Consider the following 115343-nt stretch of genomic DNA (forward strand, 5'->3'; position numbering starts at 1 on the left):
CAAACTCGGTTTTCATGACACCTTTTGGAAAAGCTGTCAACATATTTCCGGACCCGACATACCCCAATAAAAAAGCCGCCCGGAGTAACAGGCGGCTTTTTTATTGGGGGCGAAGTGCAGGTACTAATCCACGTTGTCGTGCAGGAAGCGGTTGTCGCCCAGCAGCTCATTATCGTCGGAGAGGTTGAAGCGGGAAATGTTACCCTGGTTGGAAGGTACCACGTTTTCCAGCTTCACCTGCCGGCGCAGGTAGGCCGGCGTCTCCAGCTGGTCCTTGATGGCGTCGTTGGTCAGGCCGTTGCTCAGCGACTCCAGCCGGCGGCGGCGCTCCTCGGCCCGCGCATCCAGCGTGGGGCGGGGGGCGGCCGGGGCAGCCGGTTGCACTTGCTGTACCAGCACCGGCTCCGGAGCGGCCGCCATCGGGGCCGTCACGGGCAGCGCCGGGGCTACGTACGCCGGGTCATCGAGACCGTAGGTTACTTTCGGCGGCTCGGGCGCGGCGGGTGTGGGCGTGCCAAACGTCGGAATGAAGGACGGGGCCGTATCCTGCCGGTCTTTGTCGAAGATGCTGATCTGCGGATCGGGCACCACGACGGGCTCGGGCTCCGACTTCTCGACGCCGTAGGCCGTGCTGATGTTGTGCGCGTCGCGGGCAAAGCCGGTGGCAATAACCGTCACGCGGATGCTCTGGCCCAGCGTGGAGTCGATGCCGTGGCCGAAGATAACCTCGGCGTCCTGACCAGCCTTGTTCTGGATGTACTCCGTAATTTCGGTCAGCTCGTCCATTTCCAGCTCGGCCTGGTCACCCGACATGATGGAGAGCAGGATTTTCTGCGCCCCGTGGATGTCGGTGTTGTTGAGCAGCGGCGACGACAGCGCCTCTTCCGCTGAGCGACGGGCGCGGTTTTCGCCTTCGGTGATGCTACTGCCCATTACGGCGGCGCCCGAGTCCTTCATCACCGTTTTCACGTCTTCAAAGTCCACGTTGACTTCACTCGTGACGGTAATGATTTCGGCAATGGACTTGGCGGCCGTACTCAGCACGTTATCGGCCTTGGCGAAGGCAGCCCGGATGGGCAGGTTGCCGAAGATTTCGCGCAGCTTGTCGTTGAGAATCACCAGCACCGTGTCGCAGTTCTCGCTGAGCTCCTTGATGCCCTGCTCGGCCTGCTGGCGCTTCTTCTTGCCTTCAAACAGGAACGGTGCCGTCACGATACCCACGGTCAGAATGCCCAGCTCCTTGGCGACCTTGGCAATCACGGGGGCCGCGCCGGTGCCGGTGCCGCCGCCCATGCCGGCCGTGATGAAGACCATCTTGGTGCCGTTGCTGAGCAACTCGCGGATCTGCTCCCGGCTCTCGATGGCGGCCTGCTTGCCCCGCTCGGGGTTGGCGCCGGCGCCCAGGCCTTCGGTCAGGTCCACGCCGATCTGCAGCTTGTTGGGCACGGTGCTGCTGTGCAGAGCCTGCTTGTCGGTGTTGCAGATGACGAATTCCACGTCCTTAATGCCCTGGCTGAACATGTGGTTCACGGCATTGGAACCACCGCCGCCCACGCCAATCACCTTGATGATGGAGTTGGACTGCGCCGGAATATCAAACTTATAATTCATGGGATGGGGTCTTAGGGGCTTGGGGTCTCAGGGTCTGGGCGGGCAGCGGGCCGGAATCTGGCGGCGCTGCCGCAAAAACCAAGCCCCCAAAACCCCGGACCCCAATCGACTAATACTGCTTGTCGTCGAAATCATCAATCAGCAGCCCTTTCGTGCGGCTGATGATATCCTGGAAGAACTTGCCCGCGCCCGATGGCTTCTTGGGCTGGGCCGGCTGCTGAGCCTGAGGTTGAGCTACCGGCTGTGAAGCGGCCGGGGCCGCAGCCCGAACTTCGGGCGCCGGACGGTAGGCGGCTTCCTCTTCCTCGTAGGGCCGGTTCGTGCGCTCATCGATGGAGCGGTAGCCGGCCAGCACGAGGCCCACGGTGGTAGCGTACATCGGCGACTTCACCGCCTCAATCCGGCTTTTGCCGAGGTGCTCGTTGGGGTAGCCGATGCGGGTGTCGAGGCCGGTGACGTACTCGGTGAGCTGCACCAGGTTCTGCAGCTGCGAGCCGCCCCCGGTCAGCACGATGCCGGCGGCCAGCTTGTCGGTGTGGCCGGTGCGCTGAATCTCGGCGTATACCAGCTCGATGATTTCCTCCATCCGGGCCTCGATGATGTGGGCCAGGTTCTTAAGGGAAATTTCCTTCGGGGCCCGGTCGCGCAGGCCGGGGATGCTCACGATTTCGTAGTCGGAAGCTTCCTCGGAAATGGCTTTGCCGAACTTCACCTTCAGCTGCTCGGCCTGGTTCTGCATCACCAGGCAGCCCTGCTTGATGTCACTGGTCACGATGTTGCCGCCGAAGGGCAGCACCGCCGCGTGGCGGATGATGCCGTCCTTGAAGATGGCCAGGTCGGTAGTGCCGCCGCCGATGTCAATCAGGGCGACGCCGGCTTCCTTCTCCTCGTCGGAGAGCACCGACATGCTCGACGCCAGGGGCTCCAGGATCAGGTTATCGATTTCCAGGCCGGCCTTGGTGACGCACTTGTTGATGTTGTTGATGGCCGTGCTCTGGGCCGTGATGATGTGGAAGTTGCCCTCCAGCCGCACGCCCGACATGCCCACGGGGTCCAGAATCCCTTCCTCGTAGTCCACCTTGTAGTCCTGGGGCATGACGTGGATGATTTCCGAGCCGGGCGGGGTGACCAGCCGGTACATATCGTTGGTGAGGCGGTTCACGTCGTCGACGGTGATTTCCGTCTCGGCCGAGTTGCGGGTGATGCTGCCGTTGTGCTGCAGGCTCTTGATGTGCTGCCCGGCAATACCCACGTTGACCACGCCGATATTGATGCCCGACTGCTCCTCGGCCATGCGGATGGCTTTCTTAATGGCATCCACGGTTTTGTCGATGTTCGACACAATACCGCGCACCACGCCTTCCGACACAGCTTTGCCCATGCCCAGGATTTCGAGCTTGCCGAATTCGTTTTTGCGGCCCACCAGCACGCAGATTTTGGTGGTACCAATGTCGAGGCCGACTACAATCTTATCGTTTTGCATGGGAGGGAAAGGCCAGAGTTGCGGTTGGTTCGAGGGGGATGTAAAGGCAAAAAACGCTGTTTTTAAGCGTTTAAACAAGGGGGGAGCTATTCACAGATAATCTGATCCTTGAACTCAACGTTGACGCGGTGATACGTGTCCCACCCCAAAGCGGGGGGGATTTGACGGTAAAATACCATTAGTTTGGCGAATTTTTCTGAAATATTCTCCGGAAGTCCAAATTCTATTCGCTGGTCTCCCACCTGCTGGGTGAAGGAAACCTTGCCGTTGGCTCCCACAAACACCTCCGCTACCTGCGCCCGCCAGAAGGGATGCTCATCAATGTAACGTAACATTTCGAGGTAGTGGCGGCCGGTCGAATCCTGGAAGAAGCCAGCTTGCAGGGGCGCACCACTGGCGCGGGAAACCGGCACCACGCGGGCCGTAAACAGCGGCGACAGCGGCAGCTTGTGGCCGTCGGCGTCGAGGTAGCTGTCGAGGCGGGTGTCGGGGTGGGTGAGGCGGGCAATGGGCCGGTTCTGGCGCACGTCGGCGTGCAGGTTGCCGGCCAGGTCGCGGTACACCTGGGCGTCGCGCACGAAGCTGTGGGCTTTGAGCCGCGCTTCCAGCGCCTTGAGGTTGAGGTCGGTGGGGTGGGCGCCTTCCAGGCGCTGGTCGCCGTTGCGGGTGAGCAGCTGCGTCACTTCCCGCTCACTGATGAAAAAGTTGTTGAACTCGTTGCTGATGTTGACGATGACGCTGCCCACGGGCCGGCTGGCCTGCTGCACGCCGGCAAACACGGCCAGCCCCGAGAGCAAGACGAGGCACCCGGTAGCGAAAATCAAGTTGTTTACCTTACGCTTCAGCTCCATTCCAACGAATATCTAGAATATTCTTTAAACCAGGCACCAGCTGGTCGATGTCGCCGGCTCCCACGGTAGCCAGCACGTCAAAATCCGTGTCTACCTCGGCGGCGGCCAAAACCTGCGCTTTGGTCTGCAACGACTTTTTCGGGGCCGTTATCCGGGCCAAGATCAGGTCCGACGTCACGCCCGGCATGGGCAGCTCCCGGGCCGGATAGATGTCGAGCATGATTACCTCGTCGGCCAGGCTCAGGCTCTGGGCAAAGCCTTCGGCGAAGTCGCGGGTACGGGAAAACAGGTGGGGCTGGAACACCACCCGCAGCCGCTTGCCCGGGTACAGGGCGCGTAAGGAACGCAGGAAGGCTTCGATTTCGCGCGGGTGGTGGGCATAGTCATCCACGTATACCTTCTCCCCCGCCGTCAGCACAAACTCAAACCGCCGCTTTACGCCTCGGTAGGCGGCTACCGCCGCCTTCAACGCCGCTTCTCCGACACCTTCGAGCTGAGCAACGCAGCAGGCGGCCAGCATGTTTTCCACGTTGTGAAAGCCCGGCACCGCCAGCTCCAGTCCGGCCGCCGTGCCCTGGGGCCCGTGCAGGTCGAAGCGGAACTGGTGGCCCTGGGCCTTGATGTGGTCGGCGTGCAGCTCGGGGCCCTGCTCCGGGGAGAGGCCGTAGCGGATGACGCGCACGCCGGCCGGCACGGCCGCGGCCACGCTCTGGTCGGCAGTGTGGTTGAGAATCAGCGTGCCGCCGGGCCGGATCTGGCCCACGAACTGCCGGAACGACTCCACCAGGGACTCCTGGTCGCCATAGATATCGAGGTGGTCGGCGTCGGTGCTGGTGACGATGGCAATGTCGGGGTGCAGGGTCAGGAAGGACCGGTCGTACTCGTCGGCTTCCACGACTACCGGCGCATTGTCCTGGGCCGGATCGGCCAGCAGCAGGTTGGAGCCCAGGTTGACGGCAATGCCGCCCAGAAAGGCCGAGCAGTTGACGCCGGCGTGGTGCAGCAGGTGGGCCACCATGCTGCTGGTAGTCGTTTTGCCGTGGGTGCCGGCCACGGCGATGGTGCGATGGGCGGCCGTGAGCAGGCCCAGTACCTGGCTGCGCTTGCGGATGTCGTAGCCCTGCTCCCGTAGCCAGGCCCACTCCTGATGATCCTTCGGAATGGCGGGGGTAAGCACCACCAGCGTCTGGGCGCGGTTTTCGCGCACCTGGGCCGGAATGCTGGCTACCGCGTCGTCATAGTGTACGCGGATGCCTTCGGCGGCCAGGGCCTGCGTGAGCGGAGTCGGGGTTTTGTCGTAGCCGGACACGCGGTGGCCGTTGGCCTGAAACCAGCGGGCCAGCGCCGACATGCCGATGCCGCCGATGCCAAGAAAATAGACGTTGGGAAACGCAGCTACGGGGTTCATCGGCGGTCCATGAGTTTGAGCAGCTCATCCACGATGGTCGTGGTGGCCTCGGGGTGGGCAAGGGCGAGAATATGCTGGCGCAGCTGCTGCTGGCGGGCCGGGTCGGCGAGCAGATCCAGCGCTTCGTCGTAGAGCCGGGCCGGGGCTTCGGCATCCGCTACCAGCAGAGCGGCAGCCTGACTGACCAGGGCCTGGGCATTCTTGGTCTGGTGGTCCTCGGCCACGTTGGGCGAAGGCACCAGAATGCTGGGCTTGCCGGTCAGGCACAGCTCCGACACCGACAGCGCCCCGGCCCGCGACACGACTACATCGGCGGCGGCGTAGGCCAGGTCCATGCGCTGCACGAACTCCAGGGCCTGCAGGTTATCGGCTTGAAACGACGCGGTCTGCCCAACGGCCTGGGGATAATAGAGCTTGCCGGTCTGCCAGAGCAGCTGTACCCCGGCGTCGCGCAGGCGGGGCAGCGCGGCGGCCGTGGCCTCGTTCAGGGTGCGGGCGCCGAGGCTGCCGCCGATGACGAGCAGCACCTTTTTAGCGGGGTCCAGGCCAAAGAACTCCAGGGCTTCGGCCCGGCTGCCGCTGGCAATTTCGGTGCGCACGGGGTTGCCGGTGACGACCAGCTTCTGGGCCGGAAAGAACTTGTCCATGCCCTCGTAGGCCACGCAAATCCGGTCGACGCGGCGGCTGAGCAGCTTGTTGACCAGGCCGGCGTAGGAGTTCTGCTCCTGAATCAGGGACGGAATGCCGCGGGAGGTGGCAGCCAGCAGCACGGGCGCGGAGGCGTAGCCGCCCACGCCCACCACCGCGTCGGGCCGGAACTCCTCCAGCAGCTTGCCCGCCTTGCGCACCGAGCGGAGCACTTTCATCGGAAACAGCAGGTTCTGGGGCGTGAGGCGGCGCTGCAGCCCGGCAATGTCGAGGCCCACAATGCGGTAGCCGGCTTCGGGCACCCGGGTCATTTCCATACGGCCGTTGGCGCCCACAAACAGGATTTCGGCCTCCGGCTGGCGGCGGCGCAGCTCGTTGGCAATGGCCACGGCCGGAAATATGTGTCCCCCCGTGCCCCCGCCGCTGATAATCACGCGGTAAGGCCGGGGCTCGGGAGAGGCGCTATAGAGAGTTGACTTGGACATTGGGCGAAGCGGCCAGCTACGGGCGGTGGGCGGACAGCTTATGGAGCGAAAAATGAGAAACGGTGGGCCGGCAGCTACGGGCCGGCAGCGGGTAGGTTAGGCGTAGGCAGTTTTCTTGGGGATGCGCATCGTGTCGGCGGGCTCGCCGGTCATGGGGCGCACTTCCCGCTCCCCGCGGCTGACGCTCAGAATGATGCCGATGCTGATGCCGGTAAAGATCAGGGAGGTGCCGCCCATGCTCAGCAGCGGCAGCGGCAGGCCGGTAATCGGGCCCAGGCCCACGGCTACGCCCATATTGACCATAGCCTGCAGCACCAGGCTAAAGCTGAGTCCCGCCGATAAGAGTCCGCCGAAGGCGCCGTAGCTGTTCATCACCGTTTTCAGCCCCCGATACAGAAAGGCCAGGTAGAGGAACAGCACGATAACGCCGCCGACCAGCCCGTATTCCTCGATGATGACGGCATAGATAAAGTCGGAGTACGGGTGGGGCAGAATGTTGCGCTCGGTGCTCTGGCCGGGGCCTTTGCCGGTGATGCCGCCGGTGGCAATGGCAATATAGCTGTGCTCGAGCTGGAAGGGCACGGGCTTGCTCTTGTCGGTGAAGCTTTCCAGGCGCGACTGCACCGTCTTGAGGCGCTGGCCGGTGGAAAGGCCGATGCCGCCCACCACGGCCCCGATGGCCACCATCACCGCCATCTGCTTGAGCGGCACGCGGCCAATGAACATCAGCAGCAGGCAGGTGCCGAACAGCAGCAGCGCCGTGGAAGCGTTACTCATAATGATGATGCCGCAGATCAGGCCCACCCACAGCATCACGGGCAGCAGGGTGGTGCGGAAGTCCTGCACGTTTTGCTGGCGGCGGCTGAGCATGGAGGCCACATGGGCAATCAGGGCCAGCTTGGCCAGGTCGGAGGGCTGGAAGGTCTGGTTAATCACCGGAATGGTGAGCCAGCGGGAAGCTTCGTTGAGCGTGGTGCCGCCCAGAAAGAACGTAAACAGCAGCAGCGGCACCGACAGCAGCAGCGCGTACAACGACAGGCGCGAGTAGTAGCGGTAGTCGATGCGGTGGGCCAGCCACATGAAGGCCAGGCCCACCACAATCAGGCTGGTGTGCTTGAAGAGGAAGTATTCGGTGTTGCCGCTCATCTTCTTGTAGGCCAGCGTGCCGGTGGCCGAATACACCACGGCAATGCTGATGAGCGAAAACAGAATCACAATGGCCCAGAGAATCGGGTCACCCTTCAGGTTTCGTTGCAGCCAGTTTTTGATGAGTTCCATGAGCGGCGGCGTTTGCGTTACTTGTTTTCTTCCGTGAGGCCTTGCACCGCCGCCACAAACTGCCGGCCGCGGTCTTCGTAGTTTTTGAACAGGTCGAAGCTGGCGCAGCAGGGCGAGAGCAGCACCACGTCGCCGGAGCGGGCCAGGCCGGCGGCACGGCGCACGGCATCGGCCATGCTCTGGGTTTCCTCCAGGTGGTCTATGGCCCCGCCGAAGGCAGTTTTCAGCTTCTCGTTATCCACGCCGAGGCAGATCAGCGCCTCGACGCGGTGCTGAGCCAGCGGCACCAGGCTGGTGTAGTCGTTGCCCTTATCAGTGCCGCCGGCAATCCAGACGATGGGCTGGTGAATGCCATCCAGCGCGTACCAGGCGGCTTCCACGTTGGTAGCCTTGCTGTCGTTGATGTAGTGCACGCCGTCGATTTCGGCTACCAGCTGCAGGCGGTGGTCGGCGTTGCGGAACGTGCCCAGCCCCTGTTCAATCTGCTCATCCGAGAGGCCGGCCACGCGGGCGCACAGGATGGCGGCCATCATGTTCTGCCGGTTGTGCTGCCCGATGAGCGGGGAGGCGGCCACACTGATTTCCCGGCCACCGGTAGCCAGCCCCGGCGCCAGATTGGTATATAAGCGGTCCGCGGCGGTATAGTAGGCCGCCAGGTGGTAGTCGGGGCGGTGGTGCCGGCTGAAGGGCAGCTGGCTGGCCTCGCAGAACACGGCCTGAAACTCCTGCTGAATCACCGCGTCGTCGGCGTTGTAGATAAACCAGCTGCTGCTGTCCATGCTGCGGGTGATGCGCAGCTTGGCCTGGGCGTACTGCTCCAGCGAGTAGTTGTAGCGGTCGAGGTGGTCGGGCGAGATGTTGAGCAGCACGCCGATCCAGGGCTGAAACGCGTACGTGTCGTCGAGCTGAAAGCTGCTCAGCTCAATGACGTAGAACTCGTGCCGGTCCTCCATCACCTGCTCGGCAAGGCTGAAGCCCACGTTGCCGGCCAGGCCCACGCTGTAGCCGGCCTCCTTCAGCAGGTGGTAGGTAAGCAGCGTGGTGGTGGTTTTGCCGTTGGTGCCGGTGATGCAGATGTGCCGGGCTTTGGTGTAGCGGCCGGCAAACTCGATTTCCGAAATCACCGGAATCCGCTGCTCCCGCAACGCCTGAATCACGGGCGCCTTTTCCGGGATGCCGGGGCTTTTGATAACCTCATCGGCTTTCAGCACTTCCTCCAGCGTGTGGGTGCCTTCCTCGAAGCGGATGCCGGCCGCTGCGAGCTTCTCCTTATAGAGAGGCTGAATCGGGCTTTGGTCGGACACGAACACCTCATGGCCCTTGGCCTGGGCCAGCAGCGCCGCCCCTACCCCACTTTCCGCTGCTCCGAGGATAACGATTTTCATGACTTAGCGCAGTTTTAGAGTTACCAAAGTCAATATCGCCAGCATAATGCCCACAATCCAGAAGCGCGACACGATTTTGGACTCGTGGTAGCCCAGCTTCTGGTAGTGGTGGTGCAGCGGCGACATGCGCAGCAGGCGGCGGCCTTCGCCATACTTGCGGCGGGTGTACTTAAACCAGCCTACCTGCACTATTACCGACAGGTTTTCAATCAAAAATACGCCGCAGAGCACGGGAATCAGCAGCTCCTTGCGCACGATGAGGGCCAGCACGGCGATGATGCCGCCGATAGCCAGTGAGCCGGTGTCGCCCATAAAAACCTGAGCCGGATACGAGTTGTACCACAAAAAGCCCACGCAGGCCCCCACGAAGGCGGTGCAGAAGATTACCAGCTCCCCCGAGTTCGGAATGAACATGATGTCGAGGTAATCGGCCAGAAAGGCGTTGCCGCTCACGAAGCAGAAGATAGCCAGCGTGATGCCGATGATGGCCGAGGTGCCGGCCGCCAGCCCGTCGAGGCCGTCGGTGATGTTGGCCCCGTTGCTGACGGCCGTGATGATGACGATGACAATCGGGATGTAGAGGAAGCTGTAGAGGCCGTTGAAGAAGGGGCCGGCGTAGCTGAACAGGTTGCCGTAGTTGAGCTCGTTGTTCTTGGCGAAGGGAATGGTGGTAATCATCAGCTTCACGTCCTGGTACACGCTGCTGGCGTCCACGGCGGAGGTTTCGCCGTTGGGCAGCAGGTACTGGCGCACGGTCACGTCGTCGGAGAAAAACAGCACCCAGCCCACGGTGATGCCCAGCCCGATCTGGCCCAGCACCTTGAAGCGGCCGCTCAGCCCTTCCTTGTTCTTCTGAAAAACCTTGATGTAGTCGTCGATAAAGCCAATGAGGCCCAGCCAGACCGTGCTCAGCAGCATGAGCACGATGTAGATATTGTGGAGCTTGGCAAACAGCAGCACCGGCACCAGGATGGCCAGCAGGATAATCAGGCCGCCCATCGTCGGGGTGCCTTTTTTCTCCATCTGCCCCTGCAGGCCCAGGTCGCGGATACTCTCGCCCACCTGCTTTTTCTGCAGCACCCGGATCAGGCGCGCGCCAAACAGCTGGGCAATAATCAGCGAGGTAATGACAGCCATGGCCGCCCGAAACGAGATAAACTGGAACACGCCCGCGCCGGGCAGATGGTAGTGCTTGTCCAGATAATCGAAGAGGTAATAAAGCATTGGCGCGGGGCGGAGGTTAGTTGAGAGCTTGGCAGGCTACAAAGGTTCCGCTTTTTGGGTTGGGGTCAAATGGTGTGTTTTTGCCGATTTTCGAGTAGGTAATGTCCGAACGTCATTCCGAGCGAAGTCGAGGAATCTCGCGTGCTGATGTCTGCTTACCAATCCAACGGCAGCCCGCGAGATTCCTCGGCTTCGCTTTGCGACGCTTGGCATGACGCTCTATTTTCATTTTCCCAATAGGTCAAACATTTCCCGCAGCACCTGCCTGTCGTCGAACTCAGCGCGGACGCCCTTTATTTCCTGGTAGGTTTCGTGGCCTTTGCCCGCCACCAGCACAATGTCGCCGGGCTGGGCCAGGGCTACGGCCGTTTTGATGGCTTCGCGCCGGTCCGGGATGGTCAGCACCTTGCCCAGGTCCTGGGGCTGCACGCCGGCCTGCATCTGCTGCAGAATGTCGTTGGGGTCTTCGAAGCGCGGATTATCCGACGTGAGCACCACCCGGCTGGAGCCCTGGCAGGCCAGGTGGGCCATGATGGGGCGCTTGGTGGCGTCGCGGTTGCCCCCGCAGCCCACCACCGTAATCACCTGCTGGCTGGGCTGGCGGATGTCGGCAATGGTGCTGAGCACGTTTTCCAGCGCGTCGGGCGTGTGGGCGTAGTCGACGATGCCGGTGATGCGCGTTTTCTCAGCCAGCAGCGGCTCGAAGCGGCCCGGCGCCGAGGTCAGGCCCGAGAGAATAGTCAGCACCTCGGTGGCCTCCTCGCCCAGCAGCACCGCCGTGCCATACACGGCCAGCAGGTTGTAGGCATTGAATACGCCAATCAGGCGAAACTGCGCCTCCCGGCCGTCGACTTCGAGGTGCAGGCCGTGCACGGCATTTTCGATCAGGCGGGCGCGGAAGGTGGCCGGGCCGCGCAGGGAGTAGGTTTCGCGGGCGGCGGCGGTATTCTGCAGCATCACCGGACCGCGCTTGTCGTCGGCGTTGGTGAGGGCAAACGCCTTTTTGCCCAGCGCGTCAAAAAAACCCTTCTTGGCCTTCAGGTAGTTATCGAAGGTGCCGTGGTAGTCGAGGTGGTCGTGGCTGAGGTTGGTAAATACCCCGCCCGCGAAGCGCAGGCCCGTCACGCGGTGCTGCACCACGGCGTGGGAGCTGACCTCCATAAAGGTGTGGGTGCAGCCGGCCTGCACCATCCGGGCCAGCAGGGCATTGAGGCGGATGGCGTCGGGCGTGGTGTGGGTGGCCGGAATCACCTGCTCGTCAATCTGGTTCTGCACCGTGCTCAGCAGCCCCACGTGGTAGCCCAGCTCCCGAAACAGCTTGTGCAGGAGCGTCGCGCAGGTGGTCTTGCCGTTGGTGCCGGTGATGCCCACCAGCCGGAGCTGCCGCGAGGGATGACCGTAGAACGTGGCTGCCATCAGCGCCATGGCCTCGGCGCTGTCGGCTACCTGTACATATAAGGTGTCCGGGCTCAGCCCGGCGGGCAGCTCTTCGCACACCACGGCGGCCGCGCCCAGCTCCACGGCTTTACCGATAAACGCATGCCCATCCGTCTGGGCCCCGCGCAGCGCGAAAAATACCGTCCCGGGGCCGGCCTGCCGCGAATCCAGCGTAAGGGCGCTGATAGTGGCAGTGGCGGCGCCGTGCTGCTGGCGCACGGTCACGTCGGCCAGCAGGGCAGCAAGAGGATGCGTAGGAGAAGCGGCGTTGGTCAAGGCGAAATCAATCAGGGAAAGACAAATCGGGTAGTTAGCTGCGGCTGACGCTCAATCCTTGAGGCTTCGGGCGCGGCTTGGCGGCGGCCTGCTGGGGCTGGGGTTTCAGCTTGGCCGGCTTCAGCGGCCTGGCCGGAGCCTGGGTCGGGTCGGCTTCCACGGGCGTTATCAGCTTGTTTTCCGCCAGCTTGGTCGAGGCGGGCATGGCTACCGGCGTAGGGGCGGCGGGCTTGGTGCCAATGGCTTCCAGCACCAGCACCACCACCGCGCCGCGCCGGAGGGCGCTGCCGGCTGCCACCGACTGCTGCCGCACGCGGCCATTGCCCACGGCCCGTACCCGCAATCCGCGGTTTTCGAGCAGAAACAGCGCGTCGCGCAGCGTCAGGCCGGTAACGTCGGGGACGCGGCCGGGGCGCACGGCCACCGGCTGCCACTCCACGGCTTTGGCATTGGAATCGGTAGTGGCGGCGCGCACCCAGTCGTCGCCGGAAACCTGGCTCTGGCTGGTGACGCCCATTTTCTGGCACACCAGCGTCAGCTCATCCTGCAGGCCGGCGCGCACCGACGGTACGCGCGACTTGTTCAGCGGGGCCCGGGCCAGCAGGGGGCGCTGGCTGGCATTGTCGCGGGCCATGGCCTTGTCGGCCACTTCCCGGAAAATCGGGGCCGCCGTCTGGGCCCCCGACCAGTTGGCCCCGATCGGCGAATCGACCACCACGATGCAGCTGTACTTGGGCTTGTCGGCCGGGAAGTAGCCGCAGAAGCTGGTCGAGTACATCTTGGTGTAGCGGCCGTTCTTGAATTTCCAGGCCGTGCCGGTTTTGCCCGCAATGGAGTAGTCGGCAGTTTTGATGGCCTTGGCCGTGCCCTCCTCGACCACGCCTTCCAGCATGGCCCGCAGCTTGACCAGCGTGGCGTCGGAGCAGATCTTGGCAATCAGCACCTGGGGCTCAAACTGCTCGATGACCTTGTCGGCCTGGCGGATTTCCTTCACAATCATCGGCTGCACCTTCACGCCGTTGTTGGCAATGGCGTTGTAAAAGGCCAGCGTCTGCAGCGGGGCCAGCTTCAGCTCGTAGCCGATGCACATGGTGCTGAGCGAGGTGCGGCTCCAGGAACGGTCCGTGGGGTCTTTCACGTAGGGCCGGGCCTCGCCCGCCATCTGGAAGCCCAGCGGCTTGTCGAGGCCGAATTTCTTCAGGTAGTCGGTGTACTTGTCGGGCTTGGCCGAGAAATGGTCGTTGACCAGCTTGGCCACGCCGATGTTGGACGAGTTCTGAATCACCTGCTTCACCGACAGCCGCCCGTAGGCGTGGGTATCGGTTTTGACCGCCCCGGCAATGCGCATGGAGCCGGTGCGGCCGGTGTTCACGGTATCATCCAGCGAGATTTCCGGGAATTCTTCCAGCAGCGCCATCATCGAGGCCAGCTTAAAGGTAGAGCCCGGCTCGGTGCGGCCCTGGTCGGCAATGGCGTAGTTGTAGTCCTCGCGGTACACGCCGTCGGCCACCTTGCCCAGGTTGGCCACGGCCTTGATTTCGCCGGTCTGCACTTCCATCAGAATCACGCAGCCGTAGGCCGCCCGGTTGGCCACCAACGACTTGAGCAGGGCATTTTCGGCCACGTCCTGCAGGTTGATGTCGAGCGTGGTTTTCACGTCGAAGCCGGGCTGGGGCTTAATTTCGGTGCCGTCGTAGATGGGCTTGTTGCCGCCGGGGAGCCGCTCAAACAGGGCCTCGCCGTCTTTGCCGGCCAGGTGGCGGTTGTAGGTAAACTCCAGCCCCGCGCCGTTCTTGTCCTCGTTCAGAAAGCCGATGGTGCGCTGGGCCAGGCCGCCGAAGGGCCGGAAGCGCTTGTCGACCTTCTCGAAGATGACGCCGCCCTTGTTTTTGCCGCCCCGGAAGATGGGCCACTGGGCCAGCAGCTTTTTATCCTGGTAGTTGATCTGCCGCGAGTTGAGCCGCACGTAGCGCACCGGCGCTTTCGGGTTGTGGGCATTCTTGAGCTTGCGCAGATACTCCTGCGGGCTCCGGTCGCCAAAGAAGCGCGACAGCAGCAGCGCCAGCGAGTCGCTGCCGGCCCGGAAGGTTTTGTCGTCCACCACGCTCGGGTCCCAGGCTACGCGGTAAAACGGCAGTGAGGTGGCCATGATGCTGCCATTGTCCGACAGCAGCATGCCGCGGGTGGCAAACACGGGCTGGTACACCACGCGCCGCTCCTGCTCCAGCGACTTCCACCGCGCGCCCTCCTTGAACTGGATGCGCGACACCTTCCACACGACGGCGCACGAAAACAGGCACACGCCCAGAAACGCCAGCCGGACGCGGGTAACGATGGATTTTTTGACGCTTCCTTTCATTAGCGGGGCTGCTTGGAAGTGGTTTTAGATTGTGCTGCCGCCCGGGCCGGCTTCTTCCGGGTCGTTTTCCTGGCGGCAGCTCGCGGCTTCGGGGTCGCTTGCGGGGCCTCCACCGTGCGGGCCCGGCGGGCGGGCAGCAGTGCCGGCACCGAGTCGGCGGTGGCAGCCGAGTCGCGGGCCGCGAGGGCGGCCAGCGAGTCGGCGTTGACCACCGGAATCAGGTCCAGCTCGGCCTCGTCGAGGCGGCCGGCGGGCACGCTGATGCGGAACGGCGGCGAGGAGCTTTCCACCAGCCCGTAGGCGGCCACCTTGCGGGCCACCTCGCTTTGCTTGCTGGCTTCCATGTAGTCCGATTTCAGGGTGGTGTAGTCGGCGCGCAGGTCTTCGGTTTCGAGGCGCAGCTTCTGAATGCTGCGGTTCATGCGGTTGCCCCAGTGGGTGTTGCCGATGTAGACCAGCGTCAAGACCATGATGAACAGCACGTGCGGCAGGTAGTGCACCGGCAGGCCTTCGCGAAACAGCACGTCCATGCGGGTGAAGCGCTCCAGTACCGAGAACACGCTCCAGGCGCTGCGCGGAGCGACTTTCTCAGCTTTTGGCGCCCGGGCCACCGGCTCGGGCCGGGCTTTGGGCGCCGGCTCGGCGACGGCCGCGTACTCCGGCTCCGCTACCGGCACGGGCGGCACTACCTCCCGGGGCACATTGGCGCGGGGCGGCGGGGCAGCAGTGGGCTTGATGGTGTTGGTAGCCATGGTCAGTTCTTGATTGCGATGCGCAGCTTGGCACTCCGGGCGCGGCTGTTCAGGGCTACTTCCTCGGCCGACGCTTCCACGGGCTTACGCGTGAGCACGTCGAAGGGCTGGTGGGTATGGCCGTAGAGGTCCTTTTCGGCCTCGCCGAAGAATTTGCCCTTCGCCATAAAGTTCTTCACCAGCCGGTCTTCGAGCGAGTGGTACGACATGACCACCAGCCGGCCGCCGGGGCGCAATACCTGGGCCGTCTGCTCCAGCATTTGCTGCAGGGCCGCCATTTCATCGTTCACCTCAATGCGCAGAGCCTGAAATACCTGGGCCAAATACTTGTTTTCCTTGCCCCTGGGCATGCAGCTCTGCATGGCTTTTTTCAGCTCCCCAATGGTTTGAATGGGCTGGCCGCGCCGGGCTGTGGCCAGCGTGTTGGCCAGCGTACGGGCATTGGTCACCTCACCGTACATGCCGAAGATGCGGTGCAGGTCGGCCGCCGGATACTCGTTTACGATGTCGGCGGCCGTGCGCGGCCCCTCGGGGTCCATGCGCATGTCCAGCGGGCCGTCGAAGCGGGTGCTGAAGCCGCGCGCCGGCGTGTCGAACTGGTGCGACGACACGCCCAGATCGGCCAGCAGGCCATCGACGGGCAGCGCGCCATGGCGGGCCAGCTCGTCGTGCAGGTCGCGGAAGTTGGCGCGGATGAAGGTAAACTGCGGCCGGGCCAGGCGGGCGGCTTCGGCCTCGGCATCGGCGTCCTGATCAAAGCTGTAGAGGTGGCCGGTGGTCAGGCGCTCCAGCATCCGGGCCGAGTGGCCGCCGCCGCCGAAGGTGACGTCGGCGTAGCGGCCGTCGGGGCGCATATCCAGCGCTTCGAGGCACTCGGCCAGCATCACGGGCCGGTGGTAGGCGGTATCGTTCAAGAACTCACTCATGCGGCGAGGGTGCCGCCGAGCGGCGGAGTTTCGTTGGTCAAAAATTTCTGGGCCAGCTTCGAGAAGCTCTGCTGATCTTTGATGAGGTACTCCTCATACTTGTCCGGCTCCCAGATTTCGCAGCGGTTGCCCAGGCCCACGATGATGGCTTCCTTCTCGATGCCCGAGTAGCGCAGCATGGTGCGCGGCAGCATGAAGCGGCCAATGTTATCGAGCTCTACCTCGGTCATGCCCCGAAAGAAGTTGCGCTGAAACTGCCGGTACTCCTCGTTGAATTCGTCGAGGGCCATCACCTTGTCGTGAATCACCTGCCAGGCCTCCCGCGGGTACAGCACCAGGCAGGGCTCGAAGCCGCGCACCAGCACCAGCTGGTTGCCGGAGGCCTCGGGCAGATTTCCCTTCACCTTGGCGGGCAGCACCAGGCGCCCTTTCGGGTCCAGCTTGCATTCATATTCGCCGGAGAGAAGGGGCATGGACAAGGGCTGCGAGCAAAGCTCAGGTAACGGATGATAGCAAAAGTACGCATTGACTCCGAAAAGGCAACCACGATTTACCATTTTCTACCACTACGCAAAAACCGCCTTTTCAACCAATGAGGGCGTTTTTTAAGCAAAAAAAGCAAAGCTCCAGGCCCACCTGAGGAAAAAGTGGTAAAGCCCGGACGGTCTTTTGCCAAAATGTCAGCCCGCTGCTGAAAGCCCGGGTGGGTCCTGCCCCCGAAGGGATTCCGGGGCGGGGTCAGGCGGCCTTGCCCCACTTCGGCGGCCTGCGACAGTACCGGCCGCCGGCACGTCAAACGGCTGGATTTCAGACTGGGCGAGGCAGGCCCCATTCTGGCCGATGAAGACCGTGCTGTTGGGCGGGTGAAGCTGGCTGAAGGCTCCTGATCCATAGAATGTTGCTAACCGCCAACTGGCCCGGGGCAACGGTTTCAAAGCCTGGACCGAGTACCTGGCTATACTCCCGTATTCGGCACCTTCCCGCTCGGAATATAAGCCCCCGTTGTCGGAGCGCGTCGTATCTTTACGGCTGTGAAGCGCCCCCTCCTGCATCGGCTGTTCAGTAGCTTGCTGGCTCTGCTGGTCCTGACCACCTCGGTCGGGCTTACAGTGCAGCAGCACACCTGCCGCAGCAGCGGGCACACCAGCGCGCAGGTTATCTTCTCGACGCCGCGGCACGGCTGCCCGGCTCCTGAAATGGCTGCCCAATACGCCCAGGCGCAGCTCAAAAGCGTCTGCTGCGACTTCAGCGCCCACTTCCACAAGCTCGACGCCACTTCCCCGGACTTACTCTGGGTCAAGCACTTGGCAGTCCCGTTCGTGGCGCTGGTGCCCCAGTGGCGCTGGCAGCCCGCCACCCCGGAGCTGCTACGGGCACCGCTGGCCCGCTGGCACTCCTCCGATTCTTCGCCCCCACCCCGCAGCGGCCGGGCACTGCTGGCGTTTGGGTGCACCTTGGTAGTGTAGAGCTTTTCTGTGCGCGTTGGACCCCAAAGGGTCCGTTTTTCACGGAAAACAACTTTAACTCCCCCGTTATGCACTTCTCATCCCAGGCCCGTCTGCTTTGCGTGTTGGGCCTTGGTGGCCTGAGCAGCCCCGCCGCGCTGGCCCAGGCCAACCTCATTGCCCCGGTCCGGGGCCAGATAACCGATGCCGGCGCGGCCGCGCCGGTGCCGGGTGCCGTAGTGCGCTGGCTGCAGGCCTCCCCCAATGCCGCGACGACGACCGACAACGCCGGCACCTTTTCCCTGGTTCGCCCCGCCCGCGCCGCTGCCGGCCGCCTCATCATCAGCGCCCTGGGCTACCGCGCCGATACGCTCACGGTGGGCGCCACCGACAACACCTTTCTGCGGGTGCCTTTGCGCCGCTCCCAGGAGCTGAGCGAAGTACAAGTGGAGGGCCGCGCCCTCACCTATTCGGCCCTTACGCCCACCAACTCCCAGATGATCAGCAGCCGCGACCTGGCTAAGTCGGCGTGCTGCAACCTGGCCGAAAGCTTCGAAACCAACGCTTCGGTGGAGGTTTCGACGACCGACGCCGTTTCCGGAGCCAAGCAGATCCAGCTCCTGGGCCTCGATGGGGCCTATTCCCTGCTCACGGTCGACAACCTGCCGGCCCTGCGCGGGCTGTCTACCCCTTACCGGCTGAGCTACCTTTCGGGCACCTGGATCGAGAGTATCGACATCATCAAGGGCATGGGCTCGGTGGTGAATGGCTACGAAAGCATTTCGGGCCAGGTCAACGTGCGCCTCAAGGAGCCCGAAAAGTCGGAGCGGCTGCTGTTCAACGTCTATGGCAACGACTTAGGCAAATTTGACCTGAACCTGAACCTGGCCACGCCCCTGGGCAAAAAGGTCAGCACGACCCTGCTGCTGCATTCCGACCACCTCGGCCGCCGCGTCGACCGCAACCAAGACGGCTTCCTGGACTTGCCTCTGGCCACGCAGTACAACCTGTTCAACAAGTGGAAGTATAAGTCGGGCACCGGCCTAGTGACCGAGATTGGGCTGGGGGCGCTGCGCGAAACCCGGCGGGGCGGGCAGCTGGGTTTCCGGGCTACCGAGGCGGACGCCTACCGCCAGCACTACGGCCTGATGAGCCGCACCGACCGCTACACCGGCTACGCCAAAACCTCGTATACCTGGCCCGGACGGCCCTACCAGAGCCTGGGGCTGCTGTTGAGCGGGACTTCCCACGACTTTGCATCTACCTACTCGTTTGGGTACCTGCGGGGCACCGGACCCGTCCGGTCGGTCCGCACCTACGACGGCCAGCAGCAGACGGCCCTGGCGACGCTGCTGTTTCAGAGCATCATCGGGACGACGGCCCACACCTACCGCGCCGGGCTGAGCTTCCTGCGCGACGACTACCGTGAGGTGTATAAAAGCGGCGTACCCTACCTCATCGAAACGCCCCAGGAGCAGTACCAGCGCGAGCACCGCAACCGGCTGGAGCAGGTTCCGGGGGCCTTTGCCGAATACACCTACCAGAATGCCCGCAACCTGACCACCGTCACGGGCCTGCGCCTCGACTACCACAACCTGTACGGCTGGTTTCTGACCCCGCGGCTGAACGTGAAGTACGATATCCGGCCTACCACCGTGCTGCGCCTGGCGGCCGGCCGCGGGTTCCGGACCGCTAACCCCATTGCCGAAAATGCCGGCATGCTGATCAGCTCCCGGGAATTTGTCATTGGTGGAAACCTGCAGCCCGAACGGGCCTGGAATGCCGGCGGCAGCTTTACGCAGTACTTCACCCTGGCAGGTCGTCCGGCCACGTTCGTCGCCGACTACTACCACACCGAGTTCCAGAACCAGGTGGTGGCCGACCCTTACACGGCTTCCACCCAGCTGCTGATTGACAACCTGCAGCCCGGCGGCCGGTCTTTCTCGCGCAGCTTTCAGGCCGAAGTGCAGGTGGAGCCCGTCAAAGGCCTGCAGGCCAAGGCCGCCTACAAGTTTCTGGATGTGCGTACCACCTACGACAACCAGCTGCTGCCCAAGGTGCTGGTGCCGCGCCACCGCCTGTTTGCCAACATTGGCTACGCCACGGCTTTCGACAAATGGCGCTTCGACGTAACCGGCCAGTGGTTTGGGCCCCGCCCGCTGGCGCACGTGCCCGGCACCTTCGACCACTTGCACGGTACCGGCGCGGCCATGGAATTTGCCTACACGCCCCGCTACGCGGTGTTTAACGTCCAGACGACCCGCGCATTCAAGCGCTTCGAGGTCTACGCCGGAGCGGAAAACGTTACCAACTACCGCCAGCGCACCCCCATTATCGGGGCTGACGCCCCCTTCGGTCCTAACTTCGACGCCGCCATGGTGTGGGGGCCGGTGTTTGGCCGGCTCACCTACGCGGGCCTGCGCTTCAAAATTGACTAGCCGAAGGCGAATCTTCCGGCAAACTCTTTGTTAAGCGGTTGTCTCTCGCCGCCGACGACCCACTTTTACTTTTCACCTTTTCCCTCCGCTATGATTTCCCTCAAAACCTTCCTGCTGGCGCTGCTGGTGCTGCTTACAGCCCAGGTTGTCCGGGCCCAGGACAAAACCAAGACGAAAGTAAAAGGCCCGACCACCGAGCAGTTTCAGATGAAAACCTCGGCGGTGTGCGACATGTGCAAAACCCGCCTGGAAAAGGCGCTGGCCTACGAAAAAGGCGTGCAGGAAGCTACTCTCGACGTCCCCACCCAGATGCTCACCGTAGCGTACCGCCCCGATAAGACGTCGGCGGCGGTGCTGCGCACGGCCGTGCAGCGCACCGGCTACGACGCCGACGACCAGCCCGCCGAGCCCCGGGCCTACGACCGGCTGCCGGACTGCTGCAAGAAAACCAACGCCGTGCATTCCGACGGCGCCAAGTAAGCCGCTGGTCCCGGTTGTGCTGATTCGCCGGACTCGCCACCAAAAAAGCCTCACTGCTGCCAGCAGTGAGGCTTTTTTGATTGTTTGCCCTCAGGCCTGCGCTCCTCGGCTGAGCTGCACGTCAAACTCCAGCACGGCATTGAAAGCCAGCGGCCGGGTAAGGCGCCGATGGTTGGTGCCCGATATTTCCAGAGTGAACCAATCGGTGCGCAGGTACTCCAGCAGGTTGGCCCGGCTCTGCACTTCCATATCGATGCGGGTGGCATGGATGGCCCGGTTCGAGAACGACGCTACGGCTACTTTACGGCTACCGGCGGTCAGGAAGCAGGTACCGCTTTCCAGCGCCGCCAGGGTGGCCGTTCCCCGCCCGATCGGGTGATCCGGCACGGGCTGCCAAGCCAGATGCGCGGCCCGCAGGGTTACGGCCGTCACGCCGGGGCCGGTCAGCGTAGCCAAGCAGGGCAACGTATTGGGCAGCATAGCCTCGCACAGATAAATCAGATCCATGCTGGGGTCGATGCGCAGGTTGATGGCGCGGGCACTCGGCGTCAGCGTGGAGTGCAACGACCGGCGCAGGCTTTCGTGGTTGATAATGGTAAGGTCGACGCCCAGCACTACGGGCGGCAAAGCAGGGGCAGCAGCCTTGGGGTAGCGGTTCATGGCCAGGAAGTATGTTGCAGATAGGAGCAGAAACCAGGGCGACGAGAGGGTCGCAAAGCAGTCAGGCATTATGTTTGCGCCCGTATAGCCGAGGTACGTATAAGGTAACTGTTTGCCAGGAATATGAAGCGCTAAAGTATAGCAAGCCAGGCAGTAAGTAGGCAGACAGCGCGTCAGAGACGAGCAGCAATCGATTTTCTCCTACTGAATAATAGAACAAATCAATTTGCAATTATTTATATTCACCCCGGTCACTCGCAACCCTTCCTGCAATGAAGATCACCTGCCTGCTACTCGATGATGATCCGCTCGTGCTAGACCTGCTCCAGGCTTACGCGTCCATGACGGATATACTCGATGTGAAGGCCGTATTCTCCGATCCGCTGGAAGCGCACCGCTATCTGCTGACCAACGATGTACAGGTGCTTTTCTCCGACGTAACCATGCCCCACCTCAGCGGCCTGGACCTGGTCCGCTCCCTGCAGCAGCCCCCGCTGGTCGTGCTGATGACGTCGCACCCGCAGTACGCCATGGAGGGGTTCAACCTGGACGTAATTGATTTCCTGCTCAAGCCGATTTCACTTGACCGGTTTTTGAAAGCCGTTAACAAAGTAGCCAGTATTCTGCGCGCCAGCCAGGTCAACGGGGAAGAGGCCGCCGACACGCGGGCGGGCTGGGGCTCGTTCTTTATTCGTACCGATGCCCAGTTTGTGCGCCTGCACTACCGGGAGGTCCTCTACATCGAAGCGCTGAAAGACTTCACCAAGATTAATACCGCTGACGGCCGCACGCACCTCACGCTGGTAAACCTGAAAAACCTGGAGGAGCAGCTACCACCGGGGCTGTTCGTGCGCACGCACCGCTCCTACTTGGTCAATGCCGCCCAGATTGAGGCCATCAGTACCATGGAGGTGCGGGTCGGCGGCCATGCCCTGCCCCTGGGGCAAACCTACCGCGAACGGGTAACGGAGCGGATTGTCAACCGCTCGCTGATTCGGCGGCAACAACACTAGCCATCCGGGCAGCCGGCTGCTCTTCAGGCGCCACTTTAGCCGCCGGCAGCGTAAACCGGAAGATGCTACCCCGCCCGGGCTGGCTTTCGAAGTAAATCCGGCCGCCGTTGCGCTCCACAAAGTCGCGGCAGAGCTGCAGCCCCAGCCCGGTGCCTTTCTCCAGGGCCGTGCCCGGCGTAGAATGGGGCCCGCCCAGCCCAAATACTTTGTCACGGTCAGCCGCGGCAATGCCCACGCCGGTATCGGCTACGGCCACCTCCCACCCCTTGCCCAACCGGCTGGCCGACACCGTGATAGTGCCATTGTCGGGCGTAAACTTAATGGCGTTGCTGACCAGATTTCGAACTACCAGACGCGTCATGTTAAGGTCGGCGTGCACCAGGCAGGCGGCGGGCACCTGGTTGAGAAACAGAATGGATTTGCGCTCGGCATCGCCGAGCAGCACCCCCAGGGCCTCGTCCACCAGCGCATCCAGCCGCAGCGGCTCGGGCCGTACGCCGCGGCCCTGCATCTGCGCCGCCGACCAGTTCAACAGGTTATCCAGCAGGCGCAGGGTGCTGTCGAGCGTGCGGGAAAGCCGGTCGGAATGCACGGCCAAACGCTCGGGCGGCAGCTTGCCCATGTTCAGCAACGAAAGCAGCGAATACAGCGAGCTAAGCGGACTGCGCAGGTCGTGGGAGATAACCGAAAACAGCGTATCCTTCATCCGGTTGAGGCGGCCCAGCTCCTCCTTCTGCCGGTTAATAGCCCTATTCTTGCGCTCCAGCAGCCGGTTGATGCGCGCCTGCTGCCGACGGCTACGGTATAAAACCACCGCCAGCCCCAGCAGCAGCAACGTTCCGGTCCCGAGCATGTTACGCAGGAGCAGCTGGCGGCGTAGGGTAGCCTGCTGCAGCTGCCGGCCTTTGGTCAGCAGTTGGATTTCCCGCTCCTTCTTCTCGCTTTCGTACCGCGTTTCCAGCTCGGCACGCTGCGCGGCGCGCTCCTCGGCAAAGACCGTATCCTGCAGCCCAGCATAGCGCGTCATGCTCGTCAAAGCCTGCGCGTACTTGCCCTGGCGGCGGTACGCATCGGCCAGCGTACGGTACAAGATGCTTAGCAGGGGTTTGGAGCGGCGTTGCTGGGCCAGAGGCAAAGCCCGGCGCAACAAAATCTCCGCGGTGGCCGGCTGCTCCATCGCCAGTCGGGCCGTGGCCAGCGCCTGCAGCACCTGGGCGCGGGGCCCTGGTGGCGCCTGCCGCGGCAGTGCCGCCAGGGCCCGGGTGTAGTAGGCAGCAGCCAGCTCCTGATTACCGACGGCCTGGTAGACCTGCGCAATGCCGCTCAGTGCCACCGCCGTACGGCTACTATCTCGGATACGGGTTCCTTGCTGGAGCGCCTGCCGCAGATAATACAATGCCCGACTATAGTGCTGCTGGTGCTGATGGGCTTCCCCGATTGCCGTTAGGGCACCCGTTATTTCCTGCCGCCGACCCAGCCGCTGCCAGGCGCTCAAAGCCCGCGCGTGGCTGCTTAAAACTTGCGGCCAGTTATGCTGACTGCGGTACAGCTCACCCAGCTGCCCATAGACCTGGGCCGTACCCTCCAGATCACGCGGGCGCATAAAGCTGTACAGCGCCCGTACATACGTCAGGCGGGCCTGGCCCGTATCGCCCTGAATGTGCTGCGTGCGGCCCATCTGCTGCAGCGCCCGCGCTGTTCCCGCCGGGTGGTTATGCTGCTGGTAAAGACGCAACGCCCGCCGGAAGCTGTGCAGGGCCCGGTCAGACTGACCTATACTCACCTGAACGTTGCCTAAGGCCATGTAAGCCGCCGCCACGCGGGCGGACTCATGGGTAGCCAGAGCTTGCTGCACAGCCGCCTGCCGGGCCCGCAGATCATCAGCGGTGCATGACCCAGCGACCGGCAACAGAGCAGTGGGGACCGCCAGCACAGTGTGGCTATGCTCCGGAATAGCTGGCTGAACAGTAGCCTTTGCCCCGGCGGCGTCGCCGAGGACAAGCAACACCGCTACCACCAGCCACCTAAAGGGCCGGAAACCGGAACCTGCATACGCCACCGAAAACAGCAACATGGCATAGTACATTGACAAGGCCGCGGGCCATACCGGGTGCCGCCCGACTTAGGGACTGGCCCTCAGTATTCAATGTAATATATATAGATTATGCCTGACAAGTCATATTTACCTAAACACCGGACTTTGGCTGGCAAAGCCTTGATATTTCCTTTGATAACGTCGTAAGCTCCTTGGTGGCGCTACTGTGCGGCAGCTTCCTTCGCCTGCCACAACCGCCACCACGGCAAGTAGGGCTGGTCGTGGTGCTCGTAGTGGTACCCAAAAAAGTAGCAGCTGACGAAAGCCCACAGGTGGTGACGCAGCTGGCTGCGCGACTTGTGCCGGTTGTCGGCGTGATGCTCGCCCCGGTGCGGCAGGTAAGTCCCGAAAAAGAACAGCTGCAGCGTCGCCAGCACGGCCGGCACCATCCAGAAAGCAATGACATTGCTCATGGGAAAAGCAAGCTTGAGCAGGTTGTAGGTCAGCGCCATCAGGCCGACCTGCCACCAGGTCACGTAATTCCAGGCAAAGCGGGCAAACCAGAACAGGAAGCTGGGGTGGCGGCCGTCGTGGAAGTCCGGATCGGCGGCGGTACCCACGTGGCGGTGGTGCTGGTGGTGCTTGTGCAGCATACCCGGAAACCAGTTGAAGGCAAACAGCAGCGCCGTAACAGTACCCAGCGCGTTATTCAACCGCTTGTGCGGACTCACCACGCCGTGCATGGCATCATGGGCCGTGATGAACAGGCCGGTGTACAGGTGGGTCTGGAGCAGGGCCAACAGATACGGCCAGGGCGAAGACCAGTCGGGACGGTAGAAAGCCAGCTCAAAGGCCAGCAACGCTGTCCAGGTCCCGATAATCAGTAGCGCCACGACTACTCCCCGGGAGCCCAGGGGCTGGGGTGCCACTTTAGAGGGCGTCGGAGCAAGCTGGTGGGGTTGGGTCAGGGGCATACGCAACGGCAACAAAACGAGCAAACAGCTCCGTCAGCCATAAAATTCACATTTTTCCCGCCGCACACTCGGCTACAGGGCCAGCAGCGCGTCGCGCACGTTTTCCATCAGCCACAGTGGCGTGCTGGTAGCCCCGCAAATGCCGACCGATTGCCCCGGCTGAAACCATTCAGCCCGCAGCTCTTCGACCTTGGAAATAAAGTGGGTGCTGGGGTTCGTCTCTTGGCAGACCTGGTAGAGCACTTTACCGTTGGAGCTTTTGGTGCCCGATACAAACACAATCTGGTCGTACTGGGCCGCAAACCGCCGCAAATCCTTGTCGCGGTTGCTGACCTGCCGGCAAATCGTGTCGTTGGCGTTGATCTGGTAGCCGCGCTGCTCCAGCTCGCCCTTGATGCGGTAGAAGCTATCGGTGCTCTTGGTGGTCTGGCTGTAGAGCGTGATGTTGGCCGGCAGCTCGTGACTCAGCAGTTCCGCCAGGTTTTCGAACACCACGGCGTTGCCGCTGGTCTGTCCGAGCAGGCCCAGCACTTCGGCGTGGCCGTGCTTGCCGTAGATAAAGATCCGCTCCTGCTTATCGTAGCTGGTTTTGATGCGGTTCTGCAGCTTGAGCACCACCGGGCAGGAGGCGTCAATCAGGGTCAGGTTGTTTTGCAGGGCCATCTGGTAGGTACTCGGCGGCTCCCCGTGGGCCCGGATCAGCACGGCCTCTTCCCGCAGCTGGGCAAACTGCTCGTGGCAGATGATGCGCAGGCCGCGGGCCTCCAGGCGCTGCACCTCCTCATCGTTGTGCACAATGTCGCCGAGGCAATACAGGTACCCTTGCTCATCCAGGATGTCTTCCGCCATCTGAATAGCATAGATAACGCCAAAGCAAAAGCCGGAATTGGGGTCGATACGGACGCTCAGGTGGTGCGGCATAGCTCGGAAACCAGGAAAGCGGGCGGAAGGTTACGGATGGGCTTCAAGAAAGCAGAAGTTACGAAACATAGGGCAGACACGGTTTTTGGCCAAGCAGGAATCTGGGCCGTACCCGGCAGACTCCTGCTTGCCGACCGGCCCCTGCGCTTCCACTCAAGTCTTTGCCTATCGTGCAGGTAATACCGGATAAAGGAAACTTTGTTTTGATTTTGCTCCCAAAATAGTAAACAAAAAAGCCGTACCAGAACTCCGGCGCGGCTTTTCCATTCTTTTAAACGAGCAGGCGGCAGGTCTAGATGCGGCCTATCTGCTGGGCTTCCGTTTCGCTCACGTGCCCGCGCTCTACCATGAAGGAGCGGACCAGCGCAAACGATTCGGCATCCATACCTGAGCCGGGGTGAGCCAGCAGCGTTTTCACCAGAAACTCCCGGTCCTGCTCGACGTGCTGGCTAAGACCCAGAAACGAAGGCAGGTTGCTTTCCACGCTCAGGCGCAGAAAGCGAATTTCGGCATTGTCGGCGTCCAGCTTCACCGCTTGTTCAAACTGCTTGCTGGCATTCTGCACGTAGGTCAGCTTGTTGAACATCGATGCGTCGCGGGCGCGGATGGCCTCGGCGGCCGCTTTGTAGGCCAGTACTACCGGCTCCTGCCGGGTGTAGGCGGCCATCAACTGGTAGAATTTTTCGCCGGCCTGCTTATCGGCGGCGGCCAGCTGGTAGTGGCGGCGCAGGTTGGCCGTGGTATAGGGAGTGGCGTCGGACACGAGGGAAAGAAGGGTAAAAAACAGGGTGAGAAGCAGCTTCACGCGGGTAGATTTCGTGGTCAGATAGCCCGGAGGCGGTAACGAAAGTACGAACCCATCAATAAAAGCAGCTTGGTATTGTCGGGCACGCGCACCCGCTCACCCAAAATCCGTGCCGCCGGCAGCTGGCGGATCTTGTGAAAAAGCTTCAGGTAGTATACGTACGCCAGGTACACGCCCAGGCGCGCCGCCCGCGGCAGCTGCACGATACCGGCGTAGCCCGCGTCGAAGTCGGCGCGGATGTCGGCTTCAATTTCGCGCTTTACCCGGTCGTCGAACTGCTCGTACTGTACGCCGGGGAAGTACACGCGGCCCCGCTCCTCGTAGTCGGAGCGGATGTCGCGTAGGAAGTTCACTTTCTGAAAAGCCGAACCCAGGCGCCGGGCCGGCTCGCGCAGCCGGTCAAACAGGACCGCGTCGCCCTCGCAGAAGATGCGCAGGCACATCAGCCCCACCACTTCGGCCGAGCCGTAGATGTATTCTTCGTACATGCCCTGGTGGTAGCTGCGGTCTTCCAGGTCCATTTCCATGCTTTTCAGAAAAGCCTCGATGAACTCGGTATCAATGCCGTAGCGGTGCACCATGAGCTGAAACGAGTGCAGCACCGGACTCAGGCTGAAACCGGTTTCCAGCGCCTCGTAGGTCTGGCGGCGGAAGTCGGCGAACAGGGCTGCCTTGTCCCGGTCGTGGAAGGTGTCCACGATTTCGTCGGCCCAGCGGACGAAGCCATACACGGCGTACACCGGCAGGTGAAACCGCTGGTCGAGCGTGCGGATGCCCAGCGTAAACGACGTGCTGTAGCGCTTGGTAATCAGCTTGCTGCACGCCAGGCTGGTTTGATCAAAGAGAGCAACGTGGTCCAAAAGGCGCGGGTTAGGTTCAGGTGGAAAAGGTACGAAACCAAATCAGCTTCGGTAGAATACGAGGGCAGCTGCCGCAACAGTCGGCCTGCCCAGAAAACCAGCCCGGGGCCGGCAGGTTTGGCCGCCGGGCCATAAATGCCGCCGCCTGGGCCGAGGCGGGAGCTACTACCGACGGGCCGAGCCCTGCTCCTTCTCCACTTCGCCGGCGACCACCTGCCCCGAAATCAGGGACGGCGGCACGCCCGGGCCGGGCACCGTGAGCTGACCCGTAAAATACAGATTATTAACCTTTTTGCTTTTTAGCGTGGGCTTCAGGATGGCCGTTTGCTTGAGCGTGTTGGCCAAGCCGTAAGCGTTGCCCTTGTAGCTGTGGTAATCAGCCGCAAAGTCGCGGTGGGCGTAGCTGCGCTTGTACACCACAGCATCGCGCAGGTTTTCGCCCACGTGGCGCTCCAGCCGGTCCATCATCAGGTGGTAGTAATGCTCCCGGGTTGCTTCGGGGTCGGCCAGGTCGGGCGCCACGGGCATGAGCAGAAACAGGTTCTCCCCGCCTTCGGGCGCCACCGTCGGGTCGGTTTTAGACGGGGCCGACACGTAGAACAGCGGCTTGCTGGGCCACTGCGGCGCCTCGTAGATTTCGTGGGCGTGCAGCTCGAAGTCCTCGTCGAAAAACAGGTTGTGATGCTCCAGCTTGGGCACGCGCTTGTTCAGGCCCAGGTAAAACAGCAGCGAGGAGGGCGCCATCGTGCGCGAATTCCAGTAGGCCTCATCGTAGTGGCGCCACTCGGGCAGCAGCAGGTGCTGCTCGGCGTGGTGGTAGTCGGCGCCGGCAACGACGATGTCGGCCGGGCGGAAGCCGGTGGCCGTCTGCACGCCGGTGGCGCGGCCGTTTTCCACCCGGATCTGCTGCACCTCCTGATTGTACTCCAGCGTCACGCCCTGCTCCTGGGCCAGGCGCACCATGCCCTCCACAATTTTGTGCATCCCGCCCTTGGGGTACCAGGTACCCAGCGCCAGGTCGGCGTAGTTCATCAGCGAGTACAGCGCCGGCGTGTTCTGGGAGGTGGCGCCGAGGAACAGAATCGGGAACTCGACCAGCTGCAACAGCTTGGGATGCTTAAAAAAGCGCCGCACGTGCTTGTGCATGCTCTGCAGGATATCGAGGCGCAGGGCGTCGACCAGCAGGCGCGGGTCGGCAAACTCCAGCAGCGAGCGGCCGGGCATATGCACGAATTTGTTGATGCCGACTTCGTACTTGTACTGGGCCTGGCGCAGAAACTCGTCCAGCCGGGCCGCGCTGCCCGGCTCAATGCTTTCAAACAGGCGGCGGATATCGGCCATCGACGCCGGAATGTCTACCGCGTCATCTCCTTTGAATATCACCTGATACGACGGGTCGAGGCGCACCAGCTCGTAGTAGTCAGCTACTTTTTTGCCGAAGCGGGCAAAGTACTGCTCAAACACGCCGGGCATCCAGTACCAGCTCGGCCCCATGTCGAACGTGAAGCCCTCGGCCCGGAACACCCGGGCGCGGCCGCCGGGGCCTTCATTCTTTTCCAGGATCGTGACGCGGTAGCCGCGCTGGGCCAGGGAAGTAGCCGCCGAAAGCCCGGCAAAGCCGGCGCCGATAACCAGAACGTGCTGGGGGGAGGAAGTAGTCAAAAGAAGCGGATGAGGTAGAAAGGCTGCAAGCTACAATCCGTAGCCGTTAGGCATTTGTTTTAAGCTCGGACCGAAAGGAGGCCATAAAAAAACGGGCCGCGGGCGCCACCACCTTTCGGCTGTGTCGTTCGCGGCCCGCTCTACGCCCGGGGCGGAAGTTGTACTCTCTCCCTATTCCCTACACGCCGGGGGCATAGACCTTGAGAGCATCTTTCAGCTCCTTACGGGCAATGTGGATGCGGTTCTTGACGGTCCCAATCGGAATCTGCAGCTTCTCGGCAATTTCGAGATACTTGTAGCCGATGTAGTACATCATGAACGGCGTGCGGTAGTCAGCTGAGAGGCTGGCAATGGCTTCATTAATATCTGTCACTACGAAATCCGAGGTGGCTCCGTTGTGAGTAATGTAGTTTTCGTCGGTATTGAAGTACTGAAAGTACTCCGTGCTGTCAATATTGCTATTGCGCTTGGTGATTTTGTTGTAGTTGTTGATGAAGGTGTTGCGCATGATGGTGTACAACCACGCCTTCAGGTTGGTGCCGGCTTTGAACTTGTCTTTGTTCAGCATGGCTTTGAGCAAGGTTTCCTGAACCAGGTCCTTGGCATCGTCCGCGTCGCGCGTCAGGTTCATCGCCACGGGCTTCAGGGAGTAGGAAATCTTTTGTACTTGATCGGTGAATTCCAAAGAGGTCATACTGTTTAGCTTTTCGTGGCAAAAGGTTAAACAAATATACGAGGAGATTTAGATAACGGACAAGGTAGGAACGAAAATAATCCTGGGTCCGGGCTCTTCGTATGTTGGTACACGAATATGCCGCCAAGGTACGAACCAGCCCAGGCTTCCCCCCGGATTACCCCATAAATTCGGCTTGCCTCCCGTTCCGGGAGTTGAACCCGGGAATTTGCCCGGTGAACGCCACCGCCCTTGCGCCCGGTGCAAACCAGGAAGGGCCGGCTGGACCTCCTAACCTGTGGGTTTCGGACTAAAAAAAATTATTCCGCCTGTGGGCCTAGCTGCTCCACAAGTGCCAGAAAATCCGTCATCAGGTACGGCCGTACAGCCCGGGGCGGCAGCACAAGGCTGGGTTGGGCCTGAACCAGGGGGCCATACAGCACCAGGGCTGCGTCGGGACAGCGCTGGGCAAGGTCATCTACGAACGACTGGAGCTGGTCACGCTCCGGCATGGCCGTCAGGACAGTGCAGACGGCATGAGGATGGTAAGTACGGCATACCGACAGCAGCTCCTCGGCCGGCAGGTTTTGCCCCAGGTACAGCACATGGTGGGCGCGGGCCCGCAGGGCGTAGTTCATAAACAGCAGCGCCAGCTCGTGCAGCTCGCCTTCGGGCAGAAACAGCACCCAGCGGCGGGCCCCCGCGGGCGACGCCGGGGGCAGGGCATCCGTGGCGGCCAGCATCTTTTGCCGCAGAATGTTGGTTACCAAATGCTCCTGCGCTGGATGCACGCTGCCCGTTAGCCACAGAATCCCGACCCGCTGCAGAAACGGGTACACCACCTGCATAATGGCGGACTCAAAGCCCAGTTGCTGCACCGCGTCGGTGAGCAGGCGGTACAGCCGCGGCTCGTCGAGGTCGAGCATGGCCGCCAGCAGGGAGTTTACCTGCTGGGCATAGTCGTGGATGTCAGTACTGCAGGAAATAACGGCCGAGGCCAGCTCCTGCTCGCTCAGGCGGGCAATTTTGGAAATCCGGTGCCCCTGCCCGCAGAGCGTGGCCACGTTGAGCAGGCGCCGCAGGTCGTCGTCGCGGTAGGAGCGGATGTTGGTGGGGGTGCGCTCCGGCGTCAGGATGCCGTAGCGCTGCTCCCACATGCGGATGGTATGCGCCTTGATCCCGGAAATATTTTCCAGGTCACTTATTGAAAACTGTCCCACCGTGCCGGCCCTACGAATTGAAAGATGAAATATGCCGCCGGTCTTTGGGTGCCGGCTTGCGCAGTGCCAGCGCCACGTAGCGCCGCGATACCCACAGCATGCCAAACTCCTCGGAGCCGTCGCGGCCAGTGGTTTTGTGGTGCATCTTGTGGGCCATGTTCAGCGCCCGAAGGTAGGTGTTGCCCGATTTGCGCCAAAACCGCAGCCGGCCGTGAATCAGCACGTCGTGCACGAAGAAATAAACGGTACCGTACGCGGCAATGCCAATGCCGACCCAGAGGCGCCAGTCTTTGGCCGGTGAGCCGTAGATAATGCACAGCATCGACAGCGCCCCATAAAACAGGAAGAAGAAGTCGTTGCGCTCCAAGTGATGCGGGTGGCGCACGTGGTGGGAGCGGTGCAGAAACCAGAGCGGACCGTGGAGCACAAATTTGTGCATGAACCAGGCCACGAACTCCATACCCAGAAAGGTGGCCGTCGTTACGGCTACGGCTGCCAGCGTTGTCATAGGGAGCTAACCGGGTTGGGGAGTAAAAGTTAAAAGAGAGGAAAAGTCCGCAAGCCGAACCAAAGCCCCTGCCCCGCCTCAGCTTCCGACCCTCCCAGCAACTCAGAACCGGGCATTGACCTAGTTCCAGGTTATTTTCTCCTTGTTGAGGAAGGCAGCAATACCGCGGCGGCAATCTACGGAGCCGCGGGCTTCGGCATTCAGCTGGGCGGCGTAGCGCAGGCTGTCTTCCAGGGGCATTTCCGGGATGCGGGCCAACATTTCCTTGGTCAGCGCCATACTCTGCCCGGAGTTCTGCACGCACAGGCGGCGGGCAAACTCATACACGCTGCCTGCCAGCTCCTCGCTGGAAACCAGGAAGTTGACCAGCCCGAAGTCGGTAGCCGCCTGGGCCGAGATAATGTCGCCGGTGAGCAGCAGCTGCTTGGTGCGGGCCTCCCCGATCTTGCGCAGCAAAAAGACGCTGACGATGGCGGGCAGGAAGCCGATTTGCACCTCGGTATAGCCAAACTTGGCTTCGGGCACGGCAAAGGCAAAGTCGCAGATGGTGACCAGGCCGCAGCCGCCCGCCAGCGCGTGCCCCTGAATTTCGCCGATTACGATTTTATCCAGGGTGTAAATCTGGTGAAACAGCTGCATCAGGTGAGTGGAGTCGGCCAGATTATCGGCGTAGCCAAATTCCTGCAGCTCCTGAATATAGGTAAGGTCGGCCCCGGCGCAGAAGGCCGGACCCTCGGCGCGCAGCACGATAACCTTGCAGGCTTCATCTTCTTCGGCAAACTCAAAGGCCTGCTTCAGCTCCGACACCATGTCAAAGCTCAGCGCATTGCGCTTGTCGGGGCGGTTGAGGGTGATGTAGCCGATGGCGTCCCGCGCCTCGTAGCGGATGTAGCGAAGCGCTTCCAGCTCCTGGGTAGGCATATTGTCCATGACAGTCGTTGCAAAAGGCAGGGTGATGCTTTCGGGCGGCATGGACGGCAAGGGGCCGGGCCGGGGCGGAAGCGTGGAGTCAGGCTATAACCAAACCTAACAAAAATGCGCAGCTAAAGAAACTATATAGCGTAGCCACCAGCAATTCGGTTTCGATGAGCCGCATTTTTCCCCACTCCTACCGCCGCGGTCGCACGCTGAACGCACCCTGCGTGGTTACGTCGTGGGTCCGGAAGCCCGCCGCTTTCAGCGCAGAGTCCTGCCGGGCCACGTACCACGACTTGCAGGACGAGTCGAAAACAACGGGGGCCCGCCGCCCGAACACGGCCGCCAGCTCCGCGGCCGCTACCCGGGCATTGCGCCGCAGCACCACCACTTCTACCGGCTGCGGCTGCCGGGCCCCATCGAGGCGGCCGGAAACAAAGGCCAGCCGCTGCCCCCGCCACACGGCCAGCAGCAGGTGGGGCGCGGGCAGCGCCGTCGGCACGGGGGCCGGCTGCCAGCCCACGTGGTAGCGCACCCGCCGGGCTTCGCGCTGAATGATACCCGGCACGATACGGTAGGTGCGCTCCTTGTCGGACAAGGGCAGGGAATCGACGGTGACGATGTGCGCGGCCGCGCCCTGCCAGAAGCCGACCACCGAGCGGCGCGGAATGCTGTAGATAATCAGCCGCTCGTCGGTGGTAAGGGCACGGGCGGCCCACACGCTGCTGCCGCTGTAGACGGCGAGCAACGCGCCGGCCACTGCCAGCCAGGGCAGCTTTTTTAGGGCCAGAAACGCGAGCAGCGCCAGAATTACCCCGCCAATCAGCCATACCTGCGGCGCGGTGACGTGAATACCGGAAATCAGCGCGCCCGGCATTGTGCGGCCAATCCAGAAGATGTATTCATTGAAAGCCCAGATCATTTTTTCAAACAGCCAGGCCAGCCCCCGCGGCAGATAGTCGAGGGCGGGCTGCCCGGCGGCCGGTACCAGCAGCCCGAGCAGCGCCACCAGTCCCTTCGTGACCAGCAGCGCCAGGCCCACATACACCGCTCCCGAGGAAATGGGCACGGCCACCAGGTTGGAAGCCAGAAAGCTGAGGGGAAACTGATGAAAGTAAAACAGCCCCAGCGGAAACGTAGCCACCTGCGCGGCCAGCGACAAAGCCGTAGCCTGCCAGATCTTCTCCCCCGTCCAGCCCGCCGCCTGCCACAGCCCCTGCACCGCCCTGGGCTGCCAGGGCCGCCGGCGGTTCCAGGCCAGCTCCCGGAAGTCGACCCACCCGGCAATGCGCGGCTGCAGGTACACAATGCTCAGCACGGCCAGAAAAGACAGCTGGAAGCCCACGTCGGCCAGCAGGTAGGGGTCGTAGCACAGCAGCACGAAGGCGGCCACGGCCAGCGTATTATACATGGTGCTTTGCCGGCCGGTGGCCCGGGCCACGATGATAAAGGTAAACATCACGGCCGCCCGCAGCACCGATGCCGAAAGCCCCGTCAAAAAGGCGTAAGCCCAGATAACGCCCAGCCCCAGCGCCGCGGCCGTGAGGCGGAACAGCCAGGTGCGCCGGCCCGGCAGCCGCCCCAGCAGCCACGTTACGGCCCCAAACAGCAGCCCCACCTGCAGGCCCGACACGGCCATGATGTGCGTGGTGCCGGTGTTGGCGTAGGCCTGCTTGGTATCCTGGTCCACGTCGTCCTTGATGCCCAGCACCAGCGCCGAGGCCAGCGCGTACTCCCGCTTGGCCCGCACGTAGTGCCGAAACACGCCCTCCAGCACCCGCGCGGCGCGCATGCTCAGGGCTTTCAGATAGCTGGGCGGGCGGAAGCTGATGCGCCTATACTGGTCGGCATGGATGAACTGCTGGTGGTAGACCTGATGGTACTGCAGGTAGCGGCGGTAGTCGAACTCGCCGGGATTGAGCGGCCCTTTGCTCGGCGCCGGCTCGCCGCGCACCAGCCACACGTCGCCGTACTGCGGCATGGCCACGCCCGGGTCGCGGGGCACCGACACCCGGATGCCGCCCAGCGCCGGCTGCCACTGCCCCGCTATGCGCACCGCCGACACCCGCACGGTAGTGGCAAAGGTAGACGGGCGCGTCACGGTATAGTCGTCGACCACGGCCCGGTAAAACTCGACGGGGCCGCGCAGCTGGCTCAGGTGCGTGGGCTGCCGCGATTCGGTGGCTTGCTGGGTGAGGGTGAGGCCGGCCAGATACAGACAGAGCAGGGCCAGCAGGCCCACGCCATCCGTGGGGCCGGGTGTGGGCTGGCGGCTGGCCCAGCGCTGCAGCCCGACAAACACCCCGATGCTGGCGGCCAGGGTCCAGCGCAGGTCCGGCAGGCTGCTGCCGAAGTAGAGGTAGGATAGAATGCCGGCGGCCAGCGCCAGAAACAGCCGCACAAAGGCAACGGGGGCCCAGTGAATCATAGGAGGATAGAATAAATAACTGCTGCACTGATTACCCGAGTAAGCTGCTAAAATTCCGGCATAAGTCAATGCCGCAGGGCTCCGGTGAAACGCCCGGCGCCGGCTTCGCCCGGCAAGCTATTTCCCGAGTGCCAGGGAGACTACCAGACGCCAAAAAGCCTGCCCATCAGGTCGATAGACAGGCTTTTACCTAGGAATGCGCCGTTACAGCGCTTAGTGCGGTCGGCGCAACTCCATCTTAAAGTGCTCAATGGCACACTCCGTAAACTGGTCCCCGATCTTCTCAAAGCCGTGGCGCTCATAAAACGGAATGGCGCGCAGCTGCGCGTTCAGGTACACCGCGGCGGCGGGTTGGGCCGTCCGCACGTCGTCGAGCACGCGCCGCAGCAGCGCCGCGCCCACGGCCTGGTTGCGAAATTCGGCCAGCACGGCGAACCGCTCCAGCTTTACGCCGTCGGCAGTGGTGCGCCAGCGGGCAGCGCCGCAGGGCTGGCCGCTGGCGGTGCGGGCCAGGTAGTGGTGGGCATCGGTATAGTCGTGAGCATCATTTTCGGCCTCCGCCGGCACGCCCTGGCCTTCCACAAACACCTTGTAGCGAATGGCCAGGGCCGCCGTCAGGTCCTGCGGCTCGGCAATAGATTGGACGGTTATCATCGGGGCTTATTTTATTGGGTTCACAAGAGCCGCCGGCCGCCGACTCCGGTGCCAGCGGCTAGCGCCAGGGCTCATCATGCTACCGAAAAAGCCTGTCCCAGGGGTGGATCAGGCTTTTTCTGGTTACGGGAACCGGTTCGAGGCTCCTAGATATTCTCGTGGTTTACCGGCAAGTCCTTCATGCCGTCGTCCTCGGGGCGGGCATCGGGGTGACGGGCCGGGTCCGGGGCCTGGGTAGGGTTCGGACGGTACTGACGGGCTTCGCGCACGGGCCGGTTGGCCTGGTCGCGCTGCTCGTCGGCATCAAACCGGTCGTAGGCCACCACAATTTCCTTGACCAGGCGGTGGCGCACTACGTCCTCGGCGGTCATTTCCACGAAGCCGATGCCGCGCACGTCCTTCAGGATATCGAGGGCCTGCATCAGACCGGATTTCTGCTTGGTGGGCAGGTCAATCTGGCTTCGGTCGCCGTTCACCATCACCTTGGCCATCGGGCCCATACGGGTCAGAAACATCTTCAGCTGCGAGGGCGTGGTGTTCTGGGCCTCGTCGAGCAGCACGAAGGCGTTGTTGAGCGTGCGGCCGCGCATATAAGCCAGCGGGGCAATTTCGATGATCTTGTTTTCCTGGTAGAACTTCAGCTTTTCGGCCGGAATCATGTCTTCCAGAGCGTCATAAATCGGGCGCAGATACGGATCTACCTTCTCCTTCATGTCGCCGGGCAAAAAGCCCAGGTTTTCGCCCGCTTCCACCACGGGCCGCGAGATGATAATCTTTTTGACCTCCTTATTCTTGAGGGCCCGCACGGCCAGCGCCACCGACACGTAGGTTTTGCCGGTGCCGGCCGGCCCGAGCGCAAACACCAGGTCGTACTTCATGACGGCGTCCACCAGCTTCTGCTGGTTCGGCGTTTTGGCTTTGATGACGCCGCCCTTGGCCCCGAACACGATAACGTCGGAGGGCGGGGTGCTGGCAATGATCCGCTCCTGCTGCTCGTCGTCGGCGGCGGCAATGTGCTCGGCAACTGTCTTATCCGTAATTTGCCCGAATTGATGGTAGTGTTCGATCAGGGACGACAGGATTTCGTTGATCCTGGCAATGATGGGCGTTTGCCCCTGAATCTTAATCTCGTTGCCGCGCGAAATAATCTTGCTGCCGGGAAAGGCCGCGGCCAGCTGGCGAATGTTCTGGTTGTCGGGTCCGAGGAATTCGACAAGAGAAACGTTTTCGAGCGTGATGATTTTCTCGACCAAACTGTGGGTGGGTTTTAACGGAGGTGAACTTTAAAACAGTAACCCGGGGGGCCGGCATTGGTTCCATCCGGCCAAATAGCCTACTTTTGCCGCCCCCACCCGGGGTAAACAATAGTACGAAGAACTGAGGATTTCCGGCATGGGGCTGATTACGTTTCTCTCTGATTTTGGCTACCGCGACCATTACGTGGCGGCGGTAAAAGCCCGGATCATGCAGCTGGCACCCGCCCAGGCCGTGCTCGACCTCAGCCACGGCATTGAGCCGTTCAACATTGCCCACGCCGTGCACGTGCTCGACGCCGTCTTTCGCGACTTCCCCGCCGGGACAGTGCACCTGCTGGGCGTCAACGACCACGGCACGAAGGGCAGCTGGCACGCTATGCTGTTCGGCGGCCATTACTTTGTGGCCGCCAACAACGGCCTGCTGGCGCTGCTTACCGATGGGCAGCCCGAGCAGCTGGTAAAGCTGACGGCCGAGCCCACCCCTTCCCCCACCCGCGACGTGCTGGCTCCCGCCGCCGTGCACCTGGCCCAGGGCGGGCTGCTCGCCGACCTGGGCGAGCCCACCACGGAGCTTTACCAACTCATGAACCGGCAGATGCGCCTGCAGGACAACCGCATCACCGGCCACGTCATTCACGTGGATCATTATGGCAACCTGGTCACCAACATCAGCCGCACGGCCGTCGAGGTCATTGCCCGCGGCCGGCCCTGCACTATCCACTTTGCCCGCGAAACCGTCCGCGACATTGTCCCGCACTTTCAGATGGCAGACCCCGGCGAAGCCGTTTGCATCTTCAACAGCCAGGACCGTCTCAGCATCGGCGTCAATCAGGGAAACGCCTCCGAGCTGCTCGGCCTCCACTTCGACTCGCAGGTGGACATTCGCTTCCCGGCGTAACGCTTTCACAGGTAAACTATGCTTGCGGTAGCCTAGTAAAACGGCTGTTGCAGCTACTCACAGGGCTTTTATTTTTATCTATTTATTATGTTAATGAATAACCGCCATATTGACAGGAACACCTTTTTTTCTTTCCCGGCAACTTCTTCTCTATGATCATCCGAATTGTGCGCATGACTTTTCAGCCGGAGAATACGCAGGCATTCCTGGAAATTTTTCACGGGTCGGAGGCGCTGATCCGGCAGATGCCGGGCTGCCAGCACCTGGAATTGTGGCAGGATGCCGACCTGCCGCACGTGTACTGTACCCATAGCCACTGGGCGTCGGCAGCAGCGCTGGATGCCTACCGGAAGTCAGCGCTGTTCGGACAGGTATGGCCGGCCACCAAACGCCTGTTTGCGGCCCCGGCACTGGCTTTTTCCGTAAACCCGGTAAATGCCTCCTCCGACCGGCCGTAAGGCCGCTCCACCCCCACCCCAGCGCCTGTTGCTTCTCATGACTACCAACTACTTCGAATTTTACGCCCTGCCCGAAACCTTCCAGCCGGACGAAGCCGCACTGAAGCAGAAGTACTACGCCCTCAGCCGCGAATACCATCCCGATTTTCACGCCACCGCCTCGCCGGGGCGGCAGCAGGAAATCCTGCAGCTGGCCACACTCAACACCAACGCCTACCGGACTCTGGCGCACCCTGAGCAGCGCATGGCTTACATTCTGGGCCTGCACGGGCTGCTGGCGGAAGGCAAACAGGAATTGCCCACTGATTTTTTGATGGAAGTAATGGACCTCAACGAGCAGCTGATGGAACTGGAGTTTGAGCCCGACCCTACCATCGTGGCCCAGGTGCAGGAGGAGGTCAATACCCTCTCTGCCACGCTGGATGCCGGCATTGCACCCGTACTAGGCGGCTATGCCGGCCTGCCCGCCGATGTGCGGCCTCAGGCACTGCAGCAGGTGAGAACTTACTACCTCAAGCGGCGCTACCTGTTGCGCATTCGCGAAAGTCTGGCTAAGTTTGCAGCCCGTTCCTGAGTTGTGGGAACGTGACAGGCCCGGATGGCGGAACTGGTAGACGCGTCGGTCTCAAACACCGATATCGAGAGATATGCCGGTTCGATTCCGGCTCCGGGTACAAAAAGTCCCTCAACAAGATGTTGAGGGACTTTTTTTTGCGCTGAGCTGCCCAGGCCGCAGAGCCTGGCTCAGAGTGGGCATACGGTCTGTGCCTTCAAGATTAACGTACTGGTCGTCACCCGAGCCTGGTAGCACTGCATGCAGTAGGCTACTCCGTCACGGAGCTGGACATTACGCTGAGTTGGCGCATAACCAACTGCCTGCTCCCATACCGCCAACGATACACTCAGCGCAGGGTCAGTCAGAAGCTCCCACAGCAAGGCTTGGGCACCCTGCAGCCTCACTCAACGGCAATTTCCCGGGGCTTAAACTTCGCCGGCTTCGCTCTCGCTGCTGTTTGCCGCTTATTGCTTACCTGCTGCGCATCATTGCCGAAAATAATGAGCCCGACTGCGACCTGTATCGTGACCCGTTTTTCGTGTATTACTTCTTTACCCGCAACTACTACGCCGGCATCACCAACCCCGAACCCCGGCGGGAGCCCATCATCAGCAGCATTCTGGCCCAGGCCAGGCCCCCGCTGGTCGCCTGGGCGAAACCCTGACCGATACCGCCTGGGCCGTGTGCCGCCAGCTGAATCTGCGTAGCAACCCACCCGAGCTGACAGCGGCCATGCGCTACATTCTGCGGGCGCAGCTGGCTGCTCTACGCCGGCCCCAGCTACGCCGGCCCCAGGCGGCGCACGGGTTGGAGCCCTGGGCAATGACCACCGGTTTCTGCCTCGAAGCCCTGACCCGCTACCGTGCCCTGACTACTGCCGCGGCGGTTCCGGCTTAAAGCGGCTGGTGAATCCGCTCATTTTGCCGCCGCAGCCGCTGGCAGAGCACCCGCAGAATATTGCGCAGCACTTCCCCCCGCTCCTCCATCACGTCGTAGAAGTCATCCTGATCGAGGCGGAAGGCCAGCACGGGGCCCTGAGCCACGGCGGAAGCGGAACGGGGCTCGGCATCGAGCAGGGCCAACTCCCCGAAGAAGTCGCCCTTGCGGAAGGTGGCCAACTGCTGGCTACCGTTGAAGATTCCGACTTCTCCTTCGTAAGGAATGAACAGCGAGGTGCCCAGGTCGCCTTTGGCAAAGATCTGCTGGCCATCTTGGAAAGCGACTTCCTTCATGATGGGCACAATACTGCTGAGGACGTTTTCGGGCGTTTCGGCGAACAGGGGCGTGTTTTTCAGCACGCTGACCCGCTCGGCGGCCGCAATGCGGGCGGGTTCGGCAGAATGGCTCATAACGAGGGGGAAAACGGTGGGGTAAGCGGCTAAAAAGGACTGATACACCACGGGCTGTCTGGCCGCCAGCGCCGCCAGCCCGGCGAAGGCGCTTGCGCGGATGAGCTGGCTGGTGCTGCGCAGATGGGGCAGTAGTTGGGGCAGAGTGGCCGGCTCCGGCGCCCACTGGCGCAGGGCCACGCTGATGGTCCAGTCGGAAAAGGCCGCTTCGCCCTGCTGCACGATGCTGGGCACGATGGGCTGCGGCCGGATGGCGGCTCCGAACAGGCTGTCGAACGTGGCTACTTTTTCCGCCACGGGCATCAGATCCAGCAACGCCTGCAGGCCCTGGTACACCGACCGCGGGATGATATTGTCGAGAATTTCGAGGGCATTGGCCTGCCGCTCCCGGGTGGCGTGGGCCACGCCGCGCTGGGCGTCGGCAATGATGTGGGGCGGGTACAGCAGCAGCAGCAGCCCGAACACGCGCTGCTCGACGCGGGTCAGCTCGTAGCGCAGGGCCTGGCGCAGGGGCGCGTCGGCAGTGGCATCGAGGCCGTGGAGCAGGTGCTGGGCCAGGCGCATTTCCTGCTGCAGCAGCGCCTGAAAGCCGGCTGCATCGGCCGTGCCCGGCGCAAAACCCCGCAGGGCGCGCAGGGCCGCTTCGCGCCGAAACAAGTGGGGCTGCCGGGCCAGCTCGACGAGCACCTGCCGGCTGGCGGGCAGCGGGATCCGGCCCAGAATCTGCGCGAAGCGGCGGACCAGCGCCTCGTCCGTTGTCTTGCTCAGGGCGTCGCGCAAGCCGGGCACGGCGGCGGCGCCGAGGCGGGTGAGGCGGTCGGCGGCAGGCTGGCGGGTGGCTTTATCAGGAAGCAGACCAATGAGGTACTTCACCAGCTCCGGCTCCACGGCGGGGCTGGCGGCGGCTTCAGCACTCAGGCGGGTGGGGGCACCACCAGGTTCCCCTTCGAAGGTAAAGCGGCGGCTCAGGGCGTGCTGCAGCTCGGCCAGGTAGTGGCCGTAGGTGCGGTGCAGAAAGTACAGCGCCCCGGCCATCAGCAGCCCCATCCAGATAAATGACACGATCTGGCTGAAGGCGGGAGAGTCGTGCAGCCCAAACAGCAGCAGGCCGGTCAAGGCCATGCCCAGCGGCTCGTAGAAGCCCTTGGCCAGCGTGTGCGCCTGCAGCCGCTCGGGCGCGGGCAACGGCTGAAACAGCACCAGAAACACCGGGTCGAACACGGCCCGGCGCAGCACCTCCAGCCCCAGATACAGCCCACAGAAGTACAGCAGCAGCGTGCCCTCACCGGCGCCGCCGAACCAAAGGCCGTAGAATAGGCCGATGCCGCCGAGCACTAGTACCGGCAGCGCCAGCAGCATCCGACGCACTCCCACCCGCTCCAGAGCCTGCCCCGACAGCAGCAGCTTAAACACCATAGCCAGCAGATACGTGAGCGTCAGCACGCTGCCCACGTACTGCATCACGGTCGCCTGATCGTGGAACTTGTGCTTGACGTTGACGAAGAACGTGTACTCCACGCCCGTCGTGACGGCGGCAATGGCCGTCATGCTCAGGCAGATGGCCAGCACCATGCGGCTGTTGCCAAACCACTGCTGCAGCCGGGGCGCCACGCCCTGTTCCCGCTCCCGGCGGGCCGCGGGGCGGGCATCGAGGACGTGGAGATCGAGCGTGGTGCGCAACGTGTACAGCGCCCCCAGATAAGCCCCGAAGGCCAGCAGCAGCAGGTAGAGCAGGTCGGTGTGGGCGTGAATGAGAATGGCCAGCACCGCCCCCAGCGCCTTGGCGGGCATGTCGCCCGAGCTGATGACGCTGAACAGACGCTTGCCCTGGCGCACGTCGAACACCACCGCCGACACGCCCCAGAACTCCAGATTGGTGAGCAGGTAGATGACGCGGTAGCCGGCCATGATAGCCACGGCCGCGGCCACCGAATGGCCCGCGTACACCAGCACCCCCAGCACGCCCGTCAGCACCACCACGGCCAGCAGCACCCGCACGGCCAGCTGCTGCAGCAGCAGGTGGTGCTCGAAATGGGTGTAGACTTTGCCCACGGCCATCATTGCCAGCGCGGCCACGCCATAGGCCAGCGGCAGGCTTCGCTCGGGGTTATTTTCGAGCAGAATCACGTTGGCCGACACGTAGACCAGAATCGTCCCGATGCCCAGCAGGAAATTATGCAGGAAAAACAGCCAGACCGTCTTGCCCTCATCCGGTCGAATGCCCAGGGAACGGTACCACGTGGTAGGAATCATCAGGTAGCCTCCAAAATAACGAGAAGCAAGGTAGTGCCTTCTGCCTGAAATAACCGGCAAAATCCACCTGCCCCGCTCCGGAGGATACCCATGCCCAGCTACGCCCGGGCTTAGGCTGACAGTTCAACTACCAGGGCGGTAGAGCCGCCCGCGTCGTCATCGGTTACCAAAATCATTTCCCACCGCGCCGGGGCCAGCCGCCGGTACACGGCAATGCTTTCCACCTTGCCCCGGTAGGGCTGCCCGTCGGGCAGTTCGAGGCGGGTCAGCACCACGCTCTGCAGCGGCGGCTCCGCGGATAGCACGCCCACGAAGCTGCCCAGCACGGCGCCGTCGGCTACGGCATCCGCAGTGTCTTCCACGGAAGCCGTGATAAAGAGCTGCTCCTCAAACATGGTAGCCCCGGAAAAACCCGCGGGCCGGCCGTCGATAGTGGGCAGCTGGTAGAGCTGCGACCGGAAAGCCGGCACTTGGGTGGTCTGGCCCAGCAGAAAGTCCCAGGTGGCCGGCAGCGGCAGCCGGTACACCAGGTTGCCGCTGCCGGTGCCTACCGTCCGCTGAAACAGCAGTAGCTCCGTGGCCGAAGCCGCCGCCGCTTCCAGATTCAGCACCACGCCCGGGGGCAGAGCCGTGCGCAGGGCTGCGTACAGCCCACCCAAGGCCAGGGGCCGCACGGCAGCCACGCGGCTGTTGGCCGCAAACGTTACCCAGTAGCCTACTTCGCGGGCCGCCGTGGCCCCGGAGCCGCACAGCAGCAGCCCCGTTTCGCCGGTTGGTGTCGTCAGCACCGTCAGGCACTCCAGATCGGGCTTGAGGAGCTTGGGAATCCGGCCGGTGCCAAATTCGGTGGTATCGAACAGCGTAATCCGGTCGGTGATGGCCAGATTTTGCAAATCCAGGCAGTACAGAAACGGGGAGTCGTCGCCAACGATATAGGCCCGCGGCCCCAGCACCTCAATTCCCGAAGCCGAGGGAAGCCCCGCTAACTCCAACTGCCGACGAATTATAGCTTGCATGATCGTACCCGGAATAGGGCCTAATGAGACGTTGCTACTTGGTAATGGTAAACTCTACGCGGCGGTTGAGCTTGCGGGTATCCTCTTTGGCATTGCTGACCCGCGGTTTGGTGCCCCCAAAACCAATGGTGCTGATGCGCTCCTGGGCCACGCCGCGCGTAACGAGGTAGCGGCGTACTTCCGCCACCCGATCTTCGCTCAACTGCTGGTTCAGCTCGGCTTTGCCCTGGTTGTCGGTGTGGCCTTCCAGCCGGATACTCACGGCCGGATTATCGGTGAGCGTCCGGGCCAGGCGGTTCAGCTCGGCGTAGGAGGCCGGCAGCAGGCTGGACTTGCCCTGGGCAAAGATGAGCGTGGGCAGGTCGAGGCTGGCGCCCACGGCGGCGGGCACCAGCAGCAGGTCCCGGGTCAGGGAGCCAATCATTTTCACCGTATCGGTAGCCGTGAGGTAGCCTTTGCTGGCTGCCGCCACGCGGTAAGGCCCCTGGGGCAGGGTAAACTGGAACTGGCCGGAGGCGTCGGTGCGGGAGGTGGCGTTAAACGCTATTTCATTGCCCAGCCGGATGGCTTTTATTTCGGCTACCACCGGCTGCCGGGTTTTGGCATCCAGCACCCGCCCCTGAAGCAGGGCCCGCTGCGCAATGTTGGGCACCACGGGCGGCGGCGGCACCGTATCGGGCGGAGCAATGCCGGCGGCGGTGGCCCGAAACAGGTCGGCGGGGCCGTTGGCAGTACGGGAAGCGGCGTAGTAGGCCTGCTTGCCGTCGGGACTCAGCATGAAGTAAGCATCGAAGCCGGCCGTGTTGAGCGAAGGCCCCAGGTTGCGCGGCTCACTCCACGCCGTCCAGGTATCGTTGAGGCGGGTACTGACGAAGATATCGGAGCTGCCGTAGCCGGCGTGCCCATAAGAGGAGAAGTACAGGGTTTTGCCGTCGGGAGCCAGCCAGGGCGCAAACTCGAAGCCGGGAGAATTGAGCACTCCGCCCAGGTTGCGCGGCTCGGTCCAGCTGCCACCGCCGCCGGGCATACTTACGTAGAGGTCATTGCCCCCGAACGAGTCGCCGCGCTCCAAAGACAGCAGCAGCACCTTCTCGTCGGTGGTCTGAAAGAACGTGGTAGCCGCCGCGGCGGAGTAGTAGTTGCGGATATCAAGGGCTTCCGGGCGGCCGCTCTTGCTTTTGGGGCCGCCCCCGCGCGCCACTTTCGACAGGCCGTCGTCGCGGAAGGTGCCGTCCCGGTCGTAGGTGCCCCGCACGAGCAGCGTGCCGCCATCCGCGCCCAGCACGGCCATTACGCCATTGTTTTGCTGGGTATTCAGCGCGTCGAGCCGCTGGGCCGGCCCCCAGGTCTGGCCGCCGTCCGCCGTCTGGCTCACCCAGATGTCGCCGGAATCGGTGTTGCCTTCGGTATTGCCGGCAAACTTGGTGCGGGCCAGATACAGCGTCTTGCCGTCGGGCGTCAGCACCGGCTGCAGCTCGTTGCCCGGCGTATTGAGAGCCGTCAGCGGCTCGGCCTTCCCGAACCCCATCTGCCGCGAATCCAGGTTCAGGTGCAGCTTAAACAGGCGCCACTGCTGGGTAGCCCGGTTCATGGGCCGCTGCGATACGATGGCAGTACCGTTGAATTTGTCCGATGCGGCGACGGCCGCGCACTTTTCATTGCCGCGGTTCACCAGCTCAAAGCTGCCCGCCGGGCCGGCGGGCACCAGCTTCCACTGCTGGTAAAAGCCACCGGTCCAGGGCCGCTGGGTTATCACGGCGTTTTCATCGGGCTTTTCCACCGTCAGGCACTTGCCGCTGTGCTTGGCTTCCAAACGGTAGTACTCGCTGCCGGCGGCGGCCCGCACAAACCGCCACTGCTGGCTGGGCGCGTGCGTGAATTCCCACTGCACGGCCGGTACCCCGGCTTCGGCCGAGGAGCCGGTCAGGTCCAGGGAGCGGCCACTGCCCCGCGCCACCACGCCGTACCAGGCATTTTCATCGGGCTGGAAATTCCCTGGCTGGGCGTGACTTACCAAAGCCGGCAGCAGCAACAGCAGCAGTAAAAGGCAACGGAACGGATTGAGCATGCACGCGAAACGGATGGACTGGGGCGCAAGTTAGACGAAATCTGCGCGGCAGCCGGCACGCCCCCCACAACGCAAAGCGCCGTGCTTTTCCCGCCAGAGAAGCACGGCGCTTACTTAAAAACACCAGGTACTAAAAGGTTGCCGCGTTTAGCTGGCCGTGTTGTTAATGTACTTGAAGCGGACAAACCGCTCGTTCTCGTATATGGCCGTGAAATGCCCACCGGCAGCTTTCGGCTCAGTCCGGCGCTCCGCAACCCGGTTCGGAAGGGAAGCTGTTGGTACGGATGGGTAGGCCCCCGGCATCATACCGGGCACGTGGCAAATGAAGGAGAGGATCTTTGACGGCATGGTTTTTTTCCGTTAAAGTGAGAGATTAGGAGCAGATAGGTCGGGCTGGCTGAAAGGGCATTACGAAGAAACGTTCAAATTATTCTTGTTTCAACCACTTGTACAAATATAAAGATATTATTATTTGATTGACTATTGACAAGTAATTTTTTTCACCCGGGCTGCCAAAATACGTACTACCCCGGAACGCTTTACCCGTACTGGCACGGACAATGACATCCGTACCAGCACGGACACTTCCTTCTGCCGGAACCCATTGCCTTCCACAACCCCAATTGCCAAGGAGCGGAGGCAGGCTAGTAAAAGGGCTTTTCACCGGCAAAACGGTGGTTTACTCCGTCCTGCCCGGGCTTCGGGCTATTTGCCGCTTGCTGCTGAACTGCCCCGAACCAGCCTGCAGCCTTATCTGCGCCGATGGGCGCCCCAGTTAGCCGCCGCTGCGGGACAGCTCGGTCAAATAGGAGGATGGCGGTAACTTATAAGCTCGACGCTACTACCACCGCCCGGCCTCAGACGATGAGCTTGTGCCGCAGCGCGTACTGAATTAGTCCGACCACTGATTTGGAGTTGGTTTTGGTCAGAATGTTTTTGCGGTGCGTTTCCACCGTCCGCTCACTGATAAAAAGGGCTTCGGCAATGTGGGAGTTGGAGTACTCCTGGGCAATGAGCTGCAGAATCTCCCGCTCCCGGGTGGTCAGTCCCACGGGCTGACTGTCGCGGTTGGCCGGAATCTGCAGGTTGGCCAGCAGCGTGGTGCCAACCTCCGGGCTGAAGAACGTCTGGCCCTGCGCCACCTGCCGGATGGCGGTGCTCAGCTCGGCTTTGCTGGTATTCTTCAGCAGGTAGCCGCAACCGCCGGCCTGCAGCACCTGCGCGACGGAGGCATACTCATGCCCCATGCTCAGGGCCAGCACCCGGCAGTGAGGGAAGTCAGCGCTAATGGTCCGAATCAGGGCGGCACCCGCTGTCTGCGGCATGTTCAGGTCCAGAATGACCACGTTTACCTGCGGGTACGCTGCCAGTTGACGCAGCGCGTCCTCCTCGCTGCTGGCCTGCGCCACTACCCGGATTCCGGCTTCGTTTTTCAGTAAGGTCTTGATGCCCTCGATAACCAGCTGGTGGTCATCCACAATCATAACGTAAATCTGGGCGGAAGCGGCAGGTGTGGTAGGCATAGGTAGCGCGTGGAAATTCGGGTAGCAGAGCCCTCAAAGCTGATCCGGCCAGCGGCCGGGCACCCGACGGCAGGAGCCCGGCGGCTTTCAGCGCGTCAGAGCAGGCCTTATCAGCAGAGGCTCGGCCCGGGGTCCGGCAGCTGGCCGCGCCCCACTGGCAGCATGCTCCTAAACGGAGCAGCAACGACGAAATCACCGTCAACTGCCCGGCAATCTATTCATAATCCAGTATATAATATACATAAAAAGCTCCCGGGGGAGCCGGGAGCTTTTTATAGAACGGTACTGCAGCGCTGCGGCTACTGCATACCGTATTTGCCCTTGAACTTGTCGCGCAGGTATATCTGCTTGTTGGTCAGGTTGAAGGAGCGGCCGTCGATGAAGGCGCGGGTGACGTTGTTGGTGCGCATATCGAGCAGGTCGCCGGTGCTGACCACGAGCGTGGCCGACTTGCCGGCTTCGAGGCTGCCGTAGTCCTTGTCGATGCCCAGGATCCGGGCCGGGCTCAGGGTGACGGCCGTGAGAGCCTGTTCTTTGGTCAGGCCATTGCCGGCGGCGGTGCCGGCAATGAAGGCCAGGTTGCGGGCCCCGGGAGCTTCCATGCCGCCTTCGTAGTCGAGGCAGTAGCGGATGCCGGCGGCCTGCAGCTGGGCGGGCAGCTTGTAGGGCTGGTCGTAGTCGTCGCCGGCGCGGCGCGGCAGGGCGTGCACGCGCGACAAGATCACGGCCACGTCGTTCTGCTTGATGAAGTCGAGCATCATCCACGCGTCGCGGGCACCCACGATGGTTACCTTCTGCACCCCCAGGCGCTTGGCAAACCGCACGCCCTCGATGATTTCCTTGCCGTAGTCGGCGTGCAGAAACAGTGTTTTGGAGCCGTCGAACAGCCCGGCCATGGCCGAGAGGCGCAGGTTTTCGCGGCGGCCGGCGGGCAGGCTGCGGTAGGCCGAGGCTTCGGTGAGCAGTTGCTCGAGGTCGCGCAGCTGCTGCTGACGGGCCTTTTCGCGCTTTTCCAGGGCGGGGGCATCCTCGGCGGGGTTGAGCTTGAGAATCAGCGGCGGCCAGGTCAGGTGCAGGCCGTCGTCGGCCTTGATGGCCGCGTCCTGCCAGTTCCAGGCGTCGAGCTGCACAATGCTGCTCTGGCCCGAGATGATGCCGCCGCGGGGCGTAATCTGGGCCAGCAGCACGCCGTTGGTGCGCACGGTGGGCAGGATGTCGGAGTCGGTGTTGTAGGCAATCAGGGCGCGCACGTTGGGGTTGATGGCGCCCACCTCGGCCTCGTCCACAGTGGCGCGGATGGCTTCCACTTCGGTCAGGCCGAGGGTGGTGTTGGGCAGAATCAGGCCGGGGTAAATCTGCTGGCCCTGCACGTTGACCACCTCGTAGGCCGCTTTGTCGAGCGGGAAGCCGGCCTGGGCGCCGGCGTAGGTGAGGCGGCCCTTGTCGAAGGCCACGGCGGCGTCGGGAATCACGGTGCCGTTGCCCACGTGCAGCGTGCCGCCCAGCAGCAGCAGGGGCTTGCTCTGGGCCGGGGCCGGCGTGGGTACCTGGGCCAGGGCCGCGCGGCCCGCCAGGGTGAGCGTGAGCAGGAAAAGAGAAGAGCGTAAACGCATAGAAAAGTCGGGAAAATGCTGGTGGAAGAGTCCGGAAATCGTTGGGGAGCGTCCGGAAGTCGTTGGGGAGTGCCCGGAAGTCGTTGGGGAGTGCCCGGAAGTCGTTGGGGAGAGTCCGGGAACCGTTGTGGGGAGTCCGGGAATCGTTGGAATAGATCAGGCGGTCATGGCTGCCTCTGGCGTCCGCGAAGTCGAAGCATCTCGCGGGGCGTCGGTTTGATTGGTAATCAGACGTCAGCCCGCGAGATTCCTCGGCTTTGCTCGGAATGACGTCCCTTTTTGCCGTTCCTTTCTGCCGTTCCGATTCATCAGCTTCTCCTTACTTGTCCAGTTCCTTGCCTTCGCCCATCGTGTCGCAGTGGAAGTGGCCGTTGGGCTTGGCGGTGGGCGTCTGGGTGGGGGCGCCGGACTTCTTGGCGGCCAGCATCTTCTGGATGATGCGGAGCCGCTCCTTCTGCACGTCCTGGCGCATCTTTACATCCGACTCCACGTCGAACAGCTGGCGGCCATCGACGAAGGTGCGCTCGGCGTGGGCGTAGATGCTCAGCGGGTTGTCGGACCACAGCACCACGTCGGCGTCCTTGCCTTCCTTGATGCTGCCCATGTGCGCGTCGAGGTGAAGCATCTTGGCCGGGTTGATGGTCACCAGCTTCAGGGCTTCCTCTTCCGAGAGGCCGCCGTACTTCACGGTTTTGGCTGCTTCCTGGTTGAGGCGGCGGCTCATTTCGGCGTCGTCGGAGTTGATGGCCACGTTCAGGCCGGCGTCGTGCATGATGGCCGCGTTGTAGGGAATGGCGTCGCGCACTTCATTTTTGTAGGCCCACCAGTCGGAAAACGTGCTGGCGCTGGCGCCGTGGGCTTTCATCTTGTCGGCCACCTTATAGCCTTCCAGAATGTGGGTAAAGGTATTCACCTTGAAGCCCAGGCGGTCGGCCACGCCCAGCAGCATGTTGATTTCGCTCTGCACGTAGCTGTGGCAGGAAATGAAGCGCTGCTTGTTGAGGATTTCCACCAGGGCATCCAGCTCCAGGTCGCGGCGGGGGGCCTCGCCTTTCTTCTGCTGCCCTTTGCCCAGCTTGTTCCAGGCTTTCCACTCCTGCTCGTACTCCTTGGCCCGGGTGAAGGCATCCACGAACACCTGCTCGGTGCCCATGCGCGTCTGCGGGAAGCGCAGCACGTTCAGCTCGCCCCAATTGCTTTGCTTCACGTTTTCGCCCAGGGCAAACTTGATAAAGCCGTCGGCACCCTGAATCTTCATCTGCTCGGGCGTCATGCCCCAGCGCAGCTTGATCAGCGCCGACTGCCCCCCGATGGGGTTGGCCGAGCCGTGCAGCAGCTGCGAAGCCACCACGCCGCCGGCCAGGTCGCGGTACACGTCGATGTCCTCGCCGTCGACCACGTCGCTCACGCGTACCTCGCTGGTCACGGCCTGGGTACCCTCGTTGACGCCCTCACTGATGGCAATATGGGAGTGCTCGTCGATGATGCCGGGGGCCAGGTGCTTGCCGGTGCCGTCGATGCTGCGGCCACCGCTGGGCACGCTCAGGTTTTTACCGATTTTCTGGATTTTGCCGTTTTGCAGCAGCACGTCGGTGTTTTCGAGCTTGCCGGCGGCTTCGCTGGTCCACACCGTGGCGTTCTTGATGAGCACCGTTTCCTGCCGGGGCACCTCCGGGCGGCCGAAGGCCACGAACGGATACAGCAGCTGGCCGAGCACGATGGGCTCGGGAGCCTTGGCCGAGTCGCGGCGGGCGGCGCGGGTGGCTTCCTCCTGGCGCTGGGCGCTCCACTTCACGGCCGTGGCGTCGGGCAGCTGCCCGTCGCCCTGGAGCAGGCGGCCTTCGGGGGTGTAGTAGCCGCTCAGGCGCACCGAGCCGCTGTTTTTGGTCTTGGGCGTGGGGTTGTACACGATGGTGGCCAGCTCGCCGGTAATCAGCAGGGAGCCGCGCACGGTGTCTTTGGGCGCCATCACCAGCCGCATTTCGGGCGCTTCGGGCTTGCCGGCCACCAGCATCTGCACCTCGGGCTGCCCGGCCACTTTCAGCGTGTACACCCCGCGGTAGTCGGCGGGCACGGTGCTGAGCTGGTACCGCTCGCCCTGCACCCAGTTGTCGAGCAGCACGTTGTCGTCGGCAAACAGGCGGGTGGAGCACACCAGGAAGTTGGCCTGCATCCCCGCTTTCAGGCTGCCGACCTGGTTCTGGGCCTTGATCAGCTCGGCGGGGGTGGCGGTGAGGGCGCGCAGGGCCTGCTCCTCGGTCAGGCCGTACTGAATGGCCTTTCTGAGGTTGGGCATAAACTTCTTTTTGTCCTTGAGGTCGGCGGCCGACAGCGCGAAGGGCACGCCGGCTTTGGCCAGCAGCCCGGCGTTGGCGGGCGCCATTTCCCAGTGCTTGAGCTCACTCAAATCGATGCGGGAAGCGTCGTAGACGTCGTCCACGTTGTAGGCATCGGGGAAGTTGAGGCTGACGATGAGCGGGGCCTTGGTGGCCTGAATGTCGGGCAGGCGCTGGTACTCGTCGCCGGCCCCTTTCAGGATGTACTGGGTGCCAAACTCGTCCCCCACCTTATCGGCCCGCAGCGCCGACTGCTTGTCGCGCACCACAAAAATCTGGGGCAACGCGCGCTGCTGGTTGAAGGCCCTGAGCGACAGGTTCTGCTCCCGGGCCGGGCTGCGCTGGTTCCAGTCGGCGTCGAGGTAGGTCTGGCGCAGCAGGGCGATGCTGCCCATCAAGGAGCTGGGGTAGTCCTGGGTGCTGGTGCCCTTGTCGAAAGAGTAGGCCGTGGCGGCGCGGTCGGTGAGCACCAGCTCCTGCTCCTTGCGGCTGGTATTGAGGCTGACCAGGGCGGCCGTGCCGCGCACGATGCCGTCGGGCTGCTGGGTGAGCACTGCCCCGAAGCCCAGCTTGCGGTACGCATCGGCCTGCTCTTCGTTGACTTTGAAGAGCTCGGCAGCGTTGACTTCAGGATGCACGGCCTGGTTCCAGTCGTAGGCCCCGGCTTTCTGGCTCTCAAACTGCGGGCCGCTGCGGCGGCCCTGCCGCTCGGCGGCTTTCACCTCGGGCACGCCGTAGCTGGCGTACAGATCCACGAAGCCGGGGTAGATGAACTTGCCTTTCAGGTCCTGCACCACGGCCCCGGCCGGAATCTTCACCGCCGTACCGACGGCTTCCACTTTGCCGTCCCGAATCAGCAGCGTGGCGTCGGTTAGGCGGGTTTTGTAGTCGGTGAAGATGGTGGCGTGGGTGAAGGCGTAGAGCCCCGGGCGCTGGTCGTACACGCCGTTGCGCGGATATGTGCTGGGCTGCTGGGCATAGGCGGCGGCGCTGCTGAGCAGCAGCGTGCCGGCCAGGCCTAATCGGCGTAAAAAGTCGGACATAGAAAACAGTACGGGTTGGGAAATAAGAGTCGGGACAGAAAGGTAGCGGCGGCGGGGCTAATTCCCGCCGCCGGGCCAAAGAAACCAAGCGGCGCGGCAGGTTGCAGGCCGGATAGTACTTTCGGGCATTCGTCTTCTCTTCTTACACATTCCCCTATATCTATGGTGCGTCGTTTCTCACTGCCCAGCCGATGGGCCGTAGCCGCGCTAAGCCTGCTGGCCCCTCCGCTCCGGGCGCAGTCAGTTGCCCCGGCTCCTATCGATACGGCGGCGCTGACGGCGTCCCTGCGCCAGCACTGGCAGCAGTCCGATTTTCCGGGTTTTGCCGTGGCGGTGGTGCGGCCGCAGGGCATCGTGTACGAGCACGGGTTCGGCTACGCCAACAAAGCCCGGCAGACGCCCTACACGCCGACTACCGTGCAGGGCGTGGGCTCGGTCAGCAAAACGCTTATCGGGGTAGCGCTGCTGCAGGCGGCGGCCGAGGGCCGGCTCCGCCTCGACCAGCCCGTGAATGAGTTGCTGCCTTTTGCCGTGCACAATCCCTATTTCCCCGGCCAGCCCATCACCCTGCGCCACCTGGCTACCATGACGGCCGGCCTCACCGACGCCCAGGGCTTTTACAACCGGCACGCCTACGCCAAGGGCCACTCTTCTCCGCTAAGCAATGCCGAATACCTGCGCCGCACGCTCAGCCCTGCGGGAAAGTGGTTTAGCCGCCGCCGCTTCGTGCCCCACGCCCCGGGCACCTACTACGCCTACAGCAACGAAAGCGCGGCCCTGGCGGCGCTGGCCCTGGAAAAAGCTACCGGCCAGCCGTTCGACCAGTATACCCGCCAGCGGATTCTGCTGCCGCTGGGCATGACGGACTCGGGCTGGCACTTTGCCGAAACCGACTCGGCCCGCCATGCCACCCTCTACGACCAGCGCGGGCGCGTGGTGCCGCCCTACTACACCATCACCTACCCCGACGGCGGCCTGCTCACCAGCACCCACAGTTTAGCGTTGTACCTGCGCGGCATTCTGAATCCGGCCAGCCCCGGGGCGCCGCTACCACCCGCCGCCCGCGACTCGCTGCTGTTTCCGCAGTTCCGGGAGGGCCACCCGCCCCAACACCTCGACCCCGCCGAGCCTCAGCAGGCCCTGTTCTGGGCGCACCGGCGCAACGGCACCATCGGCCACACCGGCGGCGACGCGGGGCTGACCACTTTTCTTTTTTTCGACCCCAAAACCCTGACTGGTAAAATATTCGTTACCAACACGGAGCTACACAGCTCCCCCCGGAGCCTGGCGCAGTTTCAGGCCATCTGGAAGCTGCTGGATCAGGTGCCGTAAGGTGATCTTCCACGGGCTACCGGGGCCTTCCATGACATTGTTTTATCATCCAGCCCATGCGCAAAGGCACCCAAGTCACCTGGAAATACGGCACCGGCACGGCTACCGGCAAGATTGAGGAAACCCACAAGGACAGTATAACCCGCAGGCTGCAGGGGGCCGAAATCACCCGCCACGGCACCCCCGAAAACCCCGCCTTCGTCATTGTGCAGGAAAGCGGCGACCGGGTACTCAAGCTGCAGAGCGAGGTGAAGGCGGCGGCGGCAAAAACCAAGAAGTAGGCAAAAAGCCCCGCCAGCAGCAGCTGACGGGGCTTTTAAGCTTTCGTTAGAAAAGGAGCTTCTAACGATTGTTATCGTTGGGCTCAATAAAGGCCTGCTCTTCCATTTCGGTCGGCATGACCACGATGCCCTTTTGCAGCATCGAGTTGCGCTTGCCGTAGAGGAAGTACACGATGAAGCCCAGGATCATCCAGCCCAGGGCCACTTTCAGCGTAAACGAGTCGAGGGCCAGAATCATGCTCGTGCAGACCAGCACGCCCATGATGGGCACGAAGGGAAACGACGGCGACGAGAGCGGGGCCCGGAACGGCCGCGGCTGATCCGGATCGGAGCGGCGCATGATCCAGATGCCGGCCGATACCAGCACGAAGGCCAGCAGCGTCCCGAACGAGGTCAGGTCGCCTGCCAGGGAGCCGGGTACGAAGGCGGCGAAGCCACCCACGAAGATCAGCAGGGCAATGTTCGACTTATAAGGCGTGCCGAAGCGCGGGTGCAGCTCCGAGAAGGCCTTCGGCATCAGGCCGTCCTTGGCCATGGAGAAGAACACGCGGCTCTGCCCCATCAGCATTACCAGGATTACGGAGGAGAAACCCAGCAGGATGGCCACCGTCACGGCCGTGCTCAGCCACTCGTAGCCGGGCATGTGGGCCTTGATGGCGTAGGTCACGGACGCCTCGCCGCCTTTGGCCGGGTCGGCAAACTCGCGCCAGTTGGCCACCCCCGTCAGCACGTGGCCGAACAGGATGTAGAGCACGGTGCAGACGGCCAGCGAGCCGAGGATACCGATGGGCATGTCGCGCTTGGGGTTCTTGGCTTCCTGGGCCGCGGTGCTCACGGCATCAAAGCCGATAAAGGCGAAGAACACGATGGCCGCGCCGCCCAGAATACCGCCCCAGCCGTGCTTGTTCCACTGCGTGTACTCGCGCACCACGGTGCCGGCCGCATTTTTCACGGGCTCGGCATTCTCCGGAATCAGGTAGGGCGTGTGGTTGGCGGGGTCGATGAACTGCCAGCCGACGGCAATGAAAATCAGTACGATGGCCACTTTCAGCACCACTACTACCGCGTTGAACATGGCCGACTCCTGCGTGCCCTTGATCAGCAGCAGCGACAGGGCCACGATGATCAGCAGCGCGGGCAGGTTGATCAGGCCGTGCTCGGTCACGCCGTTCACCACGGCGCTTTCGAAGGGCGAGTGGCTTAAATTATACGGTATGCTGGTGCCGAAGACCTCCAGCAGCTTGTTCAGGTATTCACTCCAGGCAATGGACACCGTAGCGGCCCCCAGCGCGTATTCCATAATCAGGGCCCAGCCAATCACCCAGGCCACAAACTCGCCCATGGTGGTGTAGGCGTAGGTGTAGGCCGAGCCGGCAATCGGAATCATGGCGGCAAACTCGGCGTAGCACAGGCCGGCAAACACGCAGCCAATGGCGGCCACGATAAAGGCCAGCGTGACGCCGGGGCCCGAAGCCTGGGCCGCGGCGGCGGCCGTGCGCACAAACAGGCCGGCGCCGATGATGGCGCCCACGCCCAGCGCCACGAGGTTGCCGGCGCCCAGCGTCCGCTTCAGCGTGCCGTGACCGGTGGAATTAGCCTCGCCCAACAGCTGGGCGAGTGGTTTTTTGGCGAAAATATTTGCCATACAGGAAGAAAGAGAGAAGAAGGAAAGATGAAAGGTTGGGGAGGCGAAAAATCACTATGGAGAGCCCGAATATAGGCGATAATCGGAAACCCTGCGCCAAAGAGAGCCGCCGGACGGGTTGGTTGCACTGCCGCCCCGGTCTTTTGCGGGCATTACCGCGCCCGGCAGTTCTTCCGTTAAACTTCCGCCGCCCCGGACAATCCAAGCCGCATCTTTCCCCTCGAAAAGCCTTCAACCATGAAAAAGATCCTGATTCTACTGGCCGCCTTTGCCCTGACGGCCGGCACTGCCTCGGCCCAAACCGGGACGACCCGCCCCGTGCGCACGGACCTGGCAGACCGCACCCCCGAGCAGCAGGCCGACATGCAGGCCAAGCGCCTCACCAAAGCCCTGCACCTGAGCGCCGACCAGAGCGACAAAGTCCGGCAGATAAGCCTGGCCCGCGCTACCGAGCTGCAGAATTTGCGCGGCAAATACGCTTCCAACGGCAGCCGCCAGGGTATGGGCCAGGATATGAACGCCCTGCGCGACAAGTACGATATCGAGCTGAAAGCCGTGCTTTCCGCCGAGCAGTACGCCAAGTATGACCAGATCCGCGACGACAAGGTGGACAAGCGCAAGGAGAAGATGAAGGACGGCAAAATGAAAGTTAAGAGCTAAGGCCTCCTGCAAGCCCCACCAAAAAGCCCCGACCATACTTATTGGTCGGGGCTTTTTGGTGGGGCTTGGCGTCGCTTAGGCCCCGGGCGAATCTGACGGCGGGAGAAGCAGGAATCCAACGAGCTGGTTTTTGAGCATAATTCGCCGCGTGCGCACCCCGCCCGCCGCCGACAAGCACTACCTGGCACAATCCCGGCGTAGCGCTGGCCAGATCTGGCGGGTGCTGAGCAGCGGAAAAGCGGAAGTGTGGCCGCAGCTGACCGGCCGCCGCTTGGCCGGCGCCGGAAAAAGCCGTGGCTGACGCCTGACGGCCGGCGAACCGGATAACCGGTAGCAGGCTTAACATTAACCTTTCTATTGACTATGGAGCTACCTGCCGATTCTGCCGGACTCCAAATCCGGCCGCTGATTTGAACCCGGGTATTCCGGAGTGGTTTGTTATATTTGACTTATTCGCGCCGGCCGTTTAGTCCGCCGCCCCACCAATGTTTCACCCCATGAGCCCCCTGCCCAGTAGTACCGCCTCGGTTCAGATCCAGCAATTTTACGACAAGGGCTTGGCCCACGCCAGCTACGCCATCCGCGCCGGTCGGCAGATTGCCATCATCGATCCGGGGCGCGACCCGCAGCCGTACTACGACTTTGCCGACGAGCACGAAGCCCGCATTGTAGCGGTGATTGAAACCCACCCGCACGCCGATTTCGTGTCGTCGCACCTGGAAATAGCCGACGAGACCGACGCGACCATCTACTGCAGCAAGCTGGTGAAAGCCGGCTACCCCCACCGCACCTTCGACGACGGCGACCGAATCACGCTGGGCCCGGTGGAGCTGCACGCCATCAACACCCCCGGCCACTCCCCCGACAGCATCAGCATTCTGCTGCTCGATGAGCTGGCCCAGTCCCGCGCCATCTTCACCGGCGACACGCTCTTCGTGGGCGACGTGGGCCGGCCCGATCTGCGCGAAGACGACAACGTGGGCGGCCACAAGCGCGAAGACCTCGCCGCCATGCTCTACGACAGCACCCGCCGCCGGCTCATGACGCTGCCGCCCACCACCAAGGTGTACCCGGCCCACGGCCCCGGCTCGCTCTGCGGCAAAACTACCAGCCCCGACCTCGACAGCACCATCGGCAAGGAGCTCAAAACCAACTACGCCCTGCAGCCCATGTCGCAGGACGAGTTTATCCGGGTGCTGCTCGAAGACCAGCCCTTCATGCCCAAGTATTTCAGCCACGACGTGCAGCTCAACAAGGCCGGCGCGCTGCCCTTCGAGGACAGCATCCGGGCCGTGCCGCGCCTGCAGCCCGACGCCCACCTCGAAGCCGGCGTGCTTATCATCGACACCCGCCCCCAGGCCGAGTTCAAGAAAGGCCACCTGCCCGGCGCCCTCAACCTGCAGGACGGCGGCAAGTTTGAAACCTGGCTGGGCTCCGTGGTCGATCCGCGGGAACAGTTCTACCTGCTGGCCGATTCGCAGATTGCCCTGGATACCGTCATCCGCAAAACTGCCAAAATCGGCTACGAGGGCCTGATTAAAGGCGCCCTGCTTACCCCTGCCCAGCTCACCGCCACCAGCCCGGCCACCGACGTCGAGCAGGTGCGCGAGCATCCGGAGCAGTTCACCATCGTCGATATCCGCAACCGCGCCGAAGCCAAGCAGCCCGTTTTCGCCGATGCGCTGGTGATTCCGCTGCCCGAGCTGCGGGAGCGGGCCCACGAGGTGCCCACCGGCAAGCCCATTCTGGTGCACTGCGCCGGCGGCTACCGCTCCGCGGCCGGCAGCAGCATCCTGGAAGCCGCGCTGCCGGGCGCCGAAATCTACGATCTGGGCGAGGCCATTACCGAGTTTCAGAAGCAGGCGGTGCATTAGGTTTCGATAATTCAAGAACAGCGTGAAGCGTCCAGCACCGGTATGCTTCACGCTATTTTTTTCTTTATAAATATTTTGGTCGTGTGTTACTCAAGTAGATTCAGCTGTTTGGAAGAAAAAGTGGTGGATGAATAGGGCGATAACGCCGTCGTGAAAGAAGCTCTTTTTCGAGAAGCAAATCGTCTTGCGAGTCAGACGTTTAATCCGGGTGCGCAGCGTCAGATGTTTGCGTTCCAGACGCTGCAGCTGCGCCTTGTCTTCCACGTGCTGCTCGGCCGGCAGCCGGTCCACGTAGGCCCACCAGGCATCGGTAATCCACAGCGCCACTGTCAGGCCGGCCTGGGTCAGCACCTGGCGCAGGCGCTCAAACGTAGCATGGGTGCGCCGGCCAAACACGTAGGCCACGACCTGACCAGTGGCCACATTCTGCACCCACCACAGCCAGCGGGGCTGTTGCTTGCGGCCCACATAGGACCACATTTCGTCGGCGTAAAGCCGCAGATTCGCCGGCTGTCGGCCCCTATAGGCCGGATGCACGCACGGGTGCTGGGTCAACTGCTCGATCTTTTTTTTAGCTGGGCCATGACCGTTTGCGGGCTGATGCCCAACACGCGGGCCGTGTCGCGGATGCCACTGCCGTTCAGCGCCAGCTCCTCAATTTTATCGGCTGTACCCGCCTGACAGCCCGTATGTTTATAATGCAGATGAAAGCGGCGACGGCAGGCCGTGCACCGGTAACCCTGCCGCCCATCGGCCGTGCGGCCATGTCGATACACCGCTTCGGGCTGGAGGCAATACGGACAAACAACCGCTTCGTAGACCATGCCCCAAAATACAAATTTCTACCTTGCTAACACACGACCGGAAAAGCAAATAATCATTATTTAAAGCACCAGCGATAAACAAGTTTAACCAGAGACTACCCCACCAAAGTAGCAAGGCCTACTCTTGCCGCCCGGAGCTTTTGCTTCCGCCGCCGTTGAGGTATCTTTGAGATTCACTCCGACCTCATGCGCGTACTACACACCGCCGACTGGCACCTGGGCCAGCGCTTTATCAGCGGGCACGAACGAACCGAGGAGCACCGCCACTTCCTCGACTGGCTGGTGCAAACCGTGCAGGAGCAGCGCGTGGCAGTGCTTATCATTGCCGGCGACGTCTTCGATACCGGCTCGCCCTCCAACCAGGCCCTGGAGCTGTACTACTCCTTCCTGCTGAACATGCAGGCCACCGGCTGCCGCGACATCGTGGTGGTGGGCGGCAACCACGACTCGCCGGCCACGCTCAACGCCCCGGCCCGGCTGCTGCGCCACCTGCGGGTGCACGTGGTAGGCTGCGTGCCCGAGTGCTTCGAAGACCAGGTGCTGGTGCTGCATGATGCGGCCGGGCAGCCCGGGCTGGTGGTCTGCGCCGTGCCGTTTCTGCGCGACCGGGACGTGCGCCTCTCGGTACCCGGTGAGGCTGCCGAGGAGCGGGAGCAGCGTATCAAGCAGGGCATTGCCGACCACTACGCCCGCGTGGCCGAGCATGACACGGTGTGGCAGCTCAAGGCCGCCGGCGTGCCCGTGCTGGCTACTGGTCACCTCTACGCCGCCGGCGCCGCACCCTCCGACTCGGAGCGCACGATTCACGTCGGCAACCTAGGCCAGGTAACGGCCGAGCATTTCCCCGAAATCTTCGACTACGTGGCCCTGGGCCATATTCACCGGCCCCAGCGGGTGGGCGGGCGGGAGCATATCCGCTACTCGGGCTCCCCCATTGCGCTGTCATTTTCGGAAGTCGACCACCCCAAGGAGGTACTGGTGCTGGAGTTTGCCGCCGGCAGGCTCCACACCCTCGAAACCCTGCCCGTGCCCGGGGCCCGGCGGCTGGTGCGCTTCCACGGCCCCCTCGACGAGGTCATCGGCAGCCTGAGCGCCTACGACAATACCGGCTACCCGCTGCCGGCCTGGGTCGACGTGGAAATCCGCTCGGAACTGACCCAGCTGGAGGTGGCCGACGCTCTGCTCAAGGTAATCGGGGCGCTGGACCGCACCCAGCTGGAAGTGCTCAGCCGCCGCCACTTCCGCCTGGTGGTGCTCAAGCCCCTGGGGGAAGCTTCCGAGGAGCCCCTCACCCGCAGCCTGCACGACTTTACCGAGCGGGAAGTATTTGAGCAGCGCCTTGCCGCCGAGCCCGAGGAGGTCCGGGCCGAGCTGCTGCGTACCTTTGATGAGCTGCTGGAGAGTATGCATGGGTAAAAAAGCCCTTCAGAACGTCAGAATCCCTCTGGCGTCTGCTTGCCGAAGCATCTCTACCGCTTCGTTGCGCTACTACTCCAGCGTCAGCACGCGCGCTGCCCCGACTTCGCCCGGCCTGACGTTCTTCATCGACCGTTGGTCCTGCTTATTCTAACTTCCCATTGCCCTAAGCCGCCCGCCCACCGGCCTGTTTCCTGCGAATGAAAATCCTGCGCGTCCGTTTCCTGAACCTGAATTCCCTGCGGGGGGAGCACGAAGTTGACTTCGGTGCCTCGCCCCTGGCGGATGCGGGCCTGTTTGCCATTACCGGCCCCACCGGCGCGGGCAAAACCACCATTCTCGACGCCATTACGCTGGCCCTCTACGGCCAGGTGCCCCGCCACGAAGGCAACGGCCCCGAGCAGGTGATGAGCCACGGCACCGGGGAAAGCTGGGCCGAAGTGGAGTTTCAGGTCAACGGCCAGCTATACCGCTCGAAGTGGAGCCAGTACCGGGCCCGCAAAAACCCCGACGGCAAGCTCCAGGACTCGCGCATGGAGCTCAGCGAGCAGCCGAAGCCAACCGCCGAAACCGGTGAAATCAGCCCGGCGTGGCCGCTGCTGGAAAGCTACAAGTCGAAGGTGCCCGCCAAAGTAGCCGAGCTGAGCGGGCTGGAATACCGCCAGTTTCTGCGCTCGGTGCTGCTGGCCCAGGGAGACTTCACCAAGTTCCTCAAGTCCAGCCCCGGCGAGCGGGCCCAGCTGCTGGAGAAGATTACCGACACCAAAAAGTACTCCGACATCTCCCGGGCCGCCTTCGAGCGCAGCAAGCACGAAGCCCAGCAGGTCGAGAGTCTGCGCCTGGGGCTGGCCGGCGTCACGCTGCTGTCGGCCGAAGAAGTGACGGCGCTGGAAGCCGAAGTGGCCGGCCTGCACCAGCAGCTGCAGCTAACCCAGGCCGGGCAGCAGCGCCTCAGCGACGCCCACACCTGGCTGCGCCAGCTCGACGACCTCACCGCGCGCCAGCAGCGCGGGCAGCAGCGCCTGCTGGCCCTCGCGGCCGAGGCCGAAACCCTGCAGCCCGTTCGCCAGCGCCTGGCCGGCCACGAGCAGGCTCTCCCCTTCCGGACGCCCTGGGCCCTGCTCCAGCAGGCTGACCGGCAGCTCGGCGCGCTGCACCAGGAAACCGAGCAGCTGGCTTTGCAGCTGCCGCAGCTACAAAGCCAGCTGCTCGCGGTCCGCACCGCCCGGGACGCGGCCCGCCGGGCTCACGACGCGGCGGCCGCAGCCCGCGAAACCCGGGAGCCCCAGCTGCGGGAAGCCGAAAATCTCGACCAGACCATTTCCCAGCAGATCCACCAGCTGGACGAGAAACGCAAAGCCTACGACCAGCAAAATGCGGAGTGCAAGCGCCTGACCGAGGAGCTACACGCCACCGAAATCCGTACCCGGCAGGCCCGCGAGCAGCTCACCACCACCAGGGACTGGCTCCAGCGCAATGCCCCCCGGGCCGAGATGGTGGACGTATTCGCCGCTTTCACGGGCCTGATACAGGACTGGGACCGACTACGCACCGAGGCGGGGCAAGTCGATGGCCGGGTGGCGCTGCTGACTAAACGCTTGACCACCCTGCAGCTGGAAGAGCAGCAAGCCGCCGCCGCCGCCCGCACCGCCCGCCAGCACCTCGACGCCCAGCAGCAGCAGCTTCAGCTGGCCGCCGCCACCCGCGACGAACGACTGCGCCAGCTTCACCACCACGTGCAGAACCTGCGCCGGGAGCTTGGTGACAAGGAAGCCCACCGCGAAACCCAGCGCCAGCTGGTGCTGGCCCAGCAGCTGATTCTGAGCCACGAAGAAGCCCGCCAGCAGCTGCGCCCGCAGGCGCCTTGTCCGCTCTGTGGGGCCCTGGAGCATCCCTATGCGGTAGGCGTGCTGGGCTTCACAAATGAGGGTCTGGCCCGGGAACAAGCCCAGGTGGAGGTCCTTACCCAGGAAGCGTATGCCCTCAACGCCCGCGTCAACCACCTCAACACTTTTCTTAATCTGCTCGAAAACGCGGGCGGTGATCTGCACCGCGTAGCCGCCAACATCCCGCTCCAGCTCCTGACCCCCGCGCTGGAAGAGGCCCTGCCCGCCGAAAGCCGCGCCCTCGTACGCCAGTTCAAAGAGTTGGAGCAGCAGCAGGTCGATGGCGAAAAGCAGCTGGCTCAGGCTATTTCCGAGCAGCAGGCGGCCTTGAAAGCGCAAGCCACTGCCCGGCATGATTTGCAGGAAGCCCAACTGCAGCTCAAAGAAGTAGGCGAGCAGCTACCAACGGTAGAAAGTCAGCTCAAAAGCCTGCTGAGCAACTTTGGCCTGGCCTTTACGGGCGAAAACGGCGCTGCCATGCAAGCCCAGCTGCGGGCCTTGGAAACTGAGTTCAAAACGCGTCAGGCCGAGTTCAACAAGGCCAACGAGCAGGCTGAAGTGGGTCAGGCGCTCGGGGAGAAGCTAACCCGCGACGAACGTGCGGTGCGGGCCTGGCTGAAGGAAAATAAGCAGGACGTCGTCGACCACTACCAGGCCATTGAGCGGCAGAAAGCCGAGCGCCAGGCCCTGCTGCCCGAACCCGACGTAGCTCAGGTGCGGCGGCAGTTGGAACAGGCCAGCCGCGCGGCCGACCAGCTCCGCCAGCAAACCGACCAGCAGTTTCAACAGCATGAAACGGCCCTCACGCTGGCCACCGAGAAGCTGCGCCAGCGCGAGCAGGACGCCCGCCAGCAGCAGCAGCACCGCCAGCAGCAGCACGCGCAGCTGGTCACGGACCTGGGCGCGGCCGGCCTGCCCCCCGACCCGGCCGCCCTGGTGGCCCTGCTGCTGCCCGATGCCGAGGGGCGCCGCCTCGCCGAGCAGCTGCAAACCCACGATCAGGCCGTGGCCGCCACCCAGCACAGCCTGACCGACGCCGCCCAGCAGCTGCAGCAGGCCCAGGCCCGCACCCTGACTACTGACAGCGTCGAAACGGTTGCCGGCCAGCTGCAGACGATCAGCCAGCAGCTGGCCGGGCTCAACCAGCAGCTCGGCCAGCGGCAGGAGCGCCTGCACGGCCACCACTCCGGGCTGGAGCGCCACGCGGTCCTGGCCACCGCCCTGGAAAAGCAGCAGCAGCAGACCCGCCGCTGGCGGCAGCTGACCGAGCTTATCGGCTCCGCCGACGGCAAGAAATTCAGCGAGTTTGCCCAGGGCCTCACCCTGGCCCGGCTGGTAGACCTGGCCAACCGCCACCTGCACCGCCTCACCGACCGGTACCGCATCCTGCGCAACCCCCAGGAGCACCTCGACCTGCTCATTGTCGACGACTACCAGGCCGGCAGCTCCCGCTCCATGAATTCCTTATCGGGGGGGGAAAGCTTTCTGGTGAGCCTGGCCCTGGCCCTGGGCCTCTCGGAGCTGGCCGGCCGCAAAACGCAGATTGACACCCTGTTTATCGATGAAGGCTTCGGCACCCTCGACCCCGACACGCTCGACATTGCCCTCTCCGCCCTCGAAACGCTGCAGGGCACCGGCAAAACCATCGGCATCATCTCCCACGTGGAAGCGCTGAAGGAGCGCGTCAGCACCCAGATCAGCGTGCGCAAAGGGGCCGGCGGCGTGAGTACGCTGCGGGTGGTCGGGTTTGGTGAGGAAATCTAGCGGGCAAATAGCCGCCTTTACCCGCAAGTAAGCCGTCGACTCCTGCTGATCAACCAGCCCCGGGAGGCTGAGCGGCGCTTTCTCCCGCCGCCCGGATTTCGGCCCAGGTCCAGCAGCGGCGCGGCGCAATGGCGGCGTATCGGGCCCGAAAAAACGCCACCACCTCCTGCTCCAGCGCTTCGGGGCGGATGGACGAGGCGTAAATCGGCCGCTGGTCGGGGTCGGCGTAGCGCTGCACCTTGGTCAGGGTGTCGCCCGCCAGCCGCAGCAGCGGACCCGTATCGGTGATGCCGTCGCAGGTCCAGCGGTGCGCGCTGGTTTCCAGCGCATTCAGCTTTGCCGCCAGCGCCGGCAGCGGCAGCCGGGGCCGAGTCGGACGCGACGCCAGGTCAATCCAGGTCGTGTACTTATACTCGAATTCGTAACGCTGCCCCTCGTAGAGGCTCAGCACCAGGTCGGCGCCGGCGGTGGGGCCAAACAGGGCGTAGTAGGGCAGCGGGGCCGGCGTCTCGACAACGGCCAGCCCGCTTTCCGGGTACCGCCGGCTGTGCGTAGCGGCACTCTGCACCACCGCCATAGCCGCTTCGACCCGCCGGTATTCCGGCTCCCAGTCGGTGCGGCCGGCCTCCGGATTTTCCAGCACGGCGGCAAAGCGGGGCAGAAACCAGGCGAACTTTTCAGCCGAGGCCTCGTCTTCGCGCCGGCGCAGCGCGGGCGCCCCGAAGGGCGGGTAAAACAGCGCCTGCTCCCGGGCATTCAGCCAGCACACGAGCTGGAGCGCGGGCCGGGCCAGCGGCTCCGCCCAGTCCAGCTCCCGAAAGTCGCCCAGCGCGGCCACCAGCCGCAGCAGCCGCTCGTGCCGCAGCGCCAGCGCCGGGTGCAGCAGGCTCCAGACGCCGATGAAGCCATCTATGTCGAAATGGTTGGCCGTAACGGCCGGGGCTGCCAGGCCGGGCGTGGCAGGCGCGTGCAGGGCGCGCAGCACCGAGCCGGCACTGGTATCGTCGCGCAGGGCGGCGGGCGTGGGCGCCCCGCGCCAGTGGGCTAACACCAGGGCGGCCCCGCTGGCGGTACTATCGACCACGATGGTGGGCTGGCGGCGCAGGTGGGCGAAGGGAACGAAGGTTTTCAACGGTGGGCTGGCAAAGGTGGCGGAGGGGCAAAGCTCGCCATTCCGGCGCGGCCGGCCACTACTTTTTGCGACGGTTGGCAATGCGCTCTACCCGGCTGCGGCGCACCCAGTGCAGGTAGTTCTGCAGTTCCTGTGCCGTGCGCAGCGCTTCCACCGTGGCGTACCGGCGGGCCAGCTCGCGGTTGGAGAGCAGCAAGTGCACCGTGCTGTGGCAGGGCTGGCACAGGGCCACTGTGGGCCCGTGCCGGCCGCCTTCCTCCCGCGGCACCAGATGGTGGCGCGACACCTGCCCTACCAGCCGCTCGCAGAGCTCACACCGGGGCTCCGCCGCGGGCCGCGGCGCCGCGGGCAGGCTTTCAAGCAGACGGCGGGCGGTACGGCGCGGCATTGGAACAGAAACAAACGGCCCGGGCAAGAAAGCCTGGTTTCGACTTGTCAGAAACAAAAAATTAAAAATCTAGTTGCCGGGGCCGGCAAATAACCTTTATATTTGGTTGGGGAACCGAGCAACCAGTTCTTTTTAAGGTACTTCTCAACTTTTATTGCTTCTTTGCCACTCTCCGAATCTGCTTGGCCTGGCGCCTACTCTCGGCGGCTCAAGAATCAACCTTCTCATTTGCTTTCTACACCCCTTACCCCTTCTCCCATGCGTACTGCTACTCTCGTTTCTTCCTTTCGTCCGATGCAGTTGCTGCGGGCTGCTGGGCTGGCCCTGGCTTTGCTGGCGCTGACGTCCACGGCTTCTCACGCCCAAACGTGGATGGTTTCAACGGATGCTTACATCCGGCTGGGTGTGATGGACAAATTCGGTCAGCTGGGTACCTACACCGCGCGCTTTGTGGTTTCCAACCAGAACAGCGGCAAATCATACATTCTGGTCAAGGAAATCGAGAAAGGCCAGAATGGCGTCGACGTGATTTTCCCCTCCCCGGCGGCTGAGTCGGACTACTTTAAGTCGGAATCCGGCGAGGCGGCCTCCGGCATGCCGGGCCGCTACACCTGGGAATGCCAGGTGGGCGGGAAGAAGGTTGTCGGGGGTCGCTTTACCTTCCCGGAAGTCGGCAATGACGTCACCGTGATTGATAAGCGCTAATTCCCCTTATCTTACGGCACCTTTTTACCAGTACCAGAAAAAGCCCAGCGTTGCAGCGCCGGGCTTTTTTGCGTTTTAGCAGTTCCGGACCGGCTTCCTTTTTCCACCGTCGCCGTATAAAAAGCCGCCCCGTCCTGGACCCGGCAGCCTTTCCCCTTTCCTTCTCAGCACCTGCCTCATGCCTAAAAAGTCGTTTTCCGAGCTTATCAGTAGCCCCGGCATGCCGGTCCTCGTTGATTTTTATGCCGACTGGTGCGGACCGTGCAAAACCATGGCCCCCATTCTGGAGCAGGTGGCCGCCCAGCACCAGGGCAAGCTGAAGATCATCAAGGTGGACGTGGACCGCAACCAGGCCGCCGCCCAGCAGTTTCGGGTGCAGAGCATTCCCACGCTGATTCTGTTTCACAAAGGCCAGCCCGTATGGCGGCAGGCCGGCGTGGTGCCCGCGCCCCAGCTCACCCAGGCCCTGCAAGCCTTTATCAGCTGAATGCCCAGCTAACCCGGCCGCGACGCAACCATTGCGGCGGGTTGAGCATCTGTCTGAACCGGGGCCCGGGGTGGCTGCTTTCTGGCCGGCCGGCTAAACTATCCGGGCCACCAAGGCGTTAGGCTACCGCGGCAGAATCCTTTTGCGGCTACCCGTATCCTGGTCAACTAATGCGTTTACTCGTCTTGCTCACCCGTTTCGGCCTGTTGCTGGGTCTGGTCTTGCTCCCCGGACTGGTAGCGGCCCAGCAGCCTGCCGCTCCGCGCTATACCATCAGTGGCCGCATCCGCTCGGGAGCCGACAAAAGCGTGCTGCCCGGGGCTTCAGTGGCGGTACCCGCCCTGGGCACGGGCGTCACGGCCGACTCGACGGGGCTCTATTCACTGCTGCTGCCGGCGGGGCGCTACCAGCTCGTCATTTCCTTTATCGGCTACCAGACCCAGACCCGCGACCTGAACGTGACCCACAGCCAGCGGCTGTCCTTTAGCCTGCCCGAGTCGAACAACGAGCTGGGCGAGGTAACCGTGGTGGGCTCGGGCACACTGGCGCAGAAGCTGCAAACCCCGCAGATGAGCGTGGAGCGGCTCACTACCCGCGAGGCCAAGCTGCTGCCGGCCCTGTTCGGCGAAGTGGATCTGCTCAAAACCCTGCAGCTCAAGCCCGGCGTGCAGAACGGCGGCGAGGGCACCAGCGGCCTGTTTGTGCGCGGCGGCTCGGCCGACCAGAACCTGTTTCTGCTCGATGAGGCCGTGGTATACAACCCGTCTCACCTGTTCGGGCTGTTTTCGGTGTTCAACCCCGATGCCGTGCAGAGCGTGGACCTGTACAAGGGCGGCTTTCCGGCCCAGTACGGCGGCCGGCTCTCGTCGGTGGTGGATGTGAAGCTGCGCGAGGGCAACGCCGAGAAGTACGCCGTGAGCGGCGGCCTGGGTCTGATTTCGTCGCGGCTGACGGTGGAAGGCCCCATTGCCAAAGACAAAGGCTCCTTCATCCTGTCGGGGCGCCGCACCTACTTCGACGTGTTTACCCGCCAGATCAACAAGCTCAACGAAAACACCAAGGACTACAACCCGATTCCGGACTACTACTTCTACGATTTCAACGCCAAGGCCAACTACAAGCTCGGGGAGAAGGACCAGCTGTTTCTGACCGGCTACTACGGCCGCGACATCTTCGGCTTCAACAGCACCAACGGCTTCAACTTCGACTTCGGCTGGGGCAACACCGTGGGGGCCCTGCGCTGGAACCACGTATTCTCGCCCAGGCTGTTTGTCAATACCACCGTCTCGGCCACGCGCTACCAGTACAGCATCGGCAACAAGCTCGACCAGTTTGCCTTCAGCCTGTCGTCCGACATCCAGGATTTTGCCCTGCGCACCGACTTCGAGTACACGCCCAACGAGAAGCACACCTTCAAAGCCGGCGCGACGGCCACCAGCCACCAGTTTGGCGTGGGCCGCCTGCAGGCCGGCAGTCAGGACGGCAGCCTCAACATCGGCTCCGACGTCACCTACGCCGGCCAGGAAGCCGCGCTCTACGCCTCCGACAACTTCCGAGTCACCGACAAGCTGCAGCTGGAATACGGCCTGCGCCTGACCGGCTTCCGCAGCGGGTCCGACGTGTTTGGGGGCCTCGAGCCCCGCGCCTCGGCCCGCTACTCGCTCACGCCCAGTACCTCGCTCAAGGCCAGCTACGCCCAGATGTACCAGTACGTGCATTTGGTCAGCAACTCCGGCGCTTCGCTGCCCACCGATATCTGGTACCCGTCGCGGCTGAATGTGAAGCCCCAACGCTCCCAGCAGGTGGCCACCGGCGCCAGCTTTCTGCTCTTCAACGGCCAGTTTCTGCTCACCGACGAGGTTTACTACAAGTGGGCCCGCAACCAGGTGGACTTCCGCGACGGGGCCCAGCTGTTTGTCAACTCCGACCTCGACGCCGAGTTTCTGTTCGGCAAGGGCTGGGCCTACGGCAACGAAATCTACCTGGAGAAAAAACAGGGCCGCACCACCGGCTGGATCGGCTACACCCTGGCCTGGACCCAGCGCAGCTTCCAGCCCCAGCGCGGCACTACCGGCATCAACAACGGCAAGGACTTTTTTCCGACCTACGACCGCCGCCACAACCTGACCGTGGTGGTGCTGCACCAGCTTTCGGAGCGCATCAACCTGACCGGCTCGTTTGTGTACACCTCCGGGGCACCCACCACGCTGCCCTCGGGCCGCTTCGTATTCCAGGATATCTATGGCGCCGACATTGAGGCAGCTCCCATCTACCCCGACCGCAACACCTACCGCCTGGCCCCCTACCACCGCCTCGACCTGGGCCTGGTGTACAAGCTCAAGCCCCGCCGCGGCGAGTCGGACCTCACGTTCAGCATCTACAACGCCTACAACCGGCGCAACGCCTACTTCGTCTACTTCGATCAGGTGGAGGACGAGCAGACGGAGGACATAACCAGCTTCCGGGCCCGGCAGGTGTCGCTGTTTCCGGTGATTCCGTCGGTGACGTACAACTTCAAATTCTAGGCGCGGTGCCGCCTGCTTTTCCCTCGCTTATGCTATTGGCTGTTTATTTAAAGCGCCTCGTCGTCTGCCACGCGCCCCGGCTGCTGCTGGTGCTGGTGGCCACGGGCTGCAACCTGGAGCAGGACATCGACATCGAGCTGCCCGTCGCCCCGGCCCAGCTGGTGGCCGAGTGCTACCTGCTGCCCGGCCAAGTGCCGCGCCTGTCGGTAACCGAAACCGTCCCCTACCTGAGCACGCCCCAGCCCGCGGTGCCCACCGATGTGTCCGTGGTGCTGACGCTGCCCAACGGCCAGAAGCGGCTGCTGCAGTTCCGGCCCGGGCTGGACAAGCTCACCCGGAAGTTCTACACCCACATCGGGCAGCAGGTGCTGGTGGCCAAGCCCGGCGACACCTTCACCCTCGACGTGCAGGACACCCAGGGCCGCCACCTCACCGGCACGGCCACCATGCCCACCCGGGTACCCCTGGACACAGTGGAGTGGAAGTTCAACGACAAGTCCGGCGAGGACCGCAAGGCGTACCTGCTGGCCAAATTCCAGGACCCCGCCGCTACCGCCGACTTCTACCGCCTGATGATTCACAAAGACAGCATCTCCGATAACGCCGAGCGGGACTTTGAGCTCGACGACCGGCTCACCAACGGCCAGCAGATGACGCTGGGGACCAGCTACCGCTTTTCCAGCGGCGACACGCTGCTGGTCACGCTCTACCACCTCGACGAGCCTTACTACCGCTTTCTGCAGTCGCTGGAGGATGCGCGCAACGCCAATGGCAACCCGTTTGCGCAGCCGGCCGCTATTCGCTCCACGGTGCGGGGCGGCGTGGGCGTTTTCACCATCCTGAGCGAGGACCGGCGCACGGTCATTATTAAATAATTCCCTTTATTTGCAACCGTTATATTATCTCCAGGGCTCCTGCCAGCATCCGTTCCACTTTTATTCCTTTTTTAACCCATGTTTACGTCCCGTACCCTTCTCCCCCTATTCACCCTGTTATTCGGACTGCTCGGCTTTTTGAGCGGCTGCAATAAAGACAATGATTCGACGTCGGACCCGGCGCCGGAAATTACGCTCACCGCGCTGACTACCGCCAAATCCTGGCGCCTCGACGAGATCAAGCAGAACAACCAGACCAGCAGCAGCGGCACCGGCATCAAGGACCGCTACACCTTCACCTTCCGCGCCGACGGCAGCTACACCCAAACCCTGCTGGCCGACAACACGACTTACCCCGGCGTGTGGATGCTGATGAGCAACAACACCATGCTGCACCTGGTCGACCACAAAGGCGACAGCCACGCGTATACGCTGACCGGGCTGACGGCCCAGCAGCTACGCTACCGCTGGACCAACAAAGAGAATAAGCTGGAGGAATTCGTTTTCTCGGCTCAGCCCTAAGGCGAACTACCACGACAATAAAAAAGGGCCGGTGCTACACGCACCGGCCCTTTTTTATTGTCGTGGTAGCGCTACACCTGGGCCAGCACCGCCTTCAGCAGGGCCGTGAGGCGGGGCTCGGCGGCGGCGGCCACGCGCAGGATGTCCGCTATTTCCACCCGCTTGAGCTTGCCCGGCGAGCAGAGGTCGGTGATGACGGAAATGGCCAGCACGGGCAGGCCCAGGTGCACGGCGGCAATGACCTCGGGCACCGTGCTCATGCCCACCGCGTCGGCGCCGATGGTGCGCAGGTAGCGGTATTCGGCCGGCGTTTCGAGCATGGGGCCGGGCAGGCTGGCGTACACCCCGCGCCGCACCTTGTCGGCGAAGCCCAGCTCCCGGGCGGCGGCTTCGGCCAGGGCCAGCAGGGCATGGTCGTAGGGCTCCAGCATGTCGGGGAAGCGCGGGCCCAGCGCGTCCAGGTTTGGGCCCACCAGCGGGTTGGTCGGCTGCAGGTTGATGTGGTCGTCGATGAGCATCAGGTCACTGTAGTCGTAGTCGGGGTTGAGGCCGCCGCTGGCGTTGCTCACAAACAGCTTGCTGATGCCCAGCAGCTTCAGCACCCGCACCGGAAATACCACCTGGGGCATAGTGTAGCCCTCATAGTAGTGAAAGCGACCCTGCATCACCAGCACCCGACGTCCGGCCAGCGTGCCGGCCAGCAGGTGGCCCGAGTGACTTTCCACCGTCGACACCGGGAAGTGCGGAATGTCGGCGTAGGGCAGCGTGTAGTGCACGTCGATTTCCTTCACCAGCGCGCCGAGGCCGGTACCGAGGATGATGCCGAATTCGGGCTGAAAGTCGCCGATGCGCTGGCGGATGTGGGCGGTGGCTTCGTGGAAATCTTGCATGAGGAGCTTGGGCAGAAATCAGGTTCAGGTCGCAAATAAACCCAGAACGCGGCGGCTTTCCGCATGGGCCGGCGCTGCGCCGGCCGGCACCCCGGCGCTTGTCACAAAAAATCTGAGCCGACTGAGCTTTGTGACAGCAGCTGTCACAAAATATTTTAGCAGCAGGCAAAGTGTGACAGAACCTGTCACACTTTTTCTTTTCTGCCACTGAAGTGTGACACATGCTGCCTGGTCCGGCCAGGGCTAACCAGGTTTCGCAGGCAGTGGACGCCGTAGCGCGAAGTTGTACTTCGCGACGCCCGGCCCGGGGCGGCGGTAGCCGTCCGCAACGACTCGCGAAGTGAAACTTCGCGTTACTCATAGGCGGCATCCTGACCCGGAAGCTGCCTTAGGCTCCGGCCAGCGCGGCAGACTGGCGCGGCTTTTTCTGCTTGTTGCGCTTGCCCCACCACACCAGAAAGCCCGACACGGGCAGGCTGGCCGAAATCAGGCTGCCCAGAAAGGCCACGATTTTGCCGCCCAGCCCCAGCAGCAGGCCCGTGTGCAGGTCGTAGTTCATGTCGACCAGCTTGGCGCCGGTGCTCTTGCTGCCGTGGGGCCGCCGCACGAGCAGCCGGCCCGATACGGGGTGGAAATAGTAGTCGTCGCGGTGGTAGAAGCGCAGGGCGCGCTGGTAGGCAATGCCATACGCGGGCTCTTTTACCGACGTGGGCGCCGCCAGAAACAGCATGTCGTAGCCCGGGGAAAGCCGCCGCATCTGCTCGTAGTACAGATCAATCACCGGCCGCGGGGCCGCCGCCGCCACCGGCAGCGAGTCGATAGCCGGCGGGGTCGTTTCGGCCGGATAGCTCTGGCCGCCGTTGCTGACGAAAGTGGCCGAGTCGCGCACCCACTCGTAGCTCATCATCAGCCCGGTCAGGGCAATGAGCAGGGCCACGCCGGCCGCGTAGAAGCCCAGCACGTTGTGCAGGTCGTAGTTGACGCGCCGCCACCGGGCACCCCACTTGATGGTGAAGCTGCGGCGGCGGTCGGTCTTGCGCTTCGGCCACCACAGGATGAGGCCCGTGACCAGCATCACCACGAAAATCAGCACCGCCGGCCCCACAATCCACTCCCCCACTGCGGGCGGCAGCAGCAGGTACATGTGCAGGTGTTGCACGATGGTGAAAAAGTCGCGCCGCAGGTTCTGGTAGTGCAGCTCCCGGCCGGTGTAGGGGTTCACATAGGCCACGAAGCTGCCGCCGGCCTTGTCGGCCATGTACACCACCGTGGCGCGGCCGGGGCCGGGGTACATCAGGTAGCTGGCCGTGGTGCCGGGATGGTTGCGCAGGGCCGTGGCCTGCAGGCGCGAAGGCCGCAGCAGCGGACCCGTGGCCGCCACCTGCCGGTAGGGCTCCACGGCGTCGCGCACCTCGTCCTGGAAGGTGAACACGGCCCCGCTCAGACTCACGACAAACACTACCAGCCCCGACGTGAGCCCGAGCCAGAGGTGCAGGGTAAGAATCGTTTTCTTGAAAGTCATAGGCTTCCTGCTGGGCAGCCACACCACGGGTCCGGCGGAGCTTCTGTCCTGCCGAACCCGTGGTGGTACCGCTGGTCAAAAGATCAGAACTTGTAGGCCACGCTGCCCACGATGCTGCGCAGCTTCTGCGGGTTCATGGTGGTGTAGCCGATCCAGTAGTGCCGGTCCAGCAGGTTATCCACCTTGGCCGAGAGGCGGAACCGGGGCTGGTCGTAGAATACCGCGGCGTTCAGCACCGTGTAGGCCGGCAGGGTGAAGACGCTGGTGGCCGTATTCACGATTTTGTTGTCGCTGGCGTAGTTGCCGCCCGCCCCCGCGCCCAGGCCCTGCAGCCTGCCGGTCGGCTGCCGGTAGCTCAGCCACAGGTTGGCCCGGTACGGCGACGAGGCCGTACCGGGCCGTAGGCCGTTCACCTCGCCGCTGGTGCGGGTAAACTCGGAGCTGTTGTAGCTGAAGCCGGCTACCGCGTTGAGGCCGGGCAGCGGGTTGGCAATCAGGCTCGCCTCCACGCCCTTGCTGCGCTGGGTGCCGTCCTGGGTCTGGGTATTCACGCCCGGCAGCGCCTCGACCGGCGTGGCCCGCAGAATGTCCTTCACCCGCACGTCGTAGTAGCTCACGGTGGCGCTGAGCTTGCCGCCGGCGGCGTCCAGCTTCACGCCGGCCTCCACCTGGTTGGCCTGCTCCGGCGTGGCTACCCGCGGCTGGTTGTCGGTGCCCCGGTACACGCCGCGGTTGATAAAGCTGTTCTAGTAGTTGGCAAACAGCGCCACCCGCTCCGGCACCGGCTGAAACACCACCCCGAGCTTGGGCGACAAGGTCGTTTGCGAATAGGCTGCCACGGGGCTGTACACCAGGCCGCCCTGGTTGTCGTAGTGGTCGAGGCGCACAGCCGCCAGCACGCTGAGCTTGTCGGTCAGGTTGAGCACGTCCGAAACAAAGGCGCTGTAGGTGTTCGACTGTGTAGTCACCGGGTAAGTGGCTGTCGTCGCCTGCTTGTTGTAGAAGGCCGTGAGCGTGTCGCCGTTGAAGCGGCGGCCGTAGTCGTAGCCCGGCACGTTCAGCGGCACGATGTCGAACCCGCCGCCGAAGAACTCGATGTCAGAGTCCACGCGCAGGTAGTCCAGGCCCAGCACCACGCGGTTGCGCAGGCGGCCCACCTTGAAGTCCCCGTTGAACAGCTGCTGGGCCTCAAAAACCTGGTTGCGGCTGTTGTTGGTCGACTGGTCGGCGCGGGCCAGGTTGTGGGTGCCCGGGCCGGCCGTCGGGTCCAGCACCACGTCGGGCACCAGGTAGAAGTAGCTGCCGAAGCCGTCGGAGTAGCTGCGGCTGGACGTCAGGTTGGTCGAGGACGTGAAGCCGGGGGCCAGCTGGTAGTTCACCTGCCCGAAGAAGTTGGCGCTGCGCGACTGTTGGGTCAGCCCGCCGCCCATGTAGGAGTTGCGGTAGTCCAGCGGGGCCTGGTCGGCCCGGTCGAAGCCCAGCTGGGCGGCGGGGTAGTAGAAGAAAATCAGCTGCTTGCCCACGTTGCGGCTCTGGTACAGCTCGGCGTCCACGTTGATGGTCAGCCGGTCGGTGGGGCGGAACGTGAGGCTGGGGGCCACGGCCAGGTTCTTGCCGAAGCCCTGGCTCTGGAAGTTGTCCTCGTAGGTGTAGGCCGTGTTCAGGCGGAAGGCCAAGGCTTTGGGCTGGGCGGCCGGCGCGGTGGCATCCACCAGGTTTACGTCGGCGCTGACGCGGTGGAAGCCGTAGCTGCCCCCCGCCACGCTGATTTCGCCGCCCAGCTTATCGTAGGGCTGCTTGGTTACGCGGTTGAGCAGGCCCCCGTAGGAAGTCAGGGAGCTGCCGTAGAGCGTCGCCGATGGCCCCTTAATCACTTCCAGCTTTTCCAGGTTGATGGCGTCGATGTCGCTGGTCACGTTGCCGGCCACGCCGTTGCGCACCTGGCCCGATACCACGAAGCCGCGGCTGTTGTAGAAGCCGCCCCCGTCGCCGGCGCGGCCGGTGGCCTCCCACATGCGCTGCACGCCGGGCGCGTTGCGCACGGCCTCATCCACGGTGAAGACCAGCTGCTCGGTCAGCAGCTCCTTGCCCACGGTGGCGTACACCTGCGGGTTTTCCAGGTTCTGCAGCGGCATCTTCCCCACGTACTCCGACTGCCGGCGGGCAAACTTATTGGTCTGCTTGCCTTCCACCACTACCTCGCCGAGCTGCTCGGTGCTGGGCGTCAGCACGAAGGTCTGAGCAGTAGTTGTGCCGGCCGTCACCCGGATGCGGCGCTCCTGGGTGCCGAAGCCGACGAGCCGCACACCCAGCGTGTAGGTGCCGGGCGTCAGCCCCGTAATCTGGTAGTTGCCCTGCTCGTCGGTATTGGCGCCCAGGGCAGTGCCTTTCACGCCTACGGCGGCGCCTGCTACCGGCTGGCCGGCGGCCGTCACGCGGCCCTGTACGCCCGCGGTCTGGGCCTGGGCAAGGAGGCAGGAAGAAATCAGAAGAGCCAGCAGCAACCAGATAAAAGCGGTTTTTGCGGGACGAGTACTACTACGGTTCATGATGCAGGTCGTTTGGACAGGCCGCAAAAGTAGGCCACTATTTAGATAAGTTCTAAATATTATTTAAAATCATTCTAAATAATTCTTGGCCTGCTGGTTTCCTCTTTTACCTTTGGCCTACTGCGGCCAAGCTGCCTGGCCGGCACTCCTGGGGTCAGGAAGCCGTTTCCTGCCAGGGTTTATTCCAGGCTTTCCCCTGCCGCTTTCACCATCGTCTGCTTATGCGTCAATACCTGCACCACAACGAATTCGGCTGCATTTCCCGCTGCCGCACGGGCTGCTGCCTGCACCTGTACTTCGGCAACGTGGCCCTCTGCCTGAAAGCCGCCGAAACGGCCGACTGGTGTACCACCACCGCCCGGCTCTACGAGCAGCACGCGGCGGTGCTGCCCGATGCGGCTACCCGCTGCATCACCCTGCCCGGGCCGGTAGCCTGCCAGGCTTTCGTCTTCAACCTGGAGGAGCTGTTCATGCTTCACGACCTGCTGATGGGGGCTTCCCTGCTGCTCGAAGCCGAAGCAATCCTGAGCGGCGACGCAGCCTTATAAGACTGCTTTTGCCCGCTTGAAGGACCAAAAAAAGGGCCAGCGCGTGGTGCGCTGGCCCTTTTAAACGTGCCGGCAGACTTACCGGACGGTCATCTCAAACGGCATCCGGGCCTGTACGCCCGTCATGGTCGAAAGCTTCTTGTACTGCTCGTACATCGGGTAGAGCGGGCCCAGCTCCTGCTGCACCAGGCGCAGGCGGGCCTCGGTGCTGAAGCCGCTGAACAGGCTCTCCAGCATGCCCTTCTGGCGGGGCAGACGCTGAATGCGGTAGTCGTCCTGCTTCAGGTTGGCCCGGCGGGCGGCAATGCGCATGGCATCATCGAATGAGCCCAGCACGTCGACCAGCCCACGCTCCTTAGCTTCGGCGCCCGACCATACCCGGCCCGAGGCGAAGCGGCGCAGCTGCTCCACGGGCATGCGGCGGCCCTTCGCGGCTTTGGTGGTGAAGTCGGCGTAGATGCGGTTGACCTCGTTCTGAAACTGCTGCTTCTCGAAGGCCGACAGCGGGCGGGTGATGGTGGGGAAGTCGGAGAACTTGCCCGTGTTCACCCGGTCGGTGGTGATGCCCAGCTTGTCGCGCAGCAGGGGCTCGATGTTGGGCAGCACGCCGAACACGCCGATGCTGCCGGTGATGGTGCTGGGCTGGGCCACGATGGTGTCGCAGGCCATGGCAATCATGTAGCCGCCCGAGGCCGCCACATCCGACATGGAGCAGATAATGGGCTTCACCTTTTTGGTCAGCGCAACTTCCCGGTAGATGATGTCGGAAGCCAAGGAAGAGCCGCCGGGCGAGTTCACGCGCAGCACTACGGCCTTCACTTTGTCGTCGAGGCGGGCCTGGCGGATGGCTTCGGCGAAGCGGGTGCTGCCGATGCTGCTGTTGCCGCCCTTGCCGGTCACGATGTCGCCCTCGGCGTAGATGACGGCAATGCGGTTGCCGCTGGTGCTGCCTTCCTCATCATCATCAGCTTTGTCGTAGTCGCCGAGGCTGAGCAGGCTGAGCTTTTTATCCTTGGCCACTCCTACTTTGCCCTTCATGTAGTCGAGGGCCTGGTCGTAGTAGCCCAGGTTCGTCACGAGGCCGTAGCGCTTGGCGTCGGCGGCGTTATGCACCAGGGTCGAGTCGTTGATGACCTTGAGGCGGGCCGGGGCAATGCGGCGCGACTCGGCCACATGGGCCAGCATGAAGTCGTTGAGCGAGTTGAGGAACGAGGTGGTCTGCAGGCGGGCCGAGTCGGACATGTTCTCGCGGAAGAATGGCTCCACGGCGCTTTTAAAGGAGCCCACGCGGAAGATCTGGGCGTCGATGCCGGCCTTTTCGAACAGGTTCTTGAAGTACATCGTCTCCGAGCTGGCCCCGTTGAATTCGAGCGTGCCCTGGGGGTTGAGGTAGATGCGGTCGGCCACCGAGGCCAGGTAGTAGCTGCCCTCCGACTGGGCGTCGGCGTAGGAGACGATGAACTTGCCCGACTTCTTGAAGTCGAGCAGGGCGGCCCGGATTTCCTCCAGCGAGGCCCGGCCGGCCTGCACCAGCTCCACATTCAGGAAGATGCCGCGGATGTCGGAGTCGGTTTTGGCCCGCTTGATGGTGGCGCGGATGTTTTCCAGCCCGATGTTGTCGGCCTGGCTGCTGAAGAGCGCGCCCAGCGACTCGCGGCTTTCCCGCTCGGCCACGGGCTTATCGAGCTTGATTTCGAGCACCGAGTCTTTGGCTACCGTCACGGAGCTGTCGGAGCTGACGGCCGCGGCCGTAATGCCCACCAGCACCAGAAACGATACGACCCCGAAAAGCACCAGCCCGACCAGCGTAGCCAGCACGTATTTAAAAAATTGTCTCATAGAAAGAAAGAAAGGAAAGGAACAGGGAAAGGCGTCCGGCAAATGTAGAAGGCTTTCGGCACTCTTACAGAAGCCAACAACCGGGTCGGGGTTGCCTGGGTTAGGGCCAACGGCGCAGAAAGATTTTTATGGGTCGCGGGCCGGAGCTTCCCCGACGGCCCGGCAGAGTTCTGGCGGGCACCCCGGGGTTTTTACCAGGGCTCCATAGAGTTCTATGGAGCCCCCCGAAGTTTTCACGAGGGCCTTTTAGAGCTCTGTAGAGCCCTCCGGGGTTTTCACGAGGACCTTTCGGAGCTCTGTAAGGAACCCGCAGCTTTTCCCGAGGTTCCGAACGAAATCGGGCCCGGCCAGCCAACCCGCCCGTCACCCGCCTAATACCCGTACTTCGGACCCCACCACTGCTTGAGCCGCTCCTGGATCTTGGCTTCGGTGGCGTTGTGGCCGGGGTCATAGAACCGTTTGCCGCTCAGGGCGGCGGGCATAAACTCCTGGGCGGCGAAGCTGCCGGCGTAGTCGTGGGAGTACTGGTACTCGTCGCCGTAGCCCAGCTCCTTCATCAGCTTGGTAGGGGCGTTGCGCAGCGGAATGGGCACGGGCTGCACGCCCTGCTGCCGCACCAGCGCCCGGGCCTCGCGGATGGCCTTGTAGCTGGCGTTGCTCTTGGGCGAGGTAGCTAGGTACACCACCGTCTGCCCCAGGATAATGTCGCCCTCGGGCATGCCGATGACCGTCACGGCCTGGAAGCAGCTCTGGGCCAGCATCAGGGCGTTGGGGTTGGCCATGCCCACGTCTTCGGAAGCCAGAATGAGCAGGCGGCGGGCAATGAACTTGGGGTCTTCGCCGCCCTCCAGCATCACGGCCAGGTAGTAGAGCGCCGCGTTGGGGTCGGAGCCGCGGATACTCTTGATAAAGGCCGAAATGACGTCGTAGTGCATTTCGCCGCCTTTGTCGTAGCGGGCCAGGTGCTGCTGGGCCAGCTGCTGCACCAGCTCGTCGGTCACCACGATTTCGCCGGTCCGGGCATCGGGCCGGGCCGACTCGACCACGATTTCGAGCAGGTTGAGCAGCTTGCGGGCGTCGCCGCCGGAGATGGTGAGCAGGGCGTGGTAGTTCTGCATGCGCACCTTTTTCAGCTTCAGCACCTCGTCCTCGGCCAGGGCTTTGTCGACGATGTCGGTGAGGATGTCCTTGCTCAACGACTCCAGCACGTACACCTGGGCCCGGCTCAGCACGGCCGGAATCACCTCGAACGAGGGGTTCTCGGTGGTAGCCCCGATGAGCGTGACGATGCCCTGCTCCACGGCGCCGAGCAGGGCATCCTGCTGGCTTTTGCTGAAGCGGTGAATTTCGTCGATGAACAGCACCGTGCCGCGCTGCTTTCTGGCCCGCTCAATCACCTCGCGCACGTCCTTCACTCCGGCATTCACGGCGCTGAGGGCGGCAAAGGGCTGCTTCAGCTCGTGGGCCAGCAGGTGGGCCAGGGTGGTTTTGCCCACGCCCGGCGGCCCCCACAGGATGAGCGAAGGCAGCCGCCCGGCCTGCAGGTAGCGCCGCAGCACGCCCTCGGGCCCGATGAGGTGCTGCTGCCCGGAATATTCATCCAGCGTGCGGGGACGGCGGCGCTCAGCCAGCGGGGCGCCGGGGCGGGCGGTGAGCAGGGCGTTGAAAGCAGCAGGTTCGGGAGCGTCGAAGAGGGAGCCGGTAGCCATAGAAAGGAAAGTAGCGCGAAAAGGAAGTAGCCGGCCGGGAGCCGGGAAGCCGGCGGCACGAAGCCGAAAAAAAGGACGCGCGGCAGCCAAAAATCGTTCGGACTGCCCGTTGGTACGCGCACCACAAAGTTCGCGCTACTACCTTCGTCCGCAATGAAAAATTCCGCGAAAGTCCACGCCGCCCTGTTCCTGGTTTCCCTGATCTACGCGGCCAACTACAGCCTGTCGAAAGACGTGATGCCGACCTACATGGGGCCCTTTGGCATCGTCACGCTGCGCATTGTGGGGGCGGCGCTGTTCTTTGCCGCGGCCAGCCGGCTCGTAGCGCCCCAGGACCGGCTTATCGGCCGCGCCGACAACGTGCGGGCCATCATCTGCGGCGTGACTGGCATCGGGGTCAATCAGCTGCTGTTTTTCTCGGGACTGAACTACACCTCCCCCATCAATGCCTCGCTGCTGCAGACCATTGCCCCCATCGTGGTGGTGCTGGCCTCGGCGGTGCTGCTGGGCGAGAAAATCACCCTGACCCGGGTGCTGGGCATCGGCGTGGGAGCCGTGGGCGCGGCCACCATCATCCTGAGTCGGGACGCGGGCGGCCTGGCGTACCCCAACGCCACGCTGGGCAACATCCTGATTCTGCTCAACGCTACCGCCTTCGGGGTGTATCTGGTGCTGGTCACGCCACTGATGCGCAAGTACCACCCGTTCACGGTGCTGGCCCGCATCTTTCTGGTGGGCGCGTTCGTGGCCGTACCCTTCGGCTGGCGCGAAACCCTGGCCACCGACTATGCCGGCTTTCCTACCTACATCTGGGCCGAAATCGTGTACATGGTGGTCTGCCTGACCATTCTGGCCTACCTGCTCAACAACTGGGCGCTGAAGTATGCCTCCCCGGCCCTGCTGGGCGTGTATATCTACCTGCAGCCGGTGCTGGCCGTCATCATTGCCGTGGCTTTGGGCAAAGACCATTTCACCCCGGCCCGCGCCGGGCAGGCCCTGCTGATTTTCACTGGGGTGTGGCTGGTGAGCCGCAAGCCAAAACCGGCTAGCCAGTCCACCGAGCTCCCGATACCCTTCGAGCCCGTTCAGGACTAGCCCCGCGGATTCCGCCCCGGCCGTCAGGCGCTACCACGTCCGAAGGCTGCCCCGCGCCTTGGCATCACTTCACCACGGCGCTGCTTTGCAGGGGGGCCGGTATAAAGTCATGGGCATTGTGCTACGGGCGGAAGCAAAACCTGTCCGGTGAAAATCACCTGACAAGCCGTTTTGTGGGCAGTAACGGCAGGAGTGAATCGGCTGCGAATAATGCACTTTATTAAAAAAATAGTGCCTGAAACGTTCATTTCGAAACATTTCTCCGCCTGGCAATTGCACTAAGCCAGTTCTACTTAAATATTTTAATTTATGAATATTTAGTTGCTCATAAATTTGCGGCAAGCCTATTAATTATAAATATTTTAGTAAATAATTTAATTAAATCAGCAAAGCCTTCTTTTGCTCTTCACGCCCATGTCCCCTTTCGGGTGGCCTGGCCGCGCCGTGCTGCTCTCTTAGTTTGCCCGACCCGGTCGTTCTAGTTCCCTTTTTTCACCCTTAACCTGTTAGTCTGATGCGCACTTGTACAGCCAATTCCCCCCTTCTGCCCGAGCAGCCGGCTGCTCCGCTTTCGGTCCGGCGCCGGCCCCTGGCCGCGCTGCTGGCCCTGCTTATCACCCTGCTTAGCCTGGGCTCCTCGGGCGGCGCCTACGCGGCCGCCGACAGCAAGGGCACCGATTTCTGGCTAAGCTTTCCCGGCAACTATGCCAGCGGCGCGACTCTAACGCTGTTTGTGACTGGTGATGTAGCCACAACCGGAACTGTAGCCATTGCCGGGTTAGGCTTCACGGCTACTTTCAGCGTTACACCCGGCACGGTCACGTCGGTACCTATTCCTACCAACGCCCAGCTTTTTGCGTCCAACACGATTGAGAACAAAGGCATTCACGTAACCGCGGCCCAGGAAATAACGGTTTATGGCCTTAACCGACAGCAGTTCACCACTGACGCCTACCTGGGCCTGCCAACTGACGTGCTGGGCACCGACTACATCAGCCTAGGCTATACCAGCCTTGATTTCTTTGACCCCAACGTCGGTACCCAGTTCAATGTAGTTGCTACCGTGGATGGAACGGTGGTAACCATTACCCCCTCCGTAACCACTGATGGCCGCACCGCCAACGTTCCCTACAACATTACCCTCAATCAGGGGCAGACCTACCTGCTCAAAAATACCGGCGCTTACCCTACTGACCTGTCCGGGTCCTTCATAACCTCAACCCAGCCAATAGCCGTATTCGGGGGCAATAAATGCGCCAACGTTCCGCATAACCACGCCGCCTGCGACCATTTGGTGGAGCAGTTGCCACCCACCACTGCCTGGGGCAAAAACTTTGTTTCAGTTCCGCTCAAAACGCGGCTCAATGGCGACACCTTCCGCTTTCTGGCTTCCGTTAATGGAACCCAAGTGCGGGTAAACGGCACACTGGTGGCGACGCTTAATCGAGGGCAGTGGCATGAGCGTATCGTCAACGGCAGCGCCCAGATTGTGGCTACGCAGCCGATTCTGGTGGCCCAGTATTCCAACGGCACCACCTTCGACAACGTCACATCCGACCCGTTCATGATGCTGGTTCCGCCTTTTGAGCAGTTTCTGGGCAGCTACACCGTCACGACGCCGGCCTCTGGCTTCAGCGGCAACTACATCAACGTGGTGGCCCCGGCGGCGGCGGTAGGCACCGTAACATTTGATGGCGTGGCCATTCCGGCCGGCAGCTTCAGCGCCATTGGCAGCAGCGGCTTCTCCGGGGCCCAGCTCACCGTTGGTTTGGGCAGCCATACCATCAACGGCAGCGGCTTCCCCATCGGCGCTTTCGTGTATGGCTTCGACCAGGCCGACTCCTACGGCTACCCCGGCGGTATGTCTCTCTCGCCGGTAGCCACGGTTTCGACCGTCACGCTGGACGTGCAGGGCGGCACCGGCCAGGTGGGCACCTCGCACTGCATCACGGCTACCGCCCGCGACCAGTTTAACAACCCCGTGGTGGGCGTGCGGGTTGACTTCACGGTGAGCGGGGTGAACAGTGCCTCGGGCTTCGAGAATACCAACGCCAGCGGCGTGGCCACCTTCTGCTACACCGGCCTCAACCCCGGTACCGACAACGTGACGGGCGCCGTAGGCTCGGTAAGCCAGACGGCCCAGTTTATCTGGACCGGCGGCTGCAGCATTGTGCTCAGCGCGGCCCTGACCAAGGTGACCTGCCCCGGCGGCACCACCGGGGTCATCGACCTGAGCGTAGCCAATGCCACGGCTCCGATAACGTACATCTGGTCGAATGGCAGCAGTACCCAGGACCTGGGCGGGCTGCCGGTGGGGACCTACACGGTAAACGTGACGGATGCCAACAACTGCACGGCCACGGCGGCCTACACCATCACCCAGCAGCCCGACGTGGCGCCACCGACGGCCCTGGCCAAAAACATAGCGGTACAGCTGAACGCCACCGGCACGGCCACCATCACCCCGGCCATGGTCGACAACGGCAGCTCCGACAACTGCAGCTTTGGGTTGAGTCTGAGCAAAACGAGCTTCAACTGCTCCAACGTGGGGGCGAATACGGTAACGCTGACAGCTACCGACAACAGCGGTAACACGGCCTCGGCCACTGCCGTGGTAACCGTGCTCAGCAACCAGGCCACCCCCATCATTACCAGCGCTCCGTACCCGGGGCTCCAGGCCAATACGGGCGGCATTCCGACCAACCTCTACATCGGCTACGGCAACCAGAGCGTGCAGCTGAATGCCACCACGCCCGGGGCCGTCAGCTACCAGTGGACGCCCGCCGCGGGCCTGGTGGGTCCGAACCTGCCTAACCCCATCTACAGCGTCACCAACACGCCCGGCGACTATACCTACACGGTAAAAGTGACCAACCAGTACGGCTGCTCGGCCACGAAAAGCGTGACGATTCGCGTAGTGGATGCCCGTTGCGGCAACTACAACGAGCGGAAGGTGCTGGTCTGCCGCAACGGGCAGGTTTCGTGCGTGCTCTATCCGCAGGTGGCAGCCATTCTGAGCGGCCCGGGTCAGAACAGCATCGGCATCTGCCCGGCGCCGGCCAGTCGTAGCACCGTGGGGGCCACGGTGGGTAGCCCGAATGAGCTGGCCATCTACCCCAATCCCGCCAAGGAGCAGGCTATCCTCTCCTTCCGGGTAGCTGCCGACACGCCGGCCCAGCTCCGGGTTTACAACCAGCTCGGCGTGCTGGTAGCCACGCTCTACGACGGCAAAGCCAGTGCCGGCCAGCTCAACACGATGACGCTCAGCAGCCAGGATCTGGCCAGCGGCGTGTATCAGTGTCGGCTGCTCACCGGCGGGCAGTCGGAAACCTCCCGGCTGGTGATAGTAAAATAGAAACGAGGGTGGTTTAGTAAAGAGCTCCGGGGCGCCGCCCCGGGGCTTTTTGCGTTTTGCCAAGCTCGCGCAAACGTGCCGGCAGCCTACCGCGGCGCCGGGAAACGCCGATTCCTTGCTGTAAATTCGACCCTGCTTTCTCTAACCGCCTGCTTATCCGCTACCGTGCGCTTCCCACCCGTATTCCGCCCGCTTTTCCTGGGGCTGATTCTGCTTTCTGCCGCGGCAGCAGTTGGCCAAGCCAACCCGGCGGCGGTTCCGCCGAGCCCTGATACCATCCGGCCGAGAACCTACACGTACCGGGAAACCATGCCCGTCTTTCCCGGTGGGCAGCCCAAGCTGCTGGCCCTGCTCACCGACAGCCTGCGCTATCCGGCCCAAGCCTGGCGCGACGGGGTACAGGGCAAGGTCTATCTTTCCTTTACCGTGGACCCTACGGGCAGCGTTACCGACATCTTCGTAAAGCAGGGAGTCCGGGCCGACCTCGACGCGGAGGCCCTGCGCAATGCCCGGCGCCTGACCACCGTGCGCTGGGAGCCGGGCACCCAGAATGGCCGGCCGGTGCCGGTAGTATACACGATGCCGCTGACGTTCACCCTCACCCCCACAACGGCACCAGGCCCGCAGCCCGACTCGCTCGACGTAGATGGCGGCAAAGCCTCCCTGCTACCGGTTTGGTCCTGGGCGGCCAGCCAGCAACAGATTCCCGCCGACAAAGGCGTCCTCTACGGCAGCTGCGTGCAGCGCCTGGGCTTCAGCAGCGGCGGCTTCGGGCAGTACGCCCGCCTGGTCAACCTGACCACCCGTCAAGCCTTCCGCATCAACGTGAAGCCTGCGTTCAGGTCGCGGCGGGAAAACCGCTTTTGCGTGGCCCTGCCGCCCGGCCGCTACGCCCTGCACTACTACCAGTACACGGCCAGCAAATGGTACGGCGGCGAAATGCACACGGAACCCTTGCGCAAAGCCCGTTCCGGCCCTGCGCTGGCCGACACGCGCTACCTTTTCACCGTGCTGCCGGGTCAGGTCAGCTACGTGGGCACCTGGAATTTCTCCCAGCCCGGGCAGCCCGCCTTCACCAACGTCAAAGGCCAGCTCGATGCCGATGCGCAGCCCGTCTATAAACACCTGAAACTGGCCGAAGCGGCCACGGCCCTGCCGCGCTGAAACTGCCGCTATCAGCAAAAGCAAGGCCCGCTGTGCAGCACAGCGGGCCTTGCTTTTGCCTGGCCGAAACCGGGAAGCGCTACAGGTGAATCACCTCGCCGTAGGCCGCGGCGGCGGCTTCCATGATGGCTTCCGACATGGTCGGGTGCGGGTGCACCGACTTGATGATTTCGTGGCCCGTGGTTTCGAGCTTACGGGCTACAACGACCTCAGCAATCATTTCCGTCACGTTGGCCCCGATCATGTGGGCACCGAGCCACTCGCCGTACTTCTTGTCGAAGATGACCTTTACGAAACCGTCCTTGGCACCGGCGGCGGAGGCTTTGCCGGAAGCCGAGAACGGGAACTTGCCTACCAGTACGTCGTAGCCCTGCTTTTTGGCTTCAGCTTCGGTGAGGCCCACCGAGGCAATTTCGGGCTGGGCGTAGGTGCAGCCGGGAATGTTCTGGTAGTTCAGCGGCTCGGGATGATGGCCCGTAATCTGCTCGACGCAGATGATGCCCTCGGCCGAAGCCACGTGGGCCAGCGCCGGGCCGGGCACGATGTCGCCGATGGCGTAGATGCCGGGTACGTTGGTCTGGTAGAAATCATCGACCACCAAGCGGCCCTTCTCCACTGTGATGCCCAGCTCTTCCAGACCCAGGTTTTCGAGGTTGGTGCTCACGCCCACAGCGCTCAGCACCACGTCGCAGTCGATCTGCTGGTCGCCCTTGGCCGTTTTCACGGTCACTTTGCAGCCGTCGCCGGCGGTATCCACGCTGGTTACCTCGGCGCTGGTGAGGATGTTGATGCCGATTTTCTTAAACGACTTCTCCATCTGCCGCGACACTTCCTCATCCTCTACCGGCACGATGCGGGGCAGAAACTCGACGATGGTCACCTCCGTGCCCATGGTGCGGTAGAAGTAGGCAAACTCGACACCGATGGCACCCGAGCCCACCACCACCATGCGCTTGGGCAGCGCCTCCATGGTCATGGCCTTACGGTAGCCGATGATTTTTACGTCGTCAATCGGCAGGTTCGGCAGCTGGCGCGAGCGGGCCCCGGTGGCCAGGATAATATGTTTGGCTTCGACGGTTTCCTTGGTGCCGTCGGCGCGGGTTACCTCCACCTGGCCGGGGGCCAGCAGCTTGCCGGTACCGAGCACGGTTTCAATCTTATTTTTCTTGAACAGGAAATTGATGCCCTTGCTCATGCCATCGGCCACGCCGCGGCTGCGCTGCACCACGGCATTGAAGTCAAAGCTCAGCTCCCCGGCTTTCAGGCCGTAGTCCTGGGCGTGCTGGAGGTATTCGTACACCTGGGCGCTTTTGAGCAGGGCTTTGGTCGGGATGCAGCCCCAGTTGAGGCAGATTCCCCCCAGCGACTCACGCTCCACCACGCCTACTTTCAGTCCGAGTTGGGAAGCGCGGATGGCGGCTACGTAGCCTCCGGGGCCGCTGCCAATCACGACCAGGTCGAATTGCAATGCCATATTTTCTTGTGTTTTATGTTGTTTTTTTTGTCCTTTGTGAAAGCAGCCCGCCAATTCATTCTTGCTTAAACCAATCTGCGGCAGAATTCTGCCGGGTCTGGCAGAAGGTGGCGTGGTAAAGATAAGCACCGAATCCATCTTCCGACGCTAAGTCCAGGTTTCGTCCGGGCTGCTCCAGTGCCCCTGCCAATAGCTCTTTTGCTCGTTCTGCCCTCCTACTCACCGCTGCCCTTTATGAAACACTTCTTCGCGCTGCTCCTTATTAGCGCCGCCGCCCTGCCAGCCGCCCACGCCCAGCAAACCCTCACCGGGGCGACGGCTTACGCTGCCCCCGCACCCGCTGCCGGCGGCGGCTCCGCCGTCACTACCACCAAAGCAGTGAGGCGCCTTTCCCACGGCGAATCCAAAGCCCAGCTGCGACTGGCCGAAGAAACGCTGAAAACCAGCCCGCGCAACGCCGAGGCGCTGCTCGGCCGGGCTGAGGCCCACGTGGGGCTGAAAAACTACAAAGAAGCGCTGGCGGACTACAGCACGCTCATTAAAATGCAGCCAACCAACCCGGAGCTGTACTTTGGGCGGGCCCTGGCCCAGCTGCGCGACGACCAGCTGGCCCGCGCCGTTGCCGACTTCACCAAGGCCCTGAGGCTCAATCCCGGCCACGCGCCTAGCTTGATGTACCGGGGCATGGCCAAAATGCAGCTGCTCAACTACAAGGGGGCTGTTCCGGACTTTGCCAAGGTCATCCAGCTCGAACCAAACAACGCCGAGGCCTACGAGTACCGGGGCATCTGCTACTCGCACTCCTATCAGGAAAAGCTGGCGCTGCCTGATCTGGAAAAGGCCGCGGCGCTGAACCCCGAGGCCGAAAAGACCCTCAAGCGCTACCGTACTCATAAATAACTAGCTGCTATCAGGTTAGCAAGCTCCCAGCCCGCCGGCTCGGGAGCTTTTTTTTGGCTAAAGCACAACCTCGCCGGCCACTTCACGTCTTACACGCTGCATCCCCACTGCCCGGTGACGGGGCCCCTGTTTTGCCTGATTCTCCGAATTTTATACCCATGAAAAACCTGTCTACCGTTCGTTTGCTTGCCGGTGCAACCTTTGTGCTGCTCCTCACCCAGTGCGCTACCACCGTTGAAAAAGACAGCCCGGGTTCGCGCCGCGCCGTAGCCAGCGTGCCGGCGGCCACCGCGGCCACGGCTGCCGTGGTGCCGGCGGCCACCAGCCCTACTGCCGCCGCCCCGGCGGCCAGCCCGGCCCCCGATGCCGCCGTTACTGCTTCGGCCGCGCCTGCTGCGGCCGCCCCGGCCGTGGTAGACGCCGCGGCCCGCAAAACCAATGCGGACTATAAAAACGACATCCGCTACGCCGACGCCATGCTCAAAGCCTCGCCCCGCAACGCCGACGCGCTGCTGGTGCGGGCCAAGGCCAAAAGCCACCTCAAGGACTACAAAGAAGCCGTGCTGGACTACAACACGCTGCTGCGCCTCAAGCCCACCAGCGCCGAGGGCTACTACAACCGCGGCCTGACCCGCCTCAAGCTGAAGCAGTACACGCCCGCCATCAGCGACTTTTCGAAGGCGCTGAAGTACAAACCCACCGATAAAGAAGCCCTTTTCGGCCGGGGGGCGGCCAAAATGCAGCTCTTCAACTTCGGCAGCGCCATACCCGACTTCACCAAGGCCATTGCCCTTGACCCGAGCTACGCCGACGCCTATGAGTACCGCGGCATCTGCTACTCGTCCATCAACAAGCCCAAGGAAGCCAAGACTGACCTGGAAAAAGCCACCCAGCTCAATCCCGACGCTGCCAAAAGCCTGCGGCGGTACACCGGCAATGAGTAATAGCTGGTTGTTGCCAACGAAACCACATAAGCCTGCCTGAGCCCCAGGCAAAGGCTCACTACCAAAAAAAGCCCCGGCGTAAGCGTTACGCCGGGGCTTTTCTGTCGGCAGGGTTTGCTACGCCGCGCTGCCCGCAGCTACTTCCCGCCAAACAGCAGCTGCACGTAAAAGCTCGGCTTGCGCAGCCGCTCGCGCATATCCAGGTCCATGAACATGCTGGACAGGGTTTCGGCCAGGGTAGGGTTGTTGACGGCCCGGTTGGCAATAAAGTTGAACAGCGTGGGGAAGTTCAGCAGGCGCTGCATGGCCCGACTCAGGCGCAGCTCCTGCCCCAGCCGTCGGTACACGGCCGCGTCGTACTGCTTCAGAAAGTCGGGCGAGAAGTCCTGGGCCGCCACGGCCTGTGCGGCCCAGTCGGCGGCGTGCCGGCCCGACACCATGGCGTGGCTGATGCCTTCCCCGCTGAAGGGGTCGATGAGGGAGCCCGCGTCGCCGAGCAGCAGGTAGGCGTCGCCGGACAGGGCGCGGCGCTTGGAGCCCAGCGGCAGGCCGAAGCCGCGCACCGGCCCCAGGCGGGTGGCCCCGGCAAACCGCTCTTTCAGCGCGGGATGGGTATCGAGCATTTCGGCCAGCCGCTCGCGCAGGTTCACCTTCCTGGCCGACACGGCCTTGGTCAGCATGCCTACGCCCACGTTGGCCTGGCCGTTGGGCAAAGGAAATACCCACAGGTAGCCGGGCAGAAAGTCCTTGATGAAGTGCAGCTCGATGAAGTTGTCGGGGCTCAGGCCCGTCACGCCGTCGTAGTAGGCCCGCAGGCCGGCGCAGTGGTGGTCGGGCTCCAGGGCGTGGCCGGCAATCTGGCGGGCAAAGGCCGACTGCGCCCCGTTGGCCACCAGCAACACCCGGGCGGTAGCTACCGTGGTGCCGTCGGCCGTGCGCAGCCGCCAGCGGCCGTCGGGCAGCCGCTCGTGCTGCGTGATGTCGAGGCCCTCCCGAAAGTCGATTTCGGGCCGCAGGCGCACTTCTTCCACCAGAAAGTTGTCGAAGTCGATGCGCTTGGCAATGTGGCCGGCGGCAGCATCCCGGGTTTTGTCGAAGTCGGGCTTGAAGGGAATGCCGAGGCGGCGGCCGTTGGGCGCGAAAAAGTCGATGCCCCAGCTGGGCACCTGCATGGGCGCGGCCGTGAGGCGGGCGGGCAGCTCCGGGCCGATGCGGCGCAGCTCGTTGATAACCTTACCGCTCAGCGCATCGCCGCACACTTTGTCGCGGGGGAAGGCGGCGCGGTCGAGCAGCAGGCAGCGGTGGCCGGCGTTGGCCAGGTGCAGCGCTGCCGTGGCCCCGCCCGGCCCGGCCCCCAGAATACAGATATCGACTTCCACTGACTGGTTTTTGGTTGGTCGTTTTTGGTTTTTGGCTTGCTTGCGGCCGCTAACCAACAACGAAGATGGGGACTTGTCGGCGGCATTCAGTCAGCCGACCTGGCGAGGAAGCAAAAAACCGGTTGTCACCGCCCCAAAACCCGTCGTCTTTTGCTGCTAAAAAGGCAGCGAGCTAACCCGGCTAAAAACCGAAAACGAATAACTAAAAACCATAAATCACCCACCAAAAACCAAAAAACCTATCTTCGCCCCATGACAAAACTGCTCGACGGAAAAGTGGCCCTGATTACGGGCGCTTCCAAAGGAATTGGCCGCGCCATTGCGGTGCATTTCGCCCAGCTGGGGGCGCAAGTGGCTTTCACCTACCTTTCCAGCGTGGAAAAAGGCGAGGCGCTGGCGACGGAGCTGGCCGCCCACGGCACCAAAGTAAAAGGCTTCCGCTCTGACGCCTCCGACTACGCCCAGGCCGAAAAGCTGGTGGAAGACGTAGTGGCCGAGTTTGGCAAGCTGGATATTCTGGTCAACAATGCCGGCATCACCCAGGATGGGCTACTGATGCGCATGAGCGAAAATCAGTGGGACCAGGTGCTGGCCGTCAACCTGAAGTCGGTGTTCAACCTCACCAAGGCCGCCACCAAGCCCATGATGCGCGCCAAGGCCGGCTCCATCATCAATATGAGCTCGGTGGTGGGCGTGAAAGGCAACGCGGGCCAAAGCAATTACGCCGCCTCCAAGGCCGGCATTATCGGCTTCACCAAGTCGGTGGCGCTGGAGCTGGGCTCGCGCAACATCCGCTGCAATGCTATTGCTCCCGGCTTTATTGAAACCGAGATGACCGACGCGCTGGACCCGAAGCAGGTGGACGAGTGGCGCAAAGCCATTCCGCTACGCCGCGGCGGCACGCCCGAAGACGTGGCCAAAGCAACAGCATTCCTAGCCTCCGACGACTCGGCCTACATCACCGGCCAGGTGCTGCAGGTGGATGGCGGCATGCTCACGTAAGAAAAATAATTCCGGGGCCAAGCCCTGCCTCCGCGAAAAGCCCGGTCCCGTGACCGGGCTTTTTTAGTGCCGGTTAAGTTCGTTCCCGTCCCGCCCGGGCGTAGTGCAGTGCCACTACTTTTCCTCCGGCCAACAATCCGCGCGCGGGCCGGTTCTACCCCGGCTTCGCTCTCCGGCGCGGCAAGTTCCTCGGGTCCCGTCCCAAAGACTCCCCGGCCCTGACCAGCCGAAAAAAAATTTACAGCCGGCTTAAAGTAAAGGCCGGCGGCGTGCGTCATTAACCCTGTGGGCACCCGGCCTACCCTCACCTTCCAACGTCCTAGCGCCCCCGCCCCCGGAAGTCCCCGACTTGCCGCCCGCCCGGCTGCGCCCGACCCTTGACCCATGAAATTTCTGGTACCCGTTGCTTTGCTGACGGTAATCACCGTTGGCTCCGTATTGCCCGTTTGGCTGCCGCTGCCGCTGCCTGCCCGGTTCCCGGCGGCCCAGCCGGCTTTGCTCGTTAGGCACGTCAGCCCCGCCGCGGCCCCGGCGGCCAGCCAGCTGGTCGGCTTCGTTTCCAGCTCCGTAGCGGCTTCAGCGCCCAGCTTGTTGAGGGAAGTGTATTTCTACGAAGGCCAGTACGTGCGCCGCGGCCAGGTGCTGGCCAAGCTTAGGGTGCGCGCCACCAAGGCCTCCGCCTACCTGACGGCTGCGCACGACGGCGTGCTGTCCCGCGCCCGGGTTGCCGTAGGCGAGGTGCTGACGCCGCAAGTGCCCCTGGCTACGCTCACCGACCAGACGCGCCTGCTTGTGCGCCTGCACCCGGCCGCTGCCCGCCACCTCCACGCCGGCGACAGTGTGCAGATTTCGCTCGTGAGTACCCCCGCAGCGGCAGTACGGGGCAAAATCACGGCGTGGCAGGATGCCGCCAGCCCAACGCCGCTGCTTACGCTGCAGCTGCACCGGTCATTGGCCGGGGCGGCCATTGGGGTTTCGCTGCTGGTGGGCGCCGCGCCGGCCGCCGGGCGGGTACAGGTAGCGGAAGCGGCGCCCGCGCCCAAGCGGCAGCAGCTGGTGTATTCGCCCGCAGTGGCCCAGGAATAGCAGGTGCCGGCTGCCAGCGCGCAACTCCCTAACTTCGCCGGGCTGGCGGCCACTGAATGGCGGCCGCCGGAAGCAAGCAACTATGCCGCTTGTTTCGGGGTTCTTGGTGCTCCATCTGTTTCTAGCCGTCTTTGATTTCCGTCGCTGCTTCTCCCTGGTTGATTTTGCTGTGTCTGGCCGCGGGGGCGGGTTACGCGGCGCTGCTGTACTCGGCCAAAGCGCCCTGGAGCAAGGCCCTGAACCTCGGCCTGGCCGCCCTGCGCTTCGTGGTGGTGAGCTTCCTGAGCTTTTTGCTGCTTTCGCCCTTCCTCAAGACCACCAGCACGACCACCGAGCCGCCCACCGTGGTGTTAGCCGTCGACGACTCGCAGTCGGTGGGCCTGTTTACGCCCGCGCCGGTGTTGCAGCAAGCCACTGCCGGCCTGCAGCAGCTGGCGGCCACGCTGCGCGGCCGCGGCTTTACGGTCGAAACCCGCACGCTCCGGGCCGCCCGCCGCCCGGCCCGGCCCGACTCCCTGCAGTTTCAGACCGCCGCCACCGACCTCGACGGCATGCTCACCGGCATCAAGGACGCCTACGAGGGGCGCAATCTGGCGGGCGTGGTGCTGCTCTCCGATGGCATCGTGAACCAGGGCCGCTCCCCGGTGTATTCCGAGTTCAGCTTCCCGATTTACAGCGTGGCCGTCGGCGACACGGTGCCCAAGAAGGACCTGAGCCTGCCGGCCCTGACCTACAACCGCGTGGCCTTCAGCGGCAACAAATTCCCGATTGAGGCCGAAATAAGCTACGAGGGCTTCGCGGGCGGCACGGCCGTGGTGCAGCTGCGCGAAAGCGGCCGGGTGCTCCAAACCCAGCGCGTGCGGCTGCCCGCCGGCCGGAGCCGCCAGAAGACCACCTTCCTGGTGACGGCCCCGGCCCCGGGCAAGCGCCGCTACGAGGTGGTGATTGAACGGCAGCCGGGCGAGTTCACCCCCCTTAACAACGCCAAGTTTGCCTACCTCGAAATCGTGAAGGGCAAGCTGCGGGTGCTGCTGGCCGGCGCCGCGCCCCACCCCGATCTGAAGGCGCTGCGGGCGGCCATCCTGCAAAACGACAACTTCGACCTGACCACCTACCTGCCCGGCATTGCGCCGCTGCGGGCCCAGGAGTTCGACGTCGCCGTTCTGCACCAGCTGCCCACCCGCGGCGGCGTGGGCGCCGAGGTGCTGGCCCGGGTGCGCGCCCGCCGCCTGCCGGCGCTTTACATCATTGGGGCGCAGTCGGACCTGCCGGCCTACAACAGCCTCGGCACCGGCCTCACCATCACGCCCCGCGGCAGCCAGACCGACGAGGTGACGCCGGTGCTGAACCCGGCTTTTTCGCGCTTCACCTTCGAGGATGATGCCCCGCGCCGGTTTGCCGCCTACCCGCCCGCGCCGGTGCCGTTCGGCGACCTGCGCCTGGGCGGCGGGGCCGAGGCCGCCCTGTTTCAGCAGGTGGGCCGGCTGAAAACGCCGAAGCCGCTGCTGGTCTTTGGCGGCACGCCGGCTCAGCGCCAGGCCACGCTGCTCACCGACGGCAGCTGGCAGTGGCGCCTGCAGGAAGCCGCCGACCACGACGACCGGCCCGAAGCCTACGACCGCCTCATCGTGCGTACGCTACAGCTGCTCACGGCCAATGCCAACAAGAAGCGCCTCGACGTGTACCCGACCCAGGATGCCTTTACCACCCAGGACGACGTGACCTTTGGGGCCGAAACCTACAACACCATTTTTGAGCGCATCTACAACCAGCCAATTACGCTCACGCTCACCGACGAAAAGCAGAAAGCCCGCACCTTCAGCTTCACCACCAGCGAAGACGGCGCCCCGCTCCACCTCGGCGCGCTGCCCGGCGGCCTCTACCGCTACGCTGCCCGCGCTACGCTCGGCGGCCAGGCCCAGCAAGATGCCGGCGAGCTGCTGGTGCAGGAGCAGCAGCTCGAAACCCTCAGCGCCCGCGCCGACCACAACCTGCTCTACCAGCTGGCCCGCCGCAGCGGCTCGCGCCTGTACTTTCCCGCGCAGTTTGCCCAGCTCACCCGGGACATTCAGCAAGCCAACGCCCGGCCGGTCATCTACAGTCAGGAGAACTTAAAGGACCTCATCAACCTGAAGTGGCTGTTTTTCCTGATTCTGGCGCTGATTACGGCCGAATGGGCGGCGCGCAAGTATTCGGGTGGGGTGTAAGTCACTTAGAGAGGAAGAGAACGTCATTCCGAGCCTGCCGAGGAAACTCGCGTGGCGTCGTTGGATTACTACTTGGACGTCAGCACGCGAGATTCTTCGGCAGGCTCGGAACGACGTTCTATGAAAGTGCATACTGTTCCGGGGTAGAAGCGCGTACCTTTGCCGGCTACTTAGGCTTCTGCGTTTATTCACATGAAATTCTTTGCCCTCTCGTCCCTCCTACTTCTCACCCTTTGCGCCGGCTGTCAGCCGGGCCTCGAAAAGCAGGCCAAGGCGGCCGTTTCGGAATACGCCAGCGCGCGGATGGATGAGGCCCGCGACTACCGCGCGGGCCGTTTCGTGCTGCGCCCCTACACCCGCCGCGACTCGGCAGCCTACGCCGCCACGCTCATCGGCACGGCCGATTCTTCGTCGCTGATCCGGCCCGTGAAGCAGCCGGACTCGGTCAGAATCGGCACCTTTGTGCACCACGCCTTTCAGGAACAAACCAAAACCGGCCGCATCAGTCCCGACAGCGGCGACTTTGTGGTGTACCCCAACCGGGAAGTAGTGCAGCTGGTGGTGAAGCCAGCCAAGTAGTAACGCGAAGTTCCACTTCGTGTCCCGGCCACGCCGCCACTAATCCGTTCAACGATTTCGCGAAGTAAAACTTCGCGTTACCTCATTTCCCCCAGCCCATGCGCTACGTTCTCGTCCATAAGCCCTACGAAGTCCTGACCCAGTTTACCGACGAAAACGGCCGCGCCACGCTCAAGGATTTCGTGGATGTCCCCAACGTGTACCCCGTCGGCCGCCTCGACTACGACAGCGAAGGGCTGGTGCTGCTCACCGACGACAAGCCCCTGCAGCACCGCCTGTCGGAGCCGCGCTTCAAGATTCCGAAAACGTACTGGGTGCAGGTCGAAGGCATCCCGACCGAGGAGGCGCTGGAGCAGCTGCGCCGCGGCGTCGACATCAAAACCGGCTATACCGCCCCCGCCGAGGCCGAAATTCTGCCCGAGCCGGTGGCCGTGGCCGAGCGCAGCAAGCCCGTGCGGTTTCGGGCCAACATTCCGACCACCTGGCTGCGCATCACCATCTCGCAGGGCATGAACCGGCAGGTGCGCAAGATGACGGCCGCCGTGGGCTTCCCCACCCTGCGCCTGATCCGGGTGCAGATTGCTGACCTGCGCATCGCCGGCCTGCCCGCGGGCAAGTGGCGCGACCTGACTTCCGACGAAATCAAGGACCTCAAGGAGCTCACCGCCGGGCAGGTGCTGGGCCCGAACGACTTCAAGTCCGGGGCCCGCACGCCCGGCGCGGCCAAGTCCGGCGGCTTCTGGCCCGGCGGCGTCCGCCCCGCCGGCGACACGCGCAAGCCCGCCGCGGGTGGAGGCAAAACCGGACCGGGTAAGTTCGGCTTCAGCAAGCCCGATGCTAATAACCGCAGCGCCGGGTCAAAATCCGGCGCCGGCAGCAAGTTCGGGGGCAGCCGCCCCGCCGGCGGCAAACCGGCCGGCTCCAAGCCCACTACCGGGGGCAAACCCGGTCCGGCCGGCAAGTCGGGGGGCGGCACGGGCGGCAAATCCGGGGCCGGCCGGCCTTCGCGCCCGCGGTAAAGCGGCGGGTTGGGCTGATCCTGCTCGGCTTATTCCTGCTCGTCAACCTTGTAGCGTTCAACCACGCCTGGCACTTCACGCACTTTAGCGCCGAAGCCGGCCCGCATACGCCCAGTCCGGAAAAGCTGACGCTGCCCGCCAAGCTCGGCCTGCTGCTCATCGGCGTTGCGAATCCTAAGCCCGCTAACTCGGGCGTACCGGCCTTTCCGTACGAGACGCTGGCGCTGGATGGTCCCAACGGCCGGCTGGAAATGTGGTACGGTGCTGTGGCCGCGCCCAAAGGCCGGGTCGCGCTGTTTCACGGCTACACCAGCGACAAATCGAAGCTGCTCACCGAAGCCGGCTTTTTCCGCTCCCTGGGCTATTGCGTGCTGCTGGTGGACATGAGCGGGGCGGGCAACTCGGCCGGCTACCGCTGCACCGTGGGCTACCGCGAAGCCGACGACGTGGCCACCGCTTCCCGGTTTCTGACCCGGCAGCAGCCCACGGCACCCGTGGTGCTGTACGGCGTGAGCATGGGCGCCGCCGCCATTCTGCGGGCCGAAGCGGAGCTGGGCGTGCGGCCCGCCGCCGCCATCGTGGAGTGCCCCTACGGCAGCATGCTCGAAACGGCCCAGAACCGGTTTCGGGCGATGGGCGTGCCGGCCTTCCCGCTGGCCAACCTGCTAGTGTTCTGGGGCGGGGCGCAAAACGGCTTCTGGGCCTTCGGCCACGATGCCCGCCGCTATGCCCGCCTAATTCGTACCCTTACCCTGCTTATGTACGGGCTGGCTGACCGGCGCGTAACCCGCCAGGAAGCCGACGGCATCTTCGCGGCCCTGCGCGGCCCCAAGCAGCGGTACTACTTCCCCGGCGTTGGCCACGAGCCGTACTGGCGCCGCGCGGCTGCTGCCTGGCAAAGCCAGATTCGGTCGTTTCTGCAAAGCACCGCCGCCAGCCGGCAGTAGCCAGCCTTTCCTTGTCCTGCCGGCTGCCGCCGGGTGCCCTTTGCGGTGCCCGGCGGCTTCCTTGTGCGGGCATGGCATCCTTGACTCTGTGCAACCAGTGGCTAGCAGTAGGTCCATGCCCTGCATTCGCTGCTGCTGGCCTCCAGGTCCCAGTAGCACTATTTGCTGCTGCCCCAAGGCGTCCTGGGCTCTGAATAACCACCTCCGGCACCAGGTAACCAAAAGTTCTTTCTATACTAACCTCTCCCAGCAGCAGTACTGATCAAAAGTGGCGCTGTTTGGTATTTTTTTCACCTTCAACGCCTTACCCAGGGTGGGTAACCACTCACTTTCGATGTAATAAAATAACGGCCGGAGTTGGGTTGTTTTGCGGAAACCCGTTACTTGCGAAACTTAACACAAACGTAACATGGAAGTCCAAACAGTAAAATACCCTGTTGTTCGCAACTACGTAGCCGGCCGGTTTGAGGACGACCAGACGCGCCGGACGATGGACGTGGAAAGCCCGCTGACGGGTGAGGTCATTTCCACCCTGCCCCTGTCGGGTGCTGCCGAGCTGGACCGGGCCGTGCAGGCCGCCAAGGCGGCCTACCCTACGTGGTCGGCTACGCCCATCAAGGAGCGGGTACAGATTTTTTACCGCTACAAAACCTTACTGGAGCGCGACATGAAGGCCCTAGCCGACCTCGTGCGCGAAGAAAACGGCAAGACCTACGACGAAGCCCGCGCCGAAGTGGAGAAGGCCATTGAGCTGACCGAGTTTGCCTGCTCCCTGCCCCAGCTGATTCAGGGCGAGTTTCTGGAAGTGAGCAAGGGCGTGGAGGCCCGCGTGGAGCGCAAGCCCCTGGGCGTAGTGGCCAGCATTGCCCCCTTCAACTTCCCCAACATGGTGCCCCACTGGACCATTCCGAACGCGCTGGTGCTGGGCAACACGATGATTCTGAAGCCTTCGGAGATAGTGCCGCTCAGCGCCGGCCGCATTGCCGAGCTGCTCCACGAAGCCGGCCTGCCCGACGGAGTGCTCAACATCGTGCACGGCGACCGGGAAATCGTGGAAGCCATCTGCGACCATCCCGACATTCAGGCCGTGTCGTTTGTGGGCTCCACCGCCATTGCCAAAGTGGTCTACATCCGCGCCACCAGTAACCTGAAGCGCTGCGTGGCGTTGGGCGGGGCCAAAAACCACCTGCTGGTGCTGCCCGACGCCCACCCCGAAATGACGGCTTCCAACGTGGCCGCCTCCATGTCGGGCTGCGCGGGGCAGCGCTGCATGGCCGGCTCGACGATGGTCGGCGTGGGCGCCGTGGACGGCATCGTGGCCAAGATCGTGGAGGAAGCCCGCAAGATCGTGCCGGGCCAGAACCTGGGCTCAGTGATCAGCAAGGCCGCCAAGGAGCGCATCGAAAAGCACATTGCCGAAGCCGAAGCCGCCGGGGCCAAAGTGCTGCTCGACGGCCGCAACACCACCGTCGCCGACCACGAGGGCGGCTACTACGTGGGTGCCACCGTCATCGACTACGTAACGCCCGACATGCGCATTGCCCAGGAAGAAGTGTTCGGGCCGGTGCTGGCCATCATGCGCACCACCACCCTGGACGAGGCCCTGGCCATCGAAAACGCCAACCCCTACGGCAACGCGGCGGCCGTGTTTACCAGCAGCGGCAGCAGCGCCCGCTACGTGATGGACCACGCCAACGCGGGCATGATTGGCGTCAATATCGGCGTGCCGGTGCCCCGGGAGCCGTTTTCCTTCGGCGGCTGGAACGACTCGAAGTTCGGCGCCTGCGACATCACCGGCAAAAGCTCCATCGAGTTCTGGACCCAGCTCAAGAAAACCACCACCAAGTGGAACCCCGAGTCGCGGGTGAACTGGATGAGCTAAGACTCAATAGAACGTCATTCCGAGCGAAGCCGAGGAATCTCGCGTGCAGCAGTAATCAAATCGTCCAACGATACGAGCGAGATGCCTCGGCTGCGCCCGGCATGACGTACAAATTCCTTGAGTTTCTACGTGTACATCCTAATCAATCCGGCCCACACCGTGCTCTACACCGGCGTTACCAATAATTTGGAGCGTCGCCTGCACGAGCATAGCGAAGGGTTGGGCGACGCTGGAAAGTTCACGGGACGTTACCAGTGTAACCTGCTGGTATACTTTGAAATCAGCCCCAATGCCACGCAGCCTATTGCGAGAGAAAAGCAAACCAAGAACTGGACTCGCGCCAAAAAGGAATTTCTCATCAACACCCTGAACCCGACCTGGGAGCCGATAGACCTCCAAACCTGGAACGGCGGATGATGCCCTCTTGCGACAGCACGCGAGATGCCTCGGCTTCGCTCGGCATGACGTTCTTCTAAAATCACTAAGCATGGAAACCTACACCGAAACCGACAAGGACCAGATCCTCCAGGACAACCTCGACCACACGCTCTTCTCCTGGTCGAAGCAGACGGGCCTGAACCCGATCAGCGCCGAGCGGGCCGCGGGCGTGTACCTCTACGACCGGGACGGCCAGCGCTACATCGACTTCAGCTCCCAGCTGATGAACGTGAACATCGGCCACGGCGACCAGCGCGTGACCGAGGCCGTAGCGGCCCAGATGCGCGAGCTGAGCTACGTGTACCCGGGCATGATTACCAAGGCCCGCGGCGACCTGGGCAAGCGGCTGGCGGAAATCACTGCGCCCAACCTGAACAAGGCCTTCTTCACTTTGGGCGGGGCCGAGGCCATTGAAAACGCCATCAAGCTGGCCCGGGTGTACACCGGCCGCCACAAGATCGTGGCCCTGTACCAGTCGTTTCACGGCGCCTCCTACGGGGCCATGAGCGTGGGCGGCGACCCGCGCAAGTTTGCCGTCGACAGCCAGGCCATGCCCAACGTGGTGCACGTGGAAAACCCGTTTTTCTACCGCTGCCCCTGGCACAGCACCACGCCCGAGGAGTGCGCCCAGCGCGCCGCCGACGCCATGGAGCGCATCATCGGCTACGAGAATCCGGGCAGCGTGGCGGCCATTGTGCTCGAAGGCGAGTCGGGCACCTCGGGCTGCATCAAGTATCCGCCCGGCTACTGGCAGCGGGTGCGTGAAATCTGCGACAAGCACGGCATCCTGCTTATTGCTGATGAAGTAATGAGCGGTTTCGGGCGCACCGGCAAGTGGTTCGGCTCCGACCACCACGGCGTGAAAGTCGACATCATGTGCATGGCCAAGGGCATCACCGCCGGCTACCTGCCCCTGGGCGCAGTGATGGTCGACGACACCATTGCCCACCACTTCGACGACAAGCCCCTGCCGCTGGGCCTCACCTACTCGGCCCACCCGGTATCGTGCGCCGCCGCCGTGGCCGTGCTCGACATCTACGAGGAAGACGGCCTGCTCGAAAACACCGTGCGGATGGGCAGGCACCTCGACGAGCGGATGTGCGAGCTGATGGCCCGCCACCCCAGCATCGGCGACTGGCGCAACACGGGCCTGTTCGGCTGCATCGAGCTGGTAAAAAACCGCCAGACCAAGGAGCCGATGGCGCCCTGGAACGCGGCCCCCAGCCAGATGGACGTCATGAACAAGGTGATGGCCAAGATCAAGGAGCTGGGTATGTACACCTTCGTGCGCTGGAACTACATCTTCATTGCCCCGCCGTTGAATATCACCCGGGAAGAGCTGGATGAAGGTCTGGACATTATCTCCCAGGCCCTCAGCGTCGCCGACGAGTACGTGCACTAGGCCAAGCAATAACAGAACGTCATTCCGAGCATTCTGCGCATGAAGCAGAAACCGAGGAATCTCGCGTGCAATGGTATTGTCATGCTGAGCCCCGCGAAGCATCTCTACCGCTTCGTTGGATTACCATGCGGAAGTCAGCACGCGAGATTCCTCGGCTTCGCTCGGAATGACGTTCAGATTGGCACAGTAAAACGCAGCCCTTTTCGAAGCTTCCTGTCAAGTCAGATTCATACCGGCTTAGCCCTTACTGTTGCTCGATTTCAGGTTTGGCAGCTTGCTTTCGGTGGCGGAAAACGCTACTTTTTCAGGCTATAACTCCCTCACTATCCAGTTTTTGATGGCATCTCTACTGCTTAAAAATGGCCGCGTAGTCACGGCCGACTCCGACAGCGTGTGCGACGTGCTGATTGAGGGCGAAGTCATCGTTGCGCTGGGCCGCAACCTGCCCGTGCCGGCCGACCAGACCATCGACTGCACCGGCCGGATTATCGTGCCCGGCGGCATCGACCCGCACGTGCACCTGGACATGCCGTTTATGGGCACCTTCAGCTCCGACACCCACGAAACCGGCACCCGCGCCGCCCTGCACGGCGGCACGACCACCGTCATCGACTTTGTGCTGCAGAAGCAGGGCCACAGCCTGCGCGAGGCCCTCACCGAATGGCAGGGCCGTGCCACCGGCACCGCCGTCGGCGACTACTCGTTCCACATGGCCGTGACGGACTTCAACCCCGGCACCAAGGAGGAAATCAAGGACATGGTGGCCGAGGGCATCACGTCCTTCAAAACCTTCATGGCCTACAAGGGCGCGCTCATGATTGACGACGCGCAGATGGTGGGGCTGATGCAGGAAGTGAAAAAGTACGGCGCGCTGGTCACGGCTCACGCCACCAACGGCGACATGATTGACACGCTCATTGCCCAGCACCGCGCCCAGGGCAAACTCTCGCCGCTCTACCACTACCTCAGCCAGCCCGAAGTCACCGAGTCGGAAGCCTCGGGCCGCTTCGCCGACATTGCCAACTACACCGGCGTCAACGCCTACATCGTGCACCTGACCTGCGAGGGCGCGCTCAACCAGGTACGCCGGGCTACGGAGCGGAACCAGCGCGTGTTCGTGGAAACCTGCATTCAGTACCTGGTGCTCGATGCTTCCTTATATAACGACGAGGCCAACGGGGCCAAGTACGTCATGTCGCCGCCGCTGCGGCAGAAAAAGGACCAGGAAACGCTCTGGGCGGGCATCAACCAGGGCCTGGTACAGGTGGTGGGTACCGACCACTGCCCATTTATGCTGGCGCAGAAGCGCATGGGCAAGGACGACTTTTCCAAGATTCCCAACGGCCACCCCGCCATCGAGCACCGCATGGAGCTGCTGTTTTCGGAAGGCGTGAGCAAGGGGCGCATCAGCCTGCAAAGGTTCGTGGAGGTGACCAGCACCAACGCGGCCAAGATCTTCGGCATGTTTCCGCGCAAAGGCACCATCAGCATTGGCGCCGACGCGGATTTAGTCATCATTGACCCCACCAAAAAGCACACGATTTCGGCTGAAACGCACCACATGAACGTCGACTACTCGGCCTACGAGGGCTGGGAGCTGACCGGCAAAATAGACACCGTGCTGCTCCGCGGGCAGGTAGCCGTGGACGCCGGCGAAACCAAAGTTGGCCGCGGCTACGGGCAGTTCATCAGGCGCGGCGTTACGGCTTTTTAGCCGACTAGAACAACCAAAAGAACGTCATGCTGAGCTTGTCGAAGCATCTCGCGTGCTGTCGTTGCAATACCATTCAAACGAAGCGGTAGAGATGCTTCGGCAAGCGGACGCCAGATCAAGCATGACAATACTCTGGCAACGACGCCACGCGAGATGCCTCGGCTTCGCTCGGCATGACCGTTCTGTTGAAATCGATTTCAAACTCATTCCCCCCAACCCTTTTCCTCTCTACCCCAATGCCCAGAATTATCAAATCCGGCCTGATCCAGATGAGTTTGCCGATGACGGAAGGCGAAGGCACGATTGCCGAAATCATGGAAGCCATGGTGCAGAAGCACATTCCGCTCATCGAAGAAGCCGGCCGCCAGGGCGTGCAGATTCTGTGCCTGCAGGAAATCTTCAATACGCCCTACTTCTGCCCCGGCCAGGATAAGGCCTGGTACGCCTCCGCCGAATCGGTGCCCGGCCCGACCACGGACCGCATGGCCGAGTACGCCAGGAAGTATAACATGGTGATGATTGTGCCCATCTATGAGCGGGAGTCGGCGGGCTTTCTGTACAACACCGCAGCCGTGATTGACGCCGACGGCACCTACCTGGGCAAGTACCGCAAGAACCACATTCCCCACACCTCCGGCTTCTGGGAGAAGTTCTTCTTCAAGCCCGGCAATATGGGCTACCCCGTGTTCCAGACCAAGTACGCCAAAGTAGGCGTCTACATCTGCTACGACCGGCACTTCCCCGACGGCGCCCGGGTGCTGGGCCTGAACGGCGCGGAAATCGTGTACAATCCTTCCGCTACCGTAGCGGGCCTCTCGCAGTACCTGTGGAAGCTGGAGCAGCCGGCCCACGCGGCGGCCAACGGCTACTTCATGGGCTGCATCAACCGCGTCGGCACCGAGAAGCCCTGGAACCTGGGCAAATTCTACGGCACGAGCTACTTCGTGGACCCGCGCGGCCAGATCCTGGCCCAGGCCAGCGAGGATAACGACGAGCTGCTGGTAGCCGAATTCGACCTCGACATGATTGAGGAAGTGCGCAACACCTGGCAGTTCTTCCGCGACCGTCGCCCCGAGACGTACGAGAAGCTGGTGGAGCTGTAGACAACATCATAACCAGAACGTCATTCCTCGGCTTCGCTCGGAATGACGTTCTGATTGGTTTTCCCTTTCCGAAAATTCCCATCGTATGGCTGAATACTCTCCTCCTACTTCCGAGCAGGAATTCCACGCGAATTTTGCCCAGATCAAGCCCCGGATGAACAGCTCCGAGGCGTTGTTCGAAAGCTCGCGCTGCCTGTTCTGCTTCGATGCGCCCTGCATCCAGGCCTGCCCCACGGGCATCGACATTCCCCAGTTCATCCGCCAGATCAACACCGGCAACGACACGGGCGCTGCCCGCACCATCTACGAGGCCAACTACTTCGGCAACGCCTGCGGCAAGGTGTGCCCCACGGAAGTGCTCTGCGAGGGTGCCTGCGTGTACAACCTGCAGGACGTGAAGCCCATCGAAATCGGCCGCCTGCAAAGCTTTGCCACCCGCAAGGCCATTGAGGAGGAAAAGCCGCTCTTCACCCCCGGCATCCCCAACGGCTGCAAAGTCGCCATCATCGGCGCCGGGCCGGCCGGCATCAGCTGCGCCTGCGAGCTGCGCGCCCTGGGCTATGAGGTGGACGTGTTCGAAGCCAAAGCTCAGCCTTCGGGCCTGACGGTGTACGGCGTGGCGCCCTACAAAATCACCAACGAGGAAGTGCTGGCCGAAATGGCCTACCTGCAAAAGCAGTTCGGCTATTCAGTTAAGTATAATGCGCCCATCAGCTCCCGCGAGGAATTGCAGAAGCTGGAAAACGACTACGACGCCATTTTCCTGGGCATCGGCCTGGGCAAAACCAACGCTTTGAGCCTGCCCGGCGAGGAGCGCGAAAACTGCATCGGCGCGGTGGAATTCATCGAGCAGCTGCGCCTGAACCACCACAGCACCGCCGTGGGCCGCAAGGTCATCGTGCTCGGCGGCGGCAACACGGCCATGGACGCCGCCTCGGAATCGTCCCGCATGGGTGCCGACTCGGTGATTCTGGCTTACCGCCGCGGCAAGGAGGATATGGGCGCCTACGAGTTTGAGTACGACCTCGCGAAAGGTGTGGGCGTGCAAGGCCTGTTCCACGTGGCCCCGGTCGAAATCATGGGCAACGGCAAGGTCGAAGGCGTCCGGTTTATCCGCACGGCCCTGCACGAGGGCCAGGTGCAGACCGTGCCCGGCTCCGAGTTCATCGAGCCCTGCGACATGGTGATTAAAGCCACCGGCCAGGCCAAGCAGACCCAGTTTCTGAGCTTGATTCCGGGCCTGAAAACTGACGGCAAAGGGCGCATCATCGCCGATGAGCGCACGGGCCAGACCACCAACCCGCAGTACTTCACCTCCGGCGACGCCCGCAACGGCGGCGCGGAAGTCGTCAACGCCGCCGCCGAAGCCAAAGCCACCGCCCGCGGCATCCACGAATACCTTTCCCGCAAGTAGTCCATTCAGCCAAAAAAAGAACGTCATTCCGAGCAACTAGAACGTCATTCCGAGCGAAGCCGAGGAATCTCGCGTGCTGACATTGCCAAAGTAACTGGCATGCCCAATCTGGCGTCCGCGCAGCCGAAGCAGATCTACCGCTTCGTTGCATTGCCAGTTGGTAAGCACTGCACGCAAGATGCTTCGGCAAGCGGACACCAGATCAAGCATGACAATAGCACTCCAACGACGCCTCGCGAGATTCCTCGACTCCGCTGCGCTCCACTCGGAATGACCGCCTTTATTAACCCCTAACTCATGCCCGACCTCTCCATAAATTTTGCCGGCATCAAGTCCCCGAACCCTTTCTGGCTGGCGTCGGCGCCGCCGACCAACTCCGGCTACCAGGTGATGAAAGCCTTCGACGCGGGCTGGGGCGGCGCGGTGTGGAAAACGCTGGGCGTGCCCGTCGTGAACGTGTCGAGCCGCTACGGCAGCGTGAATTACCGCGACAAGCGCATGATGGGCTTCAACAACATCGAGCTGATTTCGGACCGCCCCCTGGCCGACAACCTGCGCGAGATTGAGGAAGTCAAGAAGCGCTTCCCGAATCACGCCGTCATTGCCTCCCTCATGGTGCAGAGCCGGCAGGAGTGGCACGACATCGTGCGCCAGAGCCAGGAAGCCGGCGCCGACGGCATCGAGCTGAACTTCGGCTGCCCCCACGGCATGTGCGAGCGGGGCATGGGCTCGGCCGTGGGCCAGGAGCCCGCCGTGCTCCAGACCATCGTGGAGTGGGTGATGGAAGTGGCCAAAATCCCGGTTATCGTCAAGCTCACGCCCAACATCAGTGACATCACCGAGCCCGCCATGGCCGCCCGCCGCGGCGGGGCCGACGCCATTTCGCTCATCAACACCATCCAGAGCATCGTGGGCGTGGACCTGGACCTGTTTGCCCCCTACCCCATCGTGGACGGCAAGGGCTCCAACGGCGGCTACTGCGGCCCGGCCGTGAAGCCCATTGCCCTGAACATGCTCAAGAACTGCGCCCAGCACCCCGACGTGCGCCTGCCCATCTCCGGCATCGGCGGCATCGAAACCTGGCGCGACGCCGTGGAGCACATCCTGCTCGGGGCCTCCTCGGTGCAGGTCTGCACCGCGGCCATGCACTACGGCTTCGGCATCATCCGCGAGATGACCAGCGGCCTGGAGCAGTACATGACCGACAAGGGCTTCCACACCATCTACGACTTCGTGGGTAAGGCCCTGCCCAACGTGCTGCCCTGGGAAGAGCTGAACATGAAGTACAAGGTGACGGCCAACATCCACGAGGAAAAGTGCATCGGCTGCCAGCTCTGCTACACCGCCTGCGAGGACGGCGCCCACCAGGCCATCCGGCTCAACGCCGGCACCCGCGTCCCCGAAATCATCGAGGCCAACTGCGTGGGCTGCAACCTGTGCTCCCTGGTCTGCCCCGTGGAAGACTGCATCACCATGGACCGCACCGACGACGGCACGGCCCACCTCACCTGGAAGGAGCGTACCGAAGCCGACAACATCCCTGTCACCTTCAACGATGAGCGGGCCGGCGGCCGCCACCACTGGGTGCCCGAGCCGTCCGCGGCCCTGGGCAAGGAGAAGCACAAAACCCTGCCCGGCAAAGCCCGCCAGTTTGAGAAAGTGACGGTAACGGAGTAGCGTTCTGCCCTTTTGCGCTGTCAGCACAACGGCCCCCGAATCCAGCTGGATTTGGGGGCCGTTTGGCGTTTTAGAAGTCTGCTCGTGCCTCAGGAAGCCGCTTTATCAACTATTCAAAACTTGAATTGCAATACTTTCCGGCGGCTTATCTTTGAACCAAGCGTACGGTAACCACCCCGCCAACACGGTAGCTTGTAAAAAGCGAAACCCCGGCTGTTGGAGCAGTCGGGGTTTCAAGAAGCGGGTGCAGTAACACCCAATCTTCTTTCTCGATGAAAAAGGTGCGTACGAAGGCGAAATCTTCCAGCAATGCTGGCTGGTTTCATTACTAGACTAGTATTACCTATTGCGATTTAAACGGTTCAAGTGATGCACGCAATGAATTGAAATCTATTGGTTTAGTTACTATTGGCAAATCACCTAATCCTCTCTCCATAGCTTTATCTGCGATATGTACATGTCCCGTCAGAATGACTATATTTTTTCTAGGAAATCCTATGCGCAAAAGCTCTTCTATTAGTTCAAATCCATCCATGTTACTTTTTGATGACAAGTCAATATCAACAAAAATACAACTATCTTTTGTGATATTGTTTAAATCTGGGCATGTTTGCGAAGACGCATAGTCAGTTATTTTAAATTTATTTTTAAAATAAATTAAATTAACTGCCTGGAAAGAAGCACATATATTTGAATATTCATTTTCAAAAACTACGATGTTCATAGGATCGTTGGAAAAGTTATTATGAAGTAAAAAAAATTATCCTTAGTTACGATTTTACTATTAATATTTACCTTGTTTAAATATGTTTTAATCATGTACAAACCATTACTATTTTTTTTCATTATTTCATTCACTTCATCATTATTGAATTGATCAATTATGCCTTTTATTTTCTTGTTTTGCGATATATGGCTGTTCGTGGCTATCTGATTTGCAAATACTAAAAATGGACGTGAATCAATGCCAGTGGTTGCAAAGAAATTACCCTTACCATGTTTGCTCATGTTAGTTATTATTTCTTCGACAACTAACCAAAAATCATCTATATCTATATTTATAGAAGAATCCAGCAAATCTTCTTGCCATTCTATTTTAAACTTATCACTTTGCAAGTTATGCTCTCCCCATATATCTCTTACTGTTCGGAGTATATTTTTATATTTAATAGATTCTATAGTAAGATCATTTCTTGATTCGACTGATTTGTATAACAATGATCTAGCACGCTCATTTATCTGACGCAAATTATCTTTAGCACGACTTGCTTCTTTATTAATTATTTTTTTTAAATCAGGCAAATAGGACTGACTATCTTCCTTCTTTTTTTCATATTTATACAGTTCCATCATTTCAAAATAATTAGTCAAAGGAGACAATCTATTATTTATAAAATGGACCACATTTATTGTTTTTTCTGTGAAATCAAGTTTATCCTTTAATTTTCTTATTAATTGATTCCTGTCATGCATTAATTGACCTTCTATATCCAAAATTTTTACAGCATAGATCAATGATTTTTGCATCGCTGAAACTGCATATGCGTCGAACGTATTTTCAAGATTTACTGGCTTACTTAATTCTATATAAAACATATACATTTCTTTATGCCCTTTAATTTGTATACAAATATTCTGAGCTAAATCATTATTATTTATTGATACACCGCCAAGCGATACTATTCCCTTTTGATTCAAACTTTCAGCGAGCTTGGCTTCATCAATGAATGAAAAGTTACTAACAAACGCAGCTCCTGTTATCAATCTAAACCTGTTATTGACATTCCTAAACGCGACTATACTTACGGGTTTTCCGCATACGGTAGTAAGCACTTTGTTCTCTTCCCAGTTTTTTATCATACTTTTTAAGAGCATATGGGAGCCGCCTAGTTTTATGTTTTCCGTATAATACTGAACTACAGAACGAAGTGTAGCTTGGTCTAGCCTAGCCACCCACTCTCTTAATTTTGTAAGACCGCTTATAGTTGCAAAAACGAAAAACATTAAAAGCCATGACAGCTTCACTTGAAAGCCAGTTACAACAAACATTGACACGAAGCATACTGCATAAAGCCAAATTATACTTACATAGTTTTTGCTCTCAGATGTGTGGTTTACGCTGTTTACAATTGGGATTATTATAAAACAAGCATTAACGAAAGTATTTATTTCTTTGCCATAAAGAAAAAATATAATAAAACCATAGTCGGCAAATAGTCTTGCTAATGAAGCGCTGGGTTTTTTTATCCTAAATAAAAGCCAAGTTGCTGTATAACATAATGCTACAGCAACATATACATAGGGCTTGAAAATATTTACTTCGATTATTATTATTGCGGCACCTACAAGAAGTAATAAGCCCCTATAAACTGTTGAAACGACTGCTCTTGAAATTCTTTCTATTGGTTGTATGTTCATTTAATCGACGTTTATTTTTGAAAGAAGCTGTTTTAAAAGTATATTTCCTATTATTAATAAAAAGAATATTTTTCCGAGAAAACATGTGAAAAAACCCGCAATATTTAATGGCCTTATTTTAACTTCATCATCTAACCCTATCATAACTGCAAATGTATTCATTATTCTATTTAAAGCAAAATACTTTGTATAATTAGCACATTTATATTCAATAAAAACAAATGATTTATCTGTAGCTGGTAGTAGAACAATTGTAAATATTGCGATACAAAAAAACAATGATATTAAAATTGATATTTTGGATTGAGTTGTTAATATATAAAACCAATGCACTAAATTTGATAATGTAGGGTTTTTAATCAGAAATTTTTTTCTTAAGCTTTGTCAGTTTTTCTAAGCATTGGCCATGCTGATCTTCATGTCCACTTGCTTTTAAAAGCTTGCAAGCATATTCATAAATTGATATTTCTGATCTAATATCAGCTACTAATACAATATTTTCAATTTTAGAAAACACAATGTCGTCATATCCAGACGCTCGTTCTTCTGCTGAAAGTATATACAGTTTGATAAATTGCTTTATGTCAATAGATATATTACTTCTACTTTTAATGGTGCAATTATTTTTTAATTGTATTATATTGTTTAGATGAGAAGCTTTTTGACTATTAAGCTCGCATACCTTAAGTGATTTGTATTCTTGTTCAATAAGGTTGTCAATATCATTTACATTTGCTTGTGAGTGATTCTCCATATTCTTTTTTTATATAAAAAATTGCATATATACTAATCTCTCATATCAGTATGATCGGATCATACAACTGAAATGACAAATTATTTGCACTGCAATAAACAACCAATATTGAATACAATCTAATTTGATTCTTATCTCTGATGACATAATCTCCAACCTATCCTCTTTGGCAAAAAAAGAACTCCACAGTGGAGTTCTTTTTTTGCCAAAGAGGATAGGCTACCTAGCGCGCTGGTATGAAGCTCAGATGTTTAACTGACCTGCGCGAAACAGTTGATTCTCTACTTACTTGCGGACGTTCAGCACTTGGTTTCAAGTCTGCTACATGATTAGCCCACTTGGCTGCCACACGATTTATACGACCTATTGCTTCCTCTTTGGAAGTGAGCACATCAAAAGCACGTTCCATGGTATGTGAGGTTAGTGAGAATATGAACTACGGATTAAGAACGAAGGCAGTTTAGTTGCAAGTTAACTATTTGACTTGCTTTACTATACCAAAGTTGTTTTACCCAAAGTTTCAGCTATGAAATTCATTAGAGACGTTCGGTTAGGTAACGAACCTATTCAGCGTTGTAGCATCAAGAAAGCTTATCTACGCCACCAATGTATGTGTTTTTTGACAGCCAAACCAACTCCCGCCGCCCTGGCAGACAATCCCAACCCCGATTCCCCATAGAAGTCAGTCCGTCGCGAAAACACCTGCTCGAACCTTGCAAAATGACAATCTGTCACGGAAAAGCGGCTGATCCGGGGCTGGTACGTGTCTTGTAGCGGGTCTGGGGCGAGTGATTCGCACCTCTGAACTGACATCTCACATTCTATAAAACCCCAACCATTCACATGGGAAAGATAATCGGTATTGACCTCGGCACCACCAACTCGTGCGTAGCCGTCATGGAAGGCAACGAGCCGGTGGTGATTCCAAACAGCGAAGGCCGCCGCACGACCCCGTCGATTGTGGCTTTCCTCGACGGTGGCAAAGGCGAGCGGAAAGTGGGTGACCCGGCCAAGCGTCAGGCCATTACCAACCCGCAGAATACGCTCCAGTCCATCAAGCGCTTCATGGGCCGCGGCTTCGGCGAAGTGACCGAGGAGTCCAAGAACGTATCCTATAAGCTGGTGAGCGGCTCCAACAACACGGTGGCCGTGCAGATTGGTGACCGGCAGTACACGCCCCAGGAGATTTCGGCCATGGTGCTTCAGAAAATGAAGCAGACCGCCGAAGACTACCTGGGTCAGCCCGTAACCGAAGCCGTAATTACGGTGCCCGCCTACTTCAACGACGCCCAGCGTCAGGCCACCAAGGAAGCCGGCGCCATTGCCGGCCTCGACGTGAAGCGCATCATCAACGAGCCCACGGCGGCAGCCCTGGCCTACGGCCTCGACAAGAAGCACAAGGACCAGAAGATTGCTGTGTATGACCTCGGCGGTGGTACCTTCGACATTTCCATCCTCGAGCTGGGCGACGGTGTGTTCGAAGTACTGAGCACCAACGGCGACACCCACCTCGGTGGCGACGACTTCGACCAGGTGATCATCAACTTCCTGGCCGAGCAGTTTGCCTCCGAAAACGAAGGCCTGAACCTGCGTCAGGACCCGATGGCGCTGCAGCGTCTGAAGGAAGCCGCTGAAAAGGCCAAAGTGGAGCTGTCCAGCTCGACGGAAACCGAAATCAACCTGCCCTACATCACCGCTACGGCCTCGGGCCCCAAGCACCTGGTGGTGAAGCTGAGCCGCGCCAAGTTTGAGCAGCTCGCCGATTCGCTGGTGCGTCGCTCGATGGATCCGTGCAAAAAGGCACTTCAGGATGCTGGCTTGAGCACTTCCGACATCGACGAAGTGATTCTGGTAGGTGGCTCGACCCGCATTCCCCGCATTCAGGAGGAAGTGGAGAAGTTCTTCGGCAAGAAGCCCTCGAAAGGCGTGAACCCCGACGAAGTGGTAGCCATCGGCGCCGCTATTCAGGGTGGCGTGCTGACCGGCGAGGTGAAGGATGTGCTCCTGCTCGACGTGACCCCGCTGAGCCTGGGTATCGAAACCATGGGCGGCGTGATGACCAAGCTCATCGAGAGCAACACGACCATTCCGACCAAGAAATCGGAAACCTTCTCCACGGCCTCGGATTCGCAGCCTTCGGTGGAGATTCACGTGCTGCAGGGTGAGCGTCCGCTGGCTTCGCAGAACCGCACCATCGGCCGCTTCCACCTCGACTCGATTCCGCCCGCGCCCCGCGGCGTACCGCAGATCGAAGTAACCTTCGACATCGACGCCAACGGCATCCTGCACGTTTCGGCCAAGGACAAGGGCACCGGCAAAGAGCAGAAGATCCGCATCGAAGCCAGCAGCGGCCTCACCGACGCCGACATTGAGCGGATGCGCGCCGAAGCTGCGGCCAACGCCGATTCCGACAAAGCCGAAACCGAGCGGATCGGCAAGGTAAACGCCGCCGACTCGATGATTTTCCAGACGGAGAAGCAGCTGAAAGAGTACGGCGACAAGCTGAGCGCCGGCAACAAGACGGCCGTTGAAAACGCGCTGGCCGACCTCAAGACGGCCCACGAAAGCAAGGACCTCGGCCAGATTGACACCGCCATGGCGGCCATCAACGCGGCCTGGGAAGCAGCCTCGACCGAAATGTACAACGCCACCCAGGGCGGCGAGCCGCAGCCCCAGGGCTACCCCGGCGGCGACGGCGGTCAGGCCCAGGGCGGCAACGGCCAGCCCGGCGCCGCGCACGACAACGTGACCGACGTGGACTACGAAGAAGTAGACGGCCAGAAGTAATTCTGGCTCATCAACCAAAAAGGCCGGAAGCGCATTGCTTCCGGCCTTTTTTTGTGCGCAACGGCGCCGGCTTACGTAGTCAGCGTCTTCTTCTCGCCAGGGTTGGCCTTTTCATAGGCTTCTTCCTCGACTTCTTCCTGCAAGCCTTCCTGGATCTTCTCGACGGCCTCGGCATGGTCGCCGGCATCGGCCTCCTCGCAGTTTTCCTCCTGCTCGGCCTTGTCGTGGGGCTCATAGCTGAGCTTGATGTAGATCGGGAAATGGTCGGAACCCACGTAGGGCAGGCGTTGCATCCCATCAACTTTAAAGTCGGCCGAGACAAATACGTGGTCCAGGGGCCAGCGCAGCAGGTGGTAGTCGGCGTGGAAGGTGGGCAGCAGGCCCCGCCCGACGCGCGGGTCCATCAGGCCGCTGATGCGGCGAAACAGCTCGGAGGTGTGCGACCAGGCTACGTCGTTCATGTCGCCGAACACGATGGTCGGCTCGTCGCGGGCTTCGATTTCCTTGCCCACGAGCAGCAGCTCGGCGTCGCGCTTGGTGCTGGTCTTGGACTCGGACGGCGCCGGCGGCTTGGGGTGCAGGCCGTACAGGCGGATCCAGGTTTTGTCGGGCAGCTGCACGCGGGTGTGCAGGCTGGGCACGTCGTCGTCGAGCAGGTACTTTATCTCGCTGCCCTCCAGCGGCAGGCGGGAAAAGAACAGCAGGCCGTAGGTGTTGTCGAGGGGTTCGAGGCAGGTGTAGGGGTGCGTGTCGGTCAGCGGCTTAAGCTGCTCGTACCACCACTGGTCGGTTTCGACGGCCATAATGATATCCGAATCGGCGGCCTGCAGCGCGGCCAGCGCCTTGGCGCCCTGCTTGTTGAACTGCAGCACGTTCATCATCGTCAGGCTGATGTGGCGCGCTTTGTCCTGCCGGGTACTGTCGCCGACCTGCTTGCTGGCCAGCCGGGTGTAGGGCACGATGCGGAAGAACTGGTAGCCCACGGCCAGCGCCAGCGCCCCCAGCGTGCCCAGGCCCCAGTAGCCGGGCAGCTCGTGCCAGCCCAGGGCCAGCCCGCCGCCAATGGTGAGCAGGGCCGCGGCCACGACCTGCAGGCGCGGAAAGTCGAACACCCGGATCCACCACGCCGTTTCGCGCAGCAGCGGCAGCAGCGTGGCCACCAACGTGACCAGCGTGAGCAGCAGCACCAAACCGTGCAGCAGCAGCAGCCAAAGAGGGAGAGAGTTGAAATCAGGCAATGTTTTACTGTACTAAGGTGAACAATGGGTTTACCGGCCGGGAATGGAGAAGGGATGCGGCCACAGCTGCTAACGAATGGCGGGATGGCCGGTTGGATACGCTACCGCACCAGCCCGGGAGCCGGTTCCGGCCCGCAGCACGCTACCATACCAGCCTAGTCGTCGCTGAAGCCGCCTTTACGCAGCTCCTCGATAGTACGCATAACTTTATCCTTGAGCGAAGTGCGGTACCGCTCCAGCACGTCGGCGAGGCGGGCGTTGCTGATGGCCAGGATTTCGGTGGCCAGCACGGCGGCGTTGGCGGCGCCGTCGATGGTCACGGTAGCCACGGGTACCCCGGCCGGCATCTGCAGCATCGACAGCACCGAATCCAGCCCGTGAAGGGACGTGACCGAGTTGATGGGGACGCCGATAACGGGCAGAATGGTGAAGGCCGCGACCATGCCCGGCAGGTGGGCCGCCCCGCCCCCGCCGGCAATAATCACGCGCAGGCCGCGCTTGCGGGCCGTTTCGGCGTACTCGACCAGCCGGTGTGGGGTGCGGTGGGGCGACACCAGCGTTATTTCGTAGGCCACGCCGAACTGCCGGAGAACTTCTGCGGCGGCCGACATAATTTTCAGATCGGACTGGCTGCCCATGATGATGCCAACCAGGGGCGAATCGGTGGAGTCGAGGCCGGCGGGGGCGGCGGGGGGCGGTGTGGTGGTCATGGTGTGCTACGGAGCGAAAAAAGGGCCTTACCGACCCCTGGCAGCTTGTACGGACGCCAGGGAGGACGGTTAGCCCATCAAACATACCATTTTAACCGGTGTGCTGATTCCCAATCCCTCGTACCTTTAGCCGTCCCTCCGCTTCCATTCCCGGTTTATGGAAATTCTCCTCGCCACTTTCACCACCCTGTTTTCGGTTGTCAACCCCTTCGGGGCCATGCCGGTATTTCTGACCCTGACCGAGGACGACACACCCAGCCACCGCGCCCAGATCGGACTGCGGGCCTGCCTGTACATGGTCGGCATCCTGTCGGTGTCGTTTTTTGCGGGGCAGTACGTGCTGAACTTCTTCGGCATCAACATCCACCACCTGCGCATTGCGGGCGGCATTCTGCTGATGCGCTCGGCCTTTGATCTGCTCACGCCGGGCGGCAACCGCGCCAAGGTCTCGGATGCCACGCTGGAGGAAAGCATGCACAAGGAGGATATTTCCTTCACCCCGCTGGCCATGCCCATGCTGTCGGGGCCGGGCTCGATGGCCGTGTGCATCGGCCTGTTTACCAAGAAGCTCACCTACCTCGACATGGGCCTGATTTTCTTCGGCTTCGTGCTCGTGGCCTTTGCCGCCTACATTATTCTGATGTCGTCTTTGCGGCTGACGCGGTTTTTGGGCCGGCCGGGTATGGCGGCCCTGGCCCGCATCATGGGCTTCCTGACCCTGGCCATCGGCGTCAACTTTATGGCTTCGGCCATCAAGGCGCTGTTTCAGGAGTAGCCGGCGACCCCGGCCGCTTTTGCGCCGGGACCCAGAATCCCCGGCCTTCGTGCGGCGGCTGTGTGGCTGCTGCCGTATCTTTGCCCCACTTATGCTCAAGAACGACCTGTTGCTCCGTGCCGCCCGCGGCGAAGACACCGAACGTACCCCCGTCTGGCTGATGCGCCAAGCCGGCCGTATCCTGCCCGAGTACCGCGCCCTGCGCGCCCGCCTGAGCGGCTTCAAGGAGCTGGTCGAGACGCCGGAGCTGGCGGCCGAAGTCACCATTCAGCCCGTGGACGCGCTGGACGTGGACGCGGCCATCATCTTCTCCGACATTCTGGT

General features: G+C 62.1%; 91 protein-coding genes, 1 tRNA gene and 1 pseudogene (1 of these 93 running past the window's edge). 43 read left to right on the plus strand and 50 right to left on the minus strand.

Annotated elements, in window-relative coordinates:
* Nucleotides 1–123: 123 nt before the first annotated feature.
* From ftsZ to mraZ, 13 genes are all read right to left on the minus strand, one after another.
* A complete protein-coding gene (gene ftsZ, locus ABD842_RS20560) occupies nt 124–1611 on the minus strand; it encodes a cell division protein FtsZ (RefSeq protein WP_345117922.1) in 1488 nt (495 codons plus the stop codon).
* 109 nt (nt 1612–1720) lie between these two features.
* Nucleotides 1721–3094, minus strand: coding sequence for a cell division protein FtsA (gene ftsA / locus ABD842_RS20565; RefSeq protein WP_345117923.1), 1374 nt, complete (start codon nt 3092–3094; stop codon nt 1721–1723).
* Nucleotides 3095–3180: 86 nt separating this feature from the next.
* Nucleotides 3181–3945 (minus strand): cell division protein FtsQ/DivIB, encoded by a 765-nt coding sequence (locus tag ABD842_RS20570; RefSeq protein WP_345117924.1) that lies wholly within the window; start codon nt 3943–3945, stop codon nt 3181–3183.
* Nucleotides 3929–5353 carry a UDP-N-acetylmuramate--L-alanine ligase gene (gene murC / locus ABD842_RS20575; RefSeq protein WP_345117925.1) on the minus strand — a complete coding sequence of 475 codons (1425 nt, stop codon included), beginning with the start codon at nt 5351–5353 and terminating at the stop codon, nt 3929–3931. The genes ABD842_RS20570 and murC overlap by 17 nt, the downstream gene beginning before the upstream one ends.
* Nucleotides 5350–6486, minus strand: a complete 1137-nt coding sequence (gene murG / locus ABD842_RS20580) for an undecaprenyldiphospho-muramoylpentapeptide beta-N-acetylglucosaminyltransferase (protein WP_345117926.1) — start codon at nt 6484–6486, stop codon at nt 5350–5352. Before murG ends, murC begins: the two co-directional genes overlap by 4 nt.
* Nucleotides 6487–6582: 96 nt before the next feature.
* On the minus strand, nt 6583–7764 hold the full coding sequence (locus ABD842_RS20585; RefSeq protein WP_345117927.1) for an FtsW/RodA/SpoVE family cell cycle protein: 1182 nt from the start codon (nt 7762–7764) through the stop codon (nt 6583–6585).
* A gap of 17 nt (nt 7765–7781) precedes the next feature.
* A complete protein-coding gene (gene murD, locus ABD842_RS20590) occupies nt 7782–9149 on the minus strand; it encodes a UDP-N-acetylmuramoyl-L-alanine--D-glutamate ligase (RefSeq protein WP_345117928.1) in 1368 nt (455 codons plus the stop codon).
* Between the two features lie 3 nt (nt 9150–9152).
* Nucleotides 9153–10373, minus strand: a complete 1221-nt coding sequence (mraY, locus tag ABD842_RS20595; RefSeq protein ID WP_345117929.1) for a phospho-N-acetylmuramoyl-pentapeptide-transferase — start codon at nt 10371–10373, stop codon at nt 9153–9155.
* A gap of 225 nt (nt 10374–10598) precedes the next feature.
* On the minus strand, nt 10599–12086 hold the full coding sequence (locus tag ABD842_RS20600) for a UDP-N-acetylmuramoyl-L-alanyl-D-glutamate--2,6-diaminopimelate ligase (RefSeq protein ID WP_425553215.1): 1488 nt from the start codon (nt 12084–12086) through the stop codon (nt 10599–10601).
* Between the two features lie 34 nt (nt 12087–12120).
* Nucleotides 12121–14445: a penicillin-binding transpeptidase domain-containing protein gene (locus ABD842_RS20605; protein ID WP_345117930.1), complete on the minus strand. Its 2325-nt coding sequence runs from the start codon at nt 14443–14445 to the stop codon at nt 12121–12123.
* The gene (locus ABD842_RS20610; protein ID WP_345117931.1) at nt 14445–15197 is read right to left on the minus strand and encodes an FtsL-like putative cell division protein; all 753 of its coding nucleotides are present in this window, start codon (nt 15195–15197) and stop codon (nt 14445–14447) included. Before ABD842_RS20610 ends, ABD842_RS20605 begins: the two co-directional genes overlap by 1 nt.
* Nucleotides 15198–15199: 2 nt before the next feature.
* Nucleotides 15200–16123: a 16S rRNA (cytosine(1402)-N(4))-methyltransferase RsmH gene (gene rsmH, locus ABD842_RS20615; protein ID WP_345117932.1), complete on the minus strand. Its 924-nt coding sequence runs from the start codon at nt 16121–16123 to the stop codon at nt 15200–15202.
* On the minus strand, nt 16120–16596 hold the full coding sequence (mraZ, locus tag ABD842_RS20620; RefSeq protein WP_345117933.1) for a division/cell wall cluster transcriptional repressor MraZ: 477 nt from the start codon (nt 16594–16596) through the stop codon (nt 16120–16122). Before mraZ ends, rsmH begins: the two co-directional genes overlap by 4 nt.
* A 558-nt stretch (nt 16597–17154) precedes the next feature.
* Between mraZ and ABD842_RS20625 the strand changes: the two genes are divergently transcribed.
* From ABD842_RS20625 to ABD842_RS20635, 3 genes are all read left to right on the plus strand, one after another.
* The gene (locus tag ABD842_RS20625) at nt 17155–17589 is read left to right on the plus strand and encodes an HYC_CC_PP family protein (protein ID WP_345117934.1); all 435 of its coding nucleotides are present in this window, start codon (nt 17155–17157) and stop codon (nt 17587–17589) included.
* Between the two features lie 68 nt (nt 17590–17657).
* Nucleotides 17658–20006: a TonB-dependent receptor plug domain-containing protein gene (locus ABD842_RS20630; RefSeq protein WP_345117935.1), complete on the plus strand. Its 2349-nt coding sequence runs from the start codon at nt 17658–17660 to the stop codon at nt 20004–20006.
* Between the two features lie 90 nt (nt 20007–20096).
* Nucleotides 20097–20486: a heavy-metal-associated domain-containing protein gene (locus ABD842_RS20635; RefSeq protein WP_345117936.1), complete on the plus strand. Its 390-nt coding sequence runs from the start codon at nt 20097–20099 to the stop codon at nt 20484–20486.
* A 90-nt stretch (nt 20487–20576) separates the two neighbouring features.
* On the opposite strand, the gene ABD842_RS20640 is transcribed toward ABD842_RS20635, so the two are convergent.
* Nucleotides 20577–21215 (minus strand): hypothetical protein, encoded by a 639-nt coding sequence (locus tag ABD842_RS20640; RefSeq protein ID WP_345117937.1) that lies wholly within the window; start codon nt 21213–21215, stop codon nt 20577–20579.
* A 203-nt stretch (nt 21216–21418) separates the two neighbouring features.
* Here ABD842_RS20640 and ABD842_RS20645 point away from each other — a divergent pair, with 203 nt between their 5' ends.
* On the plus strand, nt 21419–22159 hold the full coding sequence (locus tag ABD842_RS20645; RefSeq protein ID WP_345117939.1) for a LytR/AlgR family response regulator transcription factor: 741 nt from the start codon (nt 21419–21421) through the stop codon (nt 22157–22159).
* On the opposite strand, the gene ABD842_RS20650 is transcribed toward ABD842_RS20645, so the two are convergent.
* The 13 genes from ABD842_RS20650 to ABD842_RS20710 form a co-directional block, all read right to left on the minus strand.
* Complete coding sequence (locus tag ABD842_RS20650) at nt 22125–24014, minus strand: ATP-binding protein (RefSeq protein WP_345117940.1); 1890 nt, start codon at nt 24012–24014, stop codon at nt 22125–22127. The two genes, ABD842_RS20645 and ABD842_RS20650, sit on opposite strands and share 35 nt — an antisense overlap.
* A gap of 401 nt (nt 24015–24415) precedes the next feature.
* A complete protein-coding gene (locus ABD842_RS20655; RefSeq protein WP_345117941.1) occupies nt 24416–25168 on the minus strand; it encodes a fatty acid desaturase in 753 nt (250 codons plus the stop codon).
* Between the two features lie 72 nt (nt 25169–25240).
* On the minus strand, nt 25241–26089 hold the full coding sequence (locus ABD842_RS20660) for a 4-hydroxy-3-methylbut-2-enyl diphosphate reductase (protein WP_345117942.1): 849 nt from the start codon (nt 26087–26089) through the stop codon (nt 25241–25243).
* 292 nt (nt 26090–26381) lie between these two features.
* Nucleotides 26382–26894 carry a hypothetical protein gene (locus tag ABD842_RS20665; protein ID WP_345117943.1) on the minus strand — a complete coding sequence of 171 codons (513 nt, stop codon included), beginning with the start codon at nt 26892–26894 and terminating at the stop codon, nt 26382–26384.
* 17 nt (nt 26895–26911) lie between these two features.
* A complete protein-coding gene (locus ABD842_RS20670) occupies nt 26912–27754 on the minus strand; it encodes a phytoene/squalene synthase family protein (RefSeq protein ID WP_345117944.1) in 843 nt (280 codons plus the stop codon).
* 165 nt (nt 27755–27919) lie between these two features.
* Nucleotides 27920–29416: a phytoene desaturase family protein gene (locus ABD842_RS20675; RefSeq protein WP_345117945.1), complete on the minus strand. Its 1497-nt coding sequence runs from the start codon at nt 29414–29416 to the stop codon at nt 27920–27922.
* A 178-nt stretch (nt 29417–29594) separates the two neighbouring features.
* Nucleotides 29595–30110 carry a sigma-70 family RNA polymerase sigma factor gene (locus tag ABD842_RS20680; RefSeq protein WP_129921141.1) on the minus strand — a complete coding sequence of 172 codons (516 nt, stop codon included), beginning with the start codon at nt 30108–30110 and terminating at the stop codon, nt 29595–29597.
* Between the two features lie 299 nt (nt 30111–30409).
* The gene (locus ABD842_RS20685; protein WP_345117946.1) at nt 30410–31309 is read right to left on the minus strand and encodes a MerR family transcriptional regulator; all 900 of its coding nucleotides are present in this window, start codon (nt 31307–31309) and stop codon (nt 30410–30412) included.
* Between the two features lie 10 nt (nt 31310–31319).
* Nucleotides 31320–31817 (minus strand): sterol desaturase family protein, encoded by a 498-nt coding sequence (locus ABD842_RS20690; protein WP_345117947.1) that lies wholly within the window; start codon nt 31815–31817, stop codon nt 31320–31322.
* 120 nt (nt 31818–31937) lie between these two features.
* Complete coding sequence (locus ABD842_RS20695; protein WP_345117948.1) at nt 31938–32747, minus strand: enoyl-CoA hydratase/isomerase family protein; 810 nt, start codon at nt 32745–32747, stop codon at nt 31938–31940.
* A 178-nt stretch (nt 32748–32925) separates the two neighbouring features.
* The gene (locus ABD842_RS20700) at nt 32926–35160 is read right to left on the minus strand and encodes a ComEC/Rec2 family competence protein (protein ID WP_345117949.1); all 2235 of its coding nucleotides are present in this window, start codon (nt 35158–35160) and stop codon (nt 32926–32928) included.
* Between the two features lie 213 nt (nt 35161–35373).
* Complete coding sequence (locus ABD842_RS20705; protein ID WP_345117950.1) at nt 35374–35814, minus strand: GNAT family N-acetyltransferase; 441 nt, start codon at nt 35812–35814, stop codon at nt 35374–35376.
* Between the two features lie 146 nt (nt 35815–35960).
* Complete coding sequence (locus tag ABD842_RS20710) at nt 35961–37067, minus strand: PhoH family protein (protein WP_345117951.1); 1107 nt, start codon at nt 37065–37067, stop codon at nt 35961–35963.
* 139 nt (nt 37068–37206) lie between these two features.
* Between ABD842_RS20710 and ABD842_RS20715 the strand changes: the two genes are divergently transcribed.
* The 6 genes from ABD842_RS20715 (at nt 37207) to ABD842_RS20740 (ending at nt 39879) form a co-directional block, all read left to right on the plus strand.
* Complete coding sequence (locus tag ABD842_RS20715; RefSeq protein WP_345117953.1) at nt 37207–37968, plus strand: SAM hydrolase/SAM-dependent halogenase family protein; 762 nt, start codon at nt 37207–37209, stop codon at nt 37966–37968.
* Nucleotides 37969–38120: 152 nt separating this feature from the next.
* Entirely contained in the window at nt 38121–38426 is a 306-nt protein-coding gene (locus ABD842_RS20720) for a putative quinol monooxygenase (RefSeq protein ID WP_345117954.1), read from the plus strand.
* Nucleotides 38404–39000, plus strand: a complete 597-nt coding sequence (gene hscB / locus ABD842_RS20725; RefSeq protein ID WP_345117955.1) for a Fe-S protein assembly co-chaperone HscB — start codon at nt 38404–38406, stop codon at nt 38998–39000. Before ABD842_RS20720 ends, hscB begins: the two co-directional genes overlap by 23 nt.
* A gap of 18 nt (nt 39001–39018) precedes the next feature.
* Nucleotides 39019–39100 (plus strand) — tRNA-Leu (locus ABD842_RS20730).
* A 339-nt stretch (nt 39101–39439) separates the two neighbouring features.
* On the plus strand, nt 39440–39646 hold the full coding sequence (locus ABD842_RS20735) for a hypothetical protein (RefSeq protein ID WP_345117956.1): 207 nt from the start codon (nt 39440–39442) through the stop codon (nt 39644–39646).
* Nucleotides 39647–39663: 17 nt separating this feature from the next.
* Nucleotides 39664–39879 (plus strand): hypothetical protein, encoded by a 216-nt coding sequence (locus tag ABD842_RS20740; RefSeq protein WP_345117957.1) that lies wholly within the window; start codon nt 39664–39666, stop codon nt 39877–39879.
* On the opposite strand, the gene ABD842_RS20745 is transcribed toward ABD842_RS20740, so the two are convergent.
* The 6 genes from ABD842_RS20745 to ABD842_RS20770 form a co-directional block, all read right to left on the minus strand.
* Entirely contained in the window at nt 39876–42584 is a 2709-nt protein-coding gene (locus ABD842_RS20745) for a cyclic nucleotide-binding domain-containing protein (protein WP_345117958.1), read from the minus strand. The genes ABD842_RS20740 and ABD842_RS20745 overlap by 4 nt on opposite strands.
* A gap of 110 nt (nt 42585–42694) precedes the next feature.
* Nucleotides 42695–43600 (minus strand): DUF6929 family protein, encoded by a 906-nt coding sequence (locus ABD842_RS20750; protein WP_345117959.1) that lies wholly within the window; start codon nt 43598–43600, stop codon nt 42695–42697.
* Nucleotides 43601–43634: 34 nt separating this feature from the next.
* Nucleotides 43635–45668 (minus strand): RICIN domain-containing protein, encoded by a 2034-nt coding sequence (locus ABD842_RS20755; protein ID WP_345117960.1) that lies wholly within the window; start codon nt 45666–45668, stop codon nt 43635–43637.
* Nucleotides 45669–46525: 857 nt separating this feature from the next.
* A complete protein-coding gene (locus ABD842_RS20760) occupies nt 46526–47191 on the minus strand; it encodes a response regulator (protein WP_345117961.1) in 666 nt (221 codons plus the stop codon).
* 299 nt (nt 47192–47490) lie between these two features.
* The gene (locus tag ABD842_RS20765; protein ID WP_345117962.1) at nt 47491–48804 is read right to left on the minus strand and encodes an amidohydrolase family protein; all 1314 of its coding nucleotides are present in this window, start codon (nt 48802–48804) and stop codon (nt 47491–47493) included.
* Between the two features lie 319 nt (nt 48805–49123).
* A complete protein-coding gene (locus ABD842_RS20770; RefSeq protein WP_345117963.1) occupies nt 49124–52183 on the minus strand; it encodes an amidohydrolase family protein in 3060 nt (1019 codons plus the stop codon).
* Between the two features lie 162 nt (nt 52184–52345).
* On the opposite strand from ABD842_RS20770, the gene ABD842_RS20775 reads away from it, so the two are divergent.
* Together ABD842_RS20775 and ABD842_RS20780 are read left to right on the plus strand one after the other, a co-directional pair.
* Nucleotides 52346–53515: a serine hydrolase domain-containing protein gene (locus ABD842_RS20775; RefSeq protein WP_345117964.1), complete on the plus strand. Its 1170-nt coding sequence runs from the start codon at nt 52346–52348 to the stop codon at nt 53513–53515.
* Nucleotides 53516–53571: 56 nt separating this feature from the next.
* Entirely contained in the window at nt 53572–53796 is a 225-nt protein-coding gene (locus ABD842_RS20780) for a hypervirulence associated TUDOR domain-containing protein (RefSeq protein WP_345117965.1), read from the plus strand.
* 61 nt (nt 53797–53857) lie between these two features.
* Here ABD842_RS20780 and ABD842_RS20785 read toward each other — a convergent pair whose 3' ends face one another.
* Nucleotides 53858–55441, minus strand: coding sequence for an amino acid permease (locus tag ABD842_RS20785; RefSeq protein ID WP_345117966.1), 1584 nt, complete (start codon nt 55439–55441; stop codon nt 53858–53860).
* A gap of 237 nt (nt 55442–55678) precedes the next feature.
* Here ABD842_RS20785 and ABD842_RS20790 point away from each other — a divergent pair, with 237 nt between their 5' ends.
* Nucleotides 55679–56101: a hypothetical protein gene (locus ABD842_RS20790; protein WP_345117967.1), complete on the plus strand. Its 423-nt coding sequence runs from the start codon at nt 55679–55681 to the stop codon at nt 56099–56101.
* A gap of 497 nt (nt 56102–56598) precedes the next feature.
* Nucleotides 56599–57975, plus strand: a complete 1377-nt coding sequence (locus ABD842_RS20795) for an MBL fold metallo-hydrolase (RefSeq protein ID WP_345117968.1) — start codon at nt 56599–56601, stop codon at nt 57973–57975.
* A gap of 90 nt (nt 57976–58065) precedes the next feature.
* On the opposite strand, the gene ABD842_RS20800 is transcribed toward ABD842_RS20795, so the two are convergent.
* Both ABD842_RS20800 and ABD842_RS20805 read right to left on the minus strand, forming a co-directional pair.
* Nucleotides 58066–58512 carry an IS1 family transposase gene (locus ABD842_RS20800; protein WP_345118035.1) on the minus strand — a complete coding sequence of 149 codons (447 nt, stop codon included), beginning with the start codon at nt 58510–58512 and terminating at the stop codon, nt 58066–58068.
* A gap of 14 nt (nt 58513–58526) precedes the next feature.
* Nucleotides 58527–58799 carry an IS1-like element transposase gene (locus ABD842_RS20805; RefSeq protein WP_345117969.1) on the minus strand — a complete coding sequence of 91 codons (273 nt, stop codon included), beginning with the start codon at nt 58797–58799 and terminating at the stop codon, nt 58527–58529.
* 186 nt (nt 58800–58985) lie between these two features.
* On the opposite strand from ABD842_RS20805, the gene ABD842_RS20810 reads away from it, so the two are divergent.
* Together ABD842_RS20810 and ABD842_RS20815 are read left to right on the plus strand one after the other, a co-directional pair.
* Nucleotides 58986–60215: an exonuclease SbcCD subunit D C-terminal domain-containing protein gene (locus ABD842_RS20810; protein ID WP_345117970.1), complete on the plus strand. Its 1230-nt coding sequence runs from the start codon at nt 58986–58988 to the stop codon at nt 60213–60215.
* Nucleotides 60216–60415: 200 nt separating this feature from the next.
* Nucleotides 60416–63865, plus strand: coding sequence for an AAA family ATPase (locus tag ABD842_RS20815; RefSeq protein WP_345117971.1), 3450 nt, complete (start codon nt 60416–60418; stop codon nt 63863–63865).
* Between the two features lie 49 nt (nt 63866–63914).
* On the opposite strand, the gene ABD842_RS20820 is transcribed toward ABD842_RS20815, so the two are convergent.
* Together ABD842_RS20820 and ABD842_RS20825 are read right to left on the minus strand one after the other, a co-directional pair.
* Entirely contained in the window at nt 63915–64997 is a 1083-nt protein-coding gene (locus ABD842_RS20820; protein ID WP_345117972.1) for a DUF6687 family protein, read from the minus strand.
* A 58-nt stretch (nt 64998–65055) separates the two neighbouring features.
* Nucleotides 65056–65385, minus strand: a complete 330-nt coding sequence (locus tag ABD842_RS20825) for an HNH endonuclease (RefSeq protein WP_345117973.1) — start codon at nt 65383–65385, stop codon at nt 65056–65058.
* A 258-nt stretch (nt 65386–65643) separates the two neighbouring features.
* Between ABD842_RS20825 and ABD842_RS20830 the strand changes: the two genes are divergently transcribed.
* The 5 genes from ABD842_RS20830 to ABD842_RS20850 all read left to right on the plus strand — a co-directional run bounded on the left by ABD842_RS20830 (nt 65644) and on the right by ABD842_RS20850 (nt 70499).
* On the plus strand, nt 65644–66090 hold the full coding sequence (locus ABD842_RS20830) for a hypothetical protein (protein ID WP_345117974.1): 447 nt from the start codon (nt 65644–65646) through the stop codon (nt 66088–66090).
* A 178-nt stretch (nt 66091–66268) separates the two neighbouring features.
* Nucleotides 66269–66577, plus strand: a complete 309-nt coding sequence (gene trxA / locus ABD842_RS20835; RefSeq protein ID WP_345117975.1) for a thioredoxin — start codon at nt 66269–66271, stop codon at nt 66575–66577.
* A gap of 170 nt (nt 66578–66747) precedes the next feature.
* Nucleotides 66748–69102, plus strand: a complete 2355-nt coding sequence (locus ABD842_RS20840; protein ID WP_345117976.1) for a TonB-dependent receptor — start codon at nt 66748–66750, stop codon at nt 69100–69102.
* Nucleotides 69103–69131: 29 nt separating this feature from the next.
* Complete coding sequence (locus ABD842_RS20845) at nt 69132–69977, plus strand: DUF4249 domain-containing protein (protein ID WP_345117977.1); 846 nt, start codon at nt 69132–69134, stop codon at nt 69975–69977.
* A 78-nt stretch (nt 69978–70055) separates the two neighbouring features.
* On the plus strand, nt 70056–70499 hold the full coding sequence (locus ABD842_RS20850; RefSeq protein ID WP_345117978.1) for a hypothetical protein: 444 nt from the start codon (nt 70056–70058) through the stop codon (nt 70497–70499).
* 71 nt (nt 70500–70570) lie between these two features.
* Here the strand turns inward: ABD842_RS20850 and ABD842_RS20855 are convergent, their stop codons facing one another.
* From ABD842_RS20855 to ABD842_RS20865, 3 genes and pseudogenes are all read right to left on the minus strand, one after another.
* Nucleotides 70571–71389 (minus strand): purine-nucleoside phosphorylase, encoded by an 819-nt coding sequence (locus ABD842_RS20855; protein WP_345117979.1) that lies wholly within the window; start codon nt 71387–71389, stop codon nt 70571–70573.
* 388 nt (nt 71390–71777) lie between these two features.
* Complete coding sequence (locus ABD842_RS20860) at nt 71778–72911, minus strand: PepSY-associated TM helix domain-containing protein (RefSeq protein ID WP_345117980.1); 1134 nt, start codon at nt 72909–72911, stop codon at nt 71778–71780.
* A gap of 83 nt (nt 72912–72994) precedes the next feature.
* A pseudogene (locus ABD842_RS20865) lies at nt 72995–75460 on the minus strand (TonB-dependent receptor domain-containing protein).
* 221 nt (nt 75461–75681) lie between these two features.
* Between ABD842_RS20865 and ABD842_RS20870 the strand changes: the two are divergent.
* Nucleotides 75682–76008 carry a hypothetical protein gene (locus tag ABD842_RS20870; protein WP_345117981.1) on the plus strand — a complete coding sequence of 109 codons (327 nt, stop codon included), beginning with the start codon at nt 75682–75684 and terminating at the stop codon, nt 76006–76008.
* Nucleotides 76009–76086: 78 nt separating this feature from the next.
* Here ABD842_RS20870 and sppA read toward each other — a convergent pair whose 3' ends face one another.
* Together sppA and ABD842_RS20880 are read right to left on the minus strand one after the other, a co-directional pair.
* On the minus strand, nt 76087–77847 hold the full coding sequence (sppA, locus tag ABD842_RS20875) for a signal peptide peptidase SppA (RefSeq protein WP_345117982.1): 1761 nt from the start codon (nt 77845–77847) through the stop codon (nt 76087–76089).
* A gap of 371 nt (nt 77848–78218) precedes the next feature.
* On the minus strand, nt 78219–79556 hold the full coding sequence (locus tag ABD842_RS20880; protein ID WP_345117983.1) for a replication-associated recombination protein A: 1338 nt from the start codon (nt 79554–79556) through the stop codon (nt 78219–78221).
* Nucleotides 79557–79709: 153 nt separating this feature from the next.
* Here ABD842_RS20880 and ABD842_RS20885 point away from each other — a divergent pair, with 153 nt between their 5' ends.
* The 3 genes from ABD842_RS20885 to ABD842_RS20895 all read left to right on the plus strand — a co-directional run bounded on the left by ABD842_RS20885 (nt 79710) and on the right by ABD842_RS20895 (nt 85170).
* Entirely contained in the window at nt 79710–80651 is a 942-nt protein-coding gene (locus ABD842_RS20885; protein WP_345117984.1) for a DMT family transporter, read from the plus strand.
* A gap of 514 nt (nt 80652–81165) precedes the next feature.
* The gene (locus ABD842_RS20890; protein ID WP_345117985.1) at nt 81166–84006 is read left to right on the plus strand and encodes a T9SS type A sorting domain-containing protein; all 2841 of its coding nucleotides are present in this window, start codon (nt 81166–81168) and stop codon (nt 84004–84006) included.
* 309 nt (nt 84007–84315) lie between these two features.
* Nucleotides 84316–85170 (plus strand): energy transducer TonB, encoded by an 855-nt coding sequence (locus ABD842_RS20895; protein ID WP_345117986.1) that lies wholly within the window; start codon nt 84316–84318, stop codon nt 85168–85170.
* Between the two features lie 79 nt (nt 85171–85249).
* On the opposite strand, the gene lpdA is transcribed toward ABD842_RS20895, so the two are convergent.
* Nucleotides 85250–86644, minus strand: coding sequence for a dihydrolipoyl dehydrogenase (gene lpdA / locus ABD842_RS20900; RefSeq protein WP_345117987.1), 1395 nt, complete (start codon nt 86642–86644; stop codon nt 85250–85252).
* 234 nt (nt 86645–86878) lie between these two features.
* On the opposite strand from lpdA, the gene ABD842_RS20905 reads away from it, so the two are divergent.
* Both ABD842_RS20905 and ABD842_RS20910 read left to right on the plus strand, forming a co-directional pair.
* Nucleotides 86879–87544, plus strand: coding sequence for a tetratricopeptide repeat protein (locus tag ABD842_RS20905; protein WP_345117988.1), 666 nt, complete (start codon nt 86879–86881; stop codon nt 87542–87544).
* A gap of 158 nt (nt 87545–87702) precedes the next feature.
* On the plus strand, nt 87703–88488 hold the full coding sequence (locus ABD842_RS20910) for a tetratricopeptide repeat protein (RefSeq protein WP_345117989.1): 786 nt from the start codon (nt 87703–87705) through the stop codon (nt 88486–88488).
* 137 nt (nt 88489–88625) lie between these two features.
* Here the strand turns inward: ABD842_RS20910 and ABD842_RS20915 are convergent, their stop codons facing one another.
* The gene (locus ABD842_RS20915) at nt 88626–89867 is read right to left on the minus strand and encodes a geranylgeranyl reductase family protein (protein WP_345117990.1); all 1242 of its coding nucleotides are present in this window, start codon (nt 89865–89867) and stop codon (nt 88626–88628) included.
* 252 nt (nt 89868–90119) lie between these two features.
* Here ABD842_RS20915 and fabG point away from each other — a divergent pair, with 252 nt between their 5' ends.
* The 13 genes from fabG (at nt 90120) to preA (ending at nt 106337) form a co-directional block, all read left to right on the plus strand.
* A complete protein-coding gene (gene fabG, locus ABD842_RS20920) occupies nt 90120–90869 on the plus strand; it encodes a 3-oxoacyl-[acyl-carrier-protein] reductase (protein WP_345117991.1) in 750 nt (249 codons plus the stop codon).
* A gap of 384 nt (nt 90870–91253) precedes the next feature.
* Complete coding sequence (locus tag ABD842_RS20925) at nt 91254–91955, plus strand: efflux RND transporter periplasmic adaptor subunit (RefSeq protein ID WP_345117992.1); 702 nt, start codon at nt 91254–91256, stop codon at nt 91953–91955.
* A gap of 131 nt (nt 91956–92086) precedes the next feature.
* Nucleotides 92087–94162 carry a VWA domain-containing protein gene (locus ABD842_RS20930; protein ID WP_345117993.1) on the plus strand — a complete coding sequence of 692 codons (2076 nt, stop codon included), beginning with the start codon at nt 92087–92089 and terminating at the stop codon, nt 94160–94162.
* A gap of 192 nt (nt 94163–94354) precedes the next feature.
* Nucleotides 94355–94741 (plus strand): hypothetical protein, encoded by a 387-nt coding sequence (locus tag ABD842_RS20935; RefSeq protein WP_345117994.1) that lies wholly within the window; start codon nt 94355–94357, stop codon nt 94739–94741.
* A 98-nt stretch (nt 94742–94839) separates the two neighbouring features.
* Nucleotides 94840–95760: a pseudouridine synthase gene (locus tag ABD842_RS20940; RefSeq protein WP_345117995.1), complete on the plus strand. Its 921-nt coding sequence runs from the start codon at nt 94840–94842 to the stop codon at nt 95758–95760.
* A gap of 251 nt (nt 95761–96011) precedes the next feature.
* Nucleotides 96012–96707 (plus strand): alpha/beta hydrolase, encoded by a 696-nt coding sequence (locus ABD842_RS20945; RefSeq protein WP_345117996.1) that lies wholly within the window; start codon nt 96012–96014, stop codon nt 96705–96707.
* Nucleotides 96708–97116: 409 nt separating this feature from the next.
* Nucleotides 97117–98589: a CoA-acylating methylmalonate-semialdehyde dehydrogenase gene (locus tag ABD842_RS20950; protein WP_345117997.1), complete on the plus strand. Its 1473-nt coding sequence runs from the start codon at nt 97117–97119 to the stop codon at nt 98587–98589.
* A 129-nt stretch (nt 98590–98718) separates the two neighbouring features.
* Nucleotides 98719–99006 (plus strand): GIY-YIG nuclease family protein, encoded by a 288-nt coding sequence (locus tag ABD842_RS20955; RefSeq protein ID WP_345117998.1) that lies wholly within the window; start codon nt 98719–98721, stop codon nt 99004–99006.
* A gap of 70 nt (nt 99007–99076) precedes the next feature.
* Complete coding sequence (locus ABD842_RS20960) at nt 99077–100429, plus strand: aminotransferase class III-fold pyridoxal phosphate-dependent enzyme (protein ID WP_345117999.1); 1353 nt, start codon at nt 99077–99079, stop codon at nt 100427–100429.
* Between the two features lie 337 nt (nt 100430–100766).
* Nucleotides 100767–102143, plus strand: a complete 1377-nt coding sequence (gene hydA, locus ABD842_RS20965; RefSeq protein ID WP_345118000.1) for a dihydropyrimidinase — start codon at nt 100767–100769, stop codon at nt 102141–102143.
* A 236-nt stretch (nt 102144–102379) separates the two neighbouring features.
* Nucleotides 102380–103246 (plus strand): nitrilase-related carbon-nitrogen hydrolase, encoded by an 867-nt coding sequence (locus tag ABD842_RS20970; protein ID WP_345118001.1) that lies wholly within the window; start codon nt 102380–102382, stop codon nt 103244–103246.
* Nucleotides 103247–103331: 85 nt separating this feature from the next.
* On the plus strand, nt 103332–104660 hold the full coding sequence (locus tag ABD842_RS20975) for an FAD-dependent oxidoreductase (RefSeq protein ID WP_345118002.1): 1329 nt from the start codon (nt 103332–103334) through the stop codon (nt 104658–104660).
* Nucleotides 104661–104957: 297 nt separating this feature from the next.
* On the plus strand, nt 104958–106337 hold the full coding sequence (gene preA / locus ABD842_RS20980; RefSeq protein WP_345118003.1) for an NAD-dependent dihydropyrimidine dehydrogenase subunit PreA: 1380 nt from the start codon (nt 104958–104960) through the stop codon (nt 106335–106337).
* 343 nt (nt 106338–106680) lie between these two features.
* Here preA and ABD842_RS20985 read toward each other — a convergent pair whose 3' ends face one another.
* The 3 genes from ABD842_RS20985 to ABD842_RS20995 all read right to left on the minus strand — a co-directional run bounded on the left by ABD842_RS20985 (nt 106681) and on the right by ABD842_RS20995 (nt 109509).
* Entirely contained in the window at nt 106681–107061 is a 381-nt protein-coding gene (locus ABD842_RS20985) for a hypothetical protein (RefSeq protein WP_345118004.1), read from the minus strand.
* Nucleotides 107058–108755: a histidine kinase gene (locus ABD842_RS20990; protein ID WP_345118005.1), complete on the minus strand. Its 1698-nt coding sequence runs from the start codon at nt 108753–108755 to the stop codon at nt 107058–107060. The genes ABD842_RS20985 and ABD842_RS20990 overlap by 4 nt, the downstream gene beginning before the upstream one ends.
* A gap of 355 nt (nt 108756–109110) precedes the next feature.
* Nucleotides 109111–109509 carry a hypothetical protein gene (locus ABD842_RS20995; RefSeq protein ID WP_345118006.1) on the minus strand — a complete coding sequence of 133 codons (399 nt, stop codon included), beginning with the start codon at nt 109507–109509 and terminating at the stop codon, nt 109111–109113.
* 843 nt (nt 109510–110352) lie between these two features.
* Here ABD842_RS20995 and dnaK point away from each other — a divergent pair.
* Nucleotides 110353–112296, plus strand: a complete 1944-nt coding sequence (dnaK, locus tag ABD842_RS21000) for a molecular chaperone DnaK (RefSeq protein ID WP_345118007.1) — start codon at nt 110353–110355, stop codon at nt 112294–112296.
* A gap of 71 nt (nt 112297–112367) precedes the next feature.
* Here the strand turns inward: dnaK and ABD842_RS21005 are convergent, their stop codons facing one another.
* The gene (locus ABD842_RS21005) at nt 112368–113534 is read right to left on the minus strand and encodes an endonuclease/exonuclease/phosphatase family protein (protein ID WP_345118008.1); all 1167 of its coding nucleotides are present in this window, start codon (nt 113532–113534) and stop codon (nt 112368–112370) included.
* 155 nt (nt 113535–113689) lie between these two features.
* Complete coding sequence (gene purE / locus ABD842_RS21010; RefSeq protein ID WP_345118009.1) at nt 113690–114244, minus strand: 5-(carboxyamino)imidazole ribonucleotide mutase; 555 nt, start codon at nt 114242–114244, stop codon at nt 113690–113692.
* A 157-nt stretch (nt 114245–114401) separates the two neighbouring features.
* Here purE and ABD842_RS21015 point away from each other — a divergent pair, with 157 nt between their 5' ends.
* Both ABD842_RS21015 and hemE read left to right on the plus strand, forming a co-directional pair.
* The gene (locus tag ABD842_RS21015; RefSeq protein WP_345118010.1) at nt 114402–115019 is read left to right on the plus strand and encodes a MarC family protein; all 618 of its coding nucleotides are present in this window, start codon (nt 114402–114404) and stop codon (nt 115017–115019) included.
* Nucleotides 115020–115110: 91 nt separating this feature from the next.
* Nucleotides 115111–115343, plus strand: the 5' end (the start) of a protein-coding gene (hemE, locus tag ABD842_RS21020; RefSeq protein ID WP_345118011.1) for a uroporphyrinogen decarboxylase. It continues 814 nt past the right edge of the window; only the first 233 of its 1047 coding nucleotides appear in the window; its start codon is at nt 115111–115113; its stop codon lies beyond the right edge, outside the window.

The organism is Hymenobacter algoricola (assembly GCF_039539525.1).
GTDB classification, from domain to species: domain Bacteria; phylum Bacteroidota; class Bacteroidia; order Cytophagales; family Hymenobacteraceae; genus Hymenobacter; species Hymenobacter algoricola.

Bases quoted from the DNA above. Each gene is read 5' to 3' on its own strand.
- ftsZ (WP_345117922.1), bottom strand. From the start codon at position 1,611: ATGAATTATAAGTTTGATATTCCGGCGCAGTCCAACTCCATCATCAAG.
- ftsA (WP_345117923.1), bottom strand. From the start codon at position 3,094: ATGCAAAACGATAAGATTGTAGTCGGCCTCGACATTGGTACCACCAAA.
- ABD842_RS20570 (WP_345117924.1), bottom strand. From the start codon at position 3,945: ATGGAGCTGAAGCGTAAGGTAAACAACTTGATTTTCGCTACCGGGTGC.
- murC (WP_345117925.1), bottom strand. From the start codon at position 5,353: ATGAACCCCGTAGCTGCGTTTCCCAACGTCTATTTTCTTGGCATCGGC.
- murG (WP_345117926.1), bottom strand. From the start codon at position 6,486: ATGTCCAAGTCAACTCTCTATAGCGCCTCTCCCGAGCCCCGGCCTTAC.
- ABD842_RS20585 (WP_345117927.1), bottom strand. From the start codon at position 7,764: ATGGAACTCATCAAAAACTGGCTGCAACGAAACCTGAAGGGTGACCCG.
- murD (WP_345117928.1), bottom strand. From the start codon at position 9,149: ATGAAAATCGTTATCCTCGGAGCAGCGGAAAGTGGGGTAGGGGCGGCG.
- mraY (WP_345117929.1), bottom strand. From the start codon at position 10,373: ATGCTTTATTACCTCTTCGATTATCTGGACAAGCACTACCATCTGCCC.
- ABD842_RS20605 (WP_345117930.1), bottom strand. From the start codon at position 14,445: ATGAAAGGAAGCGTCAAAAAATCCATCGTTACCCGCGTCCGGCTGGCG.
- ABD842_RS20610 (WP_345117931.1), bottom strand. From the start codon at position 15,197: ATGGCTACCAACACCATCAAGCCCACTGCTGCCCCGCCGCCCCGCGCC.
- rsmH (WP_345117932.1), bottom strand. From the start codon at position 16,123: ATGAGTGAGTTCTTGAACGATACCGCCTACCACCGGCCCGTGATGCTG.
- mraZ (WP_345117933.1), bottom strand. From the start codon at position 16,596: ATGCCCCTTCTCTCCGGCGAATATGAATGCAAGCTGGACCCGAAAGGG.
- ABD842_RS20630 (WP_345117935.1), top strand. From the start codon at position 17,658: ATGCACTTCTCATCCCAGGCCCGTCTGCTTTGCGTGTTGGGCCTTGGT.
- ABD842_RS20635 (WP_345117936.1), top strand. From the start codon at position 20,097: ATGATTTCCCTCAAAACCTTCCTGCTGGCGCTGCTGGTGCTGCTTACA.
- ABD842_RS20640 (WP_345117937.1), bottom strand. From the start codon at position 21,215: ATGCCTGACTGCTTTGCGACCCTCTCGTCGCCCTGGTTTCTGCTCCTA.
- ABD842_RS20645 (WP_345117939.1), top strand. From the start codon at position 21,419: ATGAAGATCACCTGCCTGCTACTCGATGATGATCCGCTCGTGCTAGAC.
- ABD842_RS20655 (WP_345117941.1), bottom strand. From the start codon at position 25,168: ATGCCCCTGACCCAACCCCACCAGCTTGCTCCGACGCCCTCTAAAGTG.
- ABD842_RS20660 (WP_345117942.1), bottom strand. From the start codon at position 26,089: ATGCCGCACCACCTGAGCGTCCGTATCGACCCCAATTCCGGCTTTTGC.
- ABD842_RS20680 (WP_129921141.1), bottom strand. From the start codon at position 30,110: ATGACCTCTTTGGAATTCACCGATCAAGTACAAAAGATTTCCTACTCC.
- ABD842_RS20690 (WP_345117947.1), bottom strand. From the start codon at position 31,817: ATGACAACGCTGGCAGCCGTAGCCGTAACGACGGCCACCTTTCTGGGT.
- ABD842_RS20695 (WP_345117948.1), bottom strand. From the start codon at position 32,747: ATGGACAATATGCCTACCCAGGAGCTGGAAGCGCTTCGCTACATCCGC.
- ABD842_RS20700 (WP_345117949.1), bottom strand. From the start codon at position 35,160: ATGATTCACTGGGCCCCCGTTGCCTTTGTGCGGCTGTTTCTGGCGCTG.
- ABD842_RS20705 (WP_345117950.1), bottom strand. From the start codon at position 35,814: ATGATAACCGTCCAATCTATTGCCGAGCCGCAGGACCTGACGGCGGCC.
- ABD842_RS20715 (WP_345117953.1), top strand. From the start codon at position 37,207: ATGGGGCTGATTACGTTTCTCTCTGATTTTGGCTACCGCGACCATTAC.
- ABD842_RS20720 (WP_345117954.1), top strand. From the start codon at position 38,121: ATGATCATCCGAATTGTGCGCATGACTTTTCAGCCGGAGAATACGCAG.
- hscB (WP_345117955.1), top strand. From the start codon at position 38,404: ATGCCTCCTCCGACCGGCCGTAAGGCCGCTCCACCCCCACCCCAGCGC.
- ABD842_RS20745 (WP_345117958.1), bottom strand. From the start codon at position 42,584: ATGATTCCTACCACGTGGTACCGTTCCCTGGGCATTCGACCGGATGAG.
- ABD842_RS20750 (WP_345117959.1), bottom strand. From the start codon at position 43,600: ATGCAAGCTATAATTCGTCGGCAGTTGGAGTTAGCGGGGCTTCCCTCG.
- ABD842_RS20755 (WP_345117960.1), bottom strand. From the start codon at position 45,668: ATGCTCAATCCGTTCCGTTGCCTTTTACTGCTGCTGTTGCTGCTGCCG.
- ABD842_RS20760 (WP_345117961.1), bottom strand. From the start codon at position 47,191: ATGCCTACCACACCTGCCGCTTCCGCCCAGATTTACGTTATGATTGTG.
- ABD842_RS20765 (WP_345117962.1), bottom strand. From the start codon at position 48,804: ATGCGTTTACGCTCTTCTCTTTTCCTGCTCACGCTCACCCTGGCGGGC.
- ABD842_RS20770 (WP_345117963.1), bottom strand. From the start codon at position 52,183: ATGTCCGACTTTTTACGCCGATTAGGCCTGGCCGGCACGCTGCTGCTC.
- ABD842_RS20775 (WP_345117964.1), top strand. From the start codon at position 52,346: ATGGTGCGTCGTTTCTCACTGCCCAGCCGATGGGCCGTAGCCGCGCTA.
- ABD842_RS20780 (WP_345117965.1), top strand. From the start codon at position 53,572: ATGCGCAAAGGCACCCAAGTCACCTGGAAATACGGCACCGGCACGGCT.
- ABD842_RS20785 (WP_345117966.1), bottom strand. From the start codon at position 55,441: ATGGCAAATATTTTCGCCAAAAAACCACTCGCCCAGCTGTTGGGCGAG.
- ABD842_RS20790 (WP_345117967.1), top strand. From the start codon at position 55,679: ATGAAAAAGATCCTGATTCTACTGGCCGCCTTTGCCCTGACGGCCGGC.
- ABD842_RS20795 (WP_345117968.1), top strand. From the start codon at position 56,599: ATGAGCCCCCTGCCCAGTAGTACCGCCTCGGTTCAGATCCAGCAATTT.
- ABD842_RS20805 (WP_345117969.1), bottom strand. From the start codon at position 58,799: ATGGTCTACGAAGCGGTTGTTTGTCCGTATTGCCTCCAGCCCGAAGCG.
- ABD842_RS20810 (WP_345117970.1), top strand. From the start codon at position 58,986: ATGCGCGTACTACACACCGCCGACTGGCACCTGGGCCAGCGCTTTATC.
- ABD842_RS20815 (WP_345117971.1), top strand. From the start codon at position 60,416: ATGAAAATCCTGCGCGTCCGTTTCCTGAACCTGAATTCCCTGCGGGGG.
- ABD842_RS20825 (WP_345117973.1), bottom strand. From the start codon at position 65,385: ATGCCGCGCCGTACCGCCCGCCGTCTGCTTGAAAGCCTGCCCGCGGCG.
- ABD842_RS20830 (WP_345117974.1), top strand. From the start codon at position 65,644: ATGCGTACTGCTACTCTCGTTTCTTCCTTTCGTCCGATGCAGTTGCTG.
- trxA (WP_345117975.1), top strand. From the start codon at position 66,269: ATGCCTAAAAAGTCGTTTTCCGAGCTTATCAGTAGCCCCGGCATGCCG.
- ABD842_RS20840 (WP_345117976.1), top strand. From the start codon at position 66,748: ATGCGTTTACTCGTCTTGCTCACCCGTTTCGGCCTGTTGCTGGGTCTG.
- ABD842_RS20845 (WP_345117977.1), top strand. From the start codon at position 69,132: ATGCTATTGGCTGTTTATTTAAAGCGCCTCGTCGTCTGCCACGCGCCC.
- ABD842_RS20850 (WP_345117978.1), top strand. From the start codon at position 70,056: ATGTTTACGTCCCGTACCCTTCTCCCCCTATTCACCCTGTTATTCGGA.
- ABD842_RS20855 (WP_345117979.1), bottom strand. From the start codon at position 71,389: ATGCAAGATTTCCACGAAGCCACCGCCCACATCCGCCAGCGCATCGGC.
- ABD842_RS20860 (WP_345117980.1), bottom strand. From the start codon at position 72,911: ATGACTTTCAAGAAAACGATTCTTACCCTGCACCTCTGGCTCGGGCTC.
- ABD842_RS20870 (WP_345117981.1), top strand. From the start codon at position 75,682: ATGCGTCAATACCTGCACCACAACGAATTCGGCTGCATTTCCCGCTGC.
- sppA (WP_345117982.1), bottom strand. From the start codon at position 77,847: ATGAGACAATTTTTTAAATACGTGCTGGCTACGCTGGTCGGGCTGGTG.
- ABD842_RS20880 (WP_345117983.1), bottom strand. From the start codon at position 79,556: ATGGCTACCGGCTCCCTCTTCGACGCTCCCGAACCTGCTGCTTTCAAC.
- ABD842_RS20885 (WP_345117984.1), top strand. From the start codon at position 79,710: ATGAAAAATTCCGCGAAAGTCCACGCCGCCCTGTTCCTGGTTTCCCTG.
- ABD842_RS20890 (WP_345117985.1), top strand. From the start codon at position 81,166: ATGCGCACTTGTACAGCCAATTCCCCCCTTCTGCCCGAGCAGCCGGCT.
- ABD842_RS20895 (WP_345117986.1), top strand. From the start codon at position 84,316: ATGCCCGTCTTTCCCGGTGGGCAGCCCAAGCTGCTGGCCCTGCTCACC.
- lpdA (WP_345117987.1), bottom strand. From the start codon at position 86,644: ATGGCATTGCAATTCGACCTGGTCGTGATTGGCAGCGGCCCCGGAGGC.
- ABD842_RS20905 (WP_345117988.1), top strand. From the start codon at position 86,879: ATGAAACACTTCTTCGCGCTGCTCCTTATTAGCGCCGCCGCCCTGCCA.
- ABD842_RS20910 (WP_345117989.1), top strand. From the start codon at position 87,703: ATGAAAAACCTGTCTACCGTTCGTTTGCTTGCCGGTGCAACCTTTGTG.
- fabG (WP_345117991.1), top strand. From the start codon at position 90,120: ATGACAAAACTGCTCGACGGAAAAGTGGCCCTGATTACGGGCGCTTCC.
- ABD842_RS20925 (WP_345117992.1), top strand. From the start codon at position 91,254: ATGAAATTTCTGGTACCCGTTGCTTTGCTGACGGTAATCACCGTTGGC.
- ABD842_RS20935 (WP_345117994.1), top strand. From the start codon at position 94,355: ATGAAATTCTTTGCCCTCTCGTCCCTCCTACTTCTCACCCTTTGCGCC.
- ABD842_RS20940 (WP_345117995.1), top strand. From the start codon at position 94,840: ATGCGCTACGTTCTCGTCCATAAGCCCTACGAAGTCCTGACCCAGTTT.
- ABD842_RS20945 (WP_345117996.1), top strand. From the start codon at position 96,012: ATGTGGTACGGTGCTGTGGCCGCGCCCAAAGGCCGGGTCGCGCTGTTT.
- ABD842_RS20950 (WP_345117997.1), top strand. From the start codon at position 97,117: ATGGAAGTCCAAACAGTAAAATACCCTGTTGTTCGCAACTACGTAGCC.
- ABD842_RS20960 (WP_345117999.1), top strand. From the start codon at position 99,077: ATGGAAACCTACACCGAAACCGACAAGGACCAGATCCTCCAGGACAAC.
- hydA (WP_345118000.1), top strand. From the start codon at position 100,767: ATGGCATCTCTACTGCTTAAAAATGGCCGCGTAGTCACGGCCGACTCC.
- ABD842_RS20970 (WP_345118001.1), top strand. From the start codon at position 102,380: ATGCCCAGAATTATCAAATCCGGCCTGATCCAGATGAGTTTGCCGATG.
- ABD842_RS20975 (WP_345118002.1), top strand. From the start codon at position 103,332: ATGGCTGAATACTCTCCTCCTACTTCCGAGCAGGAATTCCACGCGAAT.
- preA (WP_345118003.1), top strand. From the start codon at position 104,958: ATGCCCGACCTCTCCATAAATTTTGCCGGCATCAAGTCCCCGAACCCT.
- ABD842_RS20985 (WP_345118004.1), bottom strand. From the start codon at position 107,061: ATGAACATCGTAGTTTTTGAAAATGAATATTCAAATATATGTGCTTCT.
- ABD842_RS20990 (WP_345118005.1), bottom strand. From the start codon at position 108,755: ATGAACATACAACCAATAGAAAGAATTTCAAGAGCAGTCGTTTCAACA.
- ABD842_RS20995 (WP_345118006.1), bottom strand. From the start codon at position 109,509: ATGGAGAATCACTCACAAGCAAATGTAAATGATATTGACAACCTTATT.
- dnaK (WP_345118007.1), top strand. From the start codon at position 110,353: ATGGGAAAGATAATCGGTATTGACCTCGGCACCACCAACTCGTGCGTA.
- purE (WP_345118009.1), bottom strand. From the start codon at position 114,244: ATGACCACCACACCGCCCCCCGCCGCCCCCGCCGGCCTCGACTCCACC.
- ABD842_RS21015 (WP_345118010.1), top strand. From the start codon at position 114,402: ATGGAAATTCTCCTCGCCACTTTCACCACCCTGTTTTCGGTTGTCAAC.